Origin of the sequence: Leifsonia stereocauli (assembly GCF_038432415.1) — a bacterium.
GTDB lineage: Bacteria > Actinomycetota > Actinomycetes > Actinomycetales > Microbacteriaceae > Orlajensenia > Orlajensenia stereocauli.
This window is the reverse complement of sequence record NZ_JBCAUN010000001.1, coordinates 1475762-1591104: the sequence shown is the minus strand read 5'-3', so window position 1 is coordinate 1591104 and position 115343 is coordinate 1475762. Positions and strand designations below refer to the sequence as shown.

The window sequence follows — 115343 nt, the reverse complement described above, 5'->3', positions numbered from 1 at the left end:
CAGGCCGTCGCCGACGTAGCCGCCGGCGAACGCGACGCCCGTGCGCGGGTTGTAGGACGCAGTGGCGTGCCAGTCCCGGGACACCCCGAGAGGGCCGCCCCAGCGATGCGTCACCTGTGCCCCTGCCGCCTGCGGGAACAGGTCGACGAGGGTGTCGCGCAGGTGTGCGAAGACCCTGTCGACCCTGTCGTAGTCGGGGCTGATCCGACTTCCCCAGTGGTAGCGCGCTCCCCGACCGCCGAAGGCGAAGCGGTTGTCCGCCGTGCGCTGGCCGTACACGAGCAGGTGCCTGTAGTCGGTGAACGTCTGGCCGTGCTCGATGCCGATCTCGTCCCAGACGGCATCCGGAAGCGGCTCCGTGGCGATCATGAGCGAGTAGAGCGGCAGCACCCGTCGGCCGACGCGCGGCAGCCCGGCGCCGTAGCCCTCGACGGCGATGACGACAGTCGGCGCGATGACGGTGCCGTCGAACTGGTCGCCTGCGGCATCCGTCGACGTGAATCGCACCTTGTGGGCGGCCCAGTCGTCGACCTCGGTGTTCTCGAAGATGTCGACACCCAGCTCCTCGACGACCCTGGCGAGGCCGCGAACGAGCTTGGCCGGTTGCACCCGGGCGCACGCCGGGTCGAAGGACGCGCCGGACGCCCCGGCCTGCCGCGTTCCGGGCGACGAGGCGACCGCCGTGGCGCCGAAGCGGGCACGCACGGTGGGGGCGTCCCAGTACAGGAGCTCGTCTACGCCGAACTCGCGGGCCTCGGCGACCTCGGCACGCGCAGCGGAGTCCTGCACGGCGTCGCGGGCGAAGGCGACGGTGCCGCACTTCACGTAGTCGCAGTCGATGCCCTCGGATGCCGCGACCCGGCCCACCTCGTCGACGGTGTCGATCATCGCCCGGCGCATCGCGATGGCGGCGTCACGGCCGTGCGCGCGCTCGAGCGACGCGGTCGACCGCGGGAACAGGGCCGAGCACCATCCGCCGTTGCGGCCGGAGGCCCCGAAGCCCGCGATGTGCTTCTCGAGCACCGCGATATTCAGCGACGGATCGCTCTTCGCGAGGTAGTAGGCCGTCCACAGTCCGGTGAGCCCGCCGCCGACGATGCACACGTCGTAGCGGGCGTCCCGACTGAGTCCGGGACGTGCCACCAGGGTGTCAGTCCCGGACTCTGCGAGGGAGTCGAACCAGAAGCTCAGCTGCCTGTGGTCTGTCGGCATCGGGCTCAGAGCCGCGTCCAGGCCTCGCTGAGGACCCCACGCAGGATGCCCGTGATCTCGGCGAACTCCGCGGGTCCCGTGGTGAGCGGCGGAGCGAGCTGCACGACCGGGTCGCCGCGGTCGTCGGCGCGGCAGTACAGCCCGGCGTCGAACAGCGCCTTGGAGAGGAAGCCGCGCAGCAGACGCTCGGACTCGTCGTCGTCGAAGGTCTCCTTGGTCGCCTTGTCCTTGACGAGCTCGATGCCGAAGAAGTACCCGTCACCGCGCACGTCGCCGACGATCGGCAGGTCGAGCAGGGTCTCGAGCTCGGCGCGGAACAGCGGCGAGTTCTCGCGCACCCTCTCGTTGAGCCCCTCCTCCTCGAAGATGTCGAGGTTGGCCAGCGCCACGGCGGCCGAGACGGGGTGACCGCCGAAGGTGTAGCCGTGGTAGAACGCCGTGTCGCCGTGGCGGAAGGGCTCGTAGATGCGGTCGCTGATGATGGTCGCACCGATCGGGGAGTATCCGCTCGTCATGCCCTTGGCGCAGGTGATCATGTCGGGCACGTAGCCGTACTCGTCGCAGGCGAACATGTGGCCGATGCGACCGAAGGCGCAGATCACCTCGTCGCTGACCAGCAGCACCTCGTACTTGTCGCAGATCTCGCGCACGCGCTGGAAGTAGCCGGGGGGAGGAGGGAAGCATCCGCCCGAGTTCTGCACAGGCTCGAGGAAGACGGCCGCGACGGTCTCGGGGCCCTCGAACTGGATCATCTCCTCGATGCGGTTCGCAGCCCAGACGCCGAACTGCTCCTGCGGGTCGACACCGGAGTCGACGGCGATGAAGCCGGCCTCCTCAGCGCGGTAGGAGTTGGTGTTCGGCACGCGGAACCCACCGGGGGTGAGCGGCTCGAACATGGCCTTCATCGCCGGGATGCCGGTGATGGCCAGCGCACCCTGCGGGGTGCCGTGATAGGCGACGGCACGGGAGATCACCTTGTGCTTGGTGGGCTTGCCCTGCAGCTTCCAGTAGTACTTCGCCAGCTTGAACGCCGTCTCGACGGCTTCGCCGCCACCGGTGGAGAAGAAGACCCGATTGAGGTCGCCCGGAGCGTAATCGGCAAGCCTGTCGGCCAGTTCGATGGCCGACGGATGCGCGTACGACCAGATCGGGAAGAAGGCCAGTTCCTCCGCCTGCTTGGCGGCGACCTCGGCGAGGCGCCGACGACCGTGGCCCGCGTTCACGACGAACAGGCCGGACAAGGCGTCGATGTACTGCTTGCCCTTCGAATCCCAGATGTGGTGGCCCTGACCGCGCGTGATGATCGGCACGCCGGACTCCTCGAGGGTCGACTGCCGGGAGAAGTGCATCCAGAGGTGGTCTTTGGCCTTCTGCTGCAGGTCGGCCTCGTCGTAGGAGGTCGGTGCGGAGGTGGAGGTGGAGGTGTTGAGTGTCATCGTGTTCCCCAGTTGTAGAGCTGTTTGTGGAGTTTGAGATAGACGAAGGTCTCGGTGCTGAGCACCCCTTCGAGACTGCGGATCCTCGAGTTCAGAAGGGATATCAGCTCCTCGTCGTTCTCGCACACGACTTCGACCAGGATGTCGAAGCTCCCCGCGGTGAGAACGACGTAGTCGACCTCGGGGAGAGCGGCCAGTCTGTCGGCCAGGTCACGGGTGTCGCCCGAGGCGCGGACGCCCACCATGGCCTGACGGTAGAACCCGAGTTGCATCGGATCCGTCACGGCCACGACCTGCATGACACCGGAATCAGTGAGCTTCTGCACCCGTTGGCGCACTGCGGCCTCACTGAGGCCCACGGCCTTGCCGATCTCGGCGTAGGAGCGGCGTCCGTCCGTCTGCAGCTGCTCGATGATCGCCTTGGAGACGTCGTCGAGATGCATGGGCTTCGGTGGCGTCGCACGAGGCTGGGTGCTCATTGCTCGATTCTGGCAGTGTGGTGGGCCGACGGCAAGGGAATCCGTCGATTGAACCGAGAGTTGCTGCGGATTCCATGCTTCATGCCGAATCCACCAGGTACGCGCCCGCTAGCATGGGGGCATGAGCGTGCATGCGCAGAGGAGGGTCGTCGTCGACCACCGGGCGGAGGGCTGAGGTGGGTCGAGCCCATGTCGTGCACGATGCCACGCAGTCCCGCTGGACCTTCATCGTCGGTGAGCACTTCGTCGCTGCTGTTCCGGCCGGAACGGACCCTGCCGTCGTCGCCGCACTGAACGAACGCGCCTCCCGCACGGTCACCGTCGAGGAACTCGTCTCGCTGATCCCCCTGGGAGGCGAGGGCGCCGTGGCGAGCTTCGCCCTCGTCGTCGCCGGTGCACCGTCGGACGGCGATGGCATTCCCGTCTCGGGGGTCGTTCGGGGAGACGTGGTCGTCGACGTGTACTCCGTCGGCGGATCGCGCCGCTTCAGCGATCGCGGCATCAGGCCCTGGCTGCTGGCCGACTTCCGCGCGGTGACGGCCATCGTCATCGCCGAAGACGGTTCCGGTGTGCCCCGGCCCGCCGAGATCGGAACCGGGGAGCCGGTCGGGCGCGGTCCGAGCATGGCGGCCAGGCTGGACTGGCAGCCGGGGGAGCCGCCGGCTGTCGAGGTCGGTGGGCGATCGGATGCCGAAGTCCGGAGTCCTCCCGACGCTGGCGCCGCGCCGGTCGGTGACACGGTGCACCGCCCCCGCAGGCTCGCCGAGCACGACACCGTGCTGCGGCCCCGTCGCCATGAGCTGACACCGGATGCCGCAGCCGGAGAGCCGGTTCCGGCAGCCGAGCCGCAGGTCGAGCCGGCGCCGGAGCAACGCCCCATGGCCGAGCGCCAGCCTGTGACGCAACCGACAGACGAGCAGCATCCGGAGCCCGGCCCACGCCCCCGCTTCGGACTGAGGATCGGCCAGGGCGATGAGCGCGAGCTCGATGCCGTCTACCTGATCGGTCGGCGTCCCCGCCTCGGGCGCGTGCCGGCCGTGGGCGAGCACGTGCGCCTCGTCGATGTGCCGTCCCCGAGCCGCGAGGTGTCTGCGACGCATGTGGAGATCCGTCGCGAGGGCGACGTCGTCGTGGTGACGGACCAGCGCTCGACCAACGGAACCTTCATCGTTCCGCCCCATGCCGACCGCATCCGTCTGCGCCCCGGGCAGTCGATGGTGGTGAGCGTCGGAACGATGGTGCACATCGGTGACGGTACAATCGTGACGATATCCGCGCTGGAGGACTCCCGAGAGCTCTCCACCGACCCCCCGACGACGAGAAGGCCGAGGACGTGACGCAGATCGGTCAGGGCACGCCCGAGTACACAGCGCAGATCCCGGGTGCGGTCGACGCCGCTGTGACGCTGGCGTGGGCCGCGATCACTGACACCGGGCACCGCCGCGAGGCGAACGAGGACAGCTACATGGCGCAGGCGCCGGTCTTCGCCGTCGCCGACGGCATGGGCGGGCACACGGCGGGCGACTTCGCCAGCGCCGCCGTCGTCACGCGTCTCGCCGAGCACGGAGGGCGTCCGACGGCCGACACCGCCGGCATCGAGCAGTCGCTGCGCCTCGCAGTCGACGACATGGGTCGCGGCGGCGGCGTCACGGACTCCGGCACCGGGACGACCGTCACCGGCGTCGCCCTCACCCAGACCACGGCCGGACTCGCCTGGCTCGTGTTCAACATCGGCGATTCTCGCGTCTACCTGCTCTCGCACGGCGTGCTCGAGCAGCTCACCACCGACCACTCCATCGTGCAGGAGCTCGTCGACGCCGGTCACATCTCGCGCGAAGAGGCCGAGACGCATCCGCACTCCAACGTCATCACGCGCGCCGTCGGCTTCCACGAGGCGCCCATCCCCGACTACAGGCTCATCGCCGTCGAGGAGGGCTCGCGCATCCTGGTCTGCTCCGACGGGCTCACCAAGGAGCTCACGCCCTACGGGATGCGCCATTTCCTGATGTCGACCGAGACGCCGGCGGATGCCGCGAAGCAACTGGTCGACGCCGCGCTGGCCAACGGCGGTCGCGACAACGTCACCGTCATCGTGGTCGACGTCATCGGAGTGACCGGGGCGGCCCCGAACCCGCACGACCACTGACGATGCGCCCGGGTCTTGCGCCCCGTTCGAGGGGGTCTGTCGTGACGCGCCAGTCCCTACAATTGGGGGGAAGCGGGCGCATGCGCGGTGGGGGTGCAGCGTCCAGGGTCTGCCGACGTGGGCACGGAGGGAGGGGGCCACTATGACACGACGCCTTCCGTCAACGCCCCCCACGCTGCCCGGCTTCTCCTACGTGCACGTGCTCGGCTCCGGCGGCTTCGCCGACGTCTTCCTCTACGAGCAGTCGATGCCGCGCCGGCAGGTGGCCGTGAAGGTGCTGCTGAGCGAGGTCGTGAACGACCAGGTGCGGCAGATGTTCCAGGCCGAGGCCAACCTCATGGCTCAGCTGAGCTCGCATCCGTCTATCCTCACGGTGTACCAGGCCAGCGTCTCCAGCGACGGCCGTCCCTACCTCGTCATGGAGTACTGCTCGGCCACGCTCACGACGCGCTACCGTGCCGACCCGCTTCCGGTTCCCGAGGTGCTGTCGATCGGGGTGAAGATCGCCAGCGCCGTCGAGACGGCTCACCGCGCCGGCGTGCTGCACCGGGACATCAAGCCGTCGAACATCCTGATGACCGCCTACGGGCATCCCGTGCTCTCCGACTTCGGCATCGCGGCGACGCTCGGCGAGGCCGAGACGACGGAAGCCGTCGGGCTCTCGATCCCGTGGTCCGCCCCTGAGGTCCTGCAGGACGACGTGTCGGGGACCGTCGCGTCCGAGGTGTGGTCCCTGGGCGCGACCCTGTACTCGCTCCTCGCCGGACGGTCGCCGTTCGAGGTTCCCGGTACCGAGAACACCGCAGCCGAATTGATGGCCCGCATCACGAAGGCCCGGTACGAGCCGATCGGACGGGCGGACGTTCCCGAACGCCTCGAACTCGCGTTGTCGCGGGCGATGTCGCGGCGCCCGGAGAACCGCCAGCGCAGCGTGCTCGAGTTCATCCGCGAACTGCAGGCCGTCGAGGCCGAACTCGACCTGCCGCAGACGGCCATCGAGGTGGCGATGGACGACTGGGCCATCGCGACGGCGGTCGACATGGAGGAGCGCACCCGCATCAGCGGGGCGAACGTGATCACCGCGGGAGCCGGCAGGCGCACCCGCAAGCAATCGGTCAGCCGCACCATGACCGCGACGCCGACCTCGGTGGGGCGCAGCGGCAGCACCAGCGCCGACACCCCGGGCAAGGCCGCTGCCGAGCGCAGGAGTCGCAGGCTGGTCTGGGCGATGCTCGCCATCTCGGTCGTCGTGCTCGGCCTCGCCGTCACGGCCACCATCGCCATCGTCCGGTCGACGTCGTCCGACATCCCGACGGTCAGCAACATCGCCGGTCAGGCATCCGAGCGGACCGTCGACTTCTCCTGGGAGGACCCCGGCCTCCGCACGGGCGACAGCTACCTCGTCACAGTCACCGGCGGTGAGTCCAGCGCGCAGAGCGGGACGAGCTTCAGTGCCGTCGCCGCAGCCGGGGCCGAGCAGGTCTGCGTCACCGTCGCCGTCAGCCGGGAGGGTCGCACCGGCTCGCCGAGTTCGGAGAAGTGCGTCGCGGTCGAGGCGGTCGATTCGCCATGATCCGATCCTGGCTGGGCGCACACCGTTCCGGGGTGATCGCGGCGACCAGCGGGACCGTCGTCACGGCCCTCATCACGACGGTCGCGATCATGTCCGGCGGGTACTCCGCCCAGCGCATCGACCTGGGCGACGGGTCGGTCTGGGTCAGCAACAGCTCCGATGAGGTCGTCGGGCGGGCGAACACGCAGGTGTTCGAGCTCGACACCGTCATCGGAGCGGCCAACCCCGACATCGACGTCGTGCAATCGGGCACCACTGTGCTGGTCACCGATCGGCGCACCAGTTCCGTCGACATCATCGACCCGGCCACGAGCACGGTCGCCGAGACGGTCCCGCTTCCGCCGGCCGACGACTCCGAGGTGCGGATCGCCGGTGACGAGGTCGTGATCTCGGCCGGCGGTGAAGTCTGGACCGAGCCCATACGCGATCTCGACGACTTCGACGCGTCGTCCGAGCCCCAGCTCTCCCTCGGCCCCGGCACAGTGACGAGCGTCGACGACTCCGGTCGCATGACGGCGTTCACCCCGGCCACGGGAACGCTGTCCGTCGTCGACACGATCAGTGGCACCGTCGTGCAGTCCGAGCGGCTTGCGGGCATCGACGCCAAGGCAGACGTGGCCGTCACGAGTGTCGGCGGCGCGTGGGCGGTGCTCGACCGTTCGTCCCGGTCCATCGCCTTGGCGACGGGGACGATCGATCTGGCACCGTACATGGCCAGCGGCAGCGAGGCTCAGCTGCAGCAGGCGTCGAGCGCTGGAGCCTCCATCCTGCTCGCCCACAGGGGTGGCCTGCTGTCCATCCCGATCAGCAGCGGGAACCCGTCGGCGCTCGTCACCGACAGGGCCGGTGCGCCGAGCGTTCCGATCGTGGCTGGCGGATGCAGCTACGCGGCCTGGTCCGATGCCATCGCCTGGAGCGCCTGTGGCACGGCGACGGCGCGGACCCGAGAGCTGAGCGGCGCCTCCGGCGGACTCACCCCGCGATTCCGCGAGAACGCCGGCGTCGTCGTGCTCAACGACACGGCGTCAGGCGACACCTGGGCAGTGCAGGACGATTACAGGCTGATCGACAACTGGGACGAGCTGATCGACCAGACTCCGAAGCAGCAGACCACTGAGCAGGACGATCCCGAGGTCGAGCCGGAGTTCGAGAAGACCCAGCAGAAGCCCGTCGCAGAAGACGACGAGTTCGGAGCCAGGCCGGGAAGGTCGACCACCCTTCCGGTGCTGGCGAACGACTACGACCCCAACGGCGATGTGCTGGTCGTGAGCAAGATCACCCAGCCGTCGGATGACGCCGGACGAGTCGACGTCGTGAGCAGCGACCAGCAGGTGCTGCTCACCCTGCCGTCGACGGCATCCGGGACAGTCACGTTCGGGTACACGGTCGACGACGGCCGCGGTGGTCGGGCCGAGGCCTTGGTCACCGTGACAGTGCGCAGCGACGACGAGAACTCGCCACCGAGACAGCTTCACGACACCCGGGCCGCCGTGCCCGACAAGGGGCGCGTCTCGACCCAGGTGCTGACCGACTGGTTCGACCCGGACGGAGACGCCATCTTCCTGTCCGAGGCGATCGTCCCAGCAGCCGACCGCGTCGCGTTCAAACCCGACGGCACGGTCATCTTCACCGACCTCTCCGGAGGCACGCGCACGGTGCAGGTCGGCCTGGCCGTCTCCGATGGCCGGCAGACCGGGTCGGGCACCCTCGTCGTGAAGGTCATGCCGGCGGGTACCGTGCCGATCATCGCCGATCCGTTCGTGGCGGCCGGCCACGTCGGCGAGAGCCTGACCGTGCAGCCGCTTCCGCACGTCCACGGCGGGACGGGTACCGTGCGGATCGCCAGTGTGCCTGCCAAGCCCGGCGTCGAGATCGTGCCCGACTTCGATGCAGGCACCTTCCAGTTCACCTCGGACATCGCCGGGACGTTCTACATCGACTACGGGGTCACCGACGGGGTCGAGACGGCATCGGGCATCGTGCGCATCGATGTCACGCTCCGGCCAACGGATTCCCTCGTGCCCATCACGGTTCCGCACACGGCGTTCGTCAGGGCCCAGAGCGAGGCGACGATCGACGTCCTGGCGACCGACATCGATCCGGGAGGCGGTGTGCTCCTGCTCACCGGCGTCCTCGACCTCCCGCGCGAGAGCGGGATGCGGGTCGAGATCCTCGAGCAGCGGCTGTTGCGCATCACGCTGACACGCCCCCTCGAGAACGCGACCGCGTCGTTCGGCTACAGGGTGAGCAACGGCCTGGCCGACGCGGACGGCCGGGTGACGGTCATCGAGGTTCCGCAGCCGGAGCGCAGGCAGGTGCCGATCGCGAACCCCGACACGGCATCGGTGCGGGTCGGCGACGCCATCGACATCCCCGTGTTGGCCAACGACGAGCAGCCCGACGGTGATCCGCTGACCCTCGACGCCGAGATCCAGAAGCGACCGCGCGGGAGCGGCCTCGCCTTCGCGTCGGGGCAGACTCTGCGCTACCTCGCGCCGGAGACACCGGGCAACTACACGGTGGTCTACAGGGTGAACGCCCCCGACGGGCAGTTCGCGAACGGCGAGGTGACGATCTCGGTCCGCGAGATCGATCGCGCATCGAACCGGGCGCCGCTTCCGCGGGTCGTCACGGCGCGGGTGCTCGCCGGTGACACGGTCCGCATCACCGTCCCCCTGGTCGGCGTCGACCCTGACGGCGACTCCGTGCAGCTTCTGGGTGAGGACTCGAATCCGGAGAAGGGCGCCGTGACGGATGCCGGTGCCGACTGGCTGGAGTACTCGTCGGGGGAGTACAGCACCGGAACCGACACCTTCACATACTCCGTCATCGACTCCCTCGGATCCCGGGCGACGGGCACGGTACGCGTCGGCATCAGCGCCAGGCTCGACGGCTCGCGCAACCCCATCGCGGTTCCCGATGTCGTCGCGGCCAGGCCGGGATCGACGGTCCTCGTCCGGGTCCTCGCCAATGACTCCGATCCCGACGGCGGCGCCCTGGCGGTGACGGCGGTCGAGCCGAACTCGACGAATGCCGCAGCCACGGCGAGCATCGACGACGACGTCGTCGAGGTGAACGTTCCAGCCGATCCCGGCAACTACGGTTTCGTCTATTCGATCGAGAACCCGCGCGGGGGAACGAGCTCGACCTTCCTCACCGTGCAGGCGCGCACTGATGCCCCGCTGTCGCGTCCGATCGCGCGCGACACAGTGCTCACGCTCTCCGACGTGCTCGATCACGAGACCATCGACGTCGACGTGCTCGCGAACGTGTTCTTCGCCGACGGCCCGGCCACAGACCTCACGCTGCGGGTGCTGCCTGGCTTCGGCTCGTCAGCGGTGGTGACGAGGTCGGAGCGGGTGCGGGTCGAGGTCGGCACCAGGAGCCAGATCATCCCGTTCTCCGTCACGCACCCCGACGACCCGTCCATCACCGCCTACGCCTTCATCTGGGTCCCCGGCCACGGCGACGCCCTCCCGCAGCTCAAGCGCACGGCTCCGCGGATCCAGGTCGACAGTGGGGCATCCGTCACCATCGACATCGAGGACCACGTCGTGGCCGTCGACGGGCGCCAGGTGCGGTTGACCGACTCGGGAACGGTGCGGGCCACCCACGCCGACGGCTCCGACCTGGTCGTCGACGACGACACGATCCGGTTCCGCAGCGCCGAGAAGTACTTCGGGCCGGCTTCGGTCTCGTTCGAGGTGACGGATGCCGTCGCCGGCGATGAGGACAAGACGCGAGTCGCGACGATAGTGCTGCCGATCACGGTGGTGCCGAGGGAGAACCAGCCGCCCTCGTTCGCCGGCGGCACGATCGAGTTCGAGCCCGGACAATCCAAGACGATCCGACTGACCGGCCTCACGAGCTACCCCTACCCCGACGATGTCGACGAGCTGCGCTACTCGGTCGAGGACCCGGCACCCGTGGGCTTCGCCACCCCGTCCATCGACGGCGACGAGCTGACGCTGCGCGCCGACAGGAATGCCGACACCGGCAGCGAGACATCGGTGACCATCGCCGTCAGGGACGACGCGAACGACGGAAGCTCCGGTCGCATCGTGCTGCGCGTCGTTCCGTCCACCCTTCCCATCGCCGTTCCCGCGGCCGATACCGCCGTCGCTCCGCGCGGCACGACGACGACTGTAGACGTGCTGAAGAACGACGAGGCGACGAACCCCTTCCCCGACACCCCGCTCCGCGTTCTCAGGGTCTCCGGTCTCGATTCGTCGTCGCTGCCCGACGGGGTCTCGATCGTGCCGAGCGCTGACAAGTCCACCCTGCAGGTGAGCGTCGGAGCTGAGGCGGCCCCCGTCGACACGAACCTGCAGTACCAGATCGCCGACGCGACGAACGATCCGTCGCGCTACGCGTGGGGAACCATCCGCATCTCCGTGCAGGACAGGCCTGACCCCGTCACGGGCCTCTCCGTGACGAGCTTCGGCGACGGAGTGCTCACGACGACGTTCGCCGCGGCCGGGTTCAACAACTCGCCGATCAGCGGTTACGACGTGTCGCTGTTGAGCGCCGCCACAGGCGACGTCGTGTCGTCGACGGCGTGCGCGGCAACGACCTGCACGCTGGCGACACCGGGCAACGGCGTGGCGAACGCCGTACGGGTGCGGGTGACGGCCCGGAACGGCATCGGCTCCTCCGATGCCGCCGAGACATCGACAGCCGCCTGGTCCGACGTCGTCCCGCCGGCACCGACTGGCCTGACGGCCGCGCCGCTCGACGGCGGCCTGCGCATCGGCTGGGATGCCGTCGGAGTTCCCGGCGGCGGCACGGCTGTCGGCAGCTACGTCGTCGCCGTGGGCGGAGTGGAACTCGGCGAGCTCGCCGCCGCCGACATCTGCTCGGCCGGGCGCTGCAGCATCGACCAGGGCGGTCTCTCCAACGGCAGCACAGTCGCGTTCACGGTGAGTGCTCGCAACGGCGCCTATCCGGCACTGTCGAGCTGGACCAGCGCATCGGGTGCCGGTGTGCCGTTCGGCGCCCCGATGGCGGTATCCGTCGACGTGGTGTCCGACGCGGGGTCGGGCGCCGTCACAGTGATCTGGGCGCCTTTCGCCGCGAACGGAGACGCGATCCAGGGCTACTACGTGCAGCGCCTCGCCGACACGGCGCCGGGCGCAGCCCTGCCCGACGTTCCGACAGGCGCTTCGGGCTGCTCGGTCAGTTCCCCGGCGCCGGGCACAGTGTCTCCGCCGCGCGGGACAGTCCAGTCCCTGCCGGCCGATGCCGGTTCTGCGCGCTTCGAGAGCCTGACGGCCGACGACACGAGCTACAACTTCGTGGTGTGGGGCTACAACAGGGCCGGCTGCGCAGCCACCGTCGTCGACGGCTCGGTGGTGCGTCCTGGGCCCGGTGCCATCACCGCGATCGATGCCTCGGTCGAGGAATTCGCCTATTCTCAGGATCTGGTCGTGGGAGGGGTGAGCGCCGGGGCGAGCACCAGCGCGTTCCAGATGCGTTTGGTCGATGCCGCGGGTGAACCGACGACGGGTGCTCAGGACTTCTCCGGAACCGGCATCCCGCGCAGGCAGTTCGGACTCTCATTCGGTGAGACGATCCGCTTCCAGGTGCGCGGCTGCACGTCGTGGGGGAGCTGCGGGCCCTGGTCCGGCGTCGCCCCGACCGATCCCCAGCCCTCGCTGACGTGGGAACTGCCGAGCCGGGCGTACACGCCGTCCGACCCCGACAACGGGGTGACGAACTCGACCTGGTCGTGGACGAACGATCCGGCGAACGGCTCGGGCCACCCGGCGAGCTACCGCTGCTACGTCGATGGAAGCGAACCGCAGATCTCGGTCGGCGTGGACCCGGGCGGGACCAGCTGCGCCATTCCCGGCCTCCCGCCCGCCGCCCCCGTAAGGTTGGAGATCACCATCGACGGCCTGACCAGGACGTATTCCCAGTGACGACGGAGCGAGGACCTGCTGTGACGATGACCCCGGATGCCGCGGCCGCATTCGCCGAGACCTTCGGCCGTCTGGTCGCCGGCGTCGAGCAGGTGCTGCTGGGCAAGACCCACGTCATCAGGCTGGCGTTCACGGCGCTGTTCAGCGAGGGCCACCTGCTGCTGGAAGACGTGCCCGGCACCGGCAAGACCTCGCTCGCGAGGGCGATGGCGCAGAGCGTCGACGGCACGAGTTCGCGGGTGCAGTTCACCCCCGACCTGCTCCCCGGTGACATCACCGGTGTCAGCGTCTACGACCAACGGTCGGGCGCCTTCGAGTTCCACCGTGGCCCCGTCTTCGCCAACGTCGTGCTGGCCGATGAGATCAACCGGGCCAGCCCGAAGACCCAGTCGGCTCTCCTCGAGGTGATGGAGGAGGGCCAGATCACCATCGACGGCATCACTCACGTCCTCGACCAGCCATTCATGGTCATCGCGACGCAGAACCCGGTCGAGCAGGCTGGAACCTATCGACTGCCTGAGGCGCAGCTCGATCGCTTCATCATGCGCGCCTCGATCGGCTACCCGGACCACGCGTCGACGCTCCGCATCCTCGAGGGTGCGGACCATCGGGCGCACGACGTCGTCGTGCCGCCCGTCGTGTCCGCGGCGACGATCATCGAGATGGCGTCGGCCGTGCGCTCGGTCCATGTCGATCCGAGCATCAACGACTACATCTCGCGGATCGCCCAGGCGACCAGGCACGCCCAGGAGGTGCGCCTCGGCGTGAGCGTGCGCGGTGCCCTCGCCCTCCTGAGGAGTGCGAAGACCCTCGCCGCCGCGAACGGCAGGCACTACGTGGTTCCCGATGACGTGAAGTCCCTCGCCGAGTCGGTTCTCGCCCACCGCCTCATCCTCGACCCCGAGGCCGAGTTCGACGGTGTGAGCGCCTCGAACGTGATCTCCCAGCTGCTCATCGAGACCCCGCCGCCGAGCGACAGGCTCGCCGTGTGAGCCCGTCCGCCGAGCCGCGGGGGACTGCACCACGGGAGGGCAGGCTCGCCGAGGCGATCACGTCCGTCGTCGCAGCACTGGCCGCGCTGCGACGCGGAGTCTCCGCATCATGGCATGCTCTCGTCTCGACGATGACCGTCTTCGGCTGGAGCGTCGTGATCGCCGTCATCGTCGGATTCATCGGCGGATACCTGCTCGGCTGGGCCGAGTTCGTCGCGCTGGCCTGGGCCGGGACCGTGCTGCTCGCCCTCTCGGCGCTCTACCTCGTGGGGCGCAACTCCTTCCGCATCGGGCTGGCCCTGCCGCTCCGGCGGGTCGTCGTCGGAGAGAAGGCACCCGGTGAGGTCATGGTGTTCAACCCGACCCGCAGGCATCTCGCCGGAGTCGGGGTCGAGGTTCCGATCGGCGACGGGCTGGCCGAGTTCCACATCCCCGGGATCCCGCGAGGATCCGAGGCCAGCGAGGTCTTCCTGGTGGCGGCTGAGCGCCGGGGGGTCATCCCCGTCGGGCCCGTGCGCACCATCCGCGGTGATCCGCTCGGCCTGTTCCGGCGGGAGCTCACCTGGGCCGAGCGGACGGAGTTGTACGTGCATCCGCGCACCATCGCCATCCCGGCCATCTCGACCGGGTTCGTGAGGGACCTCGAGGGTGCCGCGACGCGCACCATCACCTCGAGCGACGTCTCCTTCCACGCCTTGCGTGAATACACGCCAGGAGACGACAGGCGCTTCATCCACTGGCGCAGTTCGGCGAAGACGGGCGTCTACATGGTGCGCCAGTTCGAGGAGACCCGGCGCAGCCACATCATGGTGGTCCTCGGCCTCGCCGAATCCGACTACGCCGACGATGAGGAGTTCGAGCTGGCGGTGAGCGCGGCCGGTTCCCTCGGGGTGCACGCCATCCGCGACGCGCGCTCGGTCTCGGTCATCGCCAGCGGAAACAGGGCCACAGCATCCAGACAGTTCGACCCCGCCTCCAGGGCGCTACGCACGTCGAGCCGCATCCGCCTGCTCGACGACCTGACGGTCGTGCAGCGATCCCCGAGCGCGACGAATATCGTCGCGCTCACCCGGGTGGCCGGCGAGAGGGCTGCCGACGCGTCGGTCGCCTTCCTCATCACGGGGTCGGCGACCACTGTCGCCCAGCTGAGGCAGGCCGCAGCCGGACTGCCGTCCGGCGTCGACGTCATCGCCGTCATCTGCGAACCCGGTGCTCTGCCTGCGATGCGCCGGGTCGCCGAACTGACCGTGCTGAGCATCGGATACCTCGACGACCTGCAGAAGTCCCTCGCCAGGGCGGCGGTGCTGTGATGGCGGCATCCGGAGGGCCTCGTCCTTCGGCCGCAAGGCCTCGTCCTTCGGCCGCAGGGTCTCGCCCTTCGGCCGCGGGGTCTCGTCCTCCTCTCAGGCTCATCCTGGTGAACGCGCTCATGCTGCTCGCCGCCACGGGTGTGGCGATGGCGACGCTGTGGCCCGTCTATCAGAGCGCGGCCTTCATCGTCGCGGTCGCGGTCTCGGCCCTGGTCGGCTGCCTCGTCGGAACCCTCGGTGCGGTCCTGCGGTGGTCGTCTCTCGTCGTCCTTCTCGTCGCAGCCGCCGCCTTCCTCGTGATCGGCGTGCCCCTGGGCGTTCCCTCCCAGGCACTCTTCTGGGTGCTGCCGTCGTGGCAGGGACTGATCGACCTGCTCGCCGGTACAGCTCTCAGCTGGAAGCAGCTGCTCACGATCGTGACGCCAGTCGGCTCCTACCAGGCGCTGCTCGTGCCCGTCGTGGTGCTCGTGTTGGCGACCACGACCGTCGGCATGTCCGTGGCTCTGCGAGCCCGACGCGGAGAGTTCGCCGTCCTCGCACCTCTCGGACTCTTCGTCCTGGCGATCGTGCTCGGTCCGACCACGGCACTCGCACCGGTGGAGACGGCCCTCCTCCTCGGCATCGTTCTGGTGTTCTGGGCGGCGTGGGTGCACCGCCGCCGCCGCGCCGAGGCCATCGCGCGGGTGACCCAGGGCGGATCGGGCGTGCGGGAGAGCGCCGCCCGCCGGCGGATCGCTGTGACCCGCACGGTGTTGAGCTCTGCAGTGATCGTGGCCGTGGCCGTCGCCGGTGGCACTCTCGCCGCTGTCGCCTACCCGGCTGCCGCCGCGCGGGAGGTGCCGCGCCGTCACACCGAGCAGCCCTTCGACCCTCGCGACTACCCGAGTCCGCTCGCCGCGTTCAGGAGCTTCCTCGAGGCGGATGCAGCCTCCAGCACGATGCTCACGGTCTCGGGGCTGCCGGCCGGCGGCCTCATCCGCATCGCCGCCCTCGACAGCTACGACGGGATCGTCTACTCGGTGGGCAGCGACACCGTGGCCAGCGCCTCAGGCTCCTTCACCAGGCTGCCGTACCGCATCGACCAGAGCGCTGTGGAGGGGGATCCCGTCTCGATCGACGTGACCGTCGGCGCCTACAACGAGGTCTGGGTCCCGGGAGTCGGCAAGCTCGAGAGCATCAGGTTCACCTCGGACCGGGCGGGCAGGCTCACCGACTCGTTCTACTACAACGACAACGCCGCGACCGGAGCGGTGCTCGGCGGTCTCGACGACGGCGATGAGTACAGGGCGGATGCCGTGGTGCCCCCAGCTCCGGCGGACGTCACGACGCTTCTGCCCGGCACTGCAGTGCTCCCTCAGCTCCCGGCCGACATCGAGGGTATCGCGCCCCTGCTCTCGGACTGGGTCGACGAGACCGCCAACCAGGGCACGCAGCTCGCGCAGATGCTCGAGGGCATCCGTCGCGACGGCTACGTGAGCCACGGACTGGAGGGCGAGCCGCCGAGCCGCTCCGGTCACTCGGCCGACAGGCTCACGCAGCTGGCCACCGAGATTCCGATGCTGGGCGACGGTGAGCAGTATGCGGCAGCCGCGGCCGTGATGGCACGGATGATCGGCTTTCCCGCCAGGGCCGTGATCGGCTTCGCCCCCAACATCACGTCCACGACGGGCTCCGTCGCCGTCACCGGTGACGACATCGCCGCGTGGATCGAGGTGCAGGACTCGACGGGTTCGTGGGTGAGTCTCGACCCCAATCCGGAGCCCCGGGAGGTGCCGCCCAAGCAGGAGGACGAGCCGATTCCGGTATCGCGCCCGCAGGTCGTGCTGCCGCCGCCGCTCGAACAGCCCCAGGTGTCCGAGCCGGCACCCGATCCGCAGTCCGCCCCCACCGATGTCGACCCGACGGCCGATCCGACGCTCGCCCTGATTCTGCTGATCGGTCGGATCGCCGCGTGGATCGCTCTGGCGCTCGCCCTCCTGGTGAGTCCGTTCCTCGCCATCGTCGCCGCCAAGGTGCGTCGACGGTGGTACAGGCGACGCACGGGCGACCCCGTCGATCGGATCGCCGGCGGCTGGCGCGAGTTCAGCGATCTCGCCGTCGACCACGGCTTCGCTCTGTCTCCTGTGGCGACCAGGTCCGAGAACGCCGCCGTGGTGGGCGGCAGCAGGCCGCTGGTGCTCGCCGGTGTCGTCGACAGGGCCGTGTTCGCACCCGGGACCCCTCCGCCGGCCGACGCCGATCGCGTGTGGCACGAGGTCGACGAACTGCGCGGTACTCTCGACGCGGGACGTTCGCGCTGGCAGCGGCTGCGCGCGAAGATCTCACTCAGATCGTTCCGCTTGCCGGGTGAAGGACGGAGACAGCACCAGTGAACTGCCTGATCTGCGGTGCCGTCCTCCCGCCCGGCGCCATGTTCTGCGGTGACTGCGGCAGTTCGACGACGGCGACCCCGCGCAGTCGCACCCGGCCGGATCCCCGGCCCGGCGACACGACGATCATCGAGCCACTGCGGCCAGGCGGTGCCACGCCGGGTGCCGTCGTCGGCCCGCCCGTGGTCCCCGCCGCTCCTCCAGTGCCCGCTGCCGATTCCGCGTTCAGCCCCGGAGTCCCCACTTCTTCCGACGGTGCGGATGCCGGGAGTGCGGCATCCGTTCCGCAGACCTCACCCACGGGTGCTCACGAACCGGAGTCCGTCGACCCGGCCCCTGCGACCTTCGTGCTCGTCTTCAGCACGGGGGAGCAGTGGGCCGTCTCCGGAACTGGCCTCATCGGTCGACGCCCGCTGCCGCAACCGACGGAGTACCACGACGAGATCATCGCCGTCGCCGATCGCGGACTGTCGGTCTCGAAGACCCACTTGGAGTTCGGCCAGCACGACGGCGAGCTCTGGGTCAGCGACAGGTTCTCGGGCAACGGCACGATCATCCGACGCCCTCGAGAGGCGCCGATGCGCTGCGATCCCGGGCGACGCTACCTCGTTCCGCGAGGTTCTCGCGTCGACATCGGCGAGCAGCACTTCACTGTGGCGTAGCGTCCTCCCCGCACGCCTCTGGCGATCCGCCGATGCACTGATGGAGCCCGCCCCATCCTGCGGCGGTGCCGGGGTGATTCCATCACCGGGTGACCGATCTGCCCCCGTCCGACATCCTGCGGCTGCCACCCCGCCCGACCGAGCGAGAACGGGCCCCGTTCCCCCTGCTCGCGAGCATCGCCCCCGTCGTCGTCGCCCTGGCGCTCTGGGGCATCACCCGATCGCCGTTCGCGCTGCTGTTCGCCGTGCTCGGGCCCGTCATCGCCCTCGCGAGTCTCGCGGATGCCTCACGCTCGACGCGGAGATCGTCTCGACGGGCGCTGGCCGAGCACAGCGCCGCCATCGGCGAGCTGACCGACCGGATCGCGCGGCGCCAACGGAACATCCGTCGCGCGGCCTGGCACCGTCATCCGAGCGCCTCCGACGCCTTCTTCGCCGCTGACGACGATGCTCGCCGGTGGCGCTCCGCCGAGCCGGGTTCCGTGGTGCTCGGCAGCGGCACTGTGCCCAGCCCCGACGCGATCGCCTGGGACGAGACGAGCACACTGCCCGATGATGCGCGTGACGCCGGACTCCACGGCGCACCGGGAGCCCTCGGCGCCTCCGGCCGGCGACGGGACTCGAAGGGCTCCAGAGCCTCGGTGAGTCGCGAGCGCGCGGCCGCGGTGGCGGCATCGCGATCCATCGATGACATGCCGGTCGCCGTCGACATCGGTGGCGGCATCGGCGTCGTCGGAGCGGAGCCGCTGGTGCGTGCAGTGCTCCGCGGCCTCCTGCTCCAGGCCGTCGATGCCGTTCCGCCGAGCGGGATGGGCGTCTCGACGCCGGCGACGCCCGAGTGGGAGTGGACGGCCGAGCTCCCGCACTCGCTCGCCGGCAAGGCGGTCGCCAGAGCGGCGGCCGGGGCGCCTCTGCTCGTCGTGGTGCAGTCATCGGATGCCGGAGCGGGGCGGGGCGTTCATCACTCCAGCGACGACGGCCCGTTCGGGAGATCGCGGTCCGTCATGCTCGCCGGAGCTCCGCGCGTCGCCCTCCTGCCCCCGGGATGCGCCGTCATCCTCGTCGTGCGCAGCGCCGTCGACGCCGAAGTCGTGCGGTCGCCCACCGAACGCACTGTGCGGCTGGTGCCCGAACTCGTCGGGGCGGAGCATGCCGGCGCACACGCGCGGCTGCTCGGGCTGACCGCCCGGCGTTCGGCACCGACGGCGCTGCCGGCGATGGAACGGTTCGTGGCTCCCGAGCATCCGACGGGCCCCGGGCTCGCCGGCGTGATCGGCCCGGGCACGACGGGCCCGATGGTGCTCGACCTCGTCGCCGACGGCCCGCACGCCGTCGTCGGAGGAACCACGGGCAGCGGCAAGAGCGAACTGCTGGTGACCTGGATCGCCTCCATGGCCGCGGGACGGGTCGCCGCAGAATTCACCTTCCTGCTCGTCGACTTCAAGGGCGGAGCGACGGGAACCATCCTCGGTGGACTGCCGCACTGTGTCGGGGTCGTGACCGACCTCGACGCTCCGCTCGCCCGACGGGTGCTCGATGGTCTTCTCGCCGAGATGCGCCGCAGGGAGGCCGTGCTCGCCGACGCGAGGGTGGCCGCCATCGACCAACTCCCGCCAGACCGCTCTCTCCCGCGGCTCGTCGTCGTCGTCGACGAGCTCGCCGCGCTGCTCGGCGCCGAACCGGGGATGCACGCGCTGTTCAGCGACATCGCCGCCCGCGGACGCTCGCTCGGACTGCACCTCATCCTGTGCACCCAGCGACCGGCCGGCGTCGTGCGGGAGTCGTTGCTGGCGAACTGCGCGCTGCGCATCAGCCTGCGTGTCATCGACGGTGCCGACAGCGCAGCGCTGATCGGATCGCCCGCCGCGGCACTGATCCCCGTCGCCCTGCCGGGTCGGTGCCTCATCGCGCGCCATGGGCGCCTCGACGAAGCGCAGGTCGCGACGACGACGCGAGGCGACCTCGCCCTCATCGCGCGCCGATCGGCACGCCAGGGCTCGACCGAGCCGCAGCGGCCGTGGCTGCCTCCCCTCCCGCCGGTGCTCCAGCGCGATCACCCGGCGTTCGCCGACGAGCTGGCACCCGGCACGGCAGCATCGCGCGGGGTCGTCATCGGCCTCCTCGACCGCCCGGCGCTCCAGGCCCAGCCCGTCGCCCGCTGGTCGGGGCCCGCCCTCCTGATTCAAGGAGGCGCGGGTTCAGGGCGCACGACATCACTCGCCCGGATCGCGGCCGAGTGCCCGGGGGTGCAGGTCGTCCCCGCCGACGTCGAGGGCACGTGGGACGCCCTCGACCGGGCGGAACGCGGAGAGCTGCGGATGCTGCTGCTCGACGACTGGGATGCGGTGTCCGGCCGTTGGCCGGCCGAGTACCGCCAGACGGCCTCGGACCGTCTCGCCGACCTGCTGCACGGCGGCACCGCCCGCATCGCCGTGACGGTCAGGCGTTCCGGCGTACTCGGATCCGTCGCCGGGTTGTTCGGCAGCACGATCGTGCTGCGCACCGACGACCGCAACGAGCACGTGCTCGCCGGCGCCCCCGCCGATCTCTGGGATCCGACCGCTCCTCCGGGGCGCGGCGTGTGGGAGGGAGCCCGGCTGCAGGTTCTGGCTCCGGATCCGAGGACGGAGACGCGGCCGTCACCGCTGGTGCTGACGCCGGCCGAGCCCCCTCTGCTCGCCGTCGGTCCCGGCCCGCTGCTGGCCGTGTCCTCCCGTCCCGAACGGTTCGCACGGCGACTCGCCGGAACAGTGTCGGATCGGGAGATCAGACAGCTCGAGGGCGCATCCCGCCCCGACATCGCGGTGTATTCGGCGGCCATGGGGCCGGTGCTGGTCGGGCGATCAGACGTGTGGCAATCGCAGCCCGCGTTGTTCGCGGCCCTGGCCGCCAGGGCGACCCTCGTGTTCGACGGCTGCAGCACGAGCGAGGTGAGGCAGCTCACGCGCGTGCGCGAGCTGCCACCTCCGCTTCGCGCCGGGGCGGGCCGCGTGTGGGTGCAGACACCGGAGGGCGGCATCCGTCGCGCCAGGATCGATGAGTGACCTCGCCGGCGGGGCCCGGCAGCGGAGACGAGGCCCCGGGCCCCGGCCCCCGGCCTGTGCTCGGGCGCCTCAGGCCAATGCGTCCGCCGGCGCCAGAGCCTCGCGGCCGTTCGCCGCGGCCACCCCGGCGTTGTAGACCTCGCCGGCGTGGATGTTGAGTCCGAGCGCCAACGCCGGGTCGGCGAGCAGGGCGGCCTTCCAGCCGGCGTTCGCCACGGCACGCACGTAGGGCAGCGTCGCGTTGGTGAGGGCGTAGGTGGAGGTGCGGGGCACGGCACCCGGCATGTTCGCGACGCAGTAGAACAGCGAACCGTGCACCGTGAAGGTGGGGTCGGCGTGGGTCGTCGGGCGCGAGTCGGCGAAGCATCCGCCCTGGTCGATGGCGATGTCGACGAGCACGCTGCCCGGGCGCATCCGGGACACCAGCTCGTTGCTGACCAGCTTGGGCGCCTTCGCCCCGGGGAGAAGCACCGATCCGATCACGAGGTCGGCTTCGACGACGGCCTTGTCGATCTCGAAGCTGTTCGAGGCGATGGTGCGGATGCGGCCGCCGTAGAGGGCGTCGAGCTCGCGCAGGCGGAACAGGTTCGTGTCGAGAACCGTGACCTCGGCTCCGAGGCCCATGGCGATCTGCAGGGCGTTGGTGCCGGCGACGCCACCACCGAGGATGGTGACGCGCGCCGGGGCGGTTCCGGGAACGCCGGGGACCAGCAGGCCCGGGCCGCCGTTCGGCTTCAGCATCGCGTTCGCGCCGACGATGGGGGCGAGTCGGCCGGCCACCTCGCTCATCGGGGCGAGCAGGGGGAGCTGACGGCCGGGCAGCTGAACGGTCTCGTAGGCGATCGCGGTGACGCCGCTGGAGATCAGCGCCTCGGTCAGCTCGGGCTCTGCGGCCAGGTGCAGGTACGTGAACAGCACGAGTCCGTCGCGGAAGTACTGGTACTCGCTCTCGATCGGCTCCTTCACCTTGAGCAGCAGCTCGGCGATGGCCCACGTGCTCGCAGCGTCGGGGAGGAGCTGGGCTCCGGCGGCACCGTACTCATCGTCCGTGACGGACGAGCCTGCGCCGGCACCGCTCTGGATGAACACCTCGTGGCCGTGCGCGACGAGGTCGTGCACACCGGCCGGGGTGATGGCGACCCTGAACTCGTTGTTCTTGATCTCTGTGGGGACTGCGACTCTCATACCGCTCCTTCGTTGACGGGACGCCCTTGTCCCGCCGATCAGCCTACCCAGCGACACGCGAGCACAACTATCGGAAACATGCTTTTAACGTCCCTGCAGGTGCTGATTTCGTACGGAATCCGCGCCGAATCCAACGATTTGATCACCAAACCGTGCTTACACGCGCGCAGTGTGCGAATATCGACCCACCCGCGAAGAATGCGGGCCGCGAGACCAGTACCACCAGTTCTGTGCCACCCGTGAAGGAGTCCGCCTGTGAAGCCCCGTGAGCTGCCCGCAGATCCGATGATCCGATCCCTCATCGCCCAGGCGAAGAGCTCGCAACTGAACCGGCGGGCACTGCTCTCCGGTGCCGGTGCCGGAGCGACCGCGCTGGCTCTCGCCGCGTGCTCGACCGGGGGATCCGCGAAGCCGACGGCGGCACCCGACGAATCCGCAACGGACAAGACGCTCAACTGGGCGAACTGGGCCGCGTACATCGATGAGGATGACGCGGGCAACTACCCGACGCTCGACGCCTTCACCGCTGAGACGGGCATCAAGGTCAACTACGACGTGGCCGTCGATGACAACAACTCCTACTACGGCAAGGTCAAGGACCAGCTCGCCCTCGGCCAGGACATCGGCGCCGACACGGTGTGCCTCACCGACTGGATGGTCGCCCGCTGGATCCGCTTCGGCTACACGCAGAAGCTCGACCAGGCCAACATCCCGAACATGAAGAACCTCACTCCAGCGCTCAAGGACGTCGACTTCGACAAGGGCCGCGAGATGAGCCTGCCCTGGCAGGGCGGCTTCGCCGGCATCTGCTGGAACAAGGAGAAGGTGCCGGGCGGACTGGCCTCGGTCGCCGACCTCTGGGACCCGTCACTGAAGGGCCGCGTCGGCGTGCTCTCCGAGATGCGCGACACCATGGGCCTCATCATGCTGGAGCAGGGCGTCGACATCAGCGGCGACTGGGGCGACGAGGAGTTCTCCGCCGCCATCGACGAGCTCAAGAAGCAGGTCTCCGACGGGCAGGTGCGCAACATCAAGGGCAACGCCTACCTTGAGGACCTCAAGAGCGAGGACACCCTGGCCGCCATCTGCTGGTCTGGTGACATCACCGTGATCAACGCCGAGGCCGGCGACAAGTGGGAGTTCGCCATCCCGACCGACGGCGGAACGCTGTGGAACGACAACTTCCTCATCCCCATCGGCTCGCCGCGCAAGGCCAACGCCGAGAAACTCATCAACTACTACTACGAGCCCGAGGTCGCGGCCGAGGTCGCCGCGTGGGTGAACTACATCACGCCCGTCGTCGGCGCGAAGGAGGCGGCAGCAGCCATCGATCCCGAACTCGCCGACAACCAGCTCATCTTCCCCGACGAGACGACGCTGTCCAAGGCCCACGTGTTCCGCACCCTCAGCGGCGCCGAGGAGCAGAAGTACCAGGCCGAGTTCCAGGCCATCCTGCTGGGCGCCTGAGCATGGCGGCATCGCAGTTCGCCGACAGCGGCGCCGACCTCACCCTGGTCGGCATCGAGAAGCGGTTCCCGGGCTTCACGGCCATCGAGGACCTCAACCTCGAGATCCCGGCAGGGTCGTTCTTCGCCCTTCTCGGGCCGAGCGGATGCGGCAAGACCACGACCCTCCGGCTCGTGGCCGGCCTCGAGGAGCCGACCGCCGGACGCATCCTCATCGGCGGCAAGGACGTCACGTCGACCAAGCCGCACCAGCGACCCGTCAACACCGTGTTCCAGAGCTACGCGCTGTTCCCGCACATGACCATCCTCGAGAACGTCGCCTTCGGACTGCGTCGCCGCAAGGTCTCCGACCCCGTCAACCGGGCCCACGAGGCCCTGCGACTCGTGGAGCTCGACCATCTGGCAGCGCGCAAGCCGCAGCAGCTCTCGGGAGGTCAGCAGCAGCGGGTCGCGCTCGCTCGCGCAATCGTCAACCGACCGGCGCTCCTGCTCCTCGACGAGCCTCTCGGCGCCCTCGACCTGAAACTGCGCCGCCAGATGCAGCTCGAGCTGAAGACCATCCAGGAGGAGGTCGGCCTCACCTTCCTGCACGTCACGCACGACCAGGAGGAGGCCATGACCATGGCCGACACCGTCGCCGTGATGAACAAGGGGCAGATCGAGCAGATGGGCGCCCCCGAGGCGCTCTACGAACTGCCGCACACGGCGTTCGTGGCCAACTTCCTCGGTCAGTCGAACCTGTTCACCGGCAACGTCGTCGAGTCGACCTCGACCGTCGTCGCCGTCGATGTGGCCGGCATCCGCGTGGCAGTTCCCATCGCCCGGGCCCAGCGTCACACCGGCGCCGTCACCGTGGGCGTGCGCCCCGAGAAACTGGCGATCCACCGTGATGCCCCGGCCACCGACTCCGGCCGCAACACCCTTGGCCCCGGCCGCGTGATCGACGTCTCGTTCTCCGGAGTGAGCACCCAGTACCTCGTCGCCATCCCCGGAGCCGGGACCGTCGTCGTGTTCTCGCAGAACCGCGAGTTCGGTCCGATCAGCCACGTCGGCGACGACGTCTGGATCAGCTGGAATGTCGAGCACTCCTTCGGACTGGCGGATGTTCCAGACGAGGTGCAGCGGTTCGCCGGCGACACAGACACCAAGTCCATCGCGGCGCAGCGTCGTGAGGCGCTCATCGCCGAGCTCGAGGACTAGGGAGCGACCGTGGCCTTCGCCGCCTTCTCGAGTACCTCGGTCGCCGCCGAGCCAGCGCCGCGCAAGAAGAGTCGCATCGCGCTGTTCCTGCTGCTCCCCGGCATCCTGTATTTGGTTCTTTTCTTCCTGACGCCCCTCGTGTCGCTGGTTCTCACGTCGCTGCAGGCGCCGCGCGAGTTCGGCGACATCGGCCAGTACGACTACGCGTTCAACTGGCAGAACTACGTGCAGGTGGTCGAGGCCTACCTGCCGCACATCCTGCGCTCGTTCGGCTACGCCCTCGCTGCCACGATCTTCGCGCTCGCGTTCAGCTATCCGCTGGCCTATTTCATCGGGGTGAAGGCCAGACGCTGGCCGCTGCTGCAGAGCCTCATGCTCGTGCTCGTCATCGCCCCGTTCTTCATCAGCTTCCTGCTGCGCACACTGGCCTGGAAGCAGTTGCTCTCCGATGAGTCGTTCGTGATCACCGGCCTCAAGGCGCTGTCGCTGATGGCTCCGGATGCGCACTTCACCGGCACGCCGGCCGCAGTCATCTTCGGCCTGACGTACAACTTCATCCCGTTCATGACGCTGCCGCTGTTCACGACGCTCGAGCGGCTCGACACCCGCTACCTCGAGGCCGGCAGCGACCTCTACGCCAGCCCGTTCCAGGTGTTCCGCAAGGTGACCATCCCGCTCTCGATGCCCGGCATCGTCGCGGGAACCCTGCTGACCTTCATCCCGGCCGCCGGCGACTACATCAATGCGAGCCGCGACTTCCTCGGCGGGGCGGACACGCAGATGATCGGAAACGTCATCGAGGCGAACTTCCTGGTGTTGCAGAACTATCCGGCGGCTGCGGCGTTGTCGATCATCCTGATGACCGTCATCCTCGTGATGGTCGGCGTCTACGTGAAGCGAAGCGGAACGGAGGACCTGCTGTGAGTGGAGAAGGACAGGCCGGTGCAGTCGTCGCGGGGCTCTTCGAGACGCAGACCGACGAGGAGGCTAGGCCTCCCCGTGATGGTCGGCTGCGTTCGCAGCGCCGCTGGCCGACGGCCACGGGCTGGATCCTGCCCGCCTACGTGATCCTGGCCTTCATCTTCCTGCTCATCCCCATCGCCTACACGTTCATCTTCAGCTTCAACGACTCACTGAAGTCGAACATCTCCTGGCGTGGATTCACCTTCGACAAGTGGCTCAACGTCTGCGCCGTGCAGAACGGCGCCGTCTGCGAGGCCTTCGGCAACAGCATCATCATCGGCGTCGTGGCGACGATCGTGGCGACGATCCTCGGAACGATGATCGCCATCGCCATCGTGCGGTACAGGTTCCGGGCGCGCTCGGGGATCAGCCTGCTGCTGTTCCTGCCGATGGCGACCCCCGAGGTCGTGCTCGGCGCCGGTCTCGCCGCGCAGTTCCTGGCGCTCGGTGTCCCGAAGGACATGCTCACGATCATCATCGCCCACACGATGTTCTGCATCAGCTTCGTCGTGGTGACGGTGAAGGCGCGCGTGGCGAGCCTGGACCCGGCGCTCGAGGAGGCCGGCCGCGACCTCTACGGCTCGCCGTCGCAGGTGTTCATGAGGGTCACGTTCCCCCTCCTGCTGCCCGGCATCATCGCGGCTGCGCTGCTCTCGTTCGCTCTCAGCTTCGACGACTTCATCATCACGAACTTCAACTCGGGTTCGGTTATGACGTTCCCGAAGTACATCTACATCTCCGCGTCGCGCGGCATCCCGGCCGAGGCGAACGTGATCGCGTCGGCAGTGTTCCTGTTCGCGATCGCGCTCGTGCTCGCCGCCCAGATCTCGCAGGCGGCCAGGCGGCGGAAGCTGGCGAAGGGGTAGAGGGGACTACACCGTCGCGCGGATGCGCCCGACGCGGCCGGCTCCGCCGGTCACCCAGAGGTCGAGCTCCTCGAGCACGGGCGCGACGGCCTCGGCGTCGAGGGCACCGGCCTGCACCAGCAGGCGCAGAGCGACGGCGTGCACGACACGGATGTTCCCGTCGAGAACCTTGGCGGCCACTGTCGTCCCGTCGGGGGCCGTCATCACGATGCTGCCCTCCGCTCCGTACTTGGAGAAGACGCCCAGACGCTCGATCGTGATGGAGTCTCCGAGCCCGGGTCCGGCGATGACCCACGGATGCTCCCGCACGGCCTCGGTGAGAGCTCCGGCCTCGCGGTAGATCGCGAAGGGCGACGACGGGGTCGACGTCGTGACGCGCTGGATGCCGCGGGCGAGTGCGGTGAGCGAGATCGCGTGCACGGGAGCTCCGCATCCGTCGATCCCGGTGGCGGCCGGCCGTTCGCCCGTGAAGCGCTCGACGATGTCGAGGATGCGCCTCTGCAGTGGATGCTCCATGTCGAGGTAGCCCTTGAGCGGCCAGCCGTTGGCGGCGCAGGCCGCGAGCATGGCGGCGTGCTTGCCGGAGCAGTTCATGTACAGCGGCGACTTCGGGCCGTTGGCGCGCACCACGGCGTCGCGGGCTGCCGTGTCCTGCGGGTAGGCGTCGGGGCAGGCGAGAGCCGACTCGGGCACGCCGGCGCGCGCGAGGACCCCGCGCACGAGGTCGACGTGCCGCGCTGTGCCGGAATGGCTGGCCGTGGCGATCGCGGCATCCGTGCCCCGCAGGGTGACGCCGCTCGACATGACGGCGACGGCCTGGAACGGCTTGAGCGCCGATCGCGGGAACACCGGCGACGCGATGTCGCCCACAGTGCGCACGATGTCACCGGCGGCGGAGATCACGACGGCTGAACCGGCGTGACGGGACTCGATGAAACCGCTGCGCTCGACCACGGCAACCTCGACCGAGTCCTCGACCTGGAATGTCTCCGTCACGATCAGGACAGCCGTGCGAGGGCGGCGTCGAGCACCGACAGGCCGTCGGCGATGAGCTCGTCGGTGACGGCCAGACTGGGGAGGAAGCGGAGCACGTTGCCATAGGTGCCGGCGCTCAGGAACAGCACGCCCTGCTGAGCGGCCCAGGTGGTGATCTCGCTGACGGCGGCGGCGTTCGGCTCCTTGGTCGTGGATCCGGTGCCCGGCTGCACGAGTTCGATCGCGATCATGGCTCCGCGGCCGCGGATCTCGCCGATGATGTCGTAGGTCGCGGCCAGCTTCTCGAGCCCGGCCGTGAGGGTCTTCTCGATGCGCTCGCCCTCGGCGAGCAGTCCGTTGTTCTCGATGGCCTCGAACACGGCGACGGCCGCGGCGCAGGCCACGGGGTTGCCGCCGAACGTGCCGCCGAGTCCGCCGGGCTGGGCGGAGTCCATGATCTCGGCGCGGCCTGTGACGGCAGCCAACGGCAGGCCGCCGGCGATGCCCTTGGCGGTGAGCACCAGGTCGGGCTCGAGGCCGAAGTGCTCGCTGGCGTAGTAGCGGCCGGTGCGGGCCATGCCCGACTGGATCTCGTCGGCGATGAGCACGACGCCGTTGGCCGTGCACCACTCCTGCAGCGCGGGCAGGTAGCCCTCGGCCGGGACCATGAAGCCGCCCTCGCCCTGGATGGGCTCGACGACGAGGCACGCCAGGTCGCTCGCCCCGACGACCTTCTCGAGCCAGCTCGTGGTGCGAGCCGCGGCGTCGGTGCCGCTGAGGCCGTCGTGATAGGGGTAGGAGCTCGGAGCGTGGTAGACGTCGCCGGCGAGGGGTCCGAACCCCGTCGCGTAGGGCATGGCCTTGTAGTTCATCGCCATCGTCAGGTTGGTGCGGCCGTGGTACGCGTGGTCGAGCACGGCGACGGCCCGGCGACCGGTGTGCTTGCGGGCGATCTTGACGCCGTTCTCGACGGCCTCCGCCCCCGAGTTGACCAGCACGCTCTTCTTCGCCCAGTCGCCCGGTGTGTGCTCGGCGAGCAGTTCGGCGACGCGCACGTACTGCTCGTAGGGCGTGATGGTGAAGAGGGTGTGGATGACGTCCTGCAGCTGGCCGGCTGCAGCCGCGACGACGCTCGCCTCGGTGTGGCCGACGGTGGTGACGCCGATGCCGGCGCCGAAGTCGATGAACCTGTTGCCGTCGACGTCGACGAGGATGGCGCCGTTGGCTCTCTCGATGTACACGGGGAGGGTGGAGGAGACCCCGGAGGACACCACGGCCAGACGTCGTTCATGCAGTTCCCGGGACTTCGGGCCGGGAACGGCGGTGACGATGCTGCGCTCCTGAGGAACTGAGGTGACGGGGGCGTCGAGAGAGGTGAAAGTCATGGTGCGTCCAGCTTATCCTCGACGAGGAGACAGCCAGCAGGCACGCAGAACGGAGCTCACGCCATGGATTTCGACCACCACTACGCCGTCGCAGTCGACTGGCAGGGCGACCGGGGGACCGGCACGAGCGGGTACAGGGAGTACGGGCGGGAGCATCTCGTGACGGCATCCGGCAAGCCGGCCATCGACGGTTCAGCCGACCCGGCCTTCCGCGGTGACCCTGCCCGGTGGAACCCCGAGGAGATGCTGGTCGCCGCTCTCGCCCAGTGCCACATGCTGTCGTACCTGCACGTCGCCGTCACCCACGGCGTCGTCGTGACGGGCTACTCGGATGCCGCCGTCGGCACGATGCGCCAGACGCACGACGGCGGCGGTCACGTCACGGGCGTCACGCTGCGCCCACGGGTGGAGGTCGCCGACGCCTCGATGATCGAGCTCGCCTCGAGCCTGCATCACGAGGCGTCGGTGAAGTGCTTCATCGCGGCGTCGGTCAACTTCCCGGTGGCTCACGAACCCGAGACGCGCGCCCGCAGCTGAGAGGTGTGCCGCGCCCGGGTGATCTCGTGAGCGGCATCGGCCTGGTCGGCGAGCGCTGCAGCCTCATCCTGCATCGCCCAACGATGGATGGCGGCTGCCCACCGGCCGTCTCGCTCGAGGGGCTCGAGCTCGGCCGCCTCGTGCACCTGCTGGTGACGCAGGCTCTCGTCGTCGCTGCTGTGATCGAGCACTCGCACGTCGCGGGTGGCCCAGAGGATGAGGGGATTCATGATCAGCGCTCCGTTGCTGTGTCCGGCCCGGTGGTGGGCCGGTTCTGATAACCAGCTATTCCTGATTGGTAGTTACACGCTATCGTAACCACTATTCGATGTACAGTGGTTAGATGACGGATGGCGGGAATGTGCTGACGAGTGACGGTTCCGGCGCGACGGCGCACGAGGACCTCCTCGTGGACTTCCTCAACACCCTCGACGTGGAGGAGCTGACCGACACCCTCGCGTCGGAGGGCGAGCTGGCGGCGTGGGCCACGAATCACGGGTTCGTTCCCGGCGGGCTCGATCAGGTGCTGGCCGTTCGGAACGCCCTGCGCGCGCTTGCGAGCGGGGAGGAGGCCGAGCTCCCCGACCTGCCGGTGCGCGTCGCCATCACGGCGCGATCGGTGACGCTCACTCCGTCGACGGTGGCTGAAGCCGTGCTGGCCAGCGCGCTCACTCTCGGCATCGAGGGACGGTTGCGGCGCGTGAAGCTCTGCTATGCGCACGACTGCGCCTGGGCGTTCTACGACAGGTCCCGCAACGGTTCGCGCACCTGGTGCGACATGGGAGTGTGCGGCAACCGGGCCAAGGTGCGCACCTACCGGGAGCGCGCCGCTCGCTGAGGCCCGGGCGCAGCCCGCGGTCGAAGCGCACTTCTGAGCGACGCTTCGACCGCGAACTTCGTTCGGGCCTCTGCGAGCAGCCTGCGAGTAACGCTCAGCGGGCGTCGACCACGGCCACGTCGTCGAGCACCCAGCGCGGGGCAGCGCAGGGCTGCCCGCCGACGAGGTTCGCGCACGGCCCGAAGATCGTCGGATACGGCTCGGTGTCTGGAGCTCCGAACCACTTCGAGTACAGGAGCCAGAAGTTCAGGTTCCCGTGGGTCGAGCAGTCGTCGCCCTCGCCCTTGAGGTCCGCCAGGGCGGCGTCGTTGGGCTGGTACGGCGTGTAGTTGTAGAGGTTCGCCGTCGCCTGGTTGGCGACCTTCACCACGGTCGATCCGCAGGCGGCATCGGGGTTGAATCCGACCGGCACGGCCCCGATCCTGTAGGCGCGATCGGGATGCTGCGTGTACTGCCTGAACTGCCAGGCGGCGTTGTAGACCTGGTTGAAGAAGCCGAAGTACTTCTGGTCGCAGTCGGCAGTGTCGGGGCATCCGTACCCCGTCGCCCGGAGGTACCCCGAGGCGTTCGGCCGGGTGACCAGCGACTGCTCCTTCTGCAGGAGCACGAGCAGCACACGCGGGCTGACGCCGCAGGCTGCCGCCACCTTCGTGATGATGCGTGCAGCCGTCTCGTCCTTCCCGGGCAGGTAGGCGTCGCAGTGGCCGCGCTCGACAGCGGCCTGGAAGGTGGTGTCCTGGCTGAAATCGCGCAGGCACGGCGACTCGTCGCGCGGCTTGCACGGTGCGGAGTCGAGGAAGTCCTGCACCTGTCGCTCGGTCATGGCGGCGCTGTTGAAGAAGTTGTAGTCGCTGATGATCAGCCCGGGATCGAAGTCGTCTCCATCGGTCTGCTCGGCACCGACGGCCGCGGCGTAGAACGGATGCGACTGCACCGCTGCAAGCGTCGACGCCCCGATCCCGGCCACGGCGCCATCGGCGGTGAACCCGCCGCCGATGGCATCGGGAGCCGGAGAGCCCGTGATGACGACGCCCGCCAGGACGACTGCGGCCACGGTCGCGCAGATTCGGCGCAGGAGGGGGCGGGTCGGGCTGGTCACCGTTCGACCCTAACGGCGACGGCTGACGGATGCCTCAGCGACGCTCGCGGGGGAGCACGCGGTCGACGAGCTTCGCGACGCCGTGCTGCGGCGACTCGTTGTAGGCGTTCGCCAGTTCCTGGCCGCTCAGGGAATGGATGGCCGCCATGATCTCATCGGTCGCGTGCCGCCGGGCCCGTCCGGAATCGGGATTGCCGTGCACGCTCAGGTCGAGCGGTTCGCCGAATGCCACGGTGAAGCGATGCGGACGCGGGAACTTCGTCCCCACGGGCTGGATCTTGTCGGTGCCGAGCAGGCCGACGGGAACGACGGTCGCCCCTGTCGTGAGGGCGAGGAACGCGACACCGGTGCGCCCCTTGTAGAGCCTGCCGTCCAGGGAGCGTGTGCCCTCCGGGTAGAGCGCGAAAGCCCCGCCGCTCTCGAGGATGCTGGTGCCGATCTCGAGGGATTCCTGCCCGGAGGCTCCGGCTCCGCGCTCGACGGGCACGACACCGATGGAGGTGAACCACCAGCGCGTGATCGCGCCGCCGATGCCGGTGCCCTCGAAGTAGGTGGACTTGGCCAGGAACTGCAGGCGCCTCGGCGCGACGCTCGGGATGGCGATGCTGTCGATGAACGACAGGTGGTTGCTGGCGAAGATGACCGGGCCCGTGCGCGGCACGTTGGCGCGCCCGCTGACCCGCGGACGGAAGTAGAGCCAGACGATCGGCCAGAGCAGCGCCTTGCAGAGTGCGTACACGAAGCCCGGCCGACGGATCGGCTGCGGTGTCGTCGTGTCCTCGTCGGCCATCCGTTCACCGTAGTCCGAAATACATGCGCCGGTGAGCATGCACGGAGGGCCGCGTAGAGTGACGCAGGTGAAGCGGATCATCATCCTCGGCTCGACGGGTTCCATCGGCACGCAGGCACTCGACGTCATCGGCGCCAATCGCGACAGGTTCGAGGTGGTCGGTCTCGCGGCAGGATCCAACCGAGCCCTCGTCGCAGAACAGGCTGCGGCCTTCGGTGTCGAGCACACGGCATTCGGCGAGATCGAGGCCGAGCAGATGGTGCGCACCGTCGACGCCGACGTCGTCATCAATGGCATCACGGGGTCCATCGGCCTCGGCCCGACCCTCGCGGCGCTCGAGACCGGGCGCACCCTCGCCCTGGCCAACAAGGAGTCCCTCATCGTCGGCGGCGAACTGGTGAGGGCCATCGCGGCTCCGGGCCAGATCGTGCCCGTCGACTCGGAGCACTCCGCCATCGCCCAGGCCCTCCTGGCCGGTGCGCCGAGCGAGGTGCGCCGCCTCGTGCTCACGGCATCCGGCGGCCCGTTCCGCGGTCGCTCCCGTGCCGAGATGACGGATGCCTCTCCTCGCGACGCTCTCGCCCACCCCACCTGGGACATGGGCCTCGTCGTCACCACCAACTCCGCGACCCTCGTGAACAAGGGGCTCGAGGTGATCGAGGCGCACCTGCTGTTCGACGTGCCATACGACGCCATCGAGGTGACAGTGCATCCGCAGTCGGTCATCCACTCGATGGTCGAGTTCGTCGACGGATCGACCATCGCCCAGGCCTCGCCGCCCGACATGCGCCTGCCCATCTCGCTCGGACTGGACTGGCCGAACCGCGTCGCCGGAGTCGGCGTCCCGCTGGACTGGACCCGGGCCCACAGCTGGACCTTCGCCCCGCTCGACGAGGTCGCGTTCCCCGCCGTCGCCCTCGCCAAACGGGTGGGGCGCGCCGGCGGCACCTACCCCGCGGTCTTCAACGCCGCGAATGAGCAGGCCGTGCACGCGTTCCACGCAGGACGCATCGGCTTCCTCGACATCGTCGACACAGTGGAGCGCGTCGTCGACGCCCATGCTCCTGAGTCGGGCAGCCTCACGCGCGAGTCGTTGGCGCAGGCCGAGCTCGACGCCCGCGCCGCCGCGGACGCGATCATCGCCGGCTGACCCGGCTGACCCGGCTGACCCGGCCGCGGGCTCGTCCGGCGATCCGCCTCAGCCGACCGCTCGCACCGACTCCACCGTCGTGCGCAGTGCCTCGGCCCATGCCGTCGCCGACACCCCGAGCAGTCGCTCGGTCTCCCTGGAGTCGATGACGAACGGCGTGCGGAACTGGTAGCTCGACGCCACGATCTCCCGGATCTCGCCGTTCACCAGTCCGATGGCCTTGAGCATCGCCGTCGGATACGGACGGATGCTGCCGCTCGAACCCCAGCCGGAGTTCACCTCGGCGGCTATGGCCGTGCGCGTGCGCGGCTCTCCGCTGGGCACGTGCCAGACCCGGCCCCAGTGCCCATCGTGATCGGCCGCCGCGATGAGTGTCGCCACGATGTCGGGCACATAGCTCCAGCTGTGCGTCGCGTCGGCGTCGCCGATGATGCGCGCCGTCTTCGACGCCAGCACGGGCCCGAGGAAGTCGCTCCCGAGGTGGGCGTTGCGCCCGGCGCCGGGGCCGAAGTAGTCGCTCGCGCGCACCTCCACCCCGCGGATCCTGCCCTGTGCCGTGGCCTCGCGCACCCGGGCCCAGCCGTCGCGGCGCACCAGCCCCTTGGCCTCTGTCGTGGTCTCGGGCGAGGTCTCGGTCATCGGCCCCGTCGGCACGCCGTAGGAGTAGAGGTTTCCCATCACCACGAGGGCGGCTCCGGATGCGGCTGCCGCTTCGATCGCAGCCTCGAAGATCGGCGGCCACTGCTCGGTCCAGCGGTCGTAGGGCGGATTGGTCACCAGGAAGATCGTGTCGGCACCTACGGCCGCAGCGCTGAGGGCGACGGCATCCGAGGCATCGGCCGTGGCCGACGCCGCTCCGGGCACGGCCCTGCCGTCGCGGGTCGCGACGACGACGCTGTCGCCCCTCGCCACGAGTCGCTGCGCGAGGAGAGAGCCGATCAGTCCGTGTCCGACGACGAGTTGACGCATCCGTCGACCGTAGCGAAGGTGTCCAGCCGGCCACCAGCCCCTTCCAAGCTTCGCGCGGCTACTCTGAGCGAGTGGAAACCGTGCTGCCCTTCATCCTCGGCGTCGTCATCGTGGCGCTGGGCCTCGCCGTCTCCATCGCGCTTCACGAGGTGGGGCACCTCGTTCCGGCGAAGCTCTTCGGGGTCAAGGTCACTCAGTACATGATCGGCTTCGGGCCCACCATCTTCTCGAAGCGCCGTGGCGAGACCGAGTACGGCCTCAAGGCCATCCCGCTCGGCGGGTACATCTCGATGATCGGCATGTTCCCGCCGCACAAGGGCGAGAAGGTGCGCGAGGGAGGAACCGGCTTCTTCCAGACGCTGGTGCAGGAGGGTCGCACGGACTCCGGACCCGTCACTTCGGCCTTCGACGACTCGATCGACGCCCGGGAGGCCGAGAAGAGCGGCTACTTCGGACGTATGGCGGCCGATGCCAGGGCCGCCAGCGCCGAGACCATCACCGAGGGCGACGAGCACCGCGCCTTCTACCTGCTCCCCGTGTGGAAGCGCATCATCATCATGTTCGGCGGCCCGTTCATGAACCTCGTGATCGCCGTCGTGCTGTTCGCGGTGCTGCTCATGGGATTCGGCACGGCGCAGGCATCGACGACTGTCGGCAGCGTCTCGGCCTGCGTGCTGCCGGCGACCAGCGAGCGGCAGACCTGCGAGTCGACGGATGCTCCATCTCCCGCCGCGGCCGCCGGCCTCCTCCCCGGCGATCGCCTCGTCTCCATCGACGGTGAGCCGGTCACCAACTGGGACGCATCGACGGCCGTGATCCGCGAGTCATCCGACAAGGAACTTCTCGTGGTCGTCGAGCGCGACGGCTCCGAGCGGACCCTCACCGTGACGCCCCTGCCCGCCGAACGCTACGTCTACGACGACGCCGGCAAGAACGTGCTCGATGCTGACGGCAAGCCGGAGACGGCCACCTACGGATTCGTGGGGATCGGGCCGGCCAGCGAGCTCGTGCCGCAGCCGGCGACAGCGGTGCTGCCTGCCGTCGGCGAGAACATCGCCGGGGTCGCCCACATCATCATCAACCTGCCCGAGCGCATGGTGGGCATCGCCCAGGCCGCCTTCGGCACGGGGGAGCGAGACCCCAACGGCCCGATCAGCGTGGTCGGCGTCGGTCGGGTGGCCGGCGAGATCGCCAGCATCGACACCATCCCGCTGCAGTCGAAGGCCGCGAGCCTCATCGGACTCATCGCCTCGCTCAACGTCGCCCTGTTCGTGTTCAACCTGGTGCCGTTGCTCCCGCTCGACGGCGGTCACATCGCCGGTGCGCTCTGGGAGGCGATCCGACGGGGCTTCGCGAAGCTGGCCGGGCGCCGTGATCCGGGTCCCGTCGACATCGCCAAGCTGATGCCGCTCACCTTCGCCGTCGTCATCATCCTCGGCGGCATGAGCCTGCTGCTGGTGTACGCAGACATCGTCAAGCCCATCAACATCTTCGGCTGATCCTCAGGGCTCGCCCCGACTCCGTTCACCGGAGTGGTGTCGCCGCCGGTAGGGGGCACCCGCCGCCGATAGGCTCGCCGGCATGGCCTGGAGCGACGACGCCGCACGATACCTGCTCGACCCGACGATCTGCCCGCGATGCGGAGCCCCGGTCGTCGGCGTCGCCGTGTGCCCGTCGTGCGGGGCAGACCTCGGCAGTGCCGCAGCGCAGGAGGCATGGAACTGGTCGCAGAAGGCCGCTTTCGCCATCGAGCGCCGTGCGGCGGCGATCGCCGTGATCCCGGATGCCGCGACCACGCCGGCCGCAGGGCGGACGCCGGCGCCCGTCGCCGTGAGCGCCGTCGCGAGCGCCGCTGCTGTAGCTCCGCCGGCGGTGGCGGCCACGGCTGCGGCAGCCGTCGCACCTGGCGTCGCTGCACCTCGAGCCGTCGCATCCGGGGCCCGCTTCGACTCCCAGATCAGCCTGCAGTCGGTTCTCGCCGTCGCCGGCGCCGGCCTCGTCGCCGTCGCGGCGATAGTGTTCACGTTCCTCAACCCCGACCTCGACTTCGGTGCGCGCACAGTCATCATCGCCGTCTGCACTGCCGCCTTCCTCGGGGGAGCCTGGCTGCTGGCCCGGCGCGGCCTCACGTTCTCGTCCGAGGCGATCGGCGGCCTCGGCATGGTGTTCGTCGCCCTCGACGTCTGGTCGTTCTCCGAACTCGCGCCCGAGAGTGTGAGCGGCTGGTGGTTCGCGGCCCTCGGCCTGCTCGTGGCGTCGGCAACGATGATCGTGGTGGCCGCGATCGTGCGACTGCGCACCTGGCTCTGGGTCGGCCTGATGGGCGTGGCCGTCGTGCCTGCCTTCCTCGGCTACGCGGGAACGGATACGGGAGACGCCGCAGCGAACGCCGGCGTCTGGGCCGTCGTAGGCCACCTCGGGGTCGGCTTCGCCGCCGTCGCGCTGCACCGGGTCGTCCGGCGCCTGCGTGCACGTTTCTCCAGTGCGCTCGAGGCCGATCGGATCTCGCTCCAGGTGCTGCAGGTGCTCGTCGTGTTCATCGTCGTGGGCCAGGCGCCCTGGGTCGCCTTCGTGAGCAATGCCTCGTCGGCTGCCACCGCCGTCGGCATCGCCGCCGCCTATGCTGCTCTCGCCGCCCTGGCCATGCTCAGTGCCCGTTCGGGCCTGCGCGGGTTCTGGAGCGCCCTGGCCGGCGTGCTGAGTGCCGGCGCGCTCGCTGGGCTGGCGCAGGCGCCGGACTTCGGCGACGGCCGCTGGTGGCCCGCCCTCGTGCCCGTGGCCGGGGGTCTCGTGCTCGTCGCCGTCAGCGTCGTGCCGATTGCGGCATCCGTCAACTGCACAGCGCTCCGCACTGGCGCTCTGGTCACGACGCTGCTGTTCGCCGTCCCCGCGTTCGCCGTCGCGGTCGGCGGAGCCGTCGCGACCGTCATCGGCGGGGCGACATCCGGTACGTCCGACTACGCGGTCTTCGGGAGGACGTTCCTCGGCGGTTACGCGACGGAGCAGCTGGCCGCCGTGGTCGGCCTCATCGCCGTCGGCGTCGCCGTCTGGGCGGCGGCACGCCTCTCCCCGGGCGAGCCATGGCGGGTCCTGGCAGATCCCCTCGTCGCCGCGCGCTGGATCGCCGCCGTCGGCGTCGTGACGTTCCCGGCCTGGTCGCAGCTGCAGCCCTGGGCGCGGTCGGCCGAGGCGTTGGCGCTGGCCGCCCTGGCCGGAGCGGTGCTCCTGTTCGTGCCACGCGTGCGCGACTCCAGGCTCGCGCTGCGCCTGCCAGGCATCGTCGGCGCCCATGCCGTGCTCGTCCTCGCCGTCGTGCTGTCCTGGCCGGAGCAGCGGCTCGCCGTCGTTGTCGGTGCCGTGGCCGTCGTACTCACAGTGCTGCTCGCCCACACTGTTCCCGTGGTGCTCCGTCCGGCGCACATGGGCGTCGGGTTCGCCTACGCCCTGGTGGTGACCGGCCTGGCCCTCGACCTCGCCGGCCTCGACACCGTCCCGGTGCTCTGCCTCACCACCACCGTGGCCGCCCTGGCAGCGCTCGCGGCGACCCTCACGCGGTGGCTGCGGGCCGGCACCTGGTATGCGGTGCTGATCGTGACCAGCGTGCCGTTCCTCGTCGGAATCGCCGGTGTACTGCAGGAGCGGAGCGCCTGGACCGCCCTCTCCACCGGGGTGACGGCGCTGCTCGCCTTCGCCCTCACCACGACCCGGCGGCCCGGCCTGACCGTCGTCGTCCGCGCCGTGGCCGCTGCCGTGATCGTGCCGGCGCTCGCCGTGGTGGTCGTGTGCCTCTGCGCCGCCTTCCTCCCGACCAGCGGATCTCCCGTCGCCCTGCCGATCATCGCCGTCATCGTCGCCGCCGTTCTGCCCAGCACCGGCGTCATCCAGACGGCCCTCGAGAGGGCCGGATCGGCGCAGCGCGAAGCTCGCGCGGTGAGGCTGGCGATCGAGGGGTCGGCCCTGCTCACCGGCGCCCTCGCCGTGCTCATCGCCCTCGTCGGCGTCGCCGGGCTCGAGACGGCCTTCGTGGTGCTGCTCGTGATCGGCATCGGCGCCGCTGCCACCGGACTATGGGTTCGTCGCTACGGCTGGTGGATCGCCGCCGCAGCCTGGACCGGCGCGCTCTGGTGCCGCTGGGCCATCGCGGGCGTCGACGTCGTCGAGCCCTACGTGCTGCCTCCGGCGATGGTCGCGGCCCTCGTCGGCACGATCCTCCTGGCTCGAGGCCGACGCGGCGTCCCCCTTGCCACGACGGGCCTGGCGAGTGCCGTCGTCCCATCGCTCGTGGCGCTGGCCGTGTCGGGCTCCGGCGTCGATGCTGCAGCCCCCTGGCGCACGCTCGCCCTCTTCGGTGCGGCGGCGGCGCTCCTGGTCTTCCTGGCCCTCATCACCCGTCCGTCCGGTGAACCCAGAACCCGACTCGCCGCCCTGGGCCTGCCCGTGGCCGTCATCGCCATCGCCGCAGCCGGCGCAGGTGCCGTCCAGGGCATTCGCTACGGTCTCGAGTTCGACCTGCTTCCCGGCATCTCCGACGCCGCGCTGATGGTGACGGTGATCGGGTACGCCGTCGCCGCGTGCCTGCTCGCCGCGACGGCGGGGTGGCTGCTGGTGCGTGCTGGCGCCAGATCGCGCTGGGTCTACGCCGCGGCATCCGTCTATCTGGTCGCGGGCCCCATCACGGCTGTGCGCGACGACCCGTTCTCGATCTGGACCCTGTGGATCCTCGCCGTGCTCCTGCTGGCCCTCGTCGTGATCACGGCGGTGCGCGCACAGTCGCACGCGACGACGCTGCCGCCGGTCTGGTTCCTGTGGGCCGTGGCGTGGTGCACGGGCGTCGCCGGCTGGAGCGAACGCGAGATCCTCCGTGTGGAGGGCTTCTCGATCCCGCTCGCCCTGGGGCTTCTGCTCGCCGGCATCGTGGCGATGGGGCATCGGGCGACGGATGCCGACGGCGCGGCGTCGGCGCCATCCGGATCGTCGTCGGCCTTCGGTCGCCTGAACGCCTGGCCGACGGGCTTCAGCGGATCGTGGCGCCTGCTCGGCCCCGGACTGATCGTCCTGCTGGTCCCCTCGATGATGGCGACGGTGACGGACCCGACGACGTGGCGCGCCATCCTGGTGATAGCCCTCGCGCTGGTGGCGATCCTCGTGGGGGCTCGCCGCAGACTCGCCGCACCATTCATCATCGGCCTCGTGGTGCTCCCGGTCGAGAACGTGCTGGTGTTCGCCGTACAGCTCGGCCGCGACATCCAGTCGCTGCCGTGGTGGATCACGCTGGCCACGGCCGGAGCCGTGCTGCTCGTGATCGCCGTCGGGTCCGAGCGTCGTGAGGGGTCCGACAAGGGCGTGGCAGCGCGCATGCGCGACCTCACCTGAGCCCGGCGGTGCCGGACCGCCCTCAGCGCGAGAGCAGCAGAGCGTCTCCCTGACCGCCGCCGCCGCACAACGCCACGGCTGCACGCCCGGAGCCGCGACGTGCCAGCTCGTGGGCCGCGTGCAGGGCGAGCCGCGCGCCGGAGGCTCCGATCGGGTGGCCGAGGGCTATCGCTCCGCCGTGCACGTTGACGACCTCCGCGTCGATGCCGAGGTCGCGGGTCGACTGCACGGCGACGGCGGCGAAGGCCTCGTTGATCTCGACGAGGTCGAGCTCGGATGCATCCCACCCCTGCCTGGCCAGAGCCGCGGCGATGGCGTTGGACGGCTGGGAGTGCAGGGAGTTGTCCGGTCCGGCGACATGGCCCGACGCCTCGATCACGGCGAGCCAGCTGAGACCGTGCGACTCGGCGTACTCCCGGCTCGCCACGACGAGCGCACTCGCGCCGTCGGAGAGCGGGGAGGAGTTGCCGGCGGTGATGGTGCCGGTGGAGGAGAAGGCCGGGCGCAGGGCGGCCAGCGTCTCGACCGTCGAGGTGGGACGCACTCCCTCGTCCGTCGCGACGACCACCGGGTCGCCCTTCCGCTGTGGAACGCTGACGGCGACGATCTCGTCGGCGAAGACGCCAGCCTCCATGGCGGCTCCGGCGCGCTGGTGCGATGCTGCCGCAACGGTGTCCTGGTCGGTGCGACTGATCGCCAGCGGGCCGTTGTGCTCCTCGGTCGATGCGCCCATCGACACCCTGTCGAAGGCATCCGTCAGCCCGTCGAATGCGGCATGGTCGATCATCGTGACGTCGCCGTAAGCCCAGCCGCGGCGGGATCCCGGCAGCAGGTGCGGGGCATTCGTCATGGACTCCTGGCCTCCGGCGACGACGACGGATGCCTCACCCAGGCGGATCAGCCTGGCGGCGTCGATGACGGCGGCGAGCCCCGAGAGGCAGACCTTGTTCAGCGTCATGGCCGGCACCCGCCATGGGATCCCGGCGGCGACGGCACTCTGCTTGGCCGGATTCTGGCCGGCACCGGCCTGGAGCACCTGGCCCATCAGCACCTGATCGATGTCGTTCGCGTCGACGCCGGACTTCTCGATGGCATCGCGGATGGCGATGGTGCCCAGCTGCACCGCGGACAGGGCGGCGAACTGGCCGTTCACCCGGCCCTGCGGGGTACGCGAACCGGACAGGATGACGACCTGGGTCGTGCTCATGAATCGCAACTCCTTCGTTGTGAGGCCGGTGTGCGGCCTCCTTCGACGATAGCCCGATGTGCGTGCACACCCGCGCCGGTCTGTCATCATTCATCGACGGATGCACCGGTTCCGGCCGTCCACTGACCAGAGGATGACGCATGCCTGTACGACGAACACTGGCCGTCGGCTTCCTTCTCGCCTCCTCGCTCCTCGCGCTCGTCGGGTGCACGGTGGGAGGTTCGGTCGCCGAGTCGACGACGCCGAGCCCGGCGCCCGCACGGACGACGCCGGAGCCGACGTCCGTCGATCCTGTCCCGGCCGTCGATCCTCTCGACGTCGTCGTCGCGCTGGTTGCCCGCCCGACAGCGCTCGAGTTGCGGGCCTCGGATGCAAGCGTCGTGGACCAGATCGACTACCTGGGATCTGCAGCCGATGCCGTCGCGACGCTGACCGCGCTGTTCGGAACCGATCCCATCGACGAGAGCTACGCCGCGACGAATCATGCGCCAGCCGGAATCCGCCACGTCTGGGGCACTCTCACCATCGACGAGCGCCTGTACGACGAGGCGATGCGGGCGGAGAAGGGCCTGGCGGGCAGCCTCGTCTGGCCGAACGTGGCCGTCTACTTCGACGCGGCCGACAATGGGGAGATCGCCCTGTCGACAGTCCAGGGTTACGCCGCAGGGGACGACTGGGCGACGGTCTCGGCGGCCGCCGACGTGGTCGCGAACCCGTCGGGATGCACTGGTCCGGCCGCCGAACTCGGTGACGACCCTGTCGAGGACACCCAGGTGGCCGTCGTGCTCTCGCACGAGGACGGCGGCGACGCCGTGCTGTCCGTTGCCGCTCCGGTGCCGTTCTACACCGACGGCTGCGTCTGATCGGCACTGTGTGGTCGGTGGCTCCGCTGTGTCCGGTCGCCGACACCAGTGCAGACGGCCGGTGCTGAGCCAGTGTCCAGCGAGCGCCGCGTAGGATCGTCCTGTGCCCGCTGTGAATCTCGGAATGCCCAAAGTCCCCGAAGTCCTGGCCCCGCGACGCAAGTCCCGCCAGATCAAGGTGGGCAAGGTGCTCGTCGGCGGTGACGCCCAGGTGAGCGTGCAGTCGATGACCACGACTCCGACCCCGAACATCAACGCCACGCTGCAGCAGATCGCCGAGCTCACGGCATCGGGTTGCGACATCGTGCGCGTCGCAGTGCCCAGCCGTGACGATGCCGAGGCGCTGCCGATCATCGCCAAGAAGAGCCAGATCCCGGTCATCGCCGACATCCACTTCCAGCCGAACTACGTCTTCCAGGCCATCGACGCCGGATGCGCCGCCGTCCGCGTGAACCCGGGAAACATCCGCAAGTTCGACGACCAGGTCGGCAAGATCGCTGCCGCTGCGAAGGCGGCCGGTGTCTCGATCCGCATCGGCGTCAATGCCGGGTCGCTCGAGCCGAGCCTGCTGCAGAAGTACGGAAAGGCGACCCCTGAGGCCCTCGTCGAGAGCGCCGTCTGGGAGGCCAGCCTCTTCGAGGAGCACGACTTCCACGACTTCAAGATCTCGGTCAAGCACAACGACCCGATCATCATGGTGAAGGCCTACCGTCTTCTCGCCGAGCGCGGCGACTGGCCACTGCACCTCGGAGTGACCGAGGCGGGTCCGGCGTTCCAGGGCACGATCAAGAGCGCCACGGCGTTCGGCATCCTGCTGAGCGAGGGCATCGGAGACACCATCCGCGTCTCGCTGAGCGCGCCGCCGGTCGAGGAGGTCAAGGTGGGGCTGCAGATCCTGCAGTCGCTCAACCTCCGCGAGCGCAAGCTCGAGATCGTCTCGTGCCCGAGCTGCGGCCGAGCCCAGGTCGACGTCTACAAGCTGGCCAACGACGTGACCGACGGGCTCGAGGGCATGAGCGTTCCGCTGCGCGTCGCAGTCATGGGCTGCGTCGTGAACGGACCGGGGGAGGCCCGCGAGGCCGATCTCGGCGTGGCATCCGGCAACGGCAAGGGCCAGATCTTCGTCAAGGGCGAGGTCATCAAGACCGTCCCGGAGTCGGAGATCGTCGCGACCCTCATCGCCGAGGCGAACCGCCTCGCCGCCGAGATGCCTGCGACCGACACCTCGACGGGTGCTCCCGTCGTGTCCGTGGGCTGACGCCCGACTCTGGGCTCGCCGGCCCAGCGTCGGCACCGACCCGCGCACAGAAGCTGCCTGCGCTCAGGACGTCGGCAGTCCGTCCCAGAACGCGAGCAGCTCGGCGGCCAGGGCCTCGGGCTGTTCGAGCGGAACAAGAGTGCGTGCGTCCCTCACCGTCGTCGAGCGGACCATGGGCCCTGCCGCTGCCGCCGAACGCTCCGCATCGGCCGGGCTCCAGTCGCCGCGGTCGTCGGAGGCCACGAAGAGGCTCGGAACCTGGATGCGCGGCATCAGGTGCGACACGTCGACCCGATCGAGAATGAACGAGCGGAGAGCGAAGCTCATGCTGCGCCGCCCCGGGCGCTCCAGGCTCTCGACGACGATCTTCCTGAGGCGGGGGTCGGCGGCGGACTGTTCGGTCAGCATCGCGTCGATCACGGCCGAGCGCACTGGACCCACAGGGCCGACGTGACGCAAGAGTGGGGCGAGCAGTTCGATCCTGCGCCGCAGCTGAGGCGAGATGGCCTCCACGGGTGAACTGATGGCCGCAAGTGAACGCAACACTCCGGGCTCGGCTGCGAGCTCGTAGCCGACGTGCCCGCCGAAAGCGTTGCCCACCCAATCGACGGGTCGGCCGGCGGCCAGTTCGTCGAGGGCGTCGTGGGCGGCGGCGGCTGCCTCGGCGATGGTGCTGCGGCGGCTCAGGGGCTCGCTCAGGCCGAGCCCCGGCGGGTCGATCAACACGAAGGACCGGTCAGGCCGGGCCCGGAGGAGGAGCAGCATCTCGTCCCAGGTGTGACTGTCGACGAACATCGACGACCAGAGCACTGTGAGTGCCCCGTCGTCGGGGCCGGCGCGGCGCACGGACAGGCGGCCGAGTCGGGTCGGGATACTCAGGAGACGGGTATTCGGAGTGAGTGAGATTGACATGAAAGTTGATGTTAGCCTGAATCACATGAAACTGCGAGAGTCCTCCGGCTCGAGGGAGTACCGCATGTCGGCCCGGGCGGAATCGGCGGAACTGACGGGCGAGCGCATTGTGGACGCCATGCTCGCCCGGCTCCGGGAGACACCCTACGAGCGCCTACGTCTCGACGACGTGGCGGCCGACGCCGGTGTGACGGTTCAGACCGTCATCCGCCGTTTCGGCGGCAAGGCCGGACTCATGACGTCGGTTGTCGAACGGGAGTTCGGGCGCATCGTCGCTGCGCGGGACGCCGGCGAGCGGGGTTCGGTGGCGAGCACCGTGACCGCGCTCGTCGCGCACTACGAGGAGTACGGTGCCCTCATTCTGAAGACCTACTCCGAGGCGCCCCAGATTCCCGGACTCGCCGAGGTCGTGGGCAGGGGTCGTGCCTACCACGTCGACTGGTGCCGTCGCGCGTTCGAGGGGTATCTCGACTCGGGTACCGACGAGGAGACACGCCGGGTTCGACTGGCTCAGGTCGTGGCGGTCTGCGATGCGACGACCTGGCGCATCCTGCGTTTCGATGGTGCTCTGACGCCTGATGAGACCGAGCGCGCGCTTCGCGAACTACTCGCTCCGCTCCTCGGCTGAACTAGTCGCTCCGCTCCTCGGCTGAACTAGTCGCTCCGCTCCTCGGCTGAACTAGTCGCTCCGCTCCTCGGCTGACCTCGTCGCGTCCTACCGCGGCCATGAGAACACTCTCACCACCCGGGGACTTGTCGAGCGCGGCGAGCACGCTCCAAGCTGGACGCACTGCGTTCTGACGAGGAGGCCACCAGTGTTCAAGCCGGCTACGGGTGTCGCCATCGCCGCCGGCGCCGTGCTGGTCGTGAGCGGCCTGTCCGCCGCGGTCGTCGCGCTGCAGAACGCCTTCGAGGTGGGGGAGTCCCCGGCCCACACGATCGGCGTCGACGCCGTGTCGGGCGAGGAGCCCATCGACGAGCCGACGCCGACGCCCACCCCCGATGCCGCGCAGGATGACCCATCGGTCGTCGTGCCCGTCGTGGCCGTTCCGGTTCCCGTCGATGCCGTCGAGCCCGTCGAGCCCGTCGAGCCCGTCGATGACGAAGAGATCGCGCAGCCGGATGGCAGCGGCGACGTGGTGGCCCCAGTCGGCGATGCCGAGGTAGCGGCCCCCGTGACCGAAGCTCCGTCCCCACCTGCAGCGCCGCGGCCGGTCGCCGCCGTGCCGCCGAGCGATGAGACGACGCCGCCCGACAAGAGGGCCGACCGAAGCCCGGCGGGGGCTCCCGATCCGACGACCGACGAGGACTCCACCGGCATCGACAGGCACCGTGACGGCGATCGACTCGAACGGGGCGATCGCGACGGGGAGCGTGGCGGGGATCGCGACAGTGCCGACCATGCAGATCGCGATTCCGATCGCGGTGCACGAGACGACCGCGGAGGCCGCGACGGCGTCCATGACCGCGGCGATGATCGCGGCCCGACGGGCCGCGATGGGCGCGGCGACTGAGCCACGGTCCCACGAGACCCGCTCGGAGAGCTGCGCAGGGTCCGGCATCGCATTCGGGTTGCGGTGTCGGGCCCTCACCCGTGTCAGCGACCGCTCACTGCCGATCTTCTCCTGCAGCGCGTTCACCGCCGCTCGCCCGAGGAGCGAAGCGATAGCCGAGCCCGCGCACCGTCTCGAAGTAGGCGACCCCGATCTTGTTGCGCAGGTATCGCACGTAGACGTCGACGACGTTGGTTCCCGGGTCGTGGTCGTATCCCCACACAGTGCGCAGCAGTTCGTCGCGGCTGAGGACCCGATTCGGGTTGCGCAGGAACTCCTCGGCGAGCGCGAACTCCCGTGCCGACAGCTCGACTCTCACGCCGCCGACGGTGATCCGCCGGGCGCGCACGTCGAGCTCGAGGTCGCCGGCAACGACGAGGGGGGCATCCGTCGTCGGCATCGCATCCCGCAGGCGGGCACGGATGCGGGCGAGCAGCTCGTCGAAGCGGAACGGCTTGGCCATGTAGTCGTTGGCTCCGCCCTCGAGGCCGGCGACGGTGTCCGAGCCGGAGTCGCGCGCCGTCAGGATGATCACCGAGACGCCGATGCCCTCCGCCCTGAGCAGCCGCAGCACCTCGAAGCCGTCGAGGCGGGGCAGCCCGATGTCGAGCAGCACCAGGTCGAAGCCGCCGGCCCGCACCTCGGCGATCGCGGACTCGCCGTCGGCGACGGTCACGACGTCGTAGCCGGCAGCGCGCAGTCCCTTCTCGACGAATGACGAGATGCGCTGCTCGTCCTCGGCCACCAGGATGCGGCTCATCGGCGACGCCCCTTCCCGGATCCCTTGCCCGGCCCGATGATGGCGTCGAAGTCGACGCCACCATCGGGCCGGGCGCCGCCGTGGTCTCGGGGAGTCGTGTGGTGCTCCGACACGTCGTCGACGGCGGCGACGGATGCGGCCTCGGCACGGGGCGGCGGAACCGGGTCGACGGCAGCGACGGATGCGGCCTCGGCGGAGCGCGGCGGTACTGGGTCGAGCTCCGCGAACGCGGGACCCACCTCATCGTCCTCTGCGTCCACCTCGGCCGGTGGTGCGTCGCCCTCGGCCAGCGGGAGCCTGATGGCGAACCTCGATCCGGAGCCGGGAGTGCTGTCGAGCTGCACGGACCCGTTGTGAGCCTCAGCTATCGCGGCCACGATCGCGAGGCCGAGTCCGGACCCGTCGATTCCCCGGCCCTCCTGCACCCTGGTGAAGCGGTCGAAGATGCGCTCCTGCGCATCGTCGGCGATGCCCTCGCCCTCGTCGAGCACCCAGAGTTCGACGGCCGGGTGGCCCGCTGCATCCGTCACCACTGTCGAGCCGATCTCGATCGGGGTGAAGGTGGCGGAGTACTTCGCCGCGTTGTCGGCCAGCTGCAGCCAGCCCTGGGTGAGGCGGGCGGCGTCGACGGATGCCTCCACCTCGGCCACGTCGCCGAGGAGCCAGGCGTGGGTCCCGCTCAGCATCGACGCCTTCTGGTGCACCATCTCGGTGAGCTCGGCGATGTCCGTGGGGGAGGCGCGCACGAAGTCCGGATTGCGGCTCTTCACGAGCAGCCCGATGTCGACGACGAGGTTGTCCATGCGATCGAGCTCGTCGATGGCGATGTCGCGGGTGGCCCGCACCTCGTCCGGCTCATCGGCGTCCATCAGCTCGAGGTGGCCGCGGACTATGGTGAGCGGCGTCTTGAGCTCGTGGCTCACGTCGTCGAGCAGACGGCGCTGGCTGAGGAAGCTGTTCTCGAGGCGGTCGAGCATGGTGTTGACGGTGCGGGTGAGGTCGGTGACATCGTCGGTACCCGAGACCGGGATGCGCTCCGAGAGGTCGGAGACCGAGATCCGGGCGGCAGTCTCGCGCAGGGAACGGATGGGGCGCAGCAACCGCCCGGACACGACCCATCCCACGAGGCCGATCGCGACGAGGGCTCCTCCCGCGACGATGGCGTAGGTGGTGAACGCGTCGCGCACCTCGGCCAGCTCAGCGCTCACGTTGTAGGCCGAGACATAGAGGCCGATCTGCGGGTCGCCGTCGATCGACACCGGAACGACGATGTAGCGCAGGGTCCCGGCGTCGGCATCGATGGTGCCGACGACGGCCTCGTCACTGCGGGCATCGGCGAGCACGCGGGCGAGGAACGCAGGGTCGTCGTCGAGTCGGAACGGCAGATCGGCAGCCGGCACCAGGGCGGCAGCTCCGTCGATGACCCCGACTGTGCTCTCGTTGGTGTCGGGGATGATGCGGGCCATCGCCGTGTTCAACAGGTCGCGCACGCTCGACGGCAGCTCGCCGTCGGCATCTCCCGTCGTCGCGGCGAGCCTGATGTCGTCGGCTGTTCCTGCGAGACGGGTGTCGATCTGGGCCAGCACCCGTTCCCGCTGCACGAAGATCGTGACCACGCCGGCGACGGTCATCCCGATGGCCGTGACGACGAGGATCGACACGACGATGCGCATGCGCACCGAGCGCGCGACATCGCGCAGCCGGATCGACTCCATCCGCCAATTATCGTGACCTGCGGCTCCGCGCGCTGATGAGAGACCTCACATGATCGATGGGAGTTGACAAAGATCATTCATCGATATATCGTTAACCCATCGTTGAAGTTCAACGACGACTCTTCCAGAGCCACCCTGTCCCGACAGCGGGAGAAAGGATGTCAGCGCTCATGAAACGCGAACATTTCGAACACCCATTCACGACCGGCCGTCAGCTCCACGAGGGCGCCCGGTTCCACCACGATGATGCCCGCGGCCGAGACCGCGGCGGCTCCGGCTTCGGCCCTGGCGGCTTCGGCCCCTGGGGCGCTGCCGGCGCCTGGGGCGGCCCGGGCGGCGGTCGTCGGCGCCCCAAGGGCGACGTCCGGGCGGCGATCCTCTCGCTCCTCGGCGAGAACGACTCCCTGAACGGCTACGCCATCATGAAGGCGATCGGCGAGAAGACCGACGGCAGCTGGCGTGCCAGCCCGGGCTCGGTCTACCCGACGCTGCAGCAGCTCGTCGACGAGGGACTGATCGTCCCGAAGGGCGAGGGCCGCGGCACCGAGTTCGGCCTGACCGACGAGGGACGCGCCTACGTCGCCGCGAACACTGACGAGCTCGAGAAGGCGTGGGCCTCGGTTCCGCGCCCGAGCGAGTCTGCGACGGAGCTCTTCGAGACCGTCGGCCGTCTCATGGGCGTCGTCGGCCAGTTCCGGCACGGCGCGACGGATGCCCAGCGCACCGCCGCCATCGAGAAGCTCGATGAGGCGCGCCGCGCCCTGTACCTGATCCTCGCCGACTGAGTCGACGGGAATCACGCTGCGCCATCACCCCTTCTGGGGTGGTGGCGATGCACGATCGTGACGGGAGCGGCTCCGGCCGCTCCCATTCTCGTTGCTAGCGTCGACGATCATGAAGTCTCTCGTCGCCGGCGTCGCCGCCGCGCTCCTCGTCGGCACTCTCGCCGGATGTGCTCCGTCAGCCGAATCCTCGGTGCCGACGGCGACGGCGGCGGCACCGGCACCGCGACCGACCCCGATCACGGCAGCACCCGCCGTGTCGGTGCCCGCCATGCCCAGGGCGGCATTCAAGGCCGACTGCACGGTGGTCGCCACGGACGCCGAGGTCTCGGATGCCATCGGCGGGCCGGTCGTAGCGGAGCCGTACTCCGGTGACGTGATGCCGGACTGGATGGTGCAGAGTCTCGGTGGCATCCGCTGCGCGTGGACTCCCGCCGACGGGATCGGCGCATGGGTCACTGTCATTCCCGTTGCTGCGGCGGGCCAGGACATCGTCGATGACGCCGGTGACGGTGAGCCCGCCTGCTACGGCGGCGAGTTCGACGCGGGCTACCAAGACGCCTGTTCCTTCAGCACGACGGTCGGAGAGTGGTGGTACGCGGGCGTCGTCTACACGGCGCCGGACTCCGGCATCGATGCGACCGACGCCATCGACGAACTCGTCGCCGACCTCGGCACTAGGGCGGCGGCGCACGCTGCGGAGGTACCGGCGAACCTCGACGGGGCCTGGACGGACACCCCCGACTGTGATGCTCTCGATGAGAGTGTCGACACGACCCCGATCGGCCTCGACCTCGAGGCTGTGGTCGGCAATCAACCCGAGGAGGCCGGACCTGGTTTCTGGGGTGCCGTCGCGGCCACCGGCGAGCAGACCTGCTACTGGGAGGAGAGCGACGGTGTGGCCCTGGCGACGACCGAAATCCTTCCGGGAGGGTGGTGGGTCATCGACCGGCAGTCCCAGGACACGGGTGCCGCGCCAGTGGCCATCGACGGCGCCCTGCGCGCCCTCAGGGTGCCTGACGCCGACGGCTCGGCCAGCGAGACCCTCTACGTCACCGACGGTGTCAACCTCGTGACAGCCCGGGGTACTCTCGACGCCGAGCAGCTCGGCGCCCTCGCCGTCCTGGTCATGAACGGCGTCGCCGGCTGAGACCGGGCGGCATCCGTCACTGCGTAAACTGACCGGGTGCCTACACGTCTCACCAACTACTTCCTCCGCACCCTCCGCGAAGACCCCTCCGACGCCGAGGTGACCAGCCACCGCCTGCTCGTGCGGGCAGGCTACATCCGCCGTCAGGCTCCCGGCGTGTTCGCCTGGCTGCCGATCGGCCTGCGGGTCAAGGAGAAGATCGAGCGCATCATCCGCGAGGAGATGACGAACGCCGGCGCTCACGAGGTGCACTTCCCGGCCCTGCTGCCACGCGAGCCCTATGAGGCGACGGGGCGCTGGACCGAGTACGGCGACGGCCTGTTCCGCCTGCAGGACCGCAAGGGCGCCGACTACCTGCTCGCGCCCACGCACGAGGAGGTCTTCACCCTGCTCGTCAAGGACCTCTACAACTCCTACAAGGACCTGCCGCTGTCGATCTACCAGATCCAGGACAAGTACCGCGACGAGGCGCGCCCTCGCGCCGGCCTCCTCCGCGGTCGCGAATTCACCATGAAGGACGCCTACTCCTTCGACTACACGGATGCCGGCCTCGACGCGAGCTACCAGGCCCAGCGCGACGCCTACGAGCGCATCTTCACCCGTCTCGGACTCGAGTACGTCATCGTGAAGGCCGATGCCGGAGCCATGGGAGGTTCGAAGAGCGAGGAGTTCCTGCACCCGACAGTCGTCGGAGAGGACACCTTCGTGCGTTCGGCCGGAGGCTACGCGGCCAACGTCGAGGCGTACGTCACCGAGGTTCCGGATGCGCTCCCGATCGACGGCCTGCCCGCTGCCGTCGTGCTCGACTCCCCGAACACGCCCACGATCGCGACCCTCGTCGATCTCGCGAACGCCGAGTACCCGCGCCCCGACGGCCGGGCGTGGACCGCTGCGGACACGCTCAAGAACGTCGTGCTGGCGCTCACGCACCTCGACGGCACTCGTGAGCTCGTCGCCATCGGCCTGCCCGGCGACCGCGAGGTCGACATGAAGCGCATCGAGGTGGCCTTCGCCCCGGCCGAGGCCGAGCCGGCGACCGAGGCGGACTTCGCCAAGAACCCCGCCCTGGTCAAGGGCTACATCGGCCCGTGGTCGCCCACCGGTGCCGTGCTCGGCGAGGAGTCGGCCTCAGGCGTCCGCTTCCTGCTCGATCCCCGAATCGTCGACGGCACCGAGTGGATCACCGGCGCGAACCTCGACCAGAAGCACGTCTTCGGTCTCGTGGCCGGTCGCGACTTCACAGCCGACGGCACCATCGAGGCGGCAGAGGTGCGACCGGGCGACCCGGCTCCCGATGGATCCGGCCCCGTCGAGCTCGCGCGCGGCATGGAGATCGGCCACGTCTTCCAGCTCGGCCGCAAGTACGCCGAGGTCCTCGGGCTCAAGGTGCTCGACGAGAACGGCAAGCTGGTCACGGTCACGATGGGCTCCTATGGCATCGGCGTCACGCGCATCCTCGCGATCATCGCCGAGGGCAACAACGACGACAAGGGCCTCGTCTGGCCCGCCGCAGTCTCGCCATTCGACGTCTATGTCCTGGCAACGGGCAAGGACCCCGCTGCGTACTCCGCCGCCGAGCAGGTCTGCGCCGCCATCGAGGCCACGGGCCGGTCAGTGCTCTACGACGACCGCCCCAAGGTCTCGCCCGGCGTGAAGTTCGGCGACGCCGAGCTCATCGGCATCCCGAAGATCGTGATCGCGGGCCGCGGCGTCGCCGAGGGCGTCGTCGAGCTGTGGGATCGGGTGACGGGGGAGCGCACTCCCGTCGCCATCACCGAGGTGGCCGACGCCCTGGCCTGAGGCATCCGCTCGTCCGCGATGACGAGCGAGATGCGGAACGGGACCGTGCGGGCAATCGCACCGGTCCCGTTCCTCGTGTGCGCGGGCGCGGGTCGGGGGAGACGGTGACGAGTGCCCCCGGAATCCGGTAGCGTAGAAGATCGGCTCGACGCATCCACGTCGGCGAAAAGTTAATACGAGATCTGAATAGAGGAGGCCGGAGATGGACATCGACCTCGGCGTACTGCGTCTGATGGAACGTGAGAAGGAGATCCCCTTCGACGAACTGGTAACCATCATCGAGCAGGCGATCCTCACGGCCTATCTCAAGCACGTGAACCCCAACGCGCACGGCCACATCGACCCGGCCGGCGCTCGAGTCGAACTCAACCGCAAGAGCGGTCACGTCTCGATCTTCATCCCCGAGATGGATGAAGAGGGCAACATCATCGGCGAGGCCGAGGACACCCCGGACGACTTCGGTCGCATCGGTGCGTTCGCCGCCAAGCAGGTCATCAACCAGCGCCTGCGCGACATCGCCGACGACGCCATCCTGGGCGAGTTCCGCGGACGTGAGGGCGACATCGTCGCCGGCGTGATCCAGCAGGGACCGAACCCGCGCATGATCCACGTCGACCTCGGCACCGTCGAGGCGATCCTGCCGCCCGAGGAGCAGGTTCCGGGTGAGGACTACGCCCACGGCTCTCGCATCCGCGTCTACGTGACGAGCGTGTCGAAGGGACTCAAGGGTCCGCAGATCACCGTCTCGCGCACCCACCCCGCCCTCGTGCGCAAGCTGTTCGCACTCGAGGTTCCCGAGATCGCCAGCGGCGTCGTCGAGATCGTGTCGCTGGCCCGCGAGGCCGGTCACCGCTCGAAGATCGCGGTGCGTGCCATGGAGCCCGGCGTGAACGCCAAGGGCGCCTGCATCGGCGAGCTCGGCCAGCGGGTACGCGCCGTCACGGCAGAGCTCAACAACGAGAAGATCGACATCGTCGACTACTCCGACGACCTTCCCACCTTCGTCGCCAGCGCGCTCTCACCGGCCAAGGTCACCAGCGCCTACGTCGTCGACGCCTCGCTCAAGGCCGTGCGCGCTCTCGTGCCCGACTACCAGCTGTCGCTCGCCATCGGCAAGGAGGGCCAGAACGCCCGGCTCGCCGCCAAGCTGACGGGCGCGAAGATCGACATCCAGCCCGACTCGATTCTGGAAGACGACTGACCTTCAGGATCGTTGCTGCCGTAGCGGTACGGCGGACCCCCAGCCCATAGGTGTAAAGTGGAACCCGTTAGAACGTGCATCGGATGCCGTTCGCGCGCCCCGAGGTCCTCACTTCTGAGGATCGTCGCCGGGGAATCAGAACTCGTGGTCGATGAGACCGCCGTCCTGCCCGGCCGAGGTGCGTGGCTGCATCCGACGGACTCGTGCTTCCAACTCGCACTCCGCAAACGGGCCTTCGGGCGTGCTCTGCGGGTGAGCGGGAACCTGGATGCATCCCCTTTAGAGAACAGGCTGAACGGCACAGTGATCACTAATGAGTGACAACTAATGAGCGGCTCGAAATGAGACCCGTCCGTCTTTAATGGTCTGCCCCTGTTCGGGCGCAGGCCCAGAACAGGAGAATTGTGGCTGCAAATCCACGCGTCCACGAGATCGCAAGCGAACTCGGAGTGGACAGCAAGATCGCCCTTGACAAGCTCAAGGAAATGGGCGAATACGTCAAGGGACCGTCGTCGAGCATCGCACCGCCGGTCGCTCGCCGTCTGAAGGCCGCCCTCGAGGCCGCCGGTGTCGCCAAGCACGACGCCCCCGCCCCGGCAGCCCCCGCTGCCAAGGCCGCCCCCAAGGCTCCGGCTCCGGCCGCCCCGAAGGCTCCGGCCCCCGCTGCCCCGGCTCCCGCCGAGGCTGCGACTGACGCTCCCGCCGGCCCCGTGCCGACGGCGCCGAAGACCGTCGCCGAGCGCCAGGCCGAGGCAGAGCAGAAGGCTGCTGCCGAGAAGGCTGCCGCCGAGGCCGCCGCTGCCGCCGCGAAGACCGAGGCTGCTGCTCCGGCTGCTGCCGAGGTCGCACCCGAGGCCGCCGCATCGTCGGCTCCGCGTCCCGGTGCCCCCAAGCCCCCCGCGGCTCGACCGGGCAACAACCCGTTCGCATCGAACCAGGGCATGGGTCAGCGACCCACCAACATCCCGCGTCCGGGCAACAACCCGTTCGCCAGCGCCCAGGGCATGGGTCAGCGACCCTCGCCCACCCCCGGCAACATCCCGCGTCCCGCGGCACCCCGTCCCGGCGCCCCGCGCCCCGGCGGACCCGGCCAGGGACCGCGTCCCGGTGGCTTCGGCCAGCGTCCGGGCTTCCAGCAGCGCCCTGGTGGCGCTGGTGCCGGTGCCGGCGCTCGTCCGGCCGGTGGGGGCTTCCAGCGTCCCGGTGGCGGCGGCGCACCCGGTGCCGGTGGCGGCTTCGGCGGCCCGCGTCCCGCGGGTGGCGGCGGTCGTGGCCGTGGCCCCGGCGGTGGAACCGCTGGTGCGTTCGGTCGCGGTGGCGGCAAGAGCAAGGCTCGGAAGTCGAAGCGTACGAAGAGGGCCGAATTCGAGATGCGGGAAGCCCCGTCGCTCGGCGGCGTGAGCGTTCCCCGCGGAAACGGCACCACGCCGGTTCGTCTGCGTCGCGGAGCATCCATCTCGGACTTCGCCGACAAGATCGACGCCAACCCCGGTGCACTGGTCACCGTGCTGTTCCACCTCGGTGAGATGGCCACGGCGACCGAGTCGCTCGACGAGGCCACCTTCCAGGTGCTCGGCGAGGAGCTGGGCTTCAAGATCCAGATCGTCTCGCCCGAGGAAGAGGACCGCGAGCTGCTCGAGGGCTTCGACATCGACCTCGATGCCGAGCTCGACGGTGAAGGCGACGAGGACCTCGAGATCCGTCCGCCCGTCGTCACCGTCATGGGTCACGTCGACCACGGTAAGACGCGCCTCCTCGACGCCATCCGCAAGGCGAACGTCGTCGAGGGCGAGGCCGGTGGCATCACCCAGCACATCGGTGCCTACCAGGTCTGGACCGAGCACGAGGGCCACGAGCGCGCCATCACCTTCATCGACACCCCGGGTCACGAGGCGTTCACCGCCATGCGTGCTCGTGGTGCGCAGGTCACCGACATCGCGATCCTCGTGGTCGCGGCCGATGACGGCATCATGCCGCAGACGATCGAGGCCCTGAACCACGCCCAGGCGGCCAACGTGCCGATCGTGGTCGCGGTCAACAAGATCGACAAGGCTGACGCCAACCCGCAGAAGGTGCGCCAGCAGCTCACCGAGTTCGGCCTCGTGGCCGAGGAGTACGGCGGAGAGGTCATCTTCGTCGACGTGTCGGCCCGCAACGACATCGGCATCCAGGACCTCCTGGACGCCGTGCTGCTCACAGCGGATGCCGGGCTCGACCTGCGCGCGAACCCGAACAAGGACGCCCGCGGTGTGGCCATCGAGGCCAAGCTCGACAAGGGACGCGGCGCCGTGGCGACCGTGCTCATCCAGTCGGGTACCCTCCGCGTCGGTGACTCGATCGTCGCCGGCACCGCCTACGGTCGCGTTCGTGCGATGGCAGACGAGGACGGCAACGCCGTGCTCGAGGCCTTCCCGTCGCGTCCGGTGCAGGTGCAGGGCCTCTCGAGCGTTCCCCGCGCCGGTGACACCTTCCTCGTCACAGAGGAGGACCGCACCGCGCGTCAGATCGCCGAGAAGCGCGAAGCCGCAGAGCGCAACGCCCAGCTGGCCAAGGCCCGCAAGCGCATCTCGCTCGAGGACTTCACCCGTGCACTCGAAGAGGGCAAGGTCGAGTCGCTCAACCTCATCATCAAGGGTGACGTCTCCGGTGCCGTCGAGGCACTCGAGGAGTCGCTGCTCAAGATCGAGGTCGACGACAGCGTTCAGCTCCGCATCATCCACCGCGGTGTCGGTGCGATCACGGAGTCGGACGTCAACCTGGCCACGATCGACAACGCGATCATCGTGGGCTTCAACGTGCGTCCCGACACGAAGGCGCGCGAGCGCGCCGCTCGCGAGGGCGTCGACATCCGCTTCTACTCGGTCATCTACAACGCGATCGACGAGATCGAGAGCTCGCTCAAGGGCATGCTCAAGCCCGAGTACGAAGAGGTCCAGTCCGGTGTGGCCGAGATCCGCGAGGTCTTCCGCTCCTCGAAGTTCGGCAACATCGCCGGTGTCATCGTGCGATCGGGAACGATCACCCGAAACGCCAAGGCCCGCGTCATCCGCGATGGCGTCGTCGTGGGGGACAACCTCGCGATCGAGTCGCTGCGTCGCTTCAAGGACGACGTCACCGAGGTGCGCACGGACTTCGAGGCTGGTATCGGTCTCGGCAAGTTCAACGACATCCAGATCGGCGACGAGATCGAGACGATCGAGCTCAAGGAGAAGCCGCGGGTCTAGTCTCAGTGCGTGGTGGGCCGGACCTCGGTCCGGCCCCCACCCTGTGGCACCCGTGGAGAGGAGTACGACATGGCTGATCCGGCACGCGCCAGGAAGATGGCCGACCGCATCCAGGTGATCATCGCGAAGCGCCTCGAGCGCGGCGTGCGCGATCCCCGTATGGGGTTCGTCACCATCACCGACGTCCAGGTGACGGGCGACCTTCAGCACGCGACGGTGTTCTACACGGTCTACGGCACCGACGAGGAGCGCACCGACACGGCCGCGGCCCTCGCCGCCGCAACCGGAATGCTGCGCAGCGAGGTCGGCCGGAACATCACGGCCAGGCTCACGCCGAGCCTGCAGTTCCAGCTCGACGCGATCCCCGAGAATGCGGCGCTCATCGAGGGTCTCCTCAAGGAGGCCCGCGAGCGCGACACTGCAACGACGGAGCAGGCGAGCACGGCGGAGTACGCCGGCGACGCCGACCCGTACGTGAAGCCGCGCGAGCTCGAGGACGACGAGGACCTCGACGTGGCTGATGCCGCCGTCGAGGCCGAGCAGGCCGACGAGGCCCGCTAGCCCAGAGCAACGACAGAAGCCGCCGACCCTCCAGGTCATGCCCGGGCGCTACGGCAGCACGTATCCGCTCGCCGTCGAGACTGCGAGCCCGTCTGCCAGGAGGCCGGCGATGGCGCGGGCGAGCTGCGCCTCATCGGTCCAGAGCGTGGCGATCTCGGCATCCGTCACCGCACCGTGGGCGGCCCGTAGCTCGCGCATGATGAGCCCCCGAACCTGGCGGTCCGAACCGGCGAACTTCTTCTGCACGGGGGTACGCGGGCCGTCGTACTCGGGGTAACCGGCCGCGCGCCAGGCGCAGAGATCGGCGACGGGGCAGGAGTCGCAGCGCGGCGTGCGAGCCACGCAGACGAGCGCTCCGAGCTCCATCATGCCGGCGTTGAAGACGCGCGCCTCGACGTCGTCTGCCGGGAGGAGCGCGTCCATGTCGGAGAGGTCGCGCTTCGCCGGGGGAGCGGCATCCGCTCGCCCGTGGACAGCCCGCGCGATCACGCGTCTGGTGTTGGTGTCGACAACCGGATGCCGCTCGCCGTAGGCGAAGACGGCCACCGCCCGCGAGGTGTAGTCGCCGATGCCCGAGAGGGCGATGAGGTCGGCGATGTCGGCGGGCACGGTGCCGTCGTGCCGCTCCGTGATCTGCACAGCAGCCTGATGCAGCCAGAGCGCCCTGCGCGGGTAGCCGAGGGTCGCCCATGCGCGCACGGCCTCGCCAGGCGGGACGGCGGCGAGATCGGCCGGTGCGGGCCAGCGCTCGAGCCAGGCCTCGAGGTGCGGGATGACGCGGTTCACGGACGTCTGCTGAAGCATGAACTCGCTCACCAGCGTTCCCCAGGCGGTGAAGCCCGGCCGGCGCCACGGCAGGTCGCGGCCGGTGCTGCGGAACCAGTCGTTGACGGCGGTCGCGAGGGGAGACATCCGTTTCAGCCTAGGTGAATCGGCGAGCGCAACTAGGCTCGGGACATGGAGCTCGTGACCACCCCTCGCATCAGGTATCTGCGGTCGCTCGCCGATGAGATCCTGCACAACTACGGGCGCGGTCGCACAGTGGTGGCGATCGATGGGCCGGTGCGCAGCGGCAAGACCGAGTTCGGCGACGACCTGGCCGCCGTCTTCACGGAGCGCGGGCACCCGGTGTTCAGGGCGAGCCTCGAGCATTTCCACCGCTCGCGCGAGGAGCAGGCCGCGTTCGGACCGGAGACGGCCGAGCGCTATTACAGCTACGGCTTCGACTACTCGTTGCTGCGACGCGTGCTGCTCGAGCCGTTCCGTCTGGCGGGCAGCACGGGATTCGTCACCAAGGCATTCGACCCGACGCGCGACGACCGGATCATCCCGAAGTGGATCACGGGTCCGCCGGATGCCACTCTCATCGTCGACGGACGCTTCGCCCACCGCCCCGAGTTGCGGCCGCTGTGGAACTGGAGCGCCTACCTCGACGACGAGCCCACGGACGAGGCCGACATCCTGTACTCGGTGAAGGAGCATCCGCGCCGCTTCGCGACCGCCGTGATCGACAACACCGAGCGGTCGAGGCCGCGACGCCTGTTCCTCGACAGCTGCTGAGCGAACCCCGGTCGCCGAGGCCCGGACGGAGTCCGCGGCCGAAGCGCAGCCCGACGTTCGCGCCCGTCGAGGGCGCTTCGGGCGGTCGTTTCGCTCGGCCCTCAGCGAACGGCGATGCGCCGCAGCACCTCGTCGCGACCGATCGAGGTGCCCGACGCCTCGACCTCGTGCACCTGCTCCACGATCGCCGCGTTCACGGGCGCCTTCGCCCCCGCGGCATCCGCCTCGCGAACGATGGCGCCGTTGAGGAAGTCGATCTCGGTGCGCTGTCCGCGTCGCAGGCTCTGCAGTGTCGACCCGAGGTTCGGTACGGAGCCCATGCGCACGCCCATCGAGCGGGGCAACGCCTGCCCGAGAACAAGCGGCAGTCGTGAGAAGAATCGCAGCCGGGAGTCGCTGAGACCCTGCAACGATCCGAACCTGATGCCCCGGGCCATGCCCGTGCGCACGGCCTCGCGCATGCTCGCCGTGAGCACGCGTCGCAGACCCCTGTCGGCGATGATCTCCTGCACGCTCAGACCCGTGATCGCGGGCAGGCCGTTCAGCATGTTGACGACGAGCTTCGTCCACTGCGACCCGATGAAGTCGTCGACGGCGATGACGGGCACCGCCTCCGAGAGCACGGCGGCCCAGCGCTTCGATGCTGGGTCGGCCGGCCCCGAGCCGCGCCCGAGATAGGTGGCTGCCCGGGTCGTGACGCGCACGACGCCGGGCTCGGTGTAATTCGCCGCGATGATCGACAGTGCCCCGAAGCAGTCGGAGTCCGGCAGGAGACGGGTCGCCGTGCGAACCCCGTCGAGGCCGTTCTGCACCACGATCACGGGCGAGCCGTTCACGACGGCGGCGTTCGCCGCGATGGCGTCCTCCGCGTCCTGCGCCTTCGTGCAGACGAGCACGAGGTCGAATGCACCGGAGAGGGTCGGGGCGGCATCCGGATGTCCGTGGCCATCTCCGAAACCACCCGAGAGTCGGATGGCCCCGGCCCGGATGGCGGCGAGCCCCGACCCGCGGGCGGTCACCTGGATCTCGTGGCCGGCCCGTTCGAGCAGCACCGCGAAGGTGCCTCCGAGCGCGCCGGCCCCGATGATCCCGATTCTCATGCCTTCGAGGTTACGGCCTCCCGAACGACAGGCTCGAACGCGGCATCGGTCGGCGTCGATGGGACGTCGGATGCCGTGTGGGTGCCTCGACCGGCCGGAAGGAACAGCGCCGCGATGACGGCGAGCAGCAGCACCGCGGCACCGGTGAACACGGCCGGGATCGCCGCGTCGACGTAGCCCGTCGGGGTGAGCTCCCCGCCAGCACCCACGAACACCGCCGTCAGGACGGCGACGCCGAGGGCGATGCCCACTTCACGCAGGGTCGAGTTGGTGCCGGACGCCTTGGCGGTGTCGGCCTCGGGCATCGACGCCAGCACCGCGGTGGCGCTCGGGGCGAAGACGAGGCCCATGCCCACTCCGGCGACGATGAACGGCGCCACGAGGGTGGCGTACGACACGTCGGCCGAGAGCGTGAGCCCCAGCCAGGTGAGCGCGATCGCCTCGAAGGCGAGCCCCGTCACGACGAGCGCACGGGTGCCGACGCGGGCCGAGAACAGGCCGGCGAGAGGGGCGACCACCATGGGGGCGAGGGTCCACGGCATGGTCTTCACTGCAGCACCCAATGGCGAGTCTCCCTGAACGATCTGCAGGAACTGGATCAGGATGAAGATGGTTCCGAACATGCCGAAGCTGAAGGCGAAGCCGACGATGTTCGCGACGGAGAAGCTGCGGTCACGGAACAGCCGCAGCGGCAGCAGGGGAGCGGGGGTGCGCGACTCCCAGAACAGGAAGACCGCGAGCAGGACGGTTCCGAGGCCCAGGGCGCCGAGCACCTCGGCGCTGTCCCAGCCGGCGTCGTTTCCGCGCACGATCCCGAACACGATCCCCAGCACCCCGAGGCCGGCCAGGAGCACGCCGACGACGTCGACCCGCAGACGGGCACCCAGGGTGTTCGGCAGGGCGAGGAGAGCGAGGGGCACCGCGATGATGCCGATCGGGATGTTCAGCCAGAAGATGGCCTCCCAGTTCCAGCCCTCGATGACGGCGCCGCCGACGAGCGGGCCCGTGGCCACACCGAGTCCGGCGACGCCGCCCCAGATGCCGATGGCGGCCGGGCGCATTCTGGCCGATACGGATCCGGCGATCAGAGTGAGCGAGAGCGGCATGATGCCGGCGGCGCCGAACCCCTGCACGGCTCGGGCGGCGATGAGCTGCCACGGTTCCGTGCTGAGCGCCGCCATCACGCTGGCGAGGGTGAAGATCACGATGCCGGCGACGAAGACGGTGCGGCGACCGATGCGATCACCGAGGGCGGCCGCCGCGAGGATGAACGTCGCGAAGGCGAGGGTGAAGGCGTTAACGAACCACTGGAGCTCCTCGATGGAGGCACCGAGGTCGAGGCGGATCGCGGGCAGGGCGTTGGTGATCACGAGGTTGTCGAGGGTCGCCATGAACATGGGCAGGCTCGCGGCGACGATGGCGAGCCACGTCGGAACGCGACGGGCGGTTGCGGACAGCGAAGACATCGGGTGTAATCCTTCGAGCGATGGTGTTCTCAAGAGGTAATCGGATGATTACAAGATGGACATTAGTTATCGACTGATAACATGTCAAGCATGATCCGCTCAGCCCCCTCGTCATCGTCCGTCGACGATCGCCTCCCGGCCAGCCGCATCCCGGCCGCCGAACGGCGCGAGCTCATCCTCGACGCGGCGACGAACGTGTTCGGCGAACTCGGCTATGCAGGAGCGACGACCGACCAGGTGGCGAAGGCCGCAGGCATCAGCCAGCCGTACGTGGTGCGCATGTTCGGCAGCAAGGAGAACCTCTTCGTCGAGGTGATGGAGCGCACGGGCGACCGCATCCTCGAGGTGTTCCGCGCGGCGATGGCCGACACCGACGACCCGCGCCCCGTCAGTGCACGCATCGGCGCCGCCTACGTCGACCTGATCGAGGATCGCGGCATCATGCTCTCCCTCATGCAGGGATTCATGCTCGGCTCCGATCCGCGCATCGGGCCGGTCGCCCGCGCCGGCTTCATGCGCATCTACAAGGCACTCCGCGACGAGGGCGGCTTCGAACCCGTGCAGATCCGCGAGTTCCTCGCCGAGGGCATGCTCATCAACACCCTGCTGGCCACCGGTATCACCGAGAGCCTCGACGAGGACGCCGACGCGATCGAGCTGCTCACCTGCACCTTCGGCGACAAGCTCGCCCTCGTGCGCGACGGGCTGGCCGGCAACCCCGCGCTGATATCCTCGAAGGCGTGACTTCCAGCGGCATCCTGCTCCTCGACAAGCCGCAGGGCTGGACCAGCCACGACGCTGTGGCCCGCACGCGGCGCCTGGCCGGCACGCGCAAGGTCGGGCACGCCGGCACCCTCGACCCGATGGCCACAGGTCTCCTGATCCTCGGCATCGAGAGCTCGACACGACTGCTCACCTACATCGTCGGTGTCGACAAGGAGTACACGGCCACCATCAGGCTCGGTTCGTCGACGACGACCGACGACGCTGAAGGCCAGGAACTCGGCAAGGCTCGTGCTGCAGCCGTCGACGCCGTCACGGCCGATGACATCCGCCGGGTGATGGGCATCCTCACCGGCGAGATCGAGCAGGTCCCGAGCGCGGTCAGCGCCATCAAGGTCGACGGCAAGCGCGCCTACGCCAGGGTACGCGCCGGGGAGACCGTCGAGCTGAAGGCGCGTCCTGTCACGGTCTCGACCTTCGAACTGCTCTCGACGACGCCTGTCGACGGCTACCTCGACCTCGAGGTGCGCGTCGAGTGCTCGTCGGGCACGTACATCCGGGCCCTCGCGCGCGACCTCGGCATGGGCCTCGGCATCGGCGGCCACCTCACCGCGCTCAGGCGCACGCGGGTGGGACCGTTCCGGGTGACGGATGCCGGCGAGCTCGAGACCGTCGACGTCGCGTCGGCGCTCATCCCGCCTGCCGAGGCCGCGCGTCAGCTGTTCCCCGTGTTCGACCTCACCGAGCAGGAGGCCATCGACCTCGGCCACGGCAAGCGCATCACCCCGGAGGGCGATGCGGCACCGGCATCCGGAACCCTCGCCGCCATCGCTCCCGACGGACGCCTCGTCGGACTCATCGAGTTCCGCGGTGCCTCGTACAAGAGCATCGTGAACTTCCCGACGGATGCCGCGTCCTCGACGGACGCCTCGTGATCGCCTGGTTCGCCGGCGTGCAGATCGCCGTGGCCGTGGTCGGCGCCCTGCTCGCGATCGTCCTGGGCTTGATCGGACGCAAGCCCAGCGACCTGACGATGGGTCCGCTCGTCGTCGTCGAGCTCCTGCTCATCGTCCAGATCATCATCTCGATCGTGGCTCCGCTCGTCGGGAACGAGCCGAGCGGCAGCCTGCTCGAGTACTGGGTCTACCTCATCTCGGCCGCGCTGCTGCCCGTGGCCGGCGGCTTCTGGGCGCTCATCGAGCGCTCCCGCTGGAGCACGGTCGTCATCGGTGTCGTCTGCCTGGCCGTGGCGATCATGGTCTACCGCATGACCCAGATCTGGTTCGTGCAGGGTCTGTAGTCTTCGCTTGCAATAATTGGAGGCGACATGCCTGACACGATCGCCCCGCGCAGCGCGGATGCCGCCACCCCGCCCACGCCGCGCATGAGCGGAGTGGGTCGCGTGCTGGTCGCCGTCTACGGCATCCTGGCCCTCGCCGCCACCGGACGCACCGCCGTGCAGATCATCGAGCGCTTCGACGAGGCCCCCGTCGCGTTCACCCTGTCGGGGCTGTCCGCGCTCGTGTACATCGTCGCGACGATCTCGCTCGTCGCTCCGGGACGCGTCTGGTATCGGGTCGCGTGGATCGCCATCACCTTCGAACTCATCGGCGTGCTCGTCGTCGGCACCATCACGCTCGTCGCCCCCGACCTTCTCGGAGCTGGAACGGGGAACCCGTTCGGGCGCACCTCCACCGTCTGGACGCTGTTCGGCGCCGGCTACCTGTTCATCCCGCTGGTGCTCCCGATGCTCGGCCTCTGGTGGCTGGCGAAGCACCGGCCGGCGCCCGAGGCGCCCGAGCCCTCTGCGGCCGTGACGCCGGGCGCGCCAGGAGCCGCCGCATGATCGTCTACGACGGCCTGGGCGCCGTCCCGGCCGACAGACCGGCATCCGTCGTCACCATCGGCAAGTTCGACGGCGTGCACGCAGGCCACCGCGCCGTCATCGATCGACTGCGCGCGACGGCTGACAGCGACGGCCTCGCCGCCGTCGTGGTGACCTTCGATCGCAACCCGCTCGCCCTGCTGAACCCCGAGAAGTGCCCGGCCTCGCTCGTCAGCACCGATCAGAAGCTCGAACTGCTGGGGGAGACCGGCGTCGACGCGACCCTGCTGGTGGCCTTCGACGAGGCCTTCGCCGCGCAGAGCCCCGAGGACTTCGTGCGCCGGGTGCTGGTCGACGGGCTCGGCGCCCGCCGGGTGCTCGTCGGCAGCGACTTCAGGTTCGGTGCGAAGGGCGCCGGCGACGTCGCGCTCCTCGGCGAACTGGGAGCCGCATCAGGATTCACCGTCGACGTCATCGACGACGTGCGGCCCGACGGCGAGCACCGCGTCTCATCGACCTGGATCCGCAGCCTGCTCGACGAGGGCGATGTCGCGGCCGCCGAGGCACTGCTCGGCCATGTGCCGTCCGTGCGCGGGGTCGTCGTGCACGGGGCAGCTCGCGGCCGCGAGCTCGGCTTCCCGACGGCCAACCTGTCGCCGGAGTCGGAGGGGCTCATCCCGGCCGACGGCGTCTACGCCGGCCACCTCATCGACGGCGGCGTTCGCTACCCCGCTGCCATCTCGGTGGGAAACAACCCGACCTTCGAAGGCGTGCCGCACAAGCAGGTCGAGGCGTACGTGATCGACGAGGACCTCGACCTCTACGACCATGTCGTGACTGTCGAGTTCGCCCACCGCATCCGGGGCATGTGGGCCTTCACGGGCATCGACGCGCTGATCGAGAAGATCCAGTCCGACGTCGACGCGGCCCGCGAACTCCTGACCTGACCGGAGCCGGTCGGCTCGGCAGACGTCGGCGTCAGGCGCCGGCGCCGGAACCCGGTGCTCTGTCGCTGCGTTCGTAGAGGAACAGCAGGATCGCCTCGGCCGTGTCGCTCATGGCCGGTCCGCGGCCGAAGCTCCACTCGGCATCCGTCGCCGTGAGGGAGCGGTCGCGGATGACGGCCTTGATCTCGGTGGGCCCGTTCAGGGCTCGTCGCAGGGCGACGGCTCCGGATGCCGCAGGGCGAAGCGGCAGCACCGCCCCGAGCGGTCCGGTGATGTCGAGGCCGCCGACGACGGCGATCGCGAGCTCGCGGATGCTCGTGCGTCCGATGTCGGCGCGCTTGTCGATGGCGATGGCGCGCAGGGCGGCGATGAGTTCGACGGGGGGCAGGTCTGCACCTCGCCGGGCGAACGACTCCGACACCCGGCGCTGGCTGAAGCCGTTCTCGACGAGGGCCAGCGACGTGGCGCGCACCAGTTCACCCGTGGGCACCGCGAGACGCCACGACAGGTAGCCCGCGACGTCGCGCACGCTCCATCCCGGATGCAGGCTCGGGGTGTCCAGCGCGGCAGGCGACTGCACGGCGAGAAGGTCGGCGACGGCCTCGAGAACGGCGGCGATGTCGGCGCCCCAATGACTCGAGACACCGGTCTCGTCCTGCGGGGGCCTGGCGCTGAGCGGGAGGTACCGTGCGAAGTCCGCCATGACCGCCAGCCTAGACTGGATCGGTGACGACGACCCAGCAGCGACCGCTCTGGGCCGGTCGTACCCTCGCCCTTCTCGGCATCCTCCTCGTCGCTCTCGACCTGCGCACGGCCGTGGCGGCGCTCTCGCCCATCGTCGACGAGATCAACGCCGAACTGGCACTCACGCCCACCATCATCGGCGTGCTCGGCATGCTGCCGCCGGTCTGCTTCGCGGTGTTCGGCATCCTCTCGCCCGTGTTCACCAGGCGGTTCGGGCTTGAACGGGTGCTCATCGCCGCCATCATCGCGATGGTGGTCGGCCACCTGGCTCGCGGGTTCGCTCCCAACGCGGTGCTGCTGCTGGTGGGTAGTGCGATCACCTTCGCCGGGCTCGGGGTGGGCAATGTTCTGCTGCCGCCGCTGGTGAAGAAGTACTTCCCCGACAGGGTCGGGCTCGTCACCTCGGTGTACGTGACACTGCTGAGCTTCAGCACGTTCATCCCGGCGCTCGTCGCCGTGCCCGTCGCGGACTCCGCTGGCTGGCGCGTCTCGCTCGGCATGTGGGCGATCTTCGCGTTCGCCGCCCTCATCCCGTGGGTGGCCCTCGTCGTCCGGCACCGCACGGGGTCAGCCGACCCGCAGCCCGAGCACGCCGAGGCGACGCTCATGGGCCGGGTCTGGCACTCGTCGATCGCGTGGGCGCTCGCCGTGGTGTTCGCCGTGTCGTCGCTGAACGCCTACGCGATGTTCGCCTGGCTGCCCAGCCTGCTCGACGACACAGCGGGCACGACGCCCGCACAGGCCGGCGCCCTGCTCTCGCTGTTCGCCGCGATGGGGCTGCCCGCCGGGCTGCTGATTCCCTGGCTGGCAACGCGGATGCGCAACGTCGGCATCCTCGTCTACGCCGGGGTCGTGTTCTTCCTCGTCGGCTATCTCGGGCTCCTGCTCATCCCGGCGACGGCGACCTGGCTCTGGGTTGCCTTCGCCGGTGCCGGACCGCTCCTGTTCCCGCTCGCCCTCGTCCTCATCAACCTGCGCACCCGCACTCACGCCGGATCCGTGGCCCTCAGCGGCTTCGTGCAGGGCATCGGCTACACGATCGGCGCTATCGGCCCCCTGGTGGTCGGCATCCTGCACGAGACCAGTGGCGGCTGGACCGTTCCGCTGGTATTCCTCATGGTGACGGCGGTGGCCGGAGCCTTCGCCGGGGTCGTCGTCGCGCGGCCGCACCTGCTGGAGGATGCGCATGAGCGTCGCCAGCGCCGTCGTTCCGAGTAGGCCCGCCCGCCCACCCGCTCGCTGAGGCCCGGACGAAGTCCGCGGTCGAAGCGCTCCTCGGTGTGCCTCCCGCACCCGCTTCGGGCGGTCGCTTCGCTCGGCCCTCAGCGAGCAGGTCTGGCTTCGCTCGGCCCTCAGCGAGCAGGAGTGGCTGCGCTCGCGGCCTACTCAACCAGCGAATGCTGCTCATATGAGCAAACATGCCTACGAGTGTTGAAACGCGCACGCACCCTGCCTACGCTGGAGGGGACGGCAACGCAGTGCAGGAGGTGGCCGATGATCGAGTCCGACGAACTGCTCAGCATCCGCGCGGCCGAGCTCTACTACGAAGAGGACAAGACCCAGGACGAGATCGGGTCGATCCTCCGCCTCACCCGCTGGAAGGTGGGTCGGCTCCTCGCGCAGGCGAAGACCAACGGCTTCATCCGCATCGAGATCGTGCATCCGCGCGCCCGCCGGCTCCCCATCGAGCGCCGCCTCCGCGAGGAGCGCGGCCTGAAGGACGCCATCGTGGTCTCCACGGCAGGCATCACAGGCGAGGAGGAGCTGCAGGCGCGCACGGCACAGGCCGCGGCCGACTACCTCGCCTCCATCCGTCCCATCCCGCGCACCCTCGGCATCTCGTGGGGCCGCACCCTGTACGAGGTCTCCGAGCATCTCAAGGACGGCTGGTCGACCGGCGTCAACGTCGTGCAGATCAATGGCGGCGTCAGCCTCAACCGCCGCGCGGGCACTGCAGCCACCACGGCTGTCACCATCGCCCAGAAGGCCGGCGGCCAGGCCACCCTGCTGCCGAGCCCCGCCATTCTCGAGAGGCTCGAGACCAAGCTCGCCATCGAGGGCGACCGCGCCGTCTCGGCCGTGCTCGAGATGGCTGCGAGTGCCAACGCCTACCTCTACTCGGCAGGCACGGCCGATGAGCACTCCGTGCTGGTCGACAGCGGCTACCTCACCGTCGACGACGTCCACGAACTCGTGCGCAAGGGCGCTGTCGGCGACGTCGTCGGCCGCTACATCGACGCCGACGGCAACATCGTCGATCCCAGCCTCGACGCGCGCACCGTCGGCCTCTCGCACGACAGGCTCCGCGCATCCGACCGCAGCATCGCCGTTATAGCCGGAGCCGGCAAGCACGCCGTCGCCAACGCCGTGGTGCGCAGCGGCCTCTGCACCGTGCTCGTCACCGATGAGGCCACCGCCATCAGCCTGCTCGACGAGCACTGACCACCCCGAGCATCCACGTACTCAGAGCACCGACGTACAACAGGCAAGGAACACCATGACCGGAACCCAGATCGTCCAGAGGGAGCAGGCGCTCTCCGTGATCGGCGGCGAAGCCACCGACGCCAACCTGCGCCGCTTCCTGCACGGAATCCCCGGAGTCGACGCCGTCGGCCTCGAGCAGCGCGCTGCCGGCCTCGGCACCCGCTCCATCAAGACCACCTCGAAGAAGTGGGCCCTCGACAGGATCATCGAGCTCATCGACCTGACCACCCTCGAGGGTGCAGACACCCGCGGCAAGGTGCGCTCGCTCGTCGCGAAGGCGCTCACACCGGACCCGAGCGACCTGAGCACCCCCCGCGTCGCCGCCGTCTGCGTCTACGGAGACATGGTTCCCCACGCTGTCGAGGCCCTCGGCTCGGCTCATGGAGACCCGGATGCCGGTGGCATCTCGGTCGCCGCCGTCGCCACGGCATTCCCCAGCGGGCGGTCCTCCCGCTCGATCAAGCTCGAGGACACGTCCGACGCCGTGTCGGCGGGCGCGGACGAGATCGACATGGTCATCGACCGCGGCGCGTTCCTCATGGGCCGCTACGGCGAGGTCTACGACGAGATCGTGGCCGTCAAGGAGGCGTGCCGCCGTGCCGACGGCAGCTACGCCCACCTCAAGGTCATCCTCGAGACCGGCGAGCTCAACACCTACGACAACGTGCGCCGGGCGTCCTGGCTCGCCATCCTCGCCGGCGGCGACTTCATCAAGACCTCGACGGGCAAGGTGGCCCCGGCCGCGACTCTCCCCGTGACCCTGTCGATGCTCGAGGTGGTGCGCGACTGGCACAAGCTCACCGGTCAGAGGATCGGCGTGAAGCCCGCCGGCGGCATCCGCACGTCCAAAGACGCCATCAAGTACCTCGTGACAGTGGCGGAGACCGTAGGGGAGGAGTGGCTCACGCCGCACCTGTTCCGCTTCGGAGCCTCGAGCCTGCTCAACGACGTGCTGCTGCAGCGCCAGAAGATGACGACAGGCCACTACTCCGGCCCCGACTACGTGACGATCGATTAAGGCAAGAGACATGACATTCCTCGATTACGCCCCGGCGCCCGAATCCCGCGCCGTCCTCAACCTCCGCAGCGACTACGGCCTGTTCATCGACGGCGAGTGGCGAGCTGGAAACGGCACCCCGTTCCAGACCATCTCCCCGGCGACCGAAGAGCACATCGCCACCATCGCGACGGCATCGGAGACGGACGTCGACGCCGCCGTCGCCGCAGCGCGCCGCGCCCACTCCAAGGTGTGGTCGCGCATGTCGGGCAGCGACCGCGGCAAGTACCTGTTCCGCATCGCCCGACTCGTGCAGGAGCGCGCCCGTGAGCTCGCCGTGGCCGAGTCGCTCGACAACGGCAAGCCGATCAAGGAGAGCCGCGACGTCGACGTGCCGCTGGTGGCCGCGTGGTTCTTCTACTACGCCGGCTGGGCAGACAAGCTCGACCACGCCGGTCTCGGCGCCAACCCCGCCTCGCTCGGTGTCGCAGCCCAGGTCATCCCGTGGAACTTCCCGCTGCTCATGCTCGCGTGGAAGATCGCCCCGGCGTTGGCCGCAGGCAACACCGTCGTGCTGAAGCCGGCGGAGACCACTCCGCTCACAGCGCTGCTGTTCGCCGAGATCGTGCAGCAGGCCGACCTGCCGCCCGGAGTCGTCAACATCATCACCGGCGCCGGTGACACCGGTGCCGCTCTGGTCGCGCATCCGGATGTCGACAAGGTCGCCTTCACTGGGTCGACCGCCGTGGGTCGCGCCATCGCCAAGCAGGTCGCCGGCACCTCCAAGAAGCTCACGCTCGAGCTGGGGGGCAAGGCCGCGAACATCGTCTTCGACGACGCCCCCATCGACCAGGCGGTCGAGGGCATCGTCAACGGCATCTTCTTCAACCAGGGCCACGTCTGCTGCGCAGGCAGCCGTCTGCTCGTGCAGGAGTCGATCCACGACGAGGTCGTCGACCGCCTCAAGGACCGCCTGTCGACACTGCGCCTCGGCGACCCGCTCGACAAGAACACCGACATCGGCGCCATCAACTCGCGCGAGCAGCTGGAGCGCATCCGCGAGCTCAGCGACATCGGCGTCGAGGAGGGCGCCGAGCGCTGGCAGGCCGACTGCGCCATCCCCGAGAACGGATTCTGGTACGCGCCGACGATCTTCACGAACGTCTCCACCAGCCACCGCATCGCCCGCGATGAGATCTTCGGACCCGTGCTCTCGGTTCTCACCTTCCGCACCCCGGCCGAGGCCATCGCAAAGGCCAACAACACGCCGTACGGCCTCTCGGCTGGCATCTGGAGCGACAAGGGCAGCCGCATCCTCGCGGTGGCCGACAAGCTGCGCGCCGGTGTGGTGTGGGCCAACACCTTCAACCGCTTCGACCCCGCGTCGCCGTTCGGCGGCTACAAGGAGTCCGGCTACGGCCGCGAGGGCGGTCGCCACGGCCTCGCGGCATACCTCAAGCCAGCGTCGTCGGCTGCCGCCGTGACCTCACGATCCGCCGCCATCACCAAGGGAGCCGCGAAATGACCCGCCTGGCCGTGCCGAAGACCTACAAGCTCTACATCGGCGGAAAGTTCCCGCGCAGCGAGTCGGGTCGCGTCTACGAGATCGTGAGTGCGAAGGGCGCCTTCCTCGCGAACGCCGCCCAGGCCTCGCGCAAGGACGCCCGCGATGCCGTCGTGGCCGCCCGCGCCGCTGTCGGCGGCTGGTCGGGACAGACCTCGTACAACCGCGGCCAGGTGCTCTACCGCATCGCCGAGCTGCTCGAGGGCCGTCGCGCCCAGTTCATCGCCGAGATCGTCGACGCCGAGGGCGTCACGACGGCAGCGGCCACCGCACAGGTCGACACGGCGATCGACCGTTGGGTCTGGTACGCGGGCTGGGCGGACAAGTACGCCCAGGTCGCCGGCAACGGCAACCCCGTCGCCGGCCCGTACTTCAACATCTCCGTTCCCGAGCCCACGGGAGTCGTCGCGATCATCGCGCCGCAGGACTCGTCGCTGCTCGGCCTGGTCTCCGCGGTCGCCCCGGCGCTCGTCGCGGGGAACACCGTCGTCGTGGTCGCCAGCGAGAAGCTGCCGCTCTCCGCGATCAGCCTCTCCGAGGTGCTCGCCACCAGCGACGTTCCCGGGGGAGTGGTGAACATCCTCACCGGGTCGCCGGCCGAGATCGCGCCGTGGCTCGCCAGCCACGCCGACGTGAACGCGCTCGACCTCGTCGGTGCCGGTGACCTCGAGTGGATCGACCTGCAGATCTCGGCTGCAGACACCCTGAAGCGGGTGCTCCAGCCCGAGAACGGTTCGGATGCCGCTGCTCCGTCGCTCGAGCGCATCACGGCGTTCACCGAGACCAAGACCGTCTGGCACACGAAGGGCCTGATCTAGCAGAAGCGTCCTCGGGTCGTGCTTCCGCCGTGCGCTTCGGGCGCGGACTTCGTCCGGCCCTCAGCGAACGGCTCTCTCGCCGCACCCCCGAACGGGGTTCACGTTCGGGGGTTCTGCGCTTAAGCTCGAATCATGTCCAACGGAGGAACAGATGCCCGCGGTCGCCTCGAGAGCGACCCGTTCGACTATCGCGTCACGAGCGGTGGCCAGGTCCTGGTCGCCCGCGGCGGCCGCACCGTCGTCACCGTGAGCGGAGCGTCGGCTACCAGACTCGTCACGTCGCTGGCGTCGGCCGATGAACGATCAGCGCAGCTGCTGCTCGCCAAGGCCACCGGCAACTACAAGCGCGGCAACGAGCGTCGGTGACGAACGCCGCGTCACGACTCGCGGTCGTCACGGGGGCCACCGGCTACATCGGCGGTCGCCTCGTCCCGCGCCTCATCGAGGCGGGTTTCAGGGTGCGTGTCGTCGTGCGCAACCCCGACCGGCTCTCCGACGTCCCGTGGTCCGAGCAGGTCGAGCTCGTCACGGGCGACCTGACGGATGCAGCGACGGCCCGTGCGGCATCCGAGGGGGCCGACGTCCTCTACTACCTCGTTCATTCCATGGGAGGTGGTGGCGGAGACTTCGAGGCGCGGGAACGCGCCATTGCCACGACTCTGGCCGATGCGGCGTTCGCGGCGGGTGTCGGACGCATCGTCTACCTCGGCGGTCTGCATCCCGACGGCGTTCCGCTCTCGAAGCACCTGCGGTCGCGGGTCGAGGTCGGCCGCATCCTCATCGGATCGGGGGTGCCGTCGATCGTGCTGCAGGCCGGGGTCGTGATCGGATCGGGCTCGACCTCCTTCGAGATGATCCGCCATCTCACCGAGGTGCTGCCCTACATGCCGGCGCCGAAATGGGTGCGCAACTTCATCCAGCCGATCGCGGTGCGCGACGTGCTGCACTACCTGATCGAGGCGGCATCCGTCGACGCCCGCGTCAACCGCACCTTCGACATCGGCGGGCCCGACGTGCTGCGCTACGGCCAGATGATGAACGGCTACGCCCTCGAGTCCGGCCTGCGTCAGCGGCCCATCGCGGCGCTCCCGGTCCTCACTCCCTGGCTGGCCTCGCAGTGGGTGAACCTGGTCACGCCCATCCCGCGTTCGCTCGCCGTGCCCATCATCGAGTCGCTGCAGGTCGACTGCGTCGTGCGCGAGCACGACATCGACGCCGTCATCCCGCCGCCCGCTGAGGGGCTGACTGGCTACAGGCGGGCCGTTCGCCTGGCCCTGCAGCGCGAACGCGACGGAGAGGTCGAGACCAGCTGGCGCGACTCCGCGGTCGAGGGCGCGCCGAGCGACCCGTTGCCGAGCGATCCCGACTGGGCGGGCACCCTCGTCTACACGGACGTGCGCGAGCGGCGCACTGCTGCAGCGCCCGCCGATCTGTGGAGGGTCATCGAGGGGGTCGGCGGCAAGAACGGCTGGTACTCGTTCCCGCTCGCCTGGGCGATCCGTGGCTGGATGGACTGGCTCGTCGGGGGAGTGGGGCTGCGCCGTGGACGTCGCGATGCCGGCACCCTGAACACCGGCGACGCCCTCGACTTCTGGCGGGTGGAGCGGATCGAACGCGGGCACCTGCTGCGCCTGCGCGCCGAGATGCGCCTGCCGGGCAGGGCCTGGCTCGAGATGTCGGCCGAGCCCGCTGACGGCGGCGGATCGGTGTACCGCCAGCGCGCCATCTACTTCCCCAAGGGATTGACCGGTCGCCTGTACTGGTGGGCCGTCTGGCCGTTCCACGGCGTCATCTTCTCCGGCATGACCAACCGCATCACGGAGGCGGCACTCGGGCCGAGGTCCGAGAGGAGACCGACATGAGCGGGCGGCACCTGCCCGAGCCTGCACGCGCTGAAGACGGCGCCGTCGCCTCCCTGGGCTCAGTCGAGAGGATCGACGAGGACTGGCGCATCAGCTTCGTGCGTGACTACGGTCATCCGGTCGGCGCGGTCTGGTCCATGCTCACGGATCCAGCACTCACCCGGCTGTGGTGGGCAGACGCGAGGATCGAGCCGCGGGTCGGCGGACGTTTCGACCTGCGCTGGCTCAACTCTCCCGAGGCCGGAACCTGGTGGCCGGGAGCCGTGACCGTGTGGGAACCCGAGCAGGTTCTCGAATTCACCAACTCCGAGCACGGCCTGCTGCGCTGGGAGCTCCAGGCCACGGATGCCGGCACGCGGCTGAGGTTCATCGACCTGATCCGCCCGGAGGAGGAGCGCTTCGTCGCCATGTCGCTCGCAGGCTGGCACCTGCACCTCGACCACCTCGCCGAGGCCCTCGACGGCACGGGCCAGGACTGGGACGCCTGGCTCGAGCGCTGGCTGCCCACCTGGCAGGAGCGCCACGCGGAGTACGTCGCCCGCGTCGTCCGCTGAGCGCTGGACCGGACCCGCGGACCCGACCCGCTCGCTGCGGCCCGGGCGAAGCCCGCGGCCGAAGCGAACCCGGCGCCTTTGCCGCGAGTGCTTCGGGCGGTCGCTGCGCTCGGCCCTCTGCGAGCGGGTGGTGTGAATGCGTCGCACCCCCGAATTGGGGCGTGAACTGCGGTGAACGACGGGTAACGAAACGGTAACGAATGGGTTAGGGTCGATCCACCTGCACGGCGCAACGAGGCGCTCGGCAGCCGGAAGGACCCGATCCGTTGACCGTGCACCCCCGCCGCGACCCGAACGCGCGTCGCGGAATCCGCTCTGCCGCCCACTGGTTCCGTCTTCTCTCCCTCTCAGCAGTCCTGGGGCTCGCACTCGTCGTGGCGGTCGTCCCATCGGTGAGTGGCGTCTATGCAGCCGACGTCTTCGGTGGCCTCCGGGCCCCGGGGCAGGCGGCCTTCATCGCCGGTCATCGGGGCGATCGCTCGGTCGCACCCGAGAACACCATGCCGGCCTTCGAAGCCGCCTTCGCCAATCCGGCTCTCGCCTTCGTCGAGACCGACGTGCAGCTCACGAACGACGGCGTGCCCGTGCTGTTCCACGACACCACCCTCGAGCGCGTGACCGGGAAGAAGGGGAGCGTCGGCGACCACACGCTGAAGCAGCTGCAGAGGATGGATGCCGGATCGTTCTTCGCCCGGGAGTACGCGGGCACCCGCATCCCGACCCTCGAGGCCTTCCTCGACGCGCTCGCGAAGACGGAGAAGTCCGCGCTCATCGAGCTGAAGGCGATCTGGAACGCCGATGAGGTGCGCACAGTGATCGACCTGATCGAGAGCCGGCCGTTGGCTGGGCGCATCATGCTCGAGTCGTTCAGCCTCGAGACCCTCGCCAACATCCAGCTCGTCGCACCGCAGTATCCGCGCCTCATGCTCGCTCGCGAACTCCCGGCCGACCCCGTGCCGATGGCGCGCAAGTTCGGCGTGCTCGCCATCGCGACGACGGCGAAGTCGGTTGCGGCGCAGCCCGAGGCCGTGACGCGCATGCACGGAGCCGACCTCGGGGTGCTGTGCTACACGCTCAATTCCGATGACACCTGGGCTGAGGCCAGTGCTCTCGGTGTCGACGGCATCATCACCGACGTGCCGAGTGAGCTCGACGCCTGGTTCGCCTCGACGGCCCGCGGAACCTGAGCGAAGTCAGGCGGTCGCGGTGCCCTCTCCGGTGACGGATGCGGCATCGGCGGCAGCCGATCGCGCCTGCAGTTCGAAGATCGAGAGCAGCTCGCCGATGGCGGCCTCACGCTGTTCTCCGCCGGCGTCGAACATGTCGGTGACGTGGGTGCGCAGGTGGTTCTCGACGATGAGCTTGTTGAGCGAGCCGAGCGACTTCTGGATCGACAGCGACAGCGTGAGGATGTCGACGCAGTAGTCCTCGTTCTCGATCATCTTCTCGAGTCCGCGCAACTGGCCCTCGAGGATGCGGGTGCGATGCAGGGCACGCTTCTTGATGTCGTCGATCACCCGATCAGGCTACTTCGGAAAGCCCGCCGGATGCTCCTCCTCGACACCGGCGGACGCGTCAGCGGCGACGCGCGGCATCCGAGATGCCCATGCCTGCGCCGATCGGCGTAGAATAAACGCGCGTCGACGAACCCCGTCACCGTCTCGACCGCGTATCAGCGCGTTGCTTGAGTCCGGGTTCCTCACGCAGGCGTTCCTCAGCCGGCAGCAGGCTCCTTCGAGCAGGCAGGCCTGATGACGAGAACCTGACACCACGGAAGGACACATGCCCGATCAGCGAACGACGCGCACCCGAACGAGGTCGCGCGACGACGACGCCCCGATCATCCCCATCCTCGCCCGCAAGGTGCGCGAGGTCGAGGCGAAGGCTCAGGGCGGCAAGCTCGGACCGACGAACCGCACCAAGTACCAGGTGATCGCGCTGCTCATGCGCGAGGAGCGCGCCCGCGTCAAGGCAGACAAGGAGCTCAACGAGACCGCCAGAGCCGAGCTGCTCAAACGCCTCGATGGCATCGCGCAGATCCTCGCGAAGACCGCCGCGCGCGACACCAGCCTGATCACCCTGTTGGAACCGGATGCCGGTGTCTCCACCGTCGCGCAGCGCTTCCGCCGCGACTGGCTCCTCGAATCCGGAGCCGAGCTCAGCCCCGACGAGCTCATCATCACCCGCGAGGCCGAGGTCAAGCCCGTTCCCGCAGCGAACCAGGTCATCCCGCAGTCCGTGAAGGCGCGTCAGCTCGCCAACCCGTTCCTCGCCCCAGACTTCTCGCGCCAGACCGCCCCGGCCGTCCCGGTGCGACGCCTCGCGAACTGGGAGCTCCTCGGGCCGCTGTTCAAGTCGTTCGAGTACGGCTCGGGCGGCCAGGCCGCCACGATGGAGCTGCCCGAGGCCCCGAAGATCGATCGTCTGTCGCCGCGCGGCATGGAGATCATGAAGCACCAGGCACGCTTCGTGGAGAGCGTGCGCCAGGGCCACCGCACCTTCCTGCTCGCCGACGAGCCCGGACTCGGCAAGACGGCGCAGAGCGTGCTGGCGGCATCCGTCGCCGATGCCTATCCGCTGCTCGCCGTCGTTCCCAACGTCGTGAAGATGAACTGGGCCCGCGAGGTGGAGCGCTGGACGCCGCACCGCCGCGCCACAGTCATCCACGGCGACGGCCAGACCCTCGATGCATTCGCCGACGTCGTCGTGGTCAACTACGACGTGCTCGACCGCCACATGGCATGGCTGACCACGCTCGGCTTCAAGGGCATGGTCGTCGACGAGGCGCACTTCATCAAGAACCTGCAGTCGCAGCGTTCGAAGAACGTTCTGGCGCTCGCGCAGCACATCCGCCAGAAGGCGCCGGGAGGCGAAGCGCTGCTGCTCGCCCTCACCGGTACCCCCCTCATCAACGACGTCGACGACTTCCGGGCCATCTGGCAGTTCCTCGGCTGGATCGACGGCGACAAGCCGGCGCCCAAGCTCATGCAGAAGCTCGAGGAGACGGGGCTCACGCCAGCCGACTTCGGGTTCTACGCTGATGCCCGTGCCGCCGTCATCGACATGGGCATCGTGCGCCGCCGCAAGGTGGACGTCGCGGCCGACCTGCCGGCCAAGCGCATCGCCGATCTCCCCGTCGAGCTCGACGACGACCTGGGTCGCAGCATCCGTCAGGCGGAACGCGAACTCGGCTACCGACTGCGCGACAGGTTCGACGCCCTGCTCCGCACGCGCGAGCTGTCGCGCGGACAGCTCGACGACGACCAGTACGACTCGTTCGTGCGTGCAGTCGCCACGGCGGAGCTCGAGGAGTCGAAGTCGGCCAAGAATGGCGAGAACGTCTTCACGATGGTGCGCAAGATCGGCCAGGCGAAGGCCGCGCTGGCCGCGGACTACGCCGCCCAGCTCGCGCGCTCCGTCGGCAAGGTGGTCTTCTTCGCGAAGCACATCGACGTCATGGACACGGCAGAGGACATCCTCGCGAAGGCGGACCTCAAGACCGTCTCCCTGCGCGGAGACCAGACGGCGCTCGCCCGCCAGGCTGCCATCGACGCGTTCAACAACGATCCGGAGGTTGCGGTCGCCGTCTGCTCGCTCACAGCGGCAGGCGTCGGCGTCAACCTCCAGGCGGCGTCGAACGTCGTGCTCGCCGAGCTCAGCTGGACAGCAGCCGAGCAGACCCAGGCGATCGACCGCGTGCACCGCATCGGTCAGGACGAGCCCGTCACGGCCTGGCGCATCATCGCGGCGCACACCATCGACTCCAAGATCGCCGAGCTCATCGACGCGAAGCAGGGCCTCGCAGCCCGAGCACTCGACGGGTCGGACCAGGAGATCGTGAGTGCGGACTCGGTGCAGCTCGACGCCCTGCAGCACCTGCTGCGTCAGGCGCTCGACGGCACCCTGTAGGTTTCGCGCTGCAGACGACGGCACAGATAGACTCCGGAGCGACACCCTCGCCCCGATGAAGCGGCGTCTGCAACGTTTGATTCAAGGAGCCTCAGAGAGCTATGAAGATCGGGATTCTGACGAGCGGGGGCGACTGCCCCGGCCTGAACGCCGTCATCCGCGGTGCCGTCCTGCGGGGAGTCATCTCGCACGAAGCCGAGTTCGTCGGCTTCCGCTGGGGTTGGCGCGGAGTCGTCCAGGGCGACATCGTCCCCCTTCCCCGCCAGGAGGTGCGCGGTCTCTCCCGTCAGGGCGGAACCATCCTGCACTCCTCGCGCACGAACCCCTTCGAGGGTGACGGCGGCGGCCCCGAGAACATCCAGCGGATGCTCGACGCCAACGGCATCGACGCCATCATCGCGATCGGCGGCGAGGGCACCCTCACGGCGGCCCGTCGCCTCGTCGACGAGGGTGGCATCAAGGTCGTCGGCGTTCCGAAGACCATCGACAACGATCTCGCCTCCACCGACTACTCCTTCGGCTTCGACACGGCCGTCGAGATCGCGACCGAGGCCATCGACCGCCTCCGCACCACGGCGGACTCGCACGGTCGCTGCATGATCGTCGAGGTCATGGGACGCCACGTCGGCTGGATCGCCCTGCACTCCGGCATGGCGGGCGGCGCCCACGCCATCCTCGTGCCGGAGCAGCCGCAGTCCATCGAGCAGATCTGCGAGTGGGTCGAGAGCGTGCGCGATCGCGGACGCGCGCCCGTCATCGTCGTCGCCGAGGGCTTCCGCCTCAGCGACATGGAATCGTCGCACTCGCACAAGGGCCTCGACGCGTTCAACCGCCCGCGTCTCGGCGGCATCGCCGAGATCCTCGCGCCCATGATCGAGGAGCGCACGGGCATCGAGTCGCGCGCGACCGTTCTCGGCCACATCCAGCGTGGCGGTGCCCCGTCGGCCTACGACCGCGTTCTCGCCACCCGCCTCGGCATGGCCGCGGTGGATGCCGTGCACGACGAGGCCTGGGGCGAGATGGTGACGCTGCGCGGCACCGACATCGCGCGCGTCTCGATCCACGAGGCCACCGGCGCCCTGAACGTCGTCCCGCCGTCGCGGTACGACGAGGCCGCCGTCCTCTTCGGTTGATTCCACCCACTCGCCTGACTCCCTGATTCGACTGAGCGTGCTGCCCCAGGTCTGCGTCTGCTACCTCCTGCTCACCGATGCCGCCGGTGTCACGCGCGTGCTCCTCGGGCGCAAGAAGCTCGGACTCGGCCAAGGCAAGTACGTCGGCCCGGGCGGCAAGCTGGAGCCGGGGGAGACGGCGGCCGAGGCCATCGCCCGGGAGGTGCTCGAGGAGGTCGGACTGGTCGTCGATCCGGACTCTCTCGAGCAGAGGGGCCTGCTCAGCTACCACTTCCCGTACCGCGAGGCCTGGAGCCAGGAGTCGACGGTCTTCGTGTGCAGATCGTGGTCGGGTGAGCCGGCGGCATCCGATGAGCTCGATCCGGAATGGTTCGATCTCGACGACGTTCCGCTCGATCTGATGTGGGATGACGCACGCTTCTGGCTGCCGGGCGTGCTCGCTGGCGGGACCGTGCGACGCAGCTTCACCTTCGGTCCCGATCTGTCCTCAGTGGTCGGCGAGAGCTGACGGTCGCTCAGGTTGACCTCGGCGCGCGAGGATGCGAGCATCGTCGTGGGTATCGCGCTCATGATCGACACAACCGCGAAGCGGTGAACGTCCGGTGAAATCTTCATCGGGTCTCCTCCTGAAAGAAAGACGCCGGTGGATCTCACCCTGATCGTCGTGCTGGTCATCGTGCTGGCCCTGTTCTTCGATTTCACCAACGGATTCCACGACACCGCGAATGCGATGGCGACGCCGATCGCCACGGGTGCCATGAAGCCGAAGGTGGCCGTCGGCCTCGCGGCGATCCTCAATCTGGTCGGTGCCTTCCTGTCCACGGCTGTCGCCCTCACGATCTCGGGCGGCATCATCAAGGAGGGATCCGAGGGTGTGCTCATCACGCCGGAGCTCATCTTCGCCGGACTCATCGGTGCCATCGTCTGGAACATGGCGACCTGGCTGTTCGGTCTGCCGTCGAGCTCGAGCCACGCCCTGTTCGGCGGTCTCATCGGTGCTGCCGTCGTCGGTGCGTGGAGCCTCGAGCCCGTGGACTGGATCGTGCTGCTCGACAAGGTGATCATCCCGGCGTTGCTGGCCCCGGTGATCGCCGGCCTGGTCGCGTACACGGCCACGAAGCTCGCGTATCTCATCACCCGCCGCTACGACTCCCGCCCTGACGGGCGAGACGGCTTCAGGTACGGTCAGATCTTCTCCAGTTCCCTGGTCGCCCTCGCCCATGGCACGAACGACGCCCAGAAGACCATGGGAATCATCACGCTCACACTCATCGCCGCCGGCATCCAGACGGATACCGGCGTCATCGAGCCCTGGGTCATCATCGCCTGCGGACTGGCCATCGCGCTCGGAACGTACATGGGCGGCTGGCGCATCATCAAGACTCTCGGCACAGGCCTCACCGATGTGAAGCCGGCCCAGGGCTTCGCGGCCGAGACCAGTACTGCGACGACGATCCTCGCCTCCACCAACCTCGGCTTCGCGCTGTCGACGACGCAGGTGGCTTCCGGATCCGTGATCGGATCGGGCCTCGGTCGACGCGGCTCGACGGTGCGCTGGGCGACGGCCGGACGCATCGGCATCGGCTGGGTGCTGACTCTCCCGTCCGCGGCCGTCGTCGGTGGAATCGCCGCCGCCATCACCAAGCTCGGCACCATCGGCATCCTGATCGACACCGTCGTCGGTGTCGTCGTCATCGTCGGGATCTTCTGGCAGTCCCGTCGCAACGGTGCTGTGACTTCGAGCAATGTCACCAGCGAGGTCGCGGCATCCGGTGAGGCCGTCAGGATCAAACGCAACCCGAAGCCGATCAAGAAGGTGTCCCTGTGATCGACTGGTCGGCATTCCTCCTCGTCGCCGTAGCCTCGCTCGTCGTGACCGCCATCGTCGTGAGCGCGTACTCGTTCGGGCTTCGTCTGCTCGCGGCCTCGGGGCGCGCGCCGCTCGTGGAGCCGGCATCCTTCACCGATGCGATCACCGTCATCACGCCGGAGCAGTCGAAGGCCGCAGCCAAGCGTCAGAGGAAGGCCGCGAAGAAGAACCCGTTGTCCGACGGCCAGAAGCGCCTCGCACTCTGGGGTGCGTACGTGTGCTTCGCCATCGCCGGTATCGCGGTGCTCTACGGCATCTACCTGATCATCCCGTACTTCCACCACTAGGCACTGATCAGGCTGTTCCGCGCACCCGCGAGATGGCCTTCATCACGTGGTAGATCACGATGGCGGCGATGGTTCCGAGTGCGATTCCGTTGAAGGTGAAGGCGCCGGCGTGCAGCGTGAAGTCGGCGATGCCGATGATCAGCGCCACACCGGCCGTCATCTGGTTGATCGGGCGGGAGAAGTCGACCTTGTTGTCGACCCAGATCTTCACGCCGATGATGCCGATCAGGCCGTAGAGCGCCGTCGTGACTCCGCCGAGCACTCCCGCCGGGATGGTGTTGATGAGGGCGCCCATCTTCGGGGAGAGTCCGAGCAGCACGGCGAAGCCGCCCGCCACCCAGTAGGCGGCGGTGGAGTAGACGCGGGTCGCCGCCATCACGCCGATGTTCTCGCCGTAGGTCGTCGTGCCCGAGCCGCCGCCGAAGCCGGCCAGCATCGTCGACAGCCCGTCGGCGAGCAATGCCCGCCCGGTGTAGGCGTTGACCTTCGGGTCGCCTGTCATCTGTGCGACTCCGCGGATGTGGCCGACGTTCTCGGCGATGAGCACGAGCACCACGGGCAGGAACGCCGGGAGCACCCCGAAGGTCGCCGCGGCATCGGTGAAGGGATTCGCGGCCCAGCGGAAGTCGGGCAGGCCGATCCAGGCCGCATCCTCGAGTGCTGAGAAGTCGACCTGGCCGAAGGCGACGGCTGCGATGTAGCCGATCACCACGCCGATGAAGATGGACAGTCGGCCGAGCAGTCCACGGAACAGCACAGTGCAGAGCACGACGGCAGCCAGGGTGATGAGTGCCGTCCACGGTGCCTCGGTGAAGTTCGCCTTGGCGGCGGGTGCCAGGTTGAACCCGATGAGCGCGACGATCGCACCCGAGACGACGGGGGGCATCAGGGCGTCGATCCAGCCTGAGCCGGTGACGATCACGATTCCGCCGATGATCGCCAACAGGGCGCCGACGACCACGATGCCGAACAGGGCGCTGCCGGTGCCGGCCGTCGCCGTGGCCGCGACGATGGGGGCGATGAACGCGAACGAGGACCCGAGGTAGCTCGGAAGTCGGTTCTGCGTGATCAGCAGGAACAGGATCGTGCCGATGCCCGAGAAGAACAGCGTGGTCGATGGCGGGAAGCCCGTGAGGATCGGCACCAGGAAGGTGGCGCCGAACATCGCCACGACGTGCTGCATGCCGAGGCCGATGGTGCGGGGCCAACTCAGGCGCTCACCCGGCAGGACGACATCCGTCGGCCCCATCGTCGTGCCGTCACCGTGCAGGGTCCAGGGGAGGGCCATCTCGCTCCTTCGTCGTCGCCGCGGGCCTCGACAGGCCCGTTGCGATGCTACTGAACATCGGAGGGACGGATGCTGCAGCCGCTGCGGCGGCCACGTACACCGGCCGTGTGGATTCCCTCTAGGATCGGTCTGTGAATTCGAGCACCCAGACGGCTGAGCCGCAGACTGACAAGGGCGGCCTCAAGGGCCGTCTCGACTCCTACTTCCAGATCTCGGCCCGCGGCTCCAGTCTCGGCGGCGAGGTGCGCGGCGGTGTCGTGACCTTCGTCACGATGGCCTACATCGTGATCCTCAACCCGATCATCCTGTCGGGCAAGCCCGACGTGCTCGGCAACACCCTCGACTTCGGTCAGGTCGGCGCTGTCACGGCGCTCACCGCCGGCGTGATGACGATCCTGTTCGGACTCATCGCTCGTCTGCCGTTCGCCTTCGCTGCCGGGCTCGGCATCAACTCCTTCCTCGCCTTCAGCGTGGTCGGCGTGGTCACCTGGCCCGAGGCGATGGGCCTCGTGGTCATCAACGGACTCGTCATCGTGCTGCTGGCTGCCACGGGTCTGCGCCGTCTCATCTTCAACGCCGTGCCCTACGAGCTGAAGATCGCCATCACCGTCGGTATCGGTCTGTTCATCGCGTTCATCGGTCTGGTCGACGCGGGCATCGTCACCTCGACCGGAAACGCATCACCGCCCGTCGGCCTGGGCATCGGCGGTTCCATTGCCACGTGGCCCGCGATCGTCTTCGTGGTGACCCTGCTGCTCACGGGCGTTCTCATGGCTCGCAAGGTCAAGGGCGCCATTCTCATCGGTCTCGTCAGCGGAACGGTCCTCGCCGTCATCGTGGAGGCCATTGGTCACCTCGGCAGCGCCGTCACCAACCCGGGGATCGGGTGGGGGCTCTCGGTTCCGGTCATCCCGGGCAACTGGTTCGCCCTTCCCGACCTCAGCCTCGTCGGTGCCGTGAGCTTCGACTTCGGCAAGGTGGGCTTCCTCACCGTGCTGATGCTCGTCTTCACACTCGTCTTCACCAACTTCTTCGACGCCATGGGCACGATGACGGGCCTGTCGAAGGAGGCCGGACTCGCCGACGACAAGGGCAACTTCCCGCGGCTGCGGTCTGCGCTCATCGTCGAGGGTGTCGGCGCCGTCGCCGGTGGCTTCACCTCGAGTTCGTCGAACACCGTGTTCATCGAGTCGGGCTCCGGCATCAGCGAGGGCGCGCGTACGGGCTTCGCCAACATCGTGACGGGTCTGCTCTTCATCGCTGCGATGTTCTTCACGCCGATCGCCGCGATCGTTCCGCAGGAGGTCGCCGCGGCCGCTCTCGTCATCGTGGGTGCGCTCATGATGAGCCAGATCAGGGGCATCGACCTCAGCGAATTCTCGGTGCTGCTGCCGGTGTTCCTCACCGTCGTGATCATGCCGTTGACCTACTCGATCGCCAACGGCATCGGAGCCGGCTTCATCGCCTGGGTCATCGTGCGCTCGCTGTCCGGCAAGGCCAAGCAGATCAGTCCGCTGCTGTGGGTCGTGGCCCTCGGCTTCCTGATCTACTTCGCGCGCGGGCCCATCGAGGCGCTCTTCGCGTAGGCGGTCGCTGGGCCGCTGGGTGCGGCCCTGACGCGAGAAGCCCCTGCTCCTTCGGGAGCGGGGGCTTCTCGCGTCTCAGACGCCCGAGTCAGATGGGGTGAGCGGGCTCCGATGTGGTGCCGGGTGTGGGGCGCGCTTCGGGCGGTCGCTGCGCTCGGCCCTCAGCGAGCGGGGAGACGGGGTCCGCGGTCGAAGCGTGGGCGGAGTCCTACCCGGTGGCCGTGGCAGCGGGTTCGAGGGCGGCAGGGAGGGTGACGGGGTGGGTGATCTCGGCCATCGTTTTCGGTTTCATCAGCCGGGGCGTCTGGGTCGGGTCGATGATTGGCGGTGGGATCAGCCAGTACCGGTCGTGGTTGTCGCGGCTGATCTCCCAACCCTCGTTGTGGACGCGGAGGTGACCCCGGCGGCACAACAGGACACCGTCGGCGACGTCGGTGTTGCCGTGGTCGCGTTTCCAATGTTTGATGTGATGCACTTCGGTCCAGGAGGGTGGTCGGTCGCAGTCGGGTTCCAGACAACCGCCGTCGCGGAGGGTGATCGCGATGCGTTGCGTCCGAGTGAACAGTCGTTCGTCGCGGCCGAGGTTGAGCGGTTGCCCGGTCGCACTGAACAGCACGGGCAGGTAGCCGGCACACAACCCCCGTTCGATGGTCGCCAGGGACACAGCGCCGGGGTGACCCTCGAGGGCAGCGAACCCGGACCCGGTGCGCAGCGCCTGCTCGTTGACGACGACCCGCACCGACGGGGTCTCCGTATCGAGAAGGCGCATCGGGTCGACGGATGCGCCAGCCCTGACCAGCTGGACGAGTCCTTCGGCAGCGTCGCGTTCCCGGGCTGACCGCTCGACGAACGGATCCCGGACCGGTGCTGCACCGAAGGCACGCTTCTTCGGGTCGGGCTGCCGGCGTGGGTGGGTCAACTGGTCGTGGACGCTCTGCAGCAGGGCACCGTTCTCCGGGTCCAGGGCGTACTCACCCCGGTACATGCCGTCGGGGCCGATCCACTGCCGCCAGTACTGCTTGTTCCGCAGTGCAGCCTCCCGGACAGCGACCCCGGCGGTGTCGATGAGGTCTCGGGCTGCACGGGCGGCGTTGCGGGCTTCGGCCACGTGCACCCGGTGGGTGCCATCCGCCCCGAGCAGCTCGGTGAGCAGTGCAGCCAAGGCTGCTTCGAGGTCGTCGGCGGTGACCGCGTCGGTGATCTCGCCGAGACCGGCCTGGATCACATCGGCCACCGCCACGGTGAGCCGCCCCGCAGTGACCAGGACGGCCAGAGCGGCGTACCAGGGGGTCTCGACCGGCGGCACCACGGCGGCGAGGTCGGGGTCGGCGTCGCGGGCGGCGGACAGGTCGATGGCGGCATCCGTCACCGCGATCATCTCGCCCACCCGCGCCAGCGAGCGCGCTTCAGCCTTCGTCGACCCCGTCAGTGACACCAACAACGTGTCGGCGTCGGCGAACCCCGACCGGCGTGCCAGCGAGTCCAGCCCGTGCTCCGGTGTGGAGCGGCGAGCGATCTCCGCCGCCGCCAAGGCAGAGATGCGGTCGACCTCGTGCCGTGCAGTCGCCGAGGCCGCCTGGGTGGACAGCAACTCGTCATCGGCCAGCCCCGCGAACGTGGCCGCACACACCCCGGAAGACACCAGAGAGGCGGTCATTCCGGTGAGCAACAGAGCCGGAGCGGGCATGACTCAATTGTCTCAAAACCGAGAAATGCTCGCAAGTGTATTCGAAACGCATCTGCGAATCCAAGCCTGTGGAGGAGATCCGGCGCTAAGCAGTATCGTATATTTATTCGATCAATCCATCGTCACGATCACGGCGCCGCGCTTGCGGTGCGTGTCGACCCGGCGGTGAGCCTCTGCGATGCGCTCGAGTGGGTAGGTGCTGTCGATGACCGCTCGCAGCGCGCCGCTCTCGACGAGTTCGACGGTGATGGCAAGGTCGCCGGCCTGCGCGGTCGTCGGCCGCAGTCCGGTGAAGGCGATAGCGGCCCGCGTGCGTCCGAGATGGAGGCGGGAGCCGAGCGACGTCCAGGCCATCTGCAGCAGAAGCGCGAGCGTGGGGACCGTGCGCAGGTAGATGCCGTCGTCAGCGAGAACGGGGCGAGCGCGTCGGTACGAACTCGCACCGACGGCGTCGAAGATGACGTCGTAGCCGGGGACGGATTCGTTGCCGACGGATGCCGCCCACCAGTCGTCGCGCGTGTAGTCGATGACGCGATCCGCGCCCAGCGACCGCACCAGCTCGACGTTCGCCCCGCTGCAGACACCGGTGACGTGGGCGCCGAAGTGGACTCCCAGCTGCACCGCCATCGCCCCGACGCTGCCGGATGCTCCGATCACGAGAAGGCGCTGGCCCGAGCGGAGCCGCCCGGCATCGCGCAGGAACGCCAGCGCCGTGGCGTCGACGAGGGCGGCGGCCTCGGCATCCGTCACCCCGGATGGCTGCAGTGCAAGCGCGGCATCCGTGGGCAGGACGAGATGAGAGGCGTGCCCGCCCATCGTGGAACCCGTCACACCGAAGACCCGATCGCCCACGCGAAAGCGCGCTCTGTCGGCATCCCCGACCGCCACCACCTCGCCCGCGACGTCGGATCCGAGTACGGGGATCCGCGGATGCCGCAGCCCGAAGTAGAGCCGCGCGAAGGCCGGCGAGCCCGCTCGGGCGGCCGCATCAGCAGCACCCACAGTGGCCGCCCGCACGCGGATCACGACTTCACCGGGACCCGGCACCGGGGTCGCGGCATCCGTCACCTTTACGACGTCGGGCCCGCCGTAGCGGGAGTAGCGTGCCTGTTTCATGATGCATCTCCGGTCGGGTAGCTGAACACGTCGTCGAGGCGAACGCCGAGGGCCCCGGCGATCTGGAACGCCAGCTCGAGCGTGGGGGAGTAGCGCCCCTGCTCGATGGCGATCACGGTCTGGCGCGTCACTCCGATGCGTTCGGCGAGCTGCGCCTGGGTCATATCGCCAGCCTGGGCTCGCAGGGTGCGGATGCGGTTCGAGACCCGCGTCGGCTTCACCATGTCGGGTCGATTCCGCGTCGGTAGGCGACGAGCTTGATGACGGATCCGACCACCGCCGACAGCACGAAGCCGAGGTAGATGGCGTTCGCGATCCAGAAATATGGCTGCTCGAGGACCGCCAGCAGCAGAGCGACGAGGGAGCCGCCGATCACGAACCACGAGGCGCGGGCCTCGCCGAACCGGTTGATCTGGCGGTCGCGATCATCGGTCGAGTAGTCGTCGCTCGGGCTCAGGATCTCGACGACGATGCGTCCGACGATGGCTGCGACGATCGAGATGCCGAGCGAGATCAGGAACGGCACGACGTAGTCGACGTCGACCAGCGGCGCGCCATCGGCCTGGCCGAGGATGATCCAGACGTAGACGAGGTACGCCCCGGTGGAAACCAGGAGGTAGACCCAGACGCCCTTCTGCTCATAGGACATGGCTGCTCCGATGCTCGGGTAATGTAAAGAATGCTTTACATGGAGAAGCTAGGCCTCGGGTGCGGGCATGTCAAGAATTATTTACACCGGGTGCCGATGAACAGTGGATGCCGTGACACGACGCCTCGACGGCCCGCTCAGCCCAGGAACCCCCGCAGCAGCGCCTCGGACCCGGCGATGTGCTCTTCCATGGCCTGTCCTGCGGCATCCGGATGCCCGCGCAGAATCGCCTTCACGATGTCCTCGTGCTGCTGGTTGGAGTGCGCGATGTTGGCGGCGATGAGGGGGATGCGGTCGAGAAGCTCGTTGGTGCGCATGCGGACGTCGGCGATGAGCGGCACGAGGCTGGGGGAGCCGACGAGCTCGGCGATCAGCAGGTGCAGGCGCGAGTCGAGCCGGCGGTAGTCATCGGCGGAGCCCGCACTGCAGTCCTCGAGCGCCTGCCACAGCCGCTCGCGCTCGATCCCGGTCAGCTCGCCCGTCGCGGCCTGCCGTGCAGCGCCGACCTCGAGGATGCTGCGCAGCACGAGGGTGTCCTCGATCTCCGCCGGTGTCACGGCCGGTCGCTCGACGAGGGCGGCTGCACCGCCGACCGAGCCCGCCCGCATCACCGGGGTTCCTGTCGGCAGTTCGTCGACGACGAAGGTGCCCCCGTAGCGACCGCGCCGAGACACCACGTAGCCGGCATCGGCGAGGGCCCCGATAGCATCGCGCAGGGTGTCGCGGCTCACCGAGAGCATGGTGGCGAGTTCGCGTTCGGCCGGCAGCCGGCCGCCCGGTCCGATGAGCCCGAGCCTGATCGTCTGCAGCAGTCGCTGCACTGTCTCCTCGAAGGCGTTGACGACCTTGCCGGGGCGCAGCAGAAGCTCGGCGCTCAGATCGCCGGCCGCATCCGTTCCCCCCGTGTCGGTCATCGTTCCAGCCTAGATCGCCCCTCAGAGCGGCGTGACGTAGGCCGAGCTGATGCCGCCGTCGACGAGGAAGGTCGAGCCGGTGATGAACGACGAGTCGTCGCTGGCGAGGAAGGCGACGGCCGCGGCGAGCTCCTCTGGCTCCGCGAAGCGCCCGACCGGGATGTGCACGAGCCGACGCTGGGCGCGCTCGGGGTCCTTCGCGAACAGTTCCTGCAGCAGCGGCGTGTTCACGGGGCCGGGGCAGAGCGCGTTCACCCTGATGCCCTGGCGCGCGAACTGCACGCCGAGCTCGCGGCTCATGGCGAGCACGCCGCCCTTCGAGGCCGTGTACGAGATCTGAGAGGTGGCCGAGCCCAGCACCGCGACGAAGGAGGCCGTGTTGATGATCGATCCGCGCTGCTGCTTCACCATGTGGCGCAGGGCCGCCCGCGAGCACAGGTAGACGCTCTTCAGGTTCACATCCTGCACCTTCTGCCAGGCGGGCAGCTCGGTGGTCTCGATCGAGTCGTCGTCGGGCGGCGAGATGCCGGCGTTGTTGAACGCGATGTCGACCGAGCCGTAGGTCGACGCCGCCGTGTCGAACAAGTTGTCGACCTGCGCCTCGTCGGTCACATCCGTCGGGACGAAGAGTCCGTCGACGGATGCCGCCATCTCGGCGCCCGGCGAGCCCGGAAGGTCGCCGATCACGACGCGGGCGCCTTCAGCGGCGAAGCGCCGAACCGTGGCGAGGCCGATGCCGCTGGCCCCTCCCGTGACGACGGCGACCTTGCCGGCGAGGCGCTGGGTGAGGTCGATGCGGGTGATGTCTGCCATGTGTGCTCCTTAGTCGACGGCGATGAAGACGTTCTTGGTCTCGGTGAAGGCGAGCGGGGCGTCAGGTCCGAGCTCCCGCCCGAGGCCCGACTGCTTGAAGCCGCCGAACGGGGTCGTGTAGCGCACCGAGGAGTGCGAGTTCACGGAGAGGTTGCCCGACTCGACTCCGCGCGACACCCGCAGGGCGCGGCCCACGTCTCGGGTCCAGATCGACCCCGACAGCCCGTACTCGGTGTCGTTCGCGAGGGTGAGGGCGTCGGCCTCGTCGTCGAACGGCAGCACCGTCACGACGGGCCCGAAGATCTCCTCGCGCACACGGCGGTCGTCTCGCGGCGGCGTGAGCACTGTCGGCGCGAACCAGAAGCCGGGTCCGTCAGGAGCCGATCCGCGGAAGGCCACGTCGCGGTCATCCGGAACATACGCGCTCACGGCATCGAAGTGCGGCCTCGAGACAAGCGGCCCCATCTCGGTGGCTTCCAGCAACGGGTCACCCACGACGACTCCCTGCACGGCCGGTTCGAGGAGTTCCATGAAGCGCTCGTACACACTCCGCTGCACCAGGATGCGGCTGCGTGCACAGCAGTCCTGTCCTGCGTTCTCGAACACCCCGTATGGTGCCGTGGCCGCGGCCTTCTCGATGTCCGCGTCGGCGAACACGATGTTCGCGCTCTTGCCCCCGAGCTCGAGGGTGACCCGCTTCACCTGGTCGGCGCACCCGGCCATGATCTGCTTGCCCACGACGGTGGACCCCGTGAAGACCACCTTGCGCACGGCCGGATGCGACACGAAGCGCTGGCCGACGACCGATCCGCGGCCGGGAAGGACCTGGAACAGGCCGTCGGGCAGTCCAGACTGCGTGGCCAGCTCTGCCAGACGGATGCTGGTCAGCGGCGTCCACTCGGCAGGCTTCAACAGCACCGCATTGCCGGCGGCGAGGGCCGGCGCGAAGCCCCAGGCGGCGATGGTCATCGGGAAGTTCCACGGCGTGATGACACCGACGACGCCGAGGGGTTCGTTGAACGTCATGTCGATGCCGCCGGCCACCGGGATCTGCCGGCCGAACAGGCGCTCGGGAGAGGCGGAGTAGTACTCGAGCACGTCGCGCACGTGCCCTGCCTCCCAGCGTGCCTGGCCGATCGGGTGGCCGGAGTTGCACACCTCGAGCTGCGCCAGTCTCTCGAGATCGCCGTCGACGGCCTCGGCGAAGCGGCGGAGCGCCTCCGCCCGGTCGGCCGGCGCGCGCGAGGCCCACTCGCGTTGAGCTGTCGTCGCGCGAACGACGGCAGCATCGACATCCTCGCCGCTCGAGTGCTCGATGGTCGTGATGACGCTCTCGTCGGCGGGATTGATGAGCGTGGAGTTCATGCGTGCTCCTGGATGCTGGTGGTCGGCCCGGTGCCGCTGGAATTCCTGACGCGCCCGCGAGCCGCCTCGACCAGCCCGGCGAACAGCCGACGGTCCTCGCTGTTCTCCTCCGGGTGCCACTGCACGGCGACTCCGAACGGAACCGATGGCAGCTCGACAGCCTCGATCACGCCGTCCTCGCTGCGCGCGGTGACGACGAGGCCGTCGGCCACGACGTCGATCGCCTGGTGGTGGTAGACGTGGGCCGGATGCCGCTCGCCGACGAGGGCCGCGACTCTCGACCCGGCGACCGTCGCCACCTCGATGGACCCGAACTCCGCCGGACCCGGCTGGTACTTCTCGCTGCCGATCACGTCGGGCAGGTGCTGCACGAGAGTGCCGCCGAGGCTGGCGTTGAGCATCTGGGCGCCGCGGCAGATGCCGAGGAACGGCAGCTCGGTCTCGATCGCGGCGAGCAGGAGGGCGTCCTCCCACGTGTCGCGATCGATGCGCGGCACGCCGGTGCGATCGTGCGGCTGCTGGCCGTAGCGCGCGGGGTCGACGTCGGCACCGCCGGCGATGATCAGGCCGTCGAGGCCGCCGAGCACGGCGCGCGCCGTCGAGGGCGAGACGGGCTGAGGGGGGAGCAGCACGGCGATGCCCCCGGCATCCGTCACAGCATCGATGTAGACCTTGGGGAGGAAGGCCGCTCGCACGTCCCAGACGCCGGTCTGCGCCTGCTCGAGGTACGTGGTGATGCCGATCACCGGAGTCGCGGCGGGTGGGTCGGCGGAGGTGGTGTCGCCCACGCTCTCAGAGTCGCTCGAAGCCACGGACCCGTTCCCAATCCGTGACGGCCGCGTCGTAGGCGGCCAGCTCGACGCGGGCATTGTTGAGGTAGTGCTCGACCACCTCGTCGCCGAAGGCCGCCCGTGCGATCGCGGAGCCCTCGAACAGCTCGGCGGCCTCGCGCAGAGTGGTCGGCACCCTGTCGGCCCCGCCCGTGTAGGCGTTGCCGACGGCGGCATCCTCGAGCTCCAGCTCGTTCTCGATGCCGTGCAGGCCGGCGGCGATGAGCGCGGCGACCGCGAGGTACTGGTTCACGTCGCCGCCGGGCACTCGGTTCTCGACGCGCATGCCGAGTCCGTGCCCGACGACGCGCAGCGAGCAGGTGCGGTTGTCGAGTCCCCACGCCACGGCGGTCGGGGCGAAGCTGCCGTCGACGTAACGCTTGTAGGAGTTGATGTTGGGCGCGAAGAACAGGGTGAGCTCGCGCATCGCCGCGAGCTGGCCGGCGAGGAACTGCCGGAACATCGTCGACATGCCGTGTTCGGCATCCTCGTCGGCGAAGACGGCCCTGCCCTCCTCGTCGCGCAGCGAGATGTGGATGTGGCAGCTGTTGCCCTCCCGCTCGTTGAACTTCGCCATGAACGTCAGGCTCTTGCCGTGGGCGTCGGCGATCTCCTTCGCCCCGTTCTTGTAGATGGAGTGGTTGTCGCAGGTGACGAGGGCGTGCGCGTAGCGGAACGCGATCTCCTGCTGGCCGAGGTTGCACTCGCCCTTCACGCCTTCGCAGTACATGCCGGCGCCGTCCATCGAGTTGCGGATGTCGCGCAGCAGCGGCTCCATACGCGTCGAGGCGAGCAGCGCGTAATCGATGTTGTAGTCGCTGGCCGGTGCAAGGTCGCGATAGCCCTTCTTCCAGGCCTCGCGGAAGCTGTCGTCGAAGACGATGAACTCCAGCTCGGTGCCGACGAAGGGCACGAGGCCGCGCTCGGCGAGGCGCTCCAGCTGCGCCTGCAGGATCTGGCGGGGCGAGGCGACGACCGGGGAGCCGTCGAGCCACTGCAGGTCGGCCGTGACCATCACGGCACCGGGCAGCCACGGCGCTCGCCGCAGGGTGTCGAAGTCGGGGATCATCGCCATGTCGCCGTAGCCGCGCTCCCAGCTCGACATGGAGTAGCCGGCGACGGTGTTCATCTCCACGTCCACGGCGAGCAGGTAGTTGCAGCACTCCGCGCCGTGCTCGGCGACGTCCTCGAGGAAGAGCCGCGCCGAGACGCGCTTGCCGATGAGACGGCCCTGCATGTCGGTGAAGGCCACGATCACGGTGTCGACGGCTCCGGATGCCACCTCTTCGGTGAGCTCCTCGATCGTCAGGTTTCCGGACCTCGGTGTCATGGAACTCTCCTTGCGGCCGAACGAATGGTGCGCTTTCCGACCATTACATCACAGGGTGCGACCAGCGGCGAGGTGGTTTCCCGGCATCCGTCGGTCGAAACGCGCGAGCCACTTATCCAAAGGTATGTACAACGCACCAATGGCGGCCCTATAGTCATGGCCAACACTCCACCCCCGTTGCCGCGCGCTCGGAAGGCGCCGATGCAACCTGAACGCGAAGGATCCATCGATGGCCAAAGACACCTTGCGGGTCTCCGGCGTGACGTACGCCTCGGCAGACGAGGGGTACTTCGAGAAAAGACGCCTCAAGCGCTCCGCCGGAATCTGGGGACTCTGGGGCCTCGCCGTCGCAGCCGTCATCTCGGGCGACTTCTCGGGCTGGAACTTCGGCATCGACTTCGCCGGCTTCGGCGGCATGCTCATAGCCTTCGTGATCCTCGTGGTCATGTACTACGGAATGATCTTCTCGATCGGCGAGATGGCGGCGGCGATGCCGCACACCGGAGGTGCGTACTCGTTCGCACGCGCGGCGATGGGCCCGTGGGGTGGCCTGGTCACCGGACTCGCCGAGACCATCGAGTACGTCGCCACGACGGCCGTCATCGTGTTCTTCTCGGCGCAGTACGCCAACGGCATCACGACCGAGCTTCTCGGCTTCGACCTCTCGGCCAACATGTGGATCTGGTGGGTGATCCTCTACGTCGCCTTCATCGCGCTGAACGCAGCCGGCGCGGCCATCTCATTCAAGTTCGCCATCGTCGTGTCGATCATCTCGATCGCGATCCTCCTGGTGTTCTCGGCCATGGCCCTGTTCTCGGGTGCCTTCAGCTGGGACTCGCTGTGGAACATCGCCCCGGATGCCGGTCAGACCGAGTTCCTGCCGCACGGCGTGCTCCCGATCCTGTTCGCCCTTCCGTTCGCCATGTGGTTCTTCCTCGGCATCGAGGAGCTCCCGCTGGCGGCCGAGGAGTCGCACAACCCCGTGCGAGACATCCCGAAGGCAGGGTTCTGGGCTCGCGGAACCCTCATCGTCACCGGTCTCCTCGTGCTCTTCCTCAACACCGGTGTCATCGGCGCCGAGGCGACGGGAGTGTCGCTCGAGCCCCTGCTCGACGGCTTCCGCGCGATCGTCGGTGACGGAGCGGCCGCGGTGCTGGCACTGTTCGCGCTCATCGGACTGCTGGCATCGCTGCAGGGCATCATGTTCGCCTATGGACGCAACATGTACTCGCTGTCGCGGGCGGGCTACTACCCGAAGTTCCTGTCGCTGACGGGCAAGCGCGAGACGCCCGGTGTGGCTCTCGTGGTCGGCGCCGTGATCGGGTTCATCGCCCTCATCGTGCTCGACATCCTGAGCAGACTCGATGCAGAGGGCATCGGTGCGGTCGCCGGTGCGATCATCCTCAACATCGCCGTCTGGGGCGCCGTGCTCGCCTATCTCCTGCAGATGATCTCCTTCGTGATCCTCCGCAGGAGGTACCCGAACGCCAAGCGGCCCTATGTGAGCCCGTGGGGCCTGCCGGGTGCCATCATCGCCGGCGTCATCGCGGCACTCGTGTTCGTCGGCTTCATCATCAATCCGACGTTCCAGCCCGCCATCATCGCGATCGTGGTCGTCTACGTGCTCATCCTGCTCGGCTTCGCCTTCTGGGGCCGTCACAGGCTCATCCTCTCTCCGGAGGAGGAGTACGCGGTCTCGGGCGGCTTGCACGGCGACCCGCAGTCCGAGGGTTACGGCGGCGACGTCGAGAAGAACCTGTTGGCGGCGGACGGAGTGGACGAGTCGCGTTAGTCGCGTCAGGCCGGATGGTGGGGTCCCTGCTTCGGCAGGGACCCCACCTCGTGTTCGGGGGTTAGCCGGATGGGGCGCATCCGTTCTCCTTCGTAGCGTTGAAGCGTCGCCCCGGTCCGGTCGCGACAGACCCGGCCCCGGGTCCCAGAACCAGAAGGAGTCACCCACCCATGTCCACCACAGCCCCTCTCGCTCCCACCGCTCTCACGGTCGAGCCCGCGCGCGGCCTCAGCATCTCGAGCCTCGTGATCGGCATCGTGTCGATCGCCGCCGGGTGGACGCTCGTCGCCCCCGTCGCCGGCCTCGTGCTCGGCATCATGGCACTCCGCCGCGAGTCGGCAGGCCGCACCCTCGCCATCTGGGGCATCGCGCTCAACGGACTGATGCTCGCCGGTGTCGTCCTGTTCACGGTCATCGGGTTGGTCTTCGGCCTCGCACTCCTGCCGTTCGCCTTCATCGGCAACTGAGGCCGCATGCGCTGACGACTTCAGCAGACGCCGCGCAGGTCGACGACGGAATCCGTTTCGAATGGTCGATCTGGCGGCGTTTTCCTGCGCCTGAGGTCTCGACGTCTGAAGACTCCTGCGCGCCCTGACCGGTAGGCTGGACGAGAGGCGACGATGCCTCGAGATCCACCGATCGAGCGCTTCAGGGCGCTCGGCACCAGCAGGCAACGGAGCCCTTTGTGACCAGCAGTGCGTCCACCATCCCGTCGAAGCGACCGAGTGAGGAGGCGACGATGGCGAAGCCGCCCACGCCGGCAGCAGCACGGACTGCGACCCCCGGGTTCCGCATCGAGAGTGACTCGCTCGGCACCGTCGAGGTGCCCGATGATGCGTACTGGGGCATCCACACCAAGCGCGCCCTCGACAACTTCCCGATCGCCAAGCGTCCCATCTCGGTCTACCCCGACTTCGTGGTTGCCCTCGCCAGCGTCAAGCAGGCGGCAGCGCGCGCGAATCTCGAGGTGGGCGTCATCAGCACCGAGAAGGCCCGCTGGATCGACGCCGCGTGCCAGCGCATCATCAACGGAGCCCGCCAGGACCAGTTCGTCGTCGGAGTCATCCAGGGCGGCGCCGGAACCTCGACGAACATGAACGCCAACGAGGTCATCACCAACCTCGCCCTCGAGCTCGCGGGCTACGAGAAGGGGCGCTACGACATCCTGCACCCCATCGACGACGTCAACCGCAGCCAGTCGACCAACGACACCTACCCGACGGCGCTCAAGATCGCGCTCGCGTTCTCCCTCAAGCACCTTCTCGCCGAGCTCGCGCTGCTGCGTGAGTCCTTCGCCGCCAAGGGTGAGGAGTTCGCCAGCGTGCTCAAGGTCGGACGAACGCAGTTGCAGGATGCCGTCCCCATGACCCTGGGCCAGGAGTTCCACGGCTACGCCACCACCCTGGGCGAGGATTACGACCGCCTCACCGAGACCACGTGGCTGCTCGCCGAGGTCAACATCGGGGCCACGGCGATCGGCACCGGCATCACCGCGGATCCGGGTTACGCGGCTGCAGCCATCCGTCACCTCAACGAGATCACCGGGCTGCAGCTCGAGGGGGCACCCGACCTCATCGAGTCGACGAGCGATGCCGGCGCCTTCATGTCGTTCAGCGGGTCGCTCAAGCGCAGCGCCATCAAGCTCTCGAAGATCTGCAACGACCTGCGACTGCTGTCGTCGGGCCCGCAGGCCGGATTCGGCGAGATCAACCTGCCGGCCAAGCAGGCCGGGTCGTCGATCATGCCCGGCAAGGTCAACCCCGTCATCCCCGAGGCCGTGAGCCAGGTCGCCTACGCCATCGCCGGGGCCGACGTCACCGTCACCATGGCGGCCGAGGCCGGGCAACTGCAGCTGAACGCCTTCGAGCCCGTCATCGCGCACTCGCTGCTGCAGAGTCTCGCCTGGATGACCCAGGCCTGCTGGACCCTGCGGGTCAACTGCATCGACGGCATCACGGCCAACACCGACCGTCTCGAGGCGATGGTGGCGTCGAGCGTGGGCGTCATCACGGCGCTCATCCCGATCATCGGCTACACCGAGGCGGCGGTCCTGGCCAAGCAGGCCCTGCTGACGGGTCGGCCCGTCGCCGACCTGGTGGTGGAGTCCGGGCTGATGTCACGTGAAGAGGTGCTCGCGCACCTCGCGCCCGAGCGTCTGCTCGGCCTCGAGCACGTCACCACGGCCGTGCAGGCGCACGAGCGCAGGGGCGAGCCCTCGGAGTGACGCACGCTCGCTGAGGCCCGGACGAAGTCCGCGGTCGAAGCGCCATCAAGGGTGCGCTTCGGCCGCGCGCTGCGCGCGGGCCTCAGCGAGCGGGTCCGCGGCGCCTAGACCACCCGGCAGAACGTCGTCAGCGACCCGATCCCGCCGATCGAGATTGTCACCGCCGAGCCATCGCGCATGAACACCGGAGGCTTGCGTGAGTAGCCGGCGCCTCCAGGGCTGCCGGTGGAGATGAGGGTTCCGGCCGGGAGGGTGGCCGACGTCGACAGGTAGCTGATGATCTCGGCGACGCTGCGCACCATCTCGCTGCTCGATGCATCCTGCAGGATGCGGCCGTCGAGATTGGTGGTGAGCCAGACGTCCTGCGGATCGGGGATCTCGTCGGCCGTCACGACGACGGGCCCCGTGGGGGTGAAGCCGTCGAACGACTTGCACCGGCTCCATTGCGCTTCGCTGAACTGGATGTTGCGGGCGGTGATGTCGTTGACGACGGTGTAGCCCCAGACGTGGTCGAGGGCGTCGCGCACGGACACGTTCTTCGCCGGCTTGCCGATGATCACGCCGAGTTCGGCCTCGTAGTCGACCTGGTCGCTGATCTCCTCGGGCCAGGTCGTGGTGTTCTCGTGTCCTGTGAGCGAGTTCGGCCAGAGCGCGAACACGGTCATCGCGGTCTCTGAGCGCAGCTTCAGCTCTGAGGCGTGGGCGGCGTAGTTGGCGCCGATGGCGAGCACGTGTGGCGGCCGCAGCACGGCGGAGGCGTGCCGAAGGCCGCTCACGGGCGTCATGCTGGTTCGGTTCGCCAGTGCGTTGGAGACGACGGCGCGCACGTGGGCGAGGCCGGCGTCGCCGCGCTCGATGAGGTCCTGCAGGTCGGCCGGAGCCTCGTCCATCACCTCATCGAGGAACAGCGCCCCATCGTCGACGACAACGGCGAGCCGGTTGACCGACTCGCCCTCCACCCTGAGATGCGCGAACTTCACCTCTCTAGGCTATCCGGGCCGACGGGGCCTCGGGTGCGGTGCGGTCCGTACCGACGCCGCTCAGCCTGCAGCAGCCCGCCACAGGTGCATGCTCGCGTAACTGCTCCACGGTGCCCAGATGGCGCCGCGCGCCCGCAGCTCACGCTCATCCGCGGGCAGTCCGAGCCGCGCCGCACCTTGGCGCAGGGCGAGGTCGCTGGTGAGCAGGACGTCGGGGCTCCCGAGCACCCGCATCGACAGGTAGCCCGCTGACCATGGACCGATACCCGGGATCGCGGTGAGAGCGGCAGTCAGCTCATCGCGGGTGTCGGAGACGTCGATGCTCAGCGATCCGTCACACAGCCGCTGCGCCACGTCGAGGATGGTGGCGATGCGGCGCGTGGGACCGCGCAGCACCGTGATCCCGTTGGCGGCGATCTGCTCGGCCGTCGGGAACAGGATCCAGGCCCCGTCGGGCGTGCGCTCCCCGAGGGCCTCGGCGAGGTGCCCGAGGCTGGTGCGTGCCGAGGCCACCGAGACCTGCTGGCCGACGATCGTGCGGAACAGCGTCTCCTGGGGATCGATGGTGCCCGGCACTCGGATGCCGGGGACAGCGGCGACGGATGCGGCGAGTGCCGGGTCGGCGGCGAGCGCAGCGTCGATGGCCTCGGCATCGGCATCGGCATCGAGCAGGCGGCGAACGCGACCGACGAGAGGCATGAGGTCGGCGAGCGATGCGACTGAGGCGTCGCAGATGATGGCGGGGGTCGACGCGTCGGAGTCGACACGCAGTGCGATGGTCGCGATGCCGTGGGGGAGACGGATGGCGCGGGCGTACGTCTCGCCGTCCCAGGTCTCGACGCCCGTGATGGCCCGCACGCCGAGGAAGGCGAGCACGCCGGCGCCGTCGAAGGGGGCGCGGGCGGGGAGCCGCAGGCTGACGGCCGTGGAGCCCGGCGCGCCCGTCGACGCGGTGCCGAGCACAGCGCCCGGCCGTGCCGGGAGGCGCCGGGCCCTCGCCCGCAGTTCGCTCGGGGTGAGTTCGTAGACCGCGGTGATGGTGTCGTTGAACTGACGGATGCTGCCGAAGCCGGCAGCGAACGCCACGTCGGCGATGGGCAGGTCGGTGCTGGTCAGCAGGATGCGCGCTGACTGCGCCCGGTGTGCACGAGCCAGCGCCAGGGGTCCTGCGCCGAGCTCGGCCTGCAGCACCCGGGTGAGGTGTCGCGGCGTGTAGCCGAGGTGGGAGGCGAGCCCCGGAACCCCGTCGCGCTCGACGACGCCGTCGGCGATCAGGCGCATGGCCCGAGCCGCGAGATCCTCACGGATGTTCCACTCCGGCGAGCCCGGCACGGCATCGGGGAGGCAGCGCTTGCAGGCGCGCAGTCCCGCCTCGTGCGCTGCCGCCGCGGTGAGGTAGAACGACACGTTCTTGCGCTGCGGCGTCACGGCCGGGCAGCTGGGGCGGCAGTAGATGCCTGTCGAGTGCACGCCGGTGATGAACTGTCCGTCGAAGCGGGCGTCCCGCGAGCTCATGGCCCGGTATCGCTGCTCGAACAGCGTGTCGACGGTGGCGGATGGTGCGTTCATGCATCCAGCGTCGCACGTCCGGGCGACATCCGTCAGCGGTTTTCGGACATGGCCGCCTTCGCTCGACCAGGCCCGCGCGCAGAGCGCGGCCGAAGCGCACCGGCCACCAGACCACCCTTCGAACCCGGCCTCCGGCCGGTCTTCAGCGAACGACGATGCGCCGTCAAGGGGCAGCGCCCATTTCTCCCCGTCGCTAGCCTGAGAACCATGAGCGACGACGGATTCGTGAAGAAGGCCACCGCCTGGGCACTCGGTACGAAACCCGTACGCGCCATCCTGCTGTACCAGGAGCACCACGGCCCGATGCTGGCCGACAGTGTCACCTACCGCGTGCTGTTCTCCGTGTTCGCGGGCGTGTTCCTCGGCTTCGCCATCGCCGGCATCTGGCTGGCCGGCAACGACCAGGCCATGCAGGCACTGATCGACGCCGTGAACAGCACCATTCCGGGTCTCATCGGCGAGGGCAATCTCATCGATCCCGCCGATCTGGTGCAACCGCTCACCCTCGGTATCGCCGGCATCCTGGCGCTGGTCGGTCTCATCGGAACGGCCATCGGCGCGATCGGATCGCTGCAGACGGCGTTCCGAAACATCGCCGACCAGCCGAACGAGCCGACGTTCTTCCTCTGGATCATCCTGCGCAACCTCGGCCTCGCCATCGGCTTCGGCGCCGCCCTGCTGGCCGCTGCCGCCGTCACCTTCGTCAGCACGGCCGCGCTCGACACCGTCGTCTCCTGGACCGGGTCATCCTGGCTGACGGATGCCGCCGCTCGCAGTGTCAGCATCCTGGTGATCTTCGCGATCGACACCCTCGTGGTGGCCGTCATGTTCCGGTTGCTCTCAGGCCTGCGTCCCGACGCCCGGTCCCTCTGGACCGGTGCCATCCTCGGCGGAATCGGTCTCACAGTGCTGCAGGTGCTGTCGAGCCTGTTCGTCGGGGGAGCGAGCAACAACCCGCTGCTGGCCTCCTTCGGATCGATCATCGCCCTGCTGCTGTGGCTCAACTTCTCGAGCCAGGTCATCCTCATCGCCGGGGCCTACATCGTCACGGGCGTCGAGGAGAAGCAGAACCGCGTGCGCGTCCGGTTCGGTGCGAGCACCTTCGAGACCCGGCGGGTGCAGCGTGCCGAGAACGCCGTCAATGCCGCGGCGACCGAGCTCGAGGTGGCTCGGGAGGCCGCGCGCAAGGCTGCGGAGCCCAAGCCGACCAAGGAGCAGAAGAAGGCCCGGAAGAAGGCCGAGAAGAAGGCCGAGAAGGAGAAGGCGTCAGCGCGTTCCTGAGCCGCGGCATCCGGTGCCCGCGCCGGTCCTAGGCTGATCTCATGTCCACGATCGACCTGCTGCGCGCCGCCCTCGGAGCCCCTGACGGCGAGAGCACCGTGGTGACGGATGCCGCAACGCTTCATGCGGCCCGTGCCGACAGGTCGGGTTTCGTCGCCGCCGAGACGGCGCTCGCCGTGGTCTACGCGGCATCCGTCGACGACGTGCAGGCCACCTTGCGCTTCGCGAGCGAGCACGCGATCCCCGTCGTGCCCCGCGGCGCCGGGACCGGCCTGGCGGGCGGAGCCATAGGCAGCGCCGGGTCGATCGTGCTCGACCTGTCGCGCATGGACCGCATCCTCGAGATCGACGCGGAGAACGAGCTCGCCGTCGTCGAGCCCGGGGTCATCAACGACGCCCTCAACGCCGCGGTCCGGCCGCTCGGCCTCTGGTTCGCGCCTGATCCGGCCTCGAAGGCCATCTCCTCGATCGGCGGCAACATCGCCACCAATGCCGGCGGCCTGCTCTGCGCCAAGTACGGCGTCACGCGCGAGGCCGTCCTCGGACTCGCTGTCGTACTCGCCGACGGCAGGCTCATCCGCACGGGCCATCGCACAGTGAAGGGCGTGACCGGCTACGACCTCACCGCCCTGTTCACAGGGTCGGAGGGCACGCTCGGCGTGATCGTCGAGGCGACAGTGCGCCTGCGTCCGGCGCCCGAGGGAGCGCCCGTCACCGTCGGCGTGTTCTTCGCCGACGTGGCCGCCGCGGCTGCAGGAGCGGCATCCGTCACCGCCGCGAGGCTCCGCCCCGCCGTCATGGAGCTCATCGATCCCGTCGCCCTGGCATCCATCCGCGCGCATCTGGGGGCGGATGCATTCGTGGGTACTCCGCTCGAGGGTGCGACCGGAAGCCCGACGGATGATGCAGCTCCGGCCTTCCTGCTCGTGCAGTTCGACGGCCCCGCGGCCGAAGCCGAGGCGGAAGCGGCGCTCCCGGTGCTCGTGGGCGGCGGGGGAGCGGCCCAGCTCGCCGCCGATGCCGCGGCAGGGGAGCGACTCCTGGCCATCCGTCGCGCGTTCCATGCCTCGGTGGCGTCCGGCGGCGAGGTCCTCATCGAGGACGTCTCGGTGCCGCGCTCGCGCATGGCCGAGATGTTCGTGGCCATCGCCGAGATCGGCAAGCGGCACGGCCTCGCCATCCCGACCGTCGCGCACGCCGGAGACGGCAACCTGCACCCCAACTTCATCTATACGGGCGACTCGGTTCCGGATGCCGTCTGGCAGGCTGCCGACGAGCTCTTCCGCGCCGCCCTCGCCCTGGGAGGCACCCTCACCGGGGAGCACGGCGTCGGCCTGTTGAAGCGCCGCTGGCTCGCCGATGAGCTGGGTGACGACTCGTATGCGCTGCAGCGCGACCTCAAGCGCGTCTTCGACCCGCACGGCATCCTCAACCCGGGCAAGGTCTTCGCCGACTGACCACACACGTCGCCGCACACAAGAAAATCTCGTCGTCCGGTGGTGCGGCAGTGCCTGCGACTCGACCGGCCGACGAGATTGGCCTACGTCCAGCATGCCTCGCCGAAGCGTTCGCCGCAAGGGAAATCGGCGTGCAATCGGTGAACGGATCGGGTTGGATGGAGTCATGACCGATCTGAACAGCAAGCCAGAAGTCGACTTCCCGGAGGGCCCGGCGCCCGAGACCCTCGTGATCGAGGACATCGTCGTCGGTGACGGCGCCGAGGCGCAGGCCTCCTCGACCGTCGACGTGCACTACCTCGGCGTCGAGTACGAGTCGGGCGACGAGTTCGATTCATCGTGGAGCCGCGGTGAGTCCATCAACTTCCCGCTGAACCGCCTCATCGCGGGTTGGCAGGAGGGCATCCCCGGCATGAAGGTCGGCGGACGCCGCAAGCTCGTCGTGCCACCGCACCAGGCCTACGGCCCCGCAGGCGGAGGACACCAGCTCTCGGGCAAGACCCTCGTCTTCATCATCGACCTCAAGGGCGTCAGCTAGTCCGACCCCTGCACGGCCGACGGCCCGTCTCCTGAGAGAGGCGGGCCGTTCGCCTCTCCGCTCGCTGAGGCCCGGACGAAGTCCGCGGCCGAAGCGCCTTCAGCCGGTTGAAGCGCTCGGCGCGCTTCGGGCGGTCGCTCCGCTCGGCCCTCAGCGAGCGCGGGGCGACGGAACGGCAGGCGGCGCCTCCGCGATCTCATCGACGATCGCCAGCACGCGCACATCCGCGAGGATACGGAAGTGCCCGAGGAACGGCATCCGGATGTTCCGATACGCGCCCGGCAGCAGGCTCCCGTCGGGCACGACGGGGTCGACCGTGCTGAAGATCGAGGTGATGCGCTCGTTGATGTCGAGGATCGTGGCGAAGCGCTTGAGAAGCGCATCCGTCGGGGAGAACTCCCGCAGCTCCCGCCGGATCGCATAGCGCGCGTAGGCCGAACCCGCGAACGGCGTATTGATCGCCACCAGGTGCGCGACCCGTACCGGGCCGCCCGTGGCCTGCGCCGCGGCATCGTCGATGAGCACCTGCTTTCCGATCAGGCCACCCTTGCTGTGCGCCACGATCACGGCGTCGCGCAGGTCGCGCTGCTCGAGCATCCCGGCCACGAGCACCGCTGAGTCCGTGATCACGGCGCGGTTGTGTCGGAGTTCAGGCACGACGTGCACCGGATGCCCGCTCGCCGCGAGACGCTCGACCAGCGGCAGCATGAAGCGCCAGTCCTCGTAGATTCCGGGCAGGATGACCACAGGGCGCTTGGTCCCGGCGAGGTAGGTCGCCGGCTTCGCCCCCGACCGGAGCACGTCGTACTGCCTCCTCGCCACGTAGACGTAATCGTGAACGAGGTCGGAGAACAGTTTGAGCGGATTCATCGGGCCCCGGCCCGGCCCTCGAGCACGACGCCCCCGTCTGAGCCGGCTTCGACGGTTTCGTCGACGCCGATCGCGATTCCAGCGAACTGCACGATGAGCGCGGCGGGAGTCGCTGCGTCGACGTACATGCCCACATGGGCCTGACGCTTGAGCGTGTGGTGGGCGGAATCCGGAATCGTCTCGGCGAGCCTCCGGTTCCAGGCCTCGGAGCAGATCGGATCGTGCTCGCCGCGCAGCGCCAGCACAGGCATCCGTAGGCCGGCCGCCCGCTCGAGCATCGGGTACGCGACCATCACCGGCGCCTGCTTGAGCATCCAGCGCGGTCCGCACCTGAGGTAGTCGGTGGCCACGATCCAGTTGACGTCGGGGCGTTCGCGCAGGGTGTCCTGGGCGAGGCGCAGCATCTGCCGCGGCAGCGTCTGCTCGGCGACGTCGGTCACCGTGCCGATGAGCACGGCGTGGCCCACCGCCGCCGGATGCTGGAGAGCCGCCTCGACGACGACCTGCGCGCCCATCGAGTGGCCGACGAGCACGGCGTCTGTGATGCCGGATGCCTCCAGCCACCGTGCGATGAGCGAGCCGTACCGTGCCATCGGCAACGGGTCGCGCGGTTCGGGGGCTGCGCCCATGCCGGGAAGTTCCACTACGAACACGGGCCCGCGGGTGAGCAGCGCCGTCGCGAGCGGGCCGTAGTAGCGCGACGCGACGCCGATACCGTGCACGAGCACGAATGGGCGGCCAGACACCGAGACGGACTCCTTCACGATGAGCGTGAGGCCGTCATCGGTGAAGGTCGTCGTGCGTGTCAACGGCGGCTGAGCACGCCGGATGCGCGAACGCGGCGGCCTCGGCATGCTGCGATCCCCTCACCGGCCGGCATGGGCATCCGTCCGCCATCAGGCTAGACCGTGAGGACTGGCGGATGCCGAGGCTTGACTCCTCGGCCCGAATGGGTCAGTGTGCGGCGCGCGAATCGGGCGCCATGCTCGGGTCGGGCGCTCGGCGCGAGTCGGGTCGGGTGGTGGAATCCGCTGTTCGCACCTTGTCGACGAGCTCCCGCCACGGGCCCTGCAGCTGCTGCTCGGCCAGAGTGGCCTCGCGCTCGGGCGGGTCTATCGGTGCGGGTGTGTGGGGGTGAACGAGGTCGGCTGGAGCGCCCGACTGTCGTTCGTAGCGGATGAGGTAGACGAACCTGTCGGGCTGCTGCGGCTGGGGCAGCACGTCGTCCCACGGGAGTTCGGCCAGCAGGACGAGCCATGCTGCGGCATCGGGCTGCTCATCGACGAGCACGCTCCACGTTCGACGGAGGCCTGCGAAGCCGCCGGATCGGGTGACGATCACGAGCATGGTGGTGATGCTACTCCGGTGGAAGCACCGCGTACCGGTGCTGTCCCGCCTCACTCACTGAGGTAGGACGAAGCGATCGCCCGAAGCGCGTTCGGGGAGGGACCTACTCGTCGGCCACCACACCCACCGCGAGCCAGGCGGCGCGCACGGCGTCGGTCTCGGGGGCATCGTCGCCGTAGCGCCTGGCCGCGGCATCCGTCGTCACCTTCGCGAAGCGGGAGAAGTCGGCGCGGGCGGCGAGGTCGTCGCCGGTGAGCGCGTCGTACCAGATCTGGCCCGCCTTCTCCCAGGCCGCGCCCCCGATGGCCGTCGCCACGAGGTAGAACGCGTGGTTGGGGATGCCCGAGTTGATGTGCACCCCGCCATTGTCTGCTGTGGTGTCGTCGTAGTCGCGCATGTGCGCGGGCTGCGGGTCCTTACCCAGCACGTCGTCGTCGTAGGCGGTTCCGGGCGCCTTCAGGGACCGCAACGCGACGCCCTGCACCTCGTCGGTGAAGAGTCCCTCGCCGATGAGCCAGCTGGCCTGGTCTGCGGTCTGACGCTTGGCGAACTGCGCCACGAGTGAGCCGAACACGTCGCTGACCGACTCGTTAAGCGCTCCGGACTGGCCCTCGTAGACGAGGTTCGCCGTGAACTGCGTGACTCCGTGCGTGAGTTCGTGGCCGATCACGTCGATTGCGATGGTGAAGCGGGTGAAGACCTCTCCGTCTCCGTCGCCGAACACCATGCGCTCGCCGTCCCAGAATGCGTTGTCGTACTGCTCGCCGTAGTGCACCGTGGCGTCGAGGGGGAGACCCTTGCCGTCGATCGAGTCGCGGGCGTAGACGTCCCAGAACAGCTCGAAGGTGGCGCCGAGGCCGTCGTAGGCCTCGTTCACGCTGACGTCGTCTGTCGGCGGCTCGCCCTCGCGGCGCACCACCTCGCCGGGTAGCGTCTCGCGCCCTTGCGCGTCGGAGATGGTGCGTTCGGGCAGGCCCGGCGTCGCCGATCGACGCCGAGCCGACCTCGGCTGCGGATTGCGGGTGAGGGGGTTCGGCTCGTCGAATCGCACGCCGTCGCGCACGAGCGAGACCTTCGCGGCCTGGGAGGCGTTCTGGAAACGCGGATCATCGGTAGCGGCGATGGCCGCGAGCAGGTACGGCGGCACGATGGAATGGTGCCGCGGAATTCGGCCCAGGCCGTCATGGGCACCGCCCGTGCCCTCGAGGATTCCAGCGGCGCCGTCGTTCATACCGACAGCACGGCGGCCAGCGGCATCCGTCGTCGTGTGCGAACGGATGTCGTCGTGTGTGTCGTTCCCCCGGTTCATGCTGCGAGCCTAACCCGACCCCCGGACAGGGGAGAGGCGTGCGTCTCGCGCTGCGTTTCGTAGACTCTCCCCATGCCGAGCATCGCCGCCAGCGCCACCGACGCACCAGCTCTGCCGCGCCTGTCGTGGAAGCTGGTGCCGACGCTGTTCATCTGCGCCGCGGCGGTCATGCTGTTCGGCGTGCAGATCGTGTGGATCGGCTACGCGCTGCTGGCGGTGGGCCTCATCATCGCCGCCATCGTCGATCGGGCGTTGCTGCGCGACCTCGCCCTCATCGCCGCGGGGCTCGTGATCATCTCGACGATCTCGCTGGCGGCAGACATCAGCTACATCAACATGGTGCGGATGGGCACTGTGCTCGCCCTCGCCGTGGCGGTGCCCTACCTGGTGTCGCGCTACGTCTACCGCGACTACGCCATCAGGTTCCCGTGGCGGGGGGGTGGCCGTTGGACCCGCGCGCAGTGGTTCTACCTGGTGCTCGTGCTGGTGCTCGGCTGGACCATCCTCCCGTTCTACTTCATCACCTCGGGCGTCTACACGAACTGGCCGACCGTCACGGAACCTGATGCGATCGCCCGCCTCCTCGTCGGCGTGAACGCCGTCGGCATCTGGGACGAGTTGTTCTTCATCTGCGTGGTCTTCACACTGCTGCGACGGCACTTCCCCAATTGGCAAGCGAACCTGCTGCAGGCCGTCATCTTCGTCTCCTTCCTCTGGGAGCTCGGATACCAGAGCTGGGGTCCGTTGATCACTTTCCCGTTCGCTCTGCTGCAGGGTTACACGTTCTCCCTCACGCGCTCGCTCGGCTACGTGATCACGGTGCACCTGCTCTTCGACCTGGTGGTCTTCCTCGTCATCGTGCACGCGCACAACCCCGGAGCGCTGCCGATCTTCCTGCTCTGAGGCGGCCGACCGGATCGTGGACACTTTGCCGCCGTGTGAAGGCATCGCGGAGGCGACTTTCCCGGTATGACAGGGGCTCCCGCCTCGACGCCTTCATACAGCGGCGCGAATGCCTTCACACGGCGGCGGCGGATGCCGCAGCCGGCGTCGCGCGCGGAGCATGCGGCATCCGTTCCCCCCGCGTTCACCCGGCGTTCGCGGGCGCCCGACAGTCTGAGCCGGGCCGCGCGTGCGGCCACTCTCACGCGTGCGAAGGGCAGACACGAATGCGAACGACCTGGCGGGCCGCGACAGCGGCCCTGCTCACCTCCCTGGTGCTGGCAGCACCTCTTACGGCAGCGCTCGGTCAGGCCGATGCGGCCGCGGCCGCGCCCGCCGCGACCGACCTGCGCATCAACGAGGTGGAGTCCGACGGCGGAACCCCCGGCGACTGGATCGAACTCGCGAACCCGAGCGCGGCATCCGTCGACGCCTCCGGTCTCGTTCTCAAGGACAACGACGACACCCACGCCTTCGTCATCCCGAGCGGATCAACCATCGCGGCCGGCGGCTTCCTCGCCCTCGACGTCGACCCGTCGTTCGGGCTCGGGAAGGCCGACTCCGCACGCCTCTTCACGGCCGACGGCGCGCTCATCGACTCCTACACCTGGGCCGCCCACGCCGTCGGCACCACGTACGGACGATGCGCGGATGCGACGGGCGACTTCACGACGACGGCCTCGGTCACGAAGGGTGCTGCCAACGACTGCGGCACCGGAACGCCGACGCCGACCCCGACGCCCACCGCCACCCCGACTCCGACGCCCACCCCGACGACTCCGCCGGCTGAGGCATCAGCGATCCGTATCAACGAGATCGAGTCGAACCCCGACGACTGGGTGGAGTTCATCAACACCTCCGACGCCGCCGTCGACGCCTCTGGCTACAAGTTCAAGGACGGCGACGACACCCACGACTTCTACCTGTTCCCCGCCGGATCCGTGATCGCGCCCCATGGCCTGCTCGTGGTGGACGCCCTCCCGTGGGGCCTCGGCGCACCCGAGACGGCGCGCCTCTACGCTCCCGACGGGACCACGCTGGTCGACAGCCACTCGTGGACCAACCACGCCGCCGCCAGCCTCGGCCGCTGCCCGGACGGCACCGGCGCCATCGTCGCGAACTCGTCCGTCACCAAGGGCGCCGTGAACGACTGCAGCGTCGCCGTGCGCATCAACGAGGTCGAGTCGAGCGGCGTCGACGGAGACTGGATCGAGCTGCGCAACATCGGCGCTCCGGCCGACATCTCTGGCCTCGTGCTCACCGACAACGACCCCACCCATGAGGTGGTCATCCCGGCAGGCACCCTCCTTCCCGCCAACGGATTCGCCTCCTTCGCCACCGACCCCGCCTTCGGACTCGGCGGCGCCGACTCCGCGAAGCTGCTCACGGCCGACCGCGGCACAGTCATCGACTCGTACAGCTGGACCACCCACGCCGCCACGAGCTACGGACGCTGCCCCGATGGAACCGGTGAGTTCATCACCACCGCAGAGCCGACCCGCGACGCCGCCAACTCCTGTGTCGTGAGCGCGCCCGTCGACGCCTGGCCCGGCGGAGCATCCGTCACCAAAGCCGATGTCGCCGGTGTGCTCGGCGGCAACATGAGCGGACTCGTGCACGAGCAGACCGGATCGGCCACGTCGGCCGGCACGCTGTGGGCGGCCAAGAACGGCCCCGGCGCCCTCTACAACCTCGCCTGGAACGGCAGCGTCTGGGCGCCGATCACCACCAACGGCTGGTCGGCCGGTAAGACCCTGCACTACACAGACGGGACCGGTGACGTCGATGCCGAGGGCGTCACGATCACTGGAGCCGGAGCATCGGGCGGCCTGTTCGTGGCATCCGAGCGCAACAACGCGAACAACGCCGTCAGCCGCCTCTCGGTGCTGAAGTTCGACGTGTCGGGCAGCTCGACCTCCCTCACCGCCACGCGCGAATGGAACCTCACCGCCGACCTCCCCGCCGTCGGTGCCAACGCCGGCTTCGAGGCAGTGACGTGGGTACCGGACGCGTGGCTCACGTCGCGCGGACTGCTCGACCAGAGCACCGGCACCCTCTACGATCCGACGCGCTACCCCGACCACGCGGGCGGCCTGTTCCTCGTCGGCGTCGAGACGGCCGGAGCGGTCTACGCCTACGCCCTCGACCAGACGACCGGCGCCTTCACCCGCGTCGCATCATTCGCGAGCGGCCTGACCAGCGTGATGGAGCTCGGCTTCGACGCCGAGAAGAGCAAGCTGTGGGCCGTCTGCGACGACACCTGCCAGGGTCGGAGCATCCTGCTCGACATCGCGCAGGATGGTGTCGACAAGGGGAAGTTCGTGGGCGTCGCAGCGTACGAGCGCCCGGCAGGCATGCCGAACCTCAACAACGAGGGCTTCGTCGTGATGCCGCAGTCGCAGTGCGTGGACGGATCGAAGCCGGTCTACTACGCCGATGACGCGGCGACGGATGGCCACGCGCTGCGCGCGGGCACGATCGACTGCACGGTGCTGCCGACAGACCCGACCGATCCCACGGACCCCACGGATCCGACGGACCCGACGGACCCCACGGATCCCACGGATCCCACGGATCCGACCGACCCGGTGACGCCCGGCATCCCCACGCCCATCCCCGGTGACCAGCTCACCGACGCGAACCGTGGGCCCGTGTCATCGCCATCCGGAGCCGTCGCGGGCGATCCGATCATCGTGTCGGTCGGGGCTGAGCACGCGGGGGAGAAGGTCGACGTCTGGCTCTACTCGACGCCGCAGCACATCGGACGCACCGAGGTCGGCGCCGACGGAACCGTGACCGTCACGATCCCGGCCGACACCGTTCCCGGCGCGCACCGCATCGCCGTCACGGACGCGAACGGCGACCTCATCGGCTGGACCGACATCACCATCACGGCGGCCGACGTGGCGGACGGTTCTGCCACTGTCGACCCGGCTGCGGTCTCATCCGGAAGGCTCGCCTCGACGGGAGCCGATGTCGGGGGAGATGCCCTCCTCGCCGGCGCGCTGCTCCTCGCGGGTGCCGTGCTGTTCATCGTTCGTCGTCGCCGGACCGCCGTGAGCGATTGATCGCCTGAACGGATGCGGGGCCCGAGCGAATCGCTCGGACCCCGCATCCGTTCACTCACTCAAGCCGCGTCGAGGAACCCATTCGGGTTCAGCACGTACTTCGTGGCAGCACCGGCATCGAACTCGGCGTAGCCGCGGGGCGCGTCCTCGAGGGTGATCGCCTTCGCATTCACGTTCTTGGCGATGTGCACGCGGTCGTGGAGGATCGCCTGCATCAACCCGTGGTTGTACTTCATCACCGGGCACTGGCCGGTCGTGAACGACAGGGACTTGGCCCATCCGGTGCCGAGGCTCAGGCTCAGCGAGCCCTTCTGGGCGGCCTCGTCGATTCCTCCCGGGTCGCCCGTCACATAGAGTCCGGGGATGCCGAGAGCACCTCCGGCAGCTGTCACGTCCATCAGTGAGTTCAACACCGTCGCCGGCGCTTCCTTCGCATCGGCTCCGTGACCCTGCCCGCGCGCCTCGAAGCCGACGGCGTCGACGCCGCAGTCGACCTCGGGCACCCCGAGGATCTGCTCGATCTGGTCGACGAGGTTCCCCTCGCTCAAGTCGACGGTCTCGCATCCGAAGCTCCGCGCCTGCGCGAGCCTGTCGGCGTTCATGTCACCGACGATGACCGCAGCGGCACCCAGGAGAAGTGCGGACGTCGCTGCCGCCAGCCCGACGGGGCCGGCACCGGCGACGTAGACGGTCGACCCGACACCCACGCCCGCTGTCACGGCTCCGTGGAACCCGGTCGGGAAGATGTCGGAGAGCATGGCCAGGTCGAGGATCTTCTCGAGCGCCTGGTCGCGGTCGGGGAACTTCAGCAGGTTCCAGTCGGCGTAGGGCACCAACACGAATTCCGCCTGGCCACCCACCCAGCCGCCCATGTCGACGTAGCCGTAGGCGCTGCCCGGGCGGTCGGGGTTCACGTTCAGGCAGATGCCGGTCTTGCGCTCCTTGCAGTTGCGGCAGCGGCCGCAGGCGATGTTGAAGGGCACGGACACGAGGTCGCCGACCTTGATGAACTCGACTCCTGGCCCGACCTCGACGACTTCGCCGGTGATCTCGTGGCCGAGCACGAGGTTGGCCGGTGCGGTGGTGCGACCTCGAACCATGTGCTGGTCCGATCCGCAGATGTTGGTGGCGACGGTCCTGATGATCGCGCCGTGCGGAACCTTCCGCCCGATGTTCGCCGGGTTCACTCCCGGCCCGTCCTTCAACTCGAACGTCGGGTAGTCGACATCGATGACTTCGACGACGCCGGGCGCCTTGTAGGCGACGGCTCTGTTCTCTGCCACAGTGATCCTCCTTGATCACCGACCCGGTTGGGGCCGGTCTTTCGAGCGTACGTCGCATCGGTTGCCCGCTACGAGGACTCGACACATTGACAGGTCTGACGCAGGGCCGGTGTCGATACGCTGGAGCCCACGCTCTCGGGAGGATCACCATGCAGCACGACTACACGTTCGGCGGAGCCGAGTCCATCAACCGCGCGATCGGCATCCTGGTGGCGCTCGATCAGCAGCAGGTCAACGCCATGGTCGAACTCCAGATCGACAGCGCGATCGAGGAATGCGAGCAGGAGTACGAGAAGGCGACGGCCGACCCGAGCTACGTGCCCGACAAGGAGTTCATCGTGCGTCTCGACAACTATCTCGCCCTCGGCGGCGAGCGGCCCTGACCACGGGTCACGCACTCAGGTCGTCGCACCCACCGCAGTGCTGGTAGACTCTTCAGGTTGCCGTCAGAACGGCCGCGGATAAAGAGAGCTCGGGCATTCGGCCACGGGCACCGCGCAATGAAGAGATAAGGGGATCAACCTATGGCACTGGATGCAGACGTCAAGAAGGCGATCATCGAAGAGTACGCAACCCACCCCGGTGACACCGGATCCCCCGAGGTCCAGATCGCTCTGATGACCAAGCGGATCAAGGATCTCACCGAGCACCTCAAGGAGCACAAGCACGACCACCACTCGCGTCGTGGACTGCTCCTCCTGGTGGGCCAGCGTCGCCGTCTGCTCGGATACCTCTCCGACGTGGACATCACGCGCTACCGCACGCTCATCGAGCGTCTCGGCCTGCGCCGCTAGGCAGCTTCTCGCTGATACCGCGAACTTCTTGCGAACGGGCCGTCACCTTCGGGTGGCGGCCCGTTCGTCATGTCCGGGGTACGGATGCCGCTCCACTCGCGCCCCTGGTTCAGTGAGTGTCCGCAGGCGCTCCTAGACTCGATCCATGCGTTTCGGAATCGTCATCCTGCCCCAGCACGACTGGCCCGAGGCCGCCCGATACTGGCGCGGCGCCGAGGAGCTCGGCTTCGACCACGCGTGGACGTACGACCACCTGTCCTGGCGCGGACTCGCGGGGGAGCGCTGGCACGCCACGGTGCCGACCCTCACCGCCGCAGCGATGGTCACCGAGCGCATCCGCCTCGGAACCTTCGTCGCCTCACCCAACTACCGGCATCCGGTGCCCTTCGCGAAGGACATCGCGACGGTCGACCAGATCTCCGGCGGTCGCATCATCCTCGGCATCGGCTCGGGCGGAACAGGCTTCGACGCCTTCGTCCTCGGTCAGGCCGGCCTGCTGCCGCGCGAGCGCTACGAGCGTTTCGCCGAGTTCACCGAGGCCCTCGACACCCTGCTGCGGTTCGAGCCTGTGACGGATGCCGTCGCCGACGCCCCGGCCGACGGTTCGATGCCAGCAGACGACACCATCGACCCCGCCGTGGCCGAGCCGGGCACTGCGGGCATCTCGTTCAGCGGTGGCTGGTACACGGCCGTCGACGCCCGCATGGTCGGTGGACCTGCGCAGCAACCGCGGATGCCGTTCCTCGTCGCAGCCGACGGGCCGCGTGCGCTCAAGCTCGCCGCCAGGCTGGGTCAGGGGTGGGTGACCACTGGCGGGGATGCCGACACTATCGAGGGCTGGTGGACGCGGCTCGGCGAGCTGTCGGAGAAGCTCGACGCCGCGTGCGAGGAGGTGGGTCGGAACCCGGCATCCATCGACCGATCGCTGCTGTTCGACTCGCAGACGAAGTTCGCTCTCGAGAGCGTCGACGCCTTCGAGGATGCCGTCGGCCGCGCCTCCCAGTTGGGCTTCACCGACTTCATGACGCACTGGCCGCGCGAGAACGGGCTGTACGCCGGCTCCGATGCCGTACTCGATGAGGTGGCGTCGCGGCTGGATCGCTGGCGCTGAGCGGCCCGCACTGAGCGGCAGGCGCTGAGCGCCCCGCACGGGGCATCCCGTCATCCGCGCTACCGTTGAGGGCGTGTCTGAACCCCGCAACAAGTCGCTGCTCCACTGGGAGCCGTTCGCTTACATCCTGCTCGTCGTGCTCGTCGTTCTCGCCGGATCGCTCGACCCGCAGGGCGCCCCCGTGGCGTTCTGGATCGCGGCGGTGTTCGCAGCTGCGGCGACGGTGTTCTTCCTGATCGCCTTCGTGTCGTACGGGCGTCGGTCGCGACTCAACCCCGATCCCTCAGGCAACCTGCGCAGCCTCGCCGACATCACCATCGTGCCCGCGAACCACGTTCCGGCCGAGACCAATCCGACGGTGACCGTGGTCGACGCAGGCAGGCACCAGTCGGCCATCGACATCGTGCGCTCGCGCGGCGGCGAGAAGGTGCGGGCCGTGCTGGTGCCGCGGGCCAGCCGCTGGCTGTCGCGGCGCTACCGCATCGGCGTGCAGCTCGTGGCGGCCGGTGAGATCCGTCATGCCGGATTCCTGCCTGATGCCGTCGACGAGCGCTGGCGCGACAGGCTCGGCGCCCTGCGAGACGACGACAGCTATGTCGAGGTGCCGGCAGTGATCATCGGATCGCAGCAGCCGTTCAGTGTCGACCTCGACGTGAGCGGCCTCCCGACGGCCCTGGGCGAGTAGGCCAGCCTTGCTCGCTGAGGCCCGGACGAAGTCCGCGGTCGAAGCGTGCCCAGCGGCATGAGCTGGCGGTGGAGCGGGGGCCCCTACGCGCTCGGCGGTCCGTCCACCTGCGCCTGCTCGTCCATCCAGAACACCTCCCAGTGGTGGCCGTCGAGGTCGTGGAACGCCCGGCTGTACATGAAGCCGAGGTCCGACGGTTCCTCGGCCTGCGATCCGCCACCGGCGAGAGCGGCATCCGCGAGGCGATCGACCTCTTCGCGACTCTCGGCGGACAGGGCGTAGATCCCCGTGGTCGCGGCCTGCGCGTCGCCGACGGCGCGCTCGGTGAAGCCGGCGAATCTCGGGCGGGTGAGCAGCATCGCGTACACGGTGTCATCGATGACGACGCAGGCGGCCGTATCGTCGGTGAACTTCTCGTTGATCGTGTAGCCGAGCCCGGTGAAGAAGGCCTTCGAGGCGTCGAGGTCGGTGACCGGCAGGTTGATGAAGACGGAGGTGGACATGGTGCGTTTCCTTTCGCAGGGGTTGAAGTGGGTGATGTCGGATCAGGCGTCGAGCAGCCGTCCCAGGCTGTCGAGCAGCTCGAGGGTGCCGAGTTCGCGGCCGCGCGGGTCGTCGAGCTCGTCGAAGAACACGCCGTACTCGGAGAGGGTGAGGTGGGTGCCGGTGCCGTTCGGGGCGAACTCGATCGACGCCAGCGACACCGAGAGCTTCTCGCCGTTGATGCGCATCTCGTAGTTGTAGACGATCCGCTCGTTTAGCGTGATCTCGTGGTAGTACGCGTCGAAGCGCGACACGATGTCGTTCTTGTGGAAGCGGCCCTCGTTGTACTCGTGGCCGCCCTCGCGGAAGTCGAGGGCGGTGCCGAGGTCCTCCCACTCGTCGGCCGGTCCGCCGAACCAGAGCGCCTTGGTGGCAGGGTCGGCGAAGGCCTGGAACGCCCGCTCCGGCGGAGCCTTGTAGTCGCGTTCGAGGGTGAAGCTCGAGCGGATCAGAGTGTGTTCGGTCATGGGCGTTCTCCTGTTGGTGAGGTGGGTGAGGACGTGGAGGAGCCGGATTCGGGGTCGACGGATGCCGCAGGGTCGGCCGCGGCGTCGGTTGTCGGTTCGGGCCCGTCGAGCAGCAGGCCGAGGCGGTCGAGGCGGCGCTCCCAGGTCGTGCGGCGTTCGCTGATCCAGTCCTCGACGCTGCGCAGCGCCTCGGGCTCGATCGAGCAGGTGCGCACGCGACCCTGCTTCTGCGACGACACCAGGCCGGCCTGCTCGAGCACCCGCAGATGCTGCATGATCGCGGCGAGAGTGAATGCGAAGGGCGCGGCCAGGTCCGATACGGATGCCGGGCCTCGCGTCAGTCGATCGACGATGGCGCGACGCGTCGGATCGGCGAGCGCGAGGAACGCCATGTCGAGGTCGTCCGAATACTTAAGCACAGGCTTAAGTATCCGCGCCTCTGAGTCGGTGTCAACCCCGGGAAACGAAGAAGCGAGGAGATTCCCGTGGGGAATCTCCTCGCTTCTCGAATCTGAGGGAGGGCGCGCGCCTCAGCTCTCGGTGCGGGCGACCGAGTCGAGCGCGTCATCGGTCTCGGCATCCGCCGCCTGCTCCGACCCAGCGGACTGCGCGGACTGCTGGTCATCCCGCAGGGCCTTCTCCTCGGCGGCGATCTGCTCGTGCACGGCCGTCATGTCGAGGCCGCGCACCTGCTCGATGAGGTCGTCGAGCGTCGCGGGCGGCAGCGCGCCGGCCT

Annotated in this window: 102 protein-coding genes (2 of these 102 running past the window's edge); 62 read left to right on the top strand and 40 right to left on the bottom strand. The window is 69.0% G+C overall.

From position 1 onward, the window contains the following. The 3 genes in view from AADV74_RS07695 to AADV74_RS07685 are tightly spaced (at most 5 nt apart) and all read right to left on the bottom strand, a layout consistent with a single transcriptional unit that may run on beyond the window. Positions 1 to 1212: the 5' portion of an NAD(P)/FAD-dependent oxidoreductase gene (locus AADV74_RS07695; RefSeq protein ID WP_342112867.1), read on the bottom strand. Its footprint begins 234 nt before the window's first position; only the first 1212 of its 1446 coding nucleotides appear in the window; its start codon is at positions 1210 to 1212; the stop codon falls past the left edge of the window. A gap of 5 nt (positions 1213 to 1217) precedes the next feature. After that, on the bottom strand, positions 1218 to 2648 hold the full coding sequence (locus AADV74_RS07690) for an aspartate aminotransferase family protein (protein ID WP_342112866.1): 1431 nt from the start codon (positions 2646 to 2648) through the stop codon (positions 1218 to 1220). Next, complete coding sequence (locus AADV74_RS07685; RefSeq protein WP_055903676.1) at positions 2645 to 3127, bottom strand: Lrp/AsnC family transcriptional regulator; 483 nt, start codon at positions 3125 to 3127, stop codon at positions 2645 to 2647. The genes AADV74_RS07690 and AADV74_RS07685 overlap by 4 nt, the downstream gene beginning before the upstream one ends. A 176-nt stretch (positions 3128 to 3303) precedes the next feature. Here AADV74_RS07685 and AADV74_RS07680 point away from each other — a divergent pair, with 176 nt between their 5' ends. From AADV74_RS07680 to AADV74_RS07640, 9 genes are all read left to right on the top strand, one after another. Next, entirely contained in the window at positions 3304 to 4464 is a 1161-nt protein-coding gene (locus AADV74_RS07680) for an FHA domain-containing protein (RefSeq protein ID WP_342112865.1), read from the top strand. Continuing rightward, on the top strand, positions 4461 to 5273 hold the full coding sequence (locus AADV74_RS07675) for a PP2C family protein-serine/threonine phosphatase (RefSeq protein ID WP_342112864.1): 813 nt from the start codon (positions 4461 to 4463) through the stop codon (positions 5271 to 5273). The genes AADV74_RS07680 and AADV74_RS07675 overlap by 4 nt, the downstream gene beginning before the upstream one ends. Positions 5274 to 5415: 142 nt before the next feature. Continuing rightward, entirely contained in the window at positions 5416 to 6846 is a 1431-nt protein-coding gene (locus AADV74_RS07670) for a serine/threonine-protein kinase (protein WP_342112862.1), read from the top strand. A 32-nt stretch (positions 6847 to 6878) separates the two neighbouring features. Further along, the gene (locus tag AADV74_RS07665) at positions 6879 to 12767 is read left to right on the top strand and encodes an Ig-like domain-containing protein (protein WP_342112861.1); all 5889 of its coding nucleotides are present in this window, start codon (positions 6879 to 6881) and stop codon (positions 12765 to 12767) included. A gap of 20 nt (positions 12768 to 12787) precedes the next feature. After that, on the top strand, positions 12788 to 13759 hold the full coding sequence (locus AADV74_RS07660; protein ID WP_342112860.1) for an AAA family ATPase: 972 nt from the start codon (positions 12788 to 12790) through the stop codon (positions 13757 to 13759). Continuing rightward, positions 13756 to 15069, top strand: a complete 1314-nt coding sequence (locus AADV74_RS07655; protein ID WP_342112859.1) for a DUF58 domain-containing protein — start codon at positions 13756 to 13758, stop codon at positions 15067 to 15069. Before AADV74_RS07660 ends, AADV74_RS07655 begins: the two co-directional genes overlap by 4 nt. A 107-nt stretch (positions 15070 to 15176) precedes the next feature. Beyond that, the gene (locus AADV74_RS07650; protein ID WP_342112858.1) at positions 15177 to 17441 is read left to right on the top strand and encodes a transglutaminase family protein; all 2265 of its coding nucleotides are present in this window, start codon (positions 15177 to 15179) and stop codon (positions 17439 to 17441) included. Then, positions 17438 to 18100: an FHA domain-containing protein gene (locus AADV74_RS07645; protein WP_342112857.1), complete on the top strand. Its 663-nt coding sequence runs from the start codon at positions 17438 to 17440 to the stop codon at positions 18098 to 18100. The genes AADV74_RS07650 and AADV74_RS07645 overlap by 4 nt, the downstream gene beginning before the upstream one ends. 89 nt (positions 18101 to 18189) lie before the next feature. Then, on the top strand, positions 18190 to 21144 hold the full coding sequence (locus AADV74_RS07640; protein WP_342112856.1) for an FtsK/SpoIIIE domain-containing protein: 2955 nt from the start codon (positions 18190 to 18192) through the stop codon (positions 21142 to 21144). Between the two features lie 69 nt (positions 21145 to 21213). Here AADV74_RS07640 and ald read toward each other — a convergent pair whose 3' ends face one another. Further along, positions 21214 to 22329, bottom strand: coding sequence for an alanine dehydrogenase (ald, locus tag AADV74_RS07635; protein WP_342112855.1), 1116 nt, complete (start codon positions 22327 to 22329; stop codon positions 21214 to 21216). A 255-nt stretch (positions 22330 to 22584) separates the two neighbouring features. Here ald and AADV74_RS07630 point away from each other — a divergent pair, with 255 nt between their 5' ends. From AADV74_RS07630 to AADV74_RS07615, 4 genes are all read left to right on the top strand, one after another. Then, a complete protein-coding gene (locus AADV74_RS07630) occupies positions 22585 to 23796 on the top strand; it encodes an ABC transporter substrate-binding protein (RefSeq protein ID WP_342112854.1) in 1212 nt (403 codons plus the stop codon). A gap of 2 nt (positions 23797 to 23798) precedes the next feature. Beyond that, positions 23799 to 24995: an ABC transporter ATP-binding protein gene (locus tag AADV74_RS07625; RefSeq protein ID WP_342112853.1), complete on the top strand. Its 1197-nt coding sequence runs from the start codon at positions 23799 to 23801 to the stop codon at positions 24993 to 24995. A 9-nt stretch (positions 24996 to 25004) separates the two neighbouring features. Next, a complete protein-coding gene (locus tag AADV74_RS07620) occupies positions 25005 to 25919 on the top strand; it encodes an ABC transporter permease (RefSeq protein ID WP_342112852.1) in 915 nt (304 codons plus the stop codon). An 86-nt stretch (positions 25920 to 26005) separates the two neighbouring features. After that, a complete protein-coding gene (locus tag AADV74_RS07615) occupies positions 26006 to 26824 on the top strand; it encodes an ABC transporter permease (protein WP_425287277.1) in 819 nt (272 codons plus the stop codon). Positions 26825 to 26830: 6 nt separating this feature from the next. Here the strand turns inward: AADV74_RS07615 and AADV74_RS07610 are convergent, their stop codons facing one another. Continuing rightward, on the bottom strand, positions 26831 to 27820 hold the full coding sequence (locus AADV74_RS07610; protein WP_342112851.1) for an asparaginase: 990 nt from the start codon (positions 27818 to 27820) through the stop codon (positions 26831 to 26833). Positions 27821 to 27822: 2 nt separating this feature from the next. Continuing rightward, positions 27823 to 29184 (bottom strand): 4-aminobutyrate--2-oxoglutarate transaminase, encoded by a 1362-nt coding sequence (gabT, locus tag AADV74_RS07605; protein WP_342112850.1) that lies wholly within the window; start codon positions 29182 to 29184, stop codon positions 27823 to 27825. A 63-nt stretch (positions 29185 to 29247) separates the two neighbouring features. On the opposite strand from gabT, the gene AADV74_RS07600 reads away from it, so the two are divergent. Next, positions 29248 to 29721: an OsmC family protein gene (locus tag AADV74_RS07600; protein WP_342112849.1), complete on the top strand. Its 474-nt coding sequence runs from the start codon at positions 29248 to 29250 to the stop codon at positions 29719 to 29721. Here AADV74_RS07600 and AADV74_RS07595 read toward each other — a convergent pair. Further along, positions 29691 to 29951 (bottom strand): hypothetical protein, encoded by a 261-nt coding sequence (locus AADV74_RS07595; protein WP_342112848.1) that lies wholly within the window; start codon positions 29949 to 29951, stop codon positions 29691 to 29693. The two genes, AADV74_RS07600 and AADV74_RS07595, sit on opposite strands and share 31 nt — an antisense overlap. Positions 29952 to 30064: 113 nt before the next feature. On the opposite strand from AADV74_RS07595, the gene AADV74_RS07590 reads away from it, so the two are divergent. Then, positions 30065 to 30559, top strand: a complete 495-nt coding sequence (locus AADV74_RS07590) for a CGNR zinc finger domain-containing protein (protein ID WP_342112847.1) — start codon at positions 30065 to 30067, stop codon at positions 30557 to 30559. A gap of 94 nt (positions 30560 to 30653) precedes the next feature. Here AADV74_RS07590 and AADV74_RS07585 read toward each other — a convergent pair whose 3' ends face one another. Then, the gene (locus tag AADV74_RS07585) at positions 30654 to 31658 is read right to left on the bottom strand and encodes a hypothetical protein (RefSeq protein WP_342112846.1); all 1005 of its coding nucleotides are present in this window, start codon (positions 31656 to 31658) and stop codon (positions 30654 to 30656) included. A 34-nt stretch (positions 31659 to 31692) separates the two neighbouring features. Then, complete coding sequence (locus AADV74_RS07580) at positions 31693 to 32448, bottom strand: lysophospholipid acyltransferase family protein (RefSeq protein ID WP_342112845.1); 756 nt, start codon at positions 32446 to 32448, stop codon at positions 31693 to 31695. 67 nt (positions 32449 to 32515) lie between these two features. On the opposite strand from AADV74_RS07580, the gene AADV74_RS07575 reads away from it, so the two are divergent. Further along, positions 32516 to 33598 (top strand): 1-deoxy-D-xylulose-5-phosphate reductoisomerase, encoded by a 1083-nt coding sequence (locus tag AADV74_RS07575; protein ID WP_342112844.1) that lies wholly within the window; start codon positions 32516 to 32518, stop codon positions 33596 to 33598. Positions 33599 to 33646: 48 nt separating this feature from the next. Here AADV74_RS07575 and AADV74_RS07570 read toward each other — a convergent pair whose 3' ends face one another. Next, positions 33647 to 34567 (bottom strand): NAD-dependent epimerase/dehydratase family protein, encoded by a 921-nt coding sequence (locus AADV74_RS07570; protein ID WP_342112843.1) that lies wholly within the window; start codon positions 34565 to 34567, stop codon positions 33647 to 33649. Positions 34568 to 34638: 71 nt separating this feature from the next. On the opposite strand from AADV74_RS07570, the gene AADV74_RS07565 reads away from it, so the two are divergent. Further along, the gene (locus AADV74_RS07565) at positions 34639 to 36066 is read left to right on the top strand and encodes a M50 family metallopeptidase (RefSeq protein WP_342112842.1); all 1428 of its coding nucleotides are present in this window, start codon (positions 34639 to 34641) and stop codon (positions 36064 to 36066) included. Between the two features lie 82 nt (positions 36067 to 36148). Further along, positions 36149 to 39940: an SCO7613 C-terminal domain-containing membrane protein gene (locus tag AADV74_RS07560; RefSeq protein WP_342112841.1), complete on the top strand. Its 3792-nt coding sequence runs from the start codon at positions 36149 to 36151 to the stop codon at positions 39938 to 39940. Between the two features lie 22 nt (positions 39941 to 39962). Here the strand turns inward: AADV74_RS07560 and AADV74_RS07555 are convergent, their stop codons facing one another. Further along, positions 39963 to 41147 (bottom strand): acetyl-CoA C-acetyltransferase, encoded by a 1185-nt coding sequence (locus tag AADV74_RS07555; protein WP_342112840.1) that lies wholly within the window; start codon positions 41145 to 41147, stop codon positions 39963 to 39965. A gap of 140 nt (positions 41148 to 41287) precedes the next feature. Between AADV74_RS07555 and AADV74_RS07550 the strand changes: the two genes are divergently transcribed. Together AADV74_RS07550 and ispG are read left to right on the top strand one after the other, a co-directional pair. Then, positions 41288 to 42010 carry a hypothetical protein gene (locus AADV74_RS07550; RefSeq protein ID WP_342112839.1) on the top strand — a complete coding sequence of 241 codons (723 nt, stop codon included), beginning with the start codon at positions 41288 to 41290 and terminating at the stop codon, positions 42008 to 42010. A 103-nt stretch (positions 42011 to 42113) separates the two neighbouring features. Further along, on the top strand, positions 42114 to 43268 hold the full coding sequence (gene ispG / locus AADV74_RS07545; RefSeq protein ID WP_342112838.1) for a flavodoxin-dependent (E)-4-hydroxy-3-methylbut-2-enyl-diphosphate synthase: 1155 nt from the start codon (positions 42114 to 42116) through the stop codon (positions 43266 to 43268). Between the two features lie 63 nt (positions 43269 to 43331). Here ispG and AADV74_RS07540 read toward each other — a convergent pair whose 3' ends face one another. After that, on the bottom strand, positions 43332 to 44180 hold the full coding sequence (locus AADV74_RS07540; RefSeq protein ID WP_342112837.1) for an alpha/beta fold hydrolase: 849 nt from the start codon (positions 44178 to 44180) through the stop codon (positions 43332 to 43334). Positions 44181 to 44205: 25 nt separating this feature from the next. On the opposite strand from AADV74_RS07540, the gene AADV74_RS07535 reads away from it, so the two are divergent. Beyond that, on the top strand, positions 44206 to 44808 hold the full coding sequence (locus tag AADV74_RS07535; protein WP_342112836.1) for a TetR/AcrR family transcriptional regulator: 603 nt from the start codon (positions 44206 to 44208) through the stop codon (positions 44806 to 44808). Positions 44809 to 44995: 187 nt separating this feature from the next. Beyond that, entirely contained in the window at positions 44996 to 45694 is a 699-nt protein-coding gene (locus tag AADV74_RS07530) for a hypothetical protein (protein ID WP_342112835.1), read from the top strand. 94 nt (positions 45695 to 45788) lie between these two features. On the opposite strand, the gene AADV74_RS07525 is transcribed toward AADV74_RS07530, so the two are convergent. Continuing rightward, positions 45789 to 46493 carry a response regulator transcription factor gene (locus AADV74_RS07525; protein ID WP_342112834.1) on the bottom strand — a complete coding sequence of 235 codons (705 nt, stop codon included), beginning with the start codon at positions 46491 to 46493 and terminating at the stop codon, positions 45789 to 45791. Continuing rightward, on the bottom strand, positions 46490 to 48208 hold the full coding sequence (locus AADV74_RS07520; RefSeq protein ID WP_342112833.1) for a sensor histidine kinase: 1719 nt from the start codon (positions 48206 to 48208) through the stop codon (positions 46490 to 46492). Before AADV74_RS07520 ends, AADV74_RS07525 begins: the two co-directional genes overlap by 4 nt. Before the next feature lie 170 nt (positions 48209 to 48378). Here AADV74_RS07520 and AADV74_RS07515 point away from each other — a divergent pair, with 170 nt between their 5' ends. The 7 genes from AADV74_RS07515 to rbfA all read left to right on the top strand — a co-directional run bounded on the left by AADV74_RS07515 (position 48379) and on the right by rbfA (position 56926). Further along, positions 48379 to 48993, top strand: coding sequence for a PadR family transcriptional regulator (locus AADV74_RS07515; RefSeq protein ID WP_342112832.1), 615 nt, complete (start codon positions 48379 to 48381; stop codon positions 48991 to 48993). A 109-nt stretch (positions 48994 to 49102) separates the two neighbouring features. Beyond that, on the top strand, positions 49103 to 50140 hold the full coding sequence (locus AADV74_RS07510) for a hypothetical protein (protein ID WP_342112831.1): 1038 nt from the start codon (positions 49103 to 49105) through the stop codon (positions 50138 to 50140). 36 nt (positions 50141 to 50176) lie between these two features. Beyond that, complete coding sequence (locus tag AADV74_RS07505) at positions 50177 to 51940, top strand: proline--tRNA ligase (RefSeq protein ID WP_342112830.1); 1764 nt, start codon at positions 50177 to 50179, stop codon at positions 51938 to 51940. A gap of 202 nt (positions 51941 to 52142) precedes the next feature. Then, on the top strand, positions 52143 to 53141 hold the full coding sequence (nusA, locus tag AADV74_RS07500) for a transcription termination factor NusA (protein WP_342112829.1): 999 nt from the start codon (positions 52143 to 52145) through the stop codon (positions 53139 to 53141). A gap of 57 nt (positions 53142 to 53198) precedes the next feature. Continuing rightward, positions 53199 to 53462: a YlxR family protein gene (locus AADV74_RS07495; protein ID WP_082513326.1), complete on the top strand. Its 264-nt coding sequence runs from the start codon at positions 53199 to 53201 to the stop codon at positions 53460 to 53462. An 83-nt stretch (positions 53463 to 53545) separates the two neighbouring features. Further along, entirely contained in the window at positions 53546 to 56365 is a 2820-nt protein-coding gene (gene infB, locus AADV74_RS07490; RefSeq protein WP_342112828.1) for a translation initiation factor IF-2, read from the top strand. A gap of 69 nt (positions 56366 to 56434) precedes the next feature. Continuing rightward, complete coding sequence (rbfA, locus tag AADV74_RS07485; protein WP_342112827.1) at positions 56435 to 56926, top strand: 30S ribosome-binding factor RbfA; 492 nt, start codon at positions 56435 to 56437, stop codon at positions 56924 to 56926. Between the two features lie 48 nt (positions 56927 to 56974). Here the strand turns inward: rbfA and AADV74_RS07480 are convergent, their stop codons facing one another. After that, entirely contained in the window at positions 56975 to 57838 is an 864-nt protein-coding gene (locus AADV74_RS07480) for an HhH-GPD family protein (RefSeq protein ID WP_342112826.1), read from the bottom strand. Between the two features lie 45 nt (positions 57839 to 57883). On the opposite strand from AADV74_RS07480, the gene AADV74_RS07475 reads away from it, so the two are divergent. Further along, on the top strand, positions 57884 to 58486 hold the full coding sequence (locus AADV74_RS07475; protein WP_342112825.1) for a nucleoside/nucleotide kinase family protein: 603 nt from the start codon (positions 57884 to 57886) through the stop codon (positions 58484 to 58486). A 101-nt stretch (positions 58487 to 58587) separates the two neighbouring features. Here the strand turns inward: AADV74_RS07475 and AADV74_RS07470 are convergent, their stop codons facing one another. Together AADV74_RS07470 and AADV74_RS07465 are read right to left on the bottom strand one after the other, a co-directional pair. Next, a complete protein-coding gene (locus tag AADV74_RS07470) occupies positions 58588 to 59586 on the bottom strand; it encodes a ketopantoate reductase family protein (protein WP_342112824.1) in 999 nt (332 codons plus the stop codon). After that, positions 59583 to 61052: a DHA2 family efflux MFS transporter permease subunit gene (locus AADV74_RS07465; RefSeq protein WP_342112823.1), complete on the bottom strand. Its 1470-nt coding sequence runs from the start codon at positions 61050 to 61052 to the stop codon at positions 59583 to 59585. Before AADV74_RS07465 ends, AADV74_RS07470 begins: the two co-directional genes overlap by 4 nt. Positions 61053 to 61133: 81 nt before the next feature. Between AADV74_RS07465 and AADV74_RS07460 the strand changes: the two genes are divergently transcribed. From AADV74_RS07460 to AADV74_RS07440, 5 genes are read left to right on the top strand one after another with little or no spacing between them, the layout of a single operon-like run. After that, positions 61134 to 61796 (top strand): TetR/AcrR family transcriptional regulator, encoded by a 663-nt coding sequence (locus AADV74_RS07460; RefSeq protein ID WP_342112822.1) that lies wholly within the window; start codon positions 61134 to 61136, stop codon positions 61794 to 61796. Then, positions 61793 to 62710: a tRNA pseudouridine(55) synthase TruB gene (gene truB / locus AADV74_RS07455; protein ID WP_342112821.1), complete on the top strand. Its 918-nt coding sequence runs from the start codon at positions 61793 to 61795 to the stop codon at positions 62708 to 62710. The genes AADV74_RS07460 and truB overlap by 4 nt, the downstream gene beginning before the upstream one ends. Continuing rightward, positions 62707 to 63075 carry a hypothetical protein gene (locus tag AADV74_RS07450; RefSeq protein ID WP_342112820.1) on the top strand — a complete coding sequence of 123 codons (369 nt, stop codon included), beginning with the start codon at positions 62707 to 62709 and terminating at the stop codon, positions 63073 to 63075. The genes truB and AADV74_RS07450 overlap by 4 nt, the downstream gene beginning before the upstream one ends. Positions 63076 to 63102: 27 nt before the next feature. Beyond that, positions 63103 to 63621 carry a hypothetical protein gene (locus AADV74_RS07445; protein ID WP_342112819.1) on the top strand — a complete coding sequence of 173 codons (519 nt, stop codon included), beginning with the start codon at positions 63103 to 63105 and terminating at the stop codon, positions 63619 to 63621. Continuing rightward, positions 63618 to 64547 (top strand): bifunctional riboflavin kinase/FAD synthetase, encoded by a 930-nt coding sequence (locus AADV74_RS07440; RefSeq protein ID WP_342112818.1) that lies wholly within the window; start codon positions 63618 to 63620, stop codon positions 64545 to 64547. The genes AADV74_RS07445 and AADV74_RS07440 overlap by 4 nt, the downstream gene beginning before the upstream one ends. A gap of 31 nt (positions 64548 to 64578) precedes the next feature. On the opposite strand, the gene AADV74_RS07435 is transcribed toward AADV74_RS07440, so the two are convergent. Continuing rightward, entirely contained in the window at positions 64579 to 65250 is a 672-nt protein-coding gene (locus AADV74_RS07435; protein ID WP_342112817.1) for a maleylpyruvate isomerase N-terminal domain-containing protein, read from the bottom strand. 23 nt (positions 65251 to 65273) lie between these two features. On the opposite strand from AADV74_RS07435, the gene AADV74_RS07430 reads away from it, so the two are divergent. The 9 genes from AADV74_RS07430 to AADV74_RS07390 all read left to right on the top strand — a co-directional run bounded on the left by AADV74_RS07430 (position 65274) and on the right by AADV74_RS07390 (position 74757). Further along, a complete protein-coding gene (locus AADV74_RS07430) occupies positions 65274 to 66509 on the top strand; it encodes an MFS transporter (RefSeq protein WP_342112816.1) in 1236 nt (411 codons plus the stop codon). 276 nt (positions 66510 to 66785) lie between these two features. After that, on the top strand, positions 66786 to 67733 hold the full coding sequence (locus tag AADV74_RS07425; RefSeq protein WP_342112815.1) for a sugar-binding transcriptional regulator: 948 nt from the start codon (positions 66786 to 66788) through the stop codon (positions 67731 to 67733). Positions 67734 to 67788: 55 nt separating this feature from the next. Further along, complete coding sequence (deoC, locus tag AADV74_RS07420; protein ID WP_342112814.1) at positions 67789 to 68793, top strand: deoxyribose-phosphate aldolase; 1005 nt, start codon at positions 67789 to 67791, stop codon at positions 68791 to 68793. A 10-nt stretch (positions 68794 to 68803) separates the two neighbouring features. Beyond that, entirely contained in the window at positions 68804 to 70297 is a 1494-nt protein-coding gene (locus AADV74_RS07415; protein WP_342112813.1) for an aldehyde dehydrogenase family protein, read from the top strand. After that, positions 70294 to 71154 carry an aldehyde dehydrogenase family protein gene (locus AADV74_RS07410; protein WP_342112812.1) on the top strand — a complete coding sequence of 287 codons (861 nt, stop codon included), beginning with the start codon at positions 70294 to 70296 and terminating at the stop codon, positions 71152 to 71154. The genes AADV74_RS07415 and AADV74_RS07410 overlap by 4 nt, the downstream gene beginning before the upstream one ends. 132 nt (positions 71155 to 71286) lie before the next feature. Beyond that, on the top strand, positions 71287 to 71520 hold the full coding sequence (locus AADV74_RS07405; protein WP_342112811.1) for a hypothetical protein: 234 nt from the start codon (positions 71287 to 71289) through the stop codon (positions 71518 to 71520). Further along, entirely contained in the window at positions 71517 to 73016 is a 1500-nt protein-coding gene (locus AADV74_RS07400) for an SDR family oxidoreductase (protein ID WP_342112810.1), read from the top strand. The genes AADV74_RS07405 and AADV74_RS07400 overlap by 4 nt, the downstream gene beginning before the upstream one ends. Next, positions 73013 to 73570 (top strand): SRPBCC domain-containing protein, encoded by a 558-nt coding sequence (locus AADV74_RS07395; RefSeq protein ID WP_342112809.1) that lies wholly within the window; start codon positions 73013 to 73015, stop codon positions 73568 to 73570. The genes AADV74_RS07400 and AADV74_RS07395 overlap by 4 nt, the downstream gene beginning before the upstream one ends. A gap of 272 nt (positions 73571 to 73842) precedes the next feature. Next, on the top strand, positions 73843 to 74757 hold the full coding sequence (locus AADV74_RS07390; RefSeq protein ID WP_342113114.1) for a glycerophosphodiester phosphodiesterase: 915 nt from the start codon (positions 73843 to 73845) through the stop codon (positions 74755 to 74757). Positions 74758 to 74763: 6 nt separating this feature from the next. Here the strand turns inward: AADV74_RS07390 and AADV74_RS07385 are convergent, their stop codons facing one another. After that, positions 74764 to 75087, bottom strand: a complete 324-nt coding sequence (locus AADV74_RS07385; protein WP_342112808.1) for a metal-sensitive transcriptional regulator — start codon at positions 75085 to 75087, stop codon at positions 74764 to 74766. A 265-nt stretch (positions 75088 to 75352) separates the two neighbouring features. On the opposite strand from AADV74_RS07385, the gene AADV74_RS07380 reads away from it, so the two are divergent. From AADV74_RS07380 to AADV74_RS07360, 5 genes are all read left to right on the top strand, one after another. Further along, entirely contained in the window at positions 75353 to 77479 is a 2127-nt protein-coding gene (locus AADV74_RS07380; protein ID WP_342112807.1) for a DEAD/DEAH box helicase, read from the top strand. Between the two features lie 101 nt (positions 77480 to 77580). Then, positions 77581 to 78612: a 6-phosphofructokinase gene (locus AADV74_RS07375; protein WP_342112806.1), complete on the top strand. Its 1032-nt coding sequence runs from the start codon at positions 77581 to 77583 to the stop codon at positions 78610 to 78612. A 37-nt stretch (positions 78613 to 78649) separates the two neighbouring features. Next, on the top strand, positions 78650 to 79120 hold the full coding sequence (locus AADV74_RS07370; protein WP_342112805.1) for an 8-oxo-dGTP diphosphatase: 471 nt from the start codon (positions 78650 to 78652) through the stop codon (positions 79118 to 79120). A 135-nt stretch (positions 79121 to 79255) separates the two neighbouring features. Then, positions 79256 to 80440 carry an inorganic phosphate transporter gene (locus AADV74_RS07365; protein ID WP_342112804.1) on the top strand — a complete coding sequence of 395 codons (1185 nt, stop codon included), beginning with the start codon at positions 79256 to 79258 and terminating at the stop codon, positions 80438 to 80440. Continuing rightward, positions 80437 to 80769, top strand: coding sequence for a peptidase (locus AADV74_RS07360; RefSeq protein WP_342112803.1), 333 nt, complete (start codon positions 80437 to 80439; stop codon positions 80767 to 80769). Before AADV74_RS07365 ends, AADV74_RS07360 begins: the two co-directional genes overlap by 4 nt. A gap of 7 nt (positions 80770 to 80776) precedes the next feature. On the opposite strand, the gene AADV74_RS07355 is transcribed toward AADV74_RS07360, so the two are convergent. Further along, positions 80777 to 82057, bottom strand: coding sequence for a uracil-xanthine permease family protein (locus AADV74_RS07355; RefSeq protein WP_342112802.1), 1281 nt, complete (start codon positions 82055 to 82057; stop codon positions 80777 to 80779). 131 nt (positions 82058 to 82188) lie between these two features. On the opposite strand from AADV74_RS07355, the gene AADV74_RS07350 reads away from it, so the two are divergent. Next, entirely contained in the window at positions 82189 to 83643 is a 1455-nt protein-coding gene (locus tag AADV74_RS07350; protein WP_342112801.1) for an NCS2 family permease, read from the top strand. Positions 83644 to 83851: 208 nt separating this feature from the next. Here AADV74_RS07350 and AADV74_RS07345 read toward each other — a convergent pair whose 3' ends face one another. From AADV74_RS07345 to AADV74_RS07305, 9 genes are all read right to left on the bottom strand, one after another. Beyond that, on the bottom strand, positions 83852 to 85330 hold the full coding sequence (locus tag AADV74_RS07345) for an HNH endonuclease signature motif containing protein (RefSeq protein WP_342112800.1): 1479 nt from the start codon (positions 85328 to 85330) through the stop codon (positions 83852 to 83854). Positions 85331 to 85441: 111 nt separating this feature from the next. Then, positions 85442 to 86446, bottom strand: a complete 1005-nt coding sequence (locus AADV74_RS07340; protein WP_342112799.1) for an NAD(P)-dependent alcohol dehydrogenase — start codon at positions 86444 to 86446, stop codon at positions 85442 to 85444. Further along, positions 86443 to 86670 carry a helix-turn-helix transcriptional regulator gene (locus AADV74_RS07335; RefSeq protein ID WP_342112798.1) on the bottom strand — a complete coding sequence of 76 codons (228 nt, stop codon included), beginning with the start codon at positions 86668 to 86670 and terminating at the stop codon, positions 86443 to 86445. The genes AADV74_RS07340 and AADV74_RS07335 overlap by 4 nt, the downstream gene beginning before the upstream one ends. Further along, the gene (locus AADV74_RS07330; protein WP_342112797.1) at positions 86664 to 87095 is read right to left on the bottom strand and encodes a hypothetical protein; all 432 of its coding nucleotides are present in this window, start codon (positions 87093 to 87095) and stop codon (positions 86664 to 86666) included. Before AADV74_RS07330 ends, AADV74_RS07335 begins: the two co-directional genes overlap by 7 nt. Positions 87096 to 87232: 137 nt before the next feature. Then, a complete protein-coding gene (locus AADV74_RS07325; RefSeq protein WP_342112796.1) occupies positions 87233 to 88009 on the bottom strand; it encodes a FadR/GntR family transcriptional regulator in 777 nt (258 codons plus the stop codon). A 21-nt stretch (positions 88010 to 88030) separates the two neighbouring features. Continuing rightward, positions 88031 to 88822 (bottom strand): 3-oxoacyl-ACP reductase, encoded by a 792-nt coding sequence (locus tag AADV74_RS07320; RefSeq protein WP_167756819.1) that lies wholly within the window; start codon positions 88820 to 88822, stop codon positions 88031 to 88033. 9 nt (positions 88823 to 88831) lie between these two features. Beyond that, positions 88832 to 90187: an aldehyde dehydrogenase family protein gene (locus AADV74_RS07315; RefSeq protein WP_342112795.1), complete on the bottom strand. Its 1356-nt coding sequence runs from the start codon at positions 90185 to 90187 to the stop codon at positions 88832 to 88834. Further along, positions 90184 to 90975, bottom strand: coding sequence for a gamma-glutamyl-gamma-aminobutyrate hydrolase family protein (locus AADV74_RS07310; RefSeq protein ID WP_342112794.1), 792 nt, complete (start codon positions 90973 to 90975; stop codon positions 90184 to 90186). Before AADV74_RS07310 ends, AADV74_RS07315 begins: the two co-directional genes overlap by 4 nt. Before the next feature lie 4 nt (positions 90976 to 90979). Next, complete coding sequence (locus AADV74_RS07305) at positions 90980 to 92347, bottom strand: glutamine synthetase family protein (protein ID WP_342112793.1); 1368 nt, start codon at positions 92345 to 92347, stop codon at positions 90980 to 90982. A 229-nt stretch (positions 92348 to 92576) separates the two neighbouring features. Between AADV74_RS07305 and AADV74_RS07300 the strand changes: the two genes are divergently transcribed. The 3 genes from AADV74_RS07300 (at position 92577) to AADV74_RS07290 (ending at position 96363) form a co-directional block, all read left to right on the top strand. Further along, complete coding sequence (locus AADV74_RS07300; RefSeq protein WP_342112792.1) at positions 92577 to 94139, top strand: amino acid permease; 1563 nt, start codon at positions 92577 to 92579, stop codon at positions 94137 to 94139. A 170-nt stretch (positions 94140 to 94309) separates the two neighbouring features. Then, positions 94310 to 94606 (top strand): hypothetical protein, encoded by a 297-nt coding sequence (locus tag AADV74_RS07295; RefSeq protein ID WP_342112791.1) that lies wholly within the window; start codon positions 94310 to 94312, stop codon positions 94604 to 94606. A 272-nt stretch (positions 94607 to 94878) separates the two neighbouring features. Continuing rightward, positions 94879 to 96363, top strand: a complete 1485-nt coding sequence (locus AADV74_RS07290) for an aspartate ammonia-lyase (RefSeq protein WP_342113113.1) — start codon at positions 94879 to 94881, stop codon at positions 96361 to 96363. Between the two features lie 104 nt (positions 96364 to 96467). Here the strand turns inward: AADV74_RS07290 and AADV74_RS07285 are convergent, their stop codons facing one another. Next, positions 96468 to 97343 (bottom strand): fumarylacetoacetate hydrolase family protein, encoded by an 876-nt coding sequence (locus AADV74_RS07285; protein WP_342112790.1) that lies wholly within the window; start codon positions 97341 to 97343, stop codon positions 96468 to 96470. A gap of 60 nt (positions 97344 to 97403) precedes the next feature. Continuing rightward, a complete protein-coding gene (locus tag AADV74_RS07280; protein ID WP_342112789.1) occupies positions 97404 to 98912 on the bottom strand; it encodes an AlkA N-terminal domain-containing protein in 1509 nt (502 codons plus the stop codon). A 207-nt stretch (positions 98913 to 99119) separates the two neighbouring features. On the opposite strand from AADV74_RS07280, the gene AADV74_RS07275 reads away from it, so the two are divergent. The 3 genes from AADV74_RS07275 (at position 99120) to AADV74_RS07265 (ending at position 102188) form a co-directional block, all read left to right on the top strand. Continuing rightward, positions 99120 to 100193, top strand: a complete 1074-nt coding sequence (locus tag AADV74_RS07275) for a YihY/virulence factor BrkB family protein (RefSeq protein ID WP_342112788.1) — start codon at positions 99120 to 99122, stop codon at positions 100191 to 100193. Positions 100194 to 100234: 41 nt separating this feature from the next. Then, a complete protein-coding gene (locus AADV74_RS07270) occupies positions 100235 to 101650 on the top strand; it encodes an FAD-binding oxidoreductase (RefSeq protein WP_342112787.1) in 1416 nt (471 codons plus the stop codon). A 166-nt stretch (positions 101651 to 101816) separates the two neighbouring features. After that, entirely contained in the window at positions 101817 to 102188 is a 372-nt protein-coding gene (locus AADV74_RS07265) for an FKBP-type peptidyl-prolyl cis-trans isomerase (RefSeq protein ID WP_056163979.1), read from the top strand. A 150-nt stretch (positions 102189 to 102338) separates the two neighbouring features. Here AADV74_RS07265 and AADV74_RS07260 read toward each other — a convergent pair whose 3' ends face one another. The 4 genes from AADV74_RS07260 to AADV74_RS07245 form a co-directional block, all read right to left on the bottom strand. Beyond that, positions 102339 to 103058 carry an esterase/lipase family protein gene (locus AADV74_RS07260; RefSeq protein ID WP_342112786.1) on the bottom strand — a complete coding sequence of 240 codons (720 nt, stop codon included), beginning with the start codon at positions 103056 to 103058 and terminating at the stop codon, positions 102339 to 102341. After that, a complete protein-coding gene (locus tag AADV74_RS07255; RefSeq protein ID WP_342112785.1) occupies positions 103055 to 103912 on the bottom strand; it encodes an alpha/beta fold hydrolase in 858 nt (285 codons plus the stop codon). Before AADV74_RS07255 ends, AADV74_RS07260 begins: the two co-directional genes overlap by 4 nt. Positions 103913 to 104012: 100 nt before the next feature. Then, a complete protein-coding gene (locus AADV74_RS07250; RefSeq protein WP_342112784.1) occupies positions 104013 to 104405 on the bottom strand; it encodes a protealysin inhibitor emfourin in 393 nt (130 codons plus the stop codon). Between the two features lie 103 nt (positions 104406 to 104508). Continuing rightward, a complete protein-coding gene (locus AADV74_RS07245; RefSeq protein WP_342112783.1) occupies positions 104509 to 105714 on the bottom strand; it encodes a M4 family metallopeptidase in 1206 nt (401 codons plus the stop codon). A gap of 72 nt (positions 105715 to 105786) precedes the next feature. Here AADV74_RS07245 and AADV74_RS07240 point away from each other — a divergent pair, with 72 nt between their 5' ends. Further along, a complete protein-coding gene (locus AADV74_RS07240) occupies positions 105787 to 106617 on the top strand; it encodes a CPBP family intramembrane glutamic endopeptidase (RefSeq protein WP_342112782.1) in 831 nt (276 codons plus the stop codon). A gap of 266 nt (positions 106618 to 106883) precedes the next feature. Then, positions 106884 to 109724: a lamin tail domain-containing protein gene (locus tag AADV74_RS07235; protein WP_342112781.1), complete on the top strand. Its 2841-nt coding sequence runs from the start codon at positions 106884 to 106886 to the stop codon at positions 109722 to 109724. Positions 109725 to 109783: 59 nt separating this feature from the next. Here AADV74_RS07235 and fdhA read toward each other — a convergent pair whose 3' ends face one another. Next, positions 109784 to 111007: a formaldehyde dehydrogenase, glutathione-independent gene (gene fdhA, locus AADV74_RS07230; RefSeq protein WP_342112780.1), complete on the bottom strand. Its 1224-nt coding sequence runs from the start codon at positions 111005 to 111007 to the stop codon at positions 109784 to 109786. A gap of 149 nt (positions 111008 to 111156) precedes the next feature. Between fdhA and AADV74_RS07225 the strand changes: the two genes are divergently transcribed. From AADV74_RS07225 to AADV74_RS07210, 4 genes are all read left to right on the top strand, one after another. Continuing rightward, on the top strand, positions 111157 to 111390 hold the full coding sequence (locus tag AADV74_RS07225) for a hypothetical protein (protein WP_342112779.1): 234 nt from the start codon (positions 111157 to 111159) through the stop codon (positions 111388 to 111390). 141 nt (positions 111391 to 111531) lie between these two features. Next, complete coding sequence (gene rpsO / locus AADV74_RS07220; RefSeq protein WP_055817791.1) at positions 111532 to 111801, top strand: 30S ribosomal protein S15; 270 nt, start codon at positions 111532 to 111534, stop codon at positions 111799 to 111801. A 145-nt stretch (positions 111802 to 111946) separates the two neighbouring features. Beyond that, entirely contained in the window at positions 111947 to 112912 is a 966-nt protein-coding gene (locus AADV74_RS07215) for an LLM class flavin-dependent oxidoreductase (protein ID WP_342112778.1), read from the top strand. A gap of 73 nt (positions 112913 to 112985) precedes the next feature. Then, positions 112986 to 113597, top strand: coding sequence for a hypothetical protein (locus tag AADV74_RS07210; protein WP_342112777.1), 612 nt, complete (start codon positions 112986 to 112988; stop codon positions 113595 to 113597). Between the two features lie 83 nt (positions 113598 to 113680). Here the strand turns inward: AADV74_RS07210 and AADV74_RS07205 are convergent, their stop codons facing one another. The 4 genes from AADV74_RS07205 to trxA form a co-directional block, all read right to left on the bottom strand. Further along, positions 113681 to 114100 carry a VOC family protein gene (locus tag AADV74_RS07205; protein WP_342112776.1) on the bottom strand — a complete coding sequence of 140 codons (420 nt, stop codon included), beginning with the start codon at positions 114098 to 114100 and terminating at the stop codon, positions 113681 to 113683. A gap of 42 nt (positions 114101 to 114142) precedes the next feature. Next, the gene (locus tag AADV74_RS07200; RefSeq protein ID WP_342112775.1) at positions 114143 to 114607 is read right to left on the bottom strand and encodes an SRPBCC family protein; all 465 of its coding nucleotides are present in this window, start codon (positions 114605 to 114607) and stop codon (positions 114143 to 114145) included. Continuing rightward, the gene (locus AADV74_RS07195) at positions 114604 to 115026 is read right to left on the bottom strand and encodes an ArsR/SmtB family transcription factor (RefSeq protein WP_342112774.1); all 423 of its coding nucleotides are present in this window, start codon (positions 115024 to 115026) and stop codon (positions 114604 to 114606) included. The genes AADV74_RS07200 and AADV74_RS07195 overlap by 4 nt, the downstream gene beginning before the upstream one ends. Before the next feature lie 111 nt (positions 115027 to 115137). Beyond that, positions 115138 to 115343 carry the 3' portion of a thioredoxin gene (trxA, locus tag AADV74_RS07190; RefSeq protein ID WP_342112773.1) on the bottom strand. Its footprint extends 259 nt past the window's final position, so the window shows 206 of its 465 coding nt (coding positions 260-465); its start codon lies off the right edge, out of view — the gene reads right to left on this strand; its stop codon occupies positions 115138 to 115140.

Excerpts from the sequence above, each read along its gene's own strand:
- AADV74_RS07690 (WP_342112866.1), bottom strand. The coding sequence starts at position 2,648 with ATGACACTCAACACCTCCACCTCCACCTCCGCACCGACCTCCTACGAC.
- AADV74_RS07685 (WP_055903676.1), bottom strand. The coding sequence starts at position 3,127 with ATGAGCACCCAGCCTCGTGCGACGCCACCGAAGCCCATGCATCTCGAC.
- AADV74_RS07670 (WP_342112862.1), top strand. The coding sequence starts at position 5,416 with ATGACACGACGCCTTCCGTCAACGCCCCCCACGCTGCCCGGCTTCTCC.
- ald (WP_342112855.1), bottom strand. The coding sequence starts at position 22,329 with ATGAGAGTCGCAGTCCCCACAGAGATCAAGAACAACGAGTTCAGGGTC.
- AADV74_RS07625 (WP_342112853.1), top strand. The coding sequence starts at position 23,799 with ATGGCGGCATCGCAGTTCGCCGACAGCGGCGCCGACCTCACCCTGGTC.
- gabT (WP_342112850.1), bottom strand. The coding sequence starts at position 29,184 with ATGACTTTCACCTCTCTCGACGCCCCCGTCACCTCAGTTCCTCAGGAG.
- AADV74_RS07600 (WP_342112849.1), top strand. The coding sequence starts at position 29,248 with ATGGATTTCGACCACCACTACGCCGTCGCAGTCGACTGGCAGGGCGAC.
- AADV74_RS07595 (WP_342112848.1), bottom strand. The coding sequence starts at position 29,951 with ATGAATCCCCTCATCCTCTGGGCCACCCGCGACGTGCGAGTGCTCGAT.
- AADV74_RS07590 (WP_342112847.1), top strand. The coding sequence starts at position 30,065 with ATGACGGATGGCGGGAATGTGCTGACGAGTGACGGTTCCGGCGCGACG.
- AADV74_RS07580 (WP_342112845.1), bottom strand. The coding sequence starts at position 32,448 with ATGGCCGACGAGGACACGACGACACCGCAGCCGATCCGTCGGCCGGGC.
- AADV74_RS07570 (WP_342112843.1), bottom strand. The coding sequence starts at position 34,567 with ATGCGTCAACTCGTCGTCGGACACGGACTGATCGGCTCTCTCCTCGCG.
- AADV74_RS07560 (WP_342112841.1), top strand. The coding sequence starts at position 36,149 with ATGGCCTGGAGCGACGACGCCGCACGATACCTGCTCGACCCGACGATC.
- AADV74_RS07555 (WP_342112840.1), bottom strand. The coding sequence starts at position 41,147 with ATGAGCACGACCCAGGTCGTCATCCTGTCCGGTTCGCGTACCCCGCAG.
- AADV74_RS07550 (WP_342112839.1), top strand. The coding sequence starts at position 41,288 with ATGCCTGTACGACGAACACTGGCCGTCGGCTTCCTTCTCGCCTCCTCG.
- AADV74_RS07540 (WP_342112837.1), bottom strand. The coding sequence starts at position 44,180 with ATGTCAATCTCACTCACTCCGAATACCCGTCTCCTGAGTATCCCGACC.
- AADV74_RS07535 (WP_342112836.1), top strand. The coding sequence starts at position 44,206 with ATGAAACTGCGAGAGTCCTCCGGCTCGAGGGAGTACCGCATGTCGGCC.
- AADV74_RS07525 (WP_342112834.1), bottom strand. The coding sequence starts at position 46,493 with ATGAGCCGCATCCTGGTGGCCGAGGACGAGCAGCGCATCTCGTCATTC.
- AADV74_RS07520 (WP_342112833.1), bottom strand. The coding sequence starts at position 48,208 with ATGGAGTCGATCCGGCTGCGCGATGTCGCGCGCTCGGTGCGCATGCGC.
- AADV74_RS07515 (WP_342112832.1), top strand. The coding sequence starts at position 48,379 with ATGAAACGCGAACATTTCGAACACCCATTCACGACCGGCCGTCAGCTC.
- AADV74_RS07510 (WP_342112831.1), top strand. The coding sequence starts at position 49,103 with ATGAAGTCTCTCGTCGCCGGCGTCGCCGCCGCGCTCCTCGTCGGCACT.
- nusA (WP_342112829.1), top strand. The coding sequence starts at position 52,143 with ATGGACATCGACCTCGGCGTACTGCGTCTGATGGAACGTGAGAAGGAG.
- rbfA (WP_342112827.1), top strand. The coding sequence starts at position 56,435 with ATGGCTGATCCGGCACGCGCCAGGAAGATGGCCGACCGCATCCAGGTG.
- AADV74_RS07480 (WP_342112826.1), bottom strand. The coding sequence starts at position 57,838 with ATGTCTCCCCTCGCGACCGCCGTCAACGACTGGTTCCGCAGCACCGGC.
- AADV74_RS07475 (WP_342112825.1), top strand. The coding sequence starts at position 57,884 with ATGGAGCTCGTGACCACCCCTCGCATCAGGTATCTGCGGTCGCTCGCC.
- AADV74_RS07470 (WP_342112824.1), bottom strand. The coding sequence starts at position 59,586 with ATGAGAATCGGGATCATCGGGGCCGGCGCGCTCGGAGGCACCTTCGCG.
- AADV74_RS07465 (WP_342112823.1), bottom strand. The coding sequence starts at position 61,052 with ATGTCTTCGCTGTCCGCAACCGCCCGTCGCGTTCCGACGTGGCTCGCC.
- AADV74_RS07460 (WP_342112822.1), top strand. The coding sequence starts at position 61,134 with ATGTCAAGCATGATCCGCTCAGCCCCCTCGTCATCGTCCGTCGACGAT.
- AADV74_RS07445 (WP_342112819.1), top strand. The coding sequence starts at position 63,103 with ATGCCTGACACGATCGCCCCGCGCAGCGCGGATGCCGCCACCCCGCCC.
- AADV74_RS07440 (WP_342112818.1), top strand. The coding sequence starts at position 63,618 with ATGATCGTCTACGACGGCCTGGGCGCCGTCCCGGCCGACAGACCGGCA.
- AADV74_RS07435 (WP_342112817.1), bottom strand. The coding sequence starts at position 65,250 with ATGGCGGACTTCGCACGGTACCTCCCGCTCAGCGCCAGGCCCCCGCAG.
- AADV74_RS07425 (WP_342112815.1), top strand. The coding sequence starts at position 66,786 with ATGATCGAGTCCGACGAACTGCTCAGCATCCGCGCGGCCGAGCTCTAC.
- deoC (WP_342112814.1), top strand. The coding sequence starts at position 67,789 with ATGACCGGAACCCAGATCGTCCAGAGGGAGCAGGCGCTCTCCGTGATC.
- AADV74_RS07415 (WP_342112813.1), top strand. The coding sequence starts at position 68,804 with ATGACATTCCTCGATTACGCCCCGGCGCCCGAATCCCGCGCCGTCCTC.
- AADV74_RS07410 (WP_342112812.1), top strand. The coding sequence starts at position 70,294 with ATGACCCGCCTGGCCGTGCCGAAGACCTACAAGCTCTACATCGGCGGA.
- AADV74_RS07405 (WP_342112811.1), top strand. The coding sequence starts at position 71,287 with ATGTCCAACGGAGGAACAGATGCCCGCGGTCGCCTCGAGAGCGACCCG.
- AADV74_RS07395 (WP_342112809.1), top strand. The coding sequence starts at position 73,013 with ATGAGCGGGCGGCACCTGCCCGAGCCTGCACGCGCTGAAGACGGCGCC.
- AADV74_RS07380 (WP_342112807.1), top strand. The coding sequence starts at position 75,353 with ATGCCCGATCAGCGAACGACGCGCACCCGAACGAGGTCGCGCGACGAC.
- AADV74_RS07375 (WP_342112806.1), top strand. The coding sequence starts at position 77,581 with ATGAAGATCGGGATTCTGACGAGCGGGGGCGACTGCCCCGGCCTGAAC.
- AADV74_RS07355 (WP_342112802.1), bottom strand. The coding sequence starts at position 82,057 with ATGGCCCTCCCCTGGACCCTGCACGGTGACGGCACGACGATGGGGCCG.
- AADV74_RS07345 (WP_342112800.1), bottom strand. The coding sequence starts at position 85,330 with ATGCCCGCTCCGGCTCTGTTGCTCACCGGAATGACCGCCTCTCTGGTG.
- AADV74_RS07340 (WP_342112799.1), bottom strand. The coding sequence starts at position 86,446 with ATGAAACAGGCACGCTACTCCCGCTACGGCGGGCCCGACGTCGTAAAG.
- AADV74_RS07335 (WP_342112798.1), bottom strand. The coding sequence starts at position 86,670 with ATGGTGAAGCCGACGCGGGTCTCGAACCGCATCCGCACCCTGCGAGCC.
- AADV74_RS07330 (WP_342112797.1), bottom strand. The coding sequence starts at position 87,095 with ATGTCCTATGAGCAGAAGGGCGTCTGGGTCTACCTCCTGGTTTCCACC.
- AADV74_RS07325 (WP_342112796.1), bottom strand. The coding sequence starts at position 88,009 with ATGACCGACACGGGGGGAACGGATGCGGCCGGCGATCTGAGCGCCGAG.
- AADV74_RS07320 (WP_167756819.1), bottom strand. The coding sequence starts at position 88,822 with ATGGCAGACATCACCCGCATCGACCTCACCCAGCGCCTCGCCGGCAAG.
- AADV74_RS07315 (WP_342112795.1), bottom strand. The coding sequence starts at position 90,187 with ATGAACTCCACGCTCATCAATCCCGCCGACGAGAGCGTCATCACGACC.
- AADV74_RS07305 (WP_342112793.1), bottom strand. The coding sequence starts at position 92,347 with ATGACACCGAGGTCCGGAAACCTGACGATCGAGGAGCTCACCGAAGAG.
- AADV74_RS07300 (WP_342112792.1), top strand. The coding sequence starts at position 92,577 with ATGGCCAAAGACACCTTGCGGGTCTCCGGCGTGACGTACGCCTCGGCA.
- AADV74_RS07295 (WP_342112791.1), top strand. The coding sequence starts at position 94,310 with ATGTCCACCACAGCCCCTCTCGCTCCCACCGCTCTCACGGTCGAGCCC.
- AADV74_RS07290 (WP_342113113.1), top strand. The coding sequence starts at position 94,879 with ATGGCGAAGCCGCCCACGCCGGCAGCAGCACGGACTGCGACCCCCGGG.
- AADV74_RS07280 (WP_342112789.1), bottom strand. The coding sequence starts at position 98,912 with ATGAACGCACCATCCGCCACCGTCGACACGCTGTTCGAGCAGCGATAC.
- AADV74_RS07275 (WP_342112788.1), top strand. The coding sequence starts at position 99,120 with ATGAGCGACGACGGATTCGTGAAGAAGGCCACCGCCTGGGCACTCGGT.
- AADV74_RS07270 (WP_342112787.1), top strand. The coding sequence starts at position 100,235 with ATGTCCACGATCGACCTGCTGCGCGCCGCCCTCGGAGCCCCTGACGGC.
- AADV74_RS07265 (WP_056163979.1), top strand. The coding sequence starts at position 101,817 with ATGACCGATCTGAACAGCAAGCCAGAAGTCGACTTCCCGGAGGGCCCG.
- AADV74_RS07260 (WP_342112786.1), bottom strand. The coding sequence starts at position 103,058 with ATGAATCCGCTCAAACTGTTCTCCGACCTCGTTCACGATTACGTCTAC.
- AADV74_RS07255 (WP_342112785.1), bottom strand. The coding sequence starts at position 103,912 with ATGCCGAGGCCGCCGCGTTCGCGCATCCGGCGTGCTCAGCCGCCGTTG.
- AADV74_RS07250 (WP_342112784.1), bottom strand. The coding sequence starts at position 104,405 with ATGCTCGTGATCGTCACCCGATCCGGCGGCTTCGCAGGCCTCCGTCGA.
- AADV74_RS07245 (WP_342112783.1), bottom strand. The coding sequence starts at position 105,714 with ATGAACCGGGGGAACGACACACACGACGACATCCGTTCGCACACGACG.
- AADV74_RS07240 (WP_342112782.1), top strand. The coding sequence starts at position 105,787 with ATGCCGAGCATCGCCGCCAGCGCCACCGACGCACCAGCTCTGCCGCGC.
- AADV74_RS07235 (WP_342112781.1), top strand. The coding sequence starts at position 106,884 with ATGCGAACGACCTGGCGGGCCGCGACAGCGGCCCTGCTCACCTCCCTG.
- AADV74_RS07225 (WP_342112779.1), top strand. The coding sequence starts at position 111,157 with ATGCAGCACGACTACACGTTCGGCGGAGCCGAGTCCATCAACCGCGCG.
- rpsO (WP_055817791.1), top strand. The coding sequence starts at position 111,532 with ATGGCACTGGATGCAGACGTCAAGAAGGCGATCATCGAAGAGTACGCA.
- AADV74_RS07215 (WP_342112778.1), top strand. The coding sequence starts at position 111,947 with ATGCGTTTCGGAATCGTCATCCTGCCCCAGCACGACTGGCCCGAGGCC.
- AADV74_RS07205 (WP_342112776.1), bottom strand. The coding sequence starts at position 114,100 with ATGTCCACCTCCGTCTTCATCAACCTGCCGGTCACCGACCTCGACGCC.
- AADV74_RS07200 (WP_342112775.1), bottom strand. The coding sequence starts at position 114,607 with ATGACCGAACACACTCTGATCCGCTCGAGCTTCACCCTCGAACGCGAC.